Origin of the sequence: Paraburkholderia ginsengiterrae (assembly GCF_001645125.1) — a bacterium.
GTDB classification, from domain to species: domain Bacteria; phylum Pseudomonadota; class Gammaproteobacteria; order Burkholderiales; family Burkholderiaceae; genus Paraburkholderia; species Paraburkholderia ginsengiterrae.
On the sequence record NZ_LXKA01000110.1, the window covers coordinates 288,358 to 403,700 of the forward strand.

The following is a 115,343-nucleotide window of genomic DNA, read 5'->3' on the forward strand; positions in this document are numbered from 1 at the left end:
AAACGGACTTACCGGCGGGCTGAGCGGCCGCCTGTCCGGTAACAGCGCGTAACCATCGCGTTATCCTCGGTAACACACCTGCATCGCTCCTCGCATTAACCTTTCGGTTTCCCGCGCCCAAGCGGGCTCATACGCTAACATGCCGGCAGACCATGATCTCGCCCGGCCGGCGGTGCCGCCATTGTCCGCACCGCGGCGTCCCGAAGGAATTCATTGCATGCAGTCTTATCGAACCGCGCGCGTGCGATCGCTTGCGCCTCGCGTCATGACTATCGCGGTGGTGGCGGCCCTCGCCACCCTGCTGAGCGCCTGTGTGGTCGGCCCCGACTACAAACGGCCGTCCGCCGAGATTCCCGCGTCGTACAAGGAAGCCGCGCCCGGCTGGAAAGTCGCCGAACCGGCCGATCAGCACGATCGCGGTAACTGGTGGAGCATTTACGAAGACCCGCAGCTCAACGCGCTCGAAGACCAGCTCAATACCGCGAATCAGACCATCGCCCAGTTCGCCGCCGCGTACCGGCAGGCACGCGCGCTGGTCGGCGAGGCACGGGCCGCCTACTTCCCGACCATCGGCGCCTCGGCGGGCGCGACGCGCTCGGGCAACGGCTCGTCCTCCGGCGGCAACTCGACCACCGCCACCAGCCGTTCCGGCGTCAACAACAGCTTCAACGTGCAGCTCGACGCCAGCTGGGAGCCGGATCTCTGGGGCTCGGTCACCCGCTCGGTCAACTCGCAGAAAGCCGGCCAGCAAAGCGCCGCCGCGGATCTGGCGAATGCACGGCTGTCCGCGCAGGCCACGCTCGCGCAAACCTACTTCTCGCTGCGCGCGCTCGATTCCACGCAAAAATTGCTCGACGACACTGTCGCGGCCTATCAGCGCTCGCTGCAGCTCACGCAAAACCAGTACGCGGCCGGCGTGGCCGCCCGCTCCGACGTGATTCAGGCGCAAACGCAATTGCAATCCGCGCAGGCAGCCGCGATCGACAACGGTATCCAGCGCGCTCAGGACGAGCACGCCATCGCCGTGCTGGTCGGCCAGCCGGCCTCGACCTTTTCGATTCCGCCTATGCCGCTCACCGCGACGCCGCCCGCCGTGCCGGCGCAGATGCCGTCCGCGCTGCTCGAACGGCGTCCGGATATCGCGTCGGCGGAACGCAAGGCCGCAGCCGCGAACGAACAGATTGGCGTCGCGATTGCCGCCTTCTTCCCGTCGCTCACGCTGTCGGCCACGGGCGGCTTCGAAAGTTCGGTGTTCTCACAGTTGCTGACCGCGCCGTCGCGCTTCTGGACGCTTGGCCCGCAACTTGCCGAAACGCTATTCGACGCCGGTCTGCGTCAGGCCAAAAATGACGCCGCCCGCGCGGCGTACGACGGTAACGTGGCGACCTACCGTCAAACGGTGCTGGCCGCATTCCAGGACGTCGAGGACAACCTCGCTTCGCAACGCATCCTCGAACAGGAAATCGTCGTGCAGCGGCAGGCGGTGGAATCCGCACGCCAGGCGCTGGCGATCGTCACGAACGAGTACAAGGCGGGCACGGTCGGCTATGTCAACGTGCTGACGGCGCAAACCACCGCTTTCACTGCCGAGCAGAAGCTCGAGAACATCGCCGGGCAGCGGATGGTCTCGTCGGTGGGTCTGGTGAAGGCGCTGGGCGGCGGCTGGGACGTGTCGCAGATGAATCGCGAAACGGGCGATGTGGCGGCGCCGGCGCCTGTGCCGGCGTCATCGCCGGTGCCCGTCGCGCAGAGCGGGGCGACGCCTCCTTCGCAGGCGCCGACGCAAAGCCAATAGGCAGCGCCACCCGTCGGGGCAAAACAAAAGAGGCATGCTCGCGGAATGCGGTCATGCCTCTTTTTTTCATGGCGCTGGCGTGCGTCGGTCCCGTACCTCAGTGTACGAACGTGAGCGCGACCGTATCCGGACCGCTTGGCCGTCCCAGAAGATTCAGCAACCCCGCGAGGTTATCGCGCGCCTCCGGCGCCGCGCTCGCCGTCCCATGAAACGACGTGGAGCCCGCCGACACCGTGCCATTGCCGGTCAGCGTGAGCGGCCCTTTGGTCGTCGTCAGATCGAGTGTGGACGAGGCGCCCTCGGCCTGAAACACCACGCGGTACGACCCCAGCGGCTTGACCAGCGAGACGCGCGAGCTGACATTGGTCAGCGTGACGGTCAGTTGCCCGAACGCTTCTCGGTTGAAGCTTCGCCAGTCGGACCACGACAGCTGCACATCGCCCTGCAGATCCAGCGTGTTGAAAGGCGCACCCAGCCCGCTCAGCAGCGACGCCGGCACGGTGATCGCGCCCGATGTGACCGTGGCGGTACGCGGTGTGGCGTCGACGGTGATCGGCTCCGGCATGGCTTCGCTCTGCCGCATGGTCATCCGCACCCGGCCGATGAAAAGCGGCCAGAATGCCGTATGCCATTCGATGCGTCCTGGCAGCAGCGTCGCGGCGCTCATGTCGGAGCCGGCGGCCAGCATCAGCGTGGCGGAGCCGTGCCAGAGCGAACCGGCCGGATCGACGAGATTGACGTGACCACGCGTCTGCCGGGCGAACTGCGGCGTAATCCACGCGGCCGGCAACAGCGTCAGCATCACGACCGCGGCCGACAGCACCGCGATCACCAGCCAGGGAAGCGCGACGCGCAAGCGCCGCATCCAGTAGCTCATGCGAATTCCTGTGACGGCGCGGTTATTTCGCGGTCGACGGCTGCAGCGATGCCGTCAGATCCACCTGGCCGTCTTCCTTGAGCGCGGTTGCGTGCGCCTCCGAGACCTGCACCTTGAACTGCTTGCGCACGTCGTCGAGCCAGTTCGTCCACGCCGGAAACGACGCGTTCTTCAACTGGATCTGCACCACGTTGCCGATCACCTGCACCTGGACCGCCGCCAGGCCGTGATCGTTGAGCGACGCGCTCAGCGCGTCCTTCAGCGCGGCACCGGTCGGCGCGACGCCTTGTGCCGCCGCCGACAGCTGACGCGCTTCGTTCGACTGCGCGGTCATCTGCGCCAGTTGCCGCTGCAAGGCGGGCAGCGACTCACGCAGATGCGCGCGGCCTTCCTGCGCCGGCGCCCACAGCACCGACCACGCGATCACCACGGCGAGGATGCCGCCGCCCCACGTCAGCAGCGTTTTTTCGCGCTCGCTGCGCTGCTCCCAGAATCCAGCCCAGGTTTGGGCGAGTTCAGCTTTCATTGTCCGTTCCTGATGGTCCACTTGCCGGTATTGCTGTCGATCGCGCCAGAGAGCCCGTTGCGCGCGAGGCGCTTGGAGAAGTCCGGATCGACCTTGATCTCAGGCTTGAAGGTGACATCGAGCCGCCGGTCGTGATAATCGAGCGCGGCGATGCCGTTGACCGGCACCGTCCCCAGCGAGCGCGCGACGCCGTCGGCGAGCGGCAGGAAGTCGTCCGGCGACAACTCGCCCGCCGCGACGCGCAACTGCTGCAACTGGCGAGACATCTGGCCGGGCGCATCGAGCACGACCGTCGTCTTGGGGAAGGTATTGAGCAGCAGCTCGGTCATCTGCGTACTGATCGCGTCGCGTTGGCGCGAGAGCATCAGCCACTGCACATTCGCGCCGACAATCGCGATCAGCAACGCGCCCACCGCGAGCAGCACCGGCAGGCGCAGACGCCTCAGCGTCGCGCGGTCGAGCCGCCACGGCTGCGAGGCGAACTCGAACTGGCACAGGTCGAAGCGGCACTCCAGCGCGCGCCGCGCGAGTTGCTCGAACGGCATTGGGCTGGCGCCGTGGATATGCGCAGCGAGGCGCGCCGGGCTATTCGTCGCGAGGCTCGGCTCGTTGCCGGGCACTTCGGTGAGCATGTGCAGCGAAACCGGCGCCGCGCCGGCCAGCGCGCCGAGCGTCGCGTTCACTGCATTGGCCGGCACGGCCAGCCCTTCGCCCTGCATGCCGCGTGCGATCGCCAATTCGACGCGCGGCACCAATCTGTCCCCGTTGGACTCGACCGCGCCTTCGAGCAGCATGACCGGTGCAGTCTGGACCACGGCGCCGAGCACGGCGGCGACCATCGGCGGCAAAGCCGCCTCGTCCGCCGCAGACGCCACCCCGCCGGCGGCATCCGCCATGACCGGCTCGCCTGCGGTGGCCAATTCCACGACTTTCGCGGATGTGCCAAGCGCAAGCGCCTGCGGCAGGCAGCGCGTGACGGGCACCGCGCGCAAGCTGCGATGGCCGGCGGCAGAGAACGATTCGCAGATAAAGCGGAACCAGCCGCGGTCGATAATCGCCAGCAGTTGCCGGCCGCCCACGGCCGGTTGCGGATCGACGGCGATGTGACAGGTCTGCGGATCCTGGATCAGTTGATCCTCGACGATATTGGGCAATGCCTGACGCAGCCGCGGGCCGCGCAACGGCGGCAGGGTGGCGGGCATCATCAGCAGGTCGCGTGCGGCGACCATCAGCACCGTGGTCGAGGCGCGCGGCAGCAGCGCGAGCGCCGAGCGGCCGGCGCGCTGGGTGCGGCCCGACTTGTCGAGCAGCAGAAACGGCAGCTCGGGCAGTTGCCATTCCTGCGATGGCACCGCCGGATCACGCGGCGGCAGTAGAACGATCAGCGTGCTCAAAGGCCACTCTCTCTGGGAAAGGCGTTATTCATAGTTGGTCTTGTACCCGCACGATACGCGTAGTGTGCGTCAATGCGTCGCGATAGACGAGTGTTGTGCGGTCCACCTCGGCGCGTTCGTGCTGCACGCGGCCATGGATGAGGAAATAACTCGTGTTGACGTCGAGTTCGCTTTGATCGAACGGGATCGATTGCCCGGCGCCGCGCAACGCGAGCTGGATGTCGCCGGCGTTGCGGAAAAACACGGTCTGCCGGCGCGCGACGAGGGCCTGCGCAGCCGACAGGCTCATGCCCGGCACGACTGCCGCGATCACCTCGGCGGAGGCCGTATTCGCGTTGATCGGCGTGACGGTCGGCAAGACGGTCACGAACGGCCGCAGGTGCGCGACGATTTCCGGCGTATAACCCGGAATATCGAGCAGCGAGTCCACGCTGGTCAATTGAAGCGGCGCATGCGCCGAGCTGTCGTCGCCTTCTTCGAGACCGGGCTTGTCGGTGAAGCTGCTGCCGCCGATGGCGCCACCCTGAATCGACGGGGCCGCTGTCGTGCCGTTCGCGGACGTGACGGTCTGAAAGCGGGTTGCCGATTGCGCGAGGCTCGCGCGAACCTGAACGGCGGTGGTTTTTGCCAGCTGGCTGTTCACGCCGAGGGAGACGAGCAGGCGCTGGTAGTTGCCGATCTGATCCGTGTCCAGTTGAAGGACGCCGGGCGCGGGGCTCGAGACGAGATTGCGCAGGTTGAATTTTGCCTGGGCGTCTTCGATCGAGCCTGAGAGGTAGGTTGCTGCGCCTTCCTCTGCGCGGACTTCGCCGATTTGTCCCAGGAAATCTGATAGGCGTGTTTTGGCGATGGGGACGCCCCATAGGCCGCCCAGGTACGTGATGCCTGCTGATGTGTCGCCCTCCGAGCGGAGGATCAGGCGCGTCCAGTCGAGGGCGCCGCGGGCCACCCATTGCGCCTGGGAGAGGAGGCGCTGGTTTTCGATTCTTCTTATTTGGACTTGTTGGCGCCAGAGCATGCCCGAGACCAATATTGCTGAGAGGGCTACTACCAGTAGGGCGCTGATGATGGCGACGCCAGACTGGGTTTTTTGTTTTCCCCGGGTGTTGGTGGCCTCTCCTTGAATTCGCGGCGGTCCACTTTTGATGTTGGCCTTTCCTTGAATTCGCGGTGGTCTATTAGCGTTGCCCCTGTGCGGGGCGGCACCTACTTTCTTTGCCGCGGCAAAGAAAGTAGGCAAAGAAAGCCGCTTCACACCGCTAACTCTTAAGCGAGTCCCCTGGCTTGGAGGGGGTAGTGGTGCATCTGGAATCCGTGCCCCCGCGCACTCCGCGTTCGTGACAAAGCAGTCATCCTTCCCGTCTTGCACTACGTGCTCGCCGGAACGGTCTGTCTCAAACCCCAGTGGCTTCGCTTGGGGGCGGTGGGGGTATTCGGATGTACCCTTCGGCGCGCGCAGCGCCGCCGGAGCGGATGACTGCCTGGTCACTACCGGTTGTTGAGCGAGGGAATGTGCGTTGATCGCGCCACTACCGTGGCTGTGCGAGGAGCCCGCTTGTACGTTAGCGGTGTGAAGCGGCTTTCTTTGCTTACTTTCTTTGCCGCGGCAAAGAAAGTAAGTGCCGCCCCGCACAGGGGCAACGCTAATCGACCGCCATGAACTCAAGGAAAGGCCAACACGAGAATAAGACCACCGTGAATTCAAGGAAAGGCCAACACCAAGGTTAGCCCACCGAGAACCCAAAAAAAACCCAACCCTAGACGGAGAAAAAAAAGAAGCGATCATTTCACTCTCCGACGAGAAAAACCCGAGTAACAGGCCGCGCCAGCGACTTAGCCCCAATACTCAACTCCAACCCCGTCACCGACCGCGGCAGCGGCGCACTCCCCAGCTGCGGGACCTTCAGATTATTGTCCGCCTCCGTAATCGCGCTCTGCACATCGCCCATCTGCGTCGTCCACCCCACCTTCGGCACATAAACCCGCGCCGAAATCGCGCCGACACCTCCCATCAAGGGCACAGCCGTCCACGCACTGCCTTCGCCGCCTCGCAGCGCCCCCCGCAACTCACCCACATTGCCAAGCGGCGGCGACGCATACCGAATCACCCGCCCGTCGGCCACGCGATAACGCACTACCTGCAAACGCGGCGCCGTGCCCGGCAAGTTGATCTGCCGCACGATCTGCAACACGCTGCCAGACACGGATATCGCCGCCTGCCCAGCCTCGTCGTCCGTGGCGGCCTGGCGGGCGTCGATCCGCATCTGGTCGAACAACTGCGCGAAGACACGTTCATCTTCCATCGCGTTCGTGATGGTCTGCCGGCCGCGAATGATCTGGTCAAGCCCACGCCACGACAGCACGGCAATCACCGCCAGAATCGCAATCGCCACCAGCAATTCGATCAGCGTAAAACCACGCGCGCCCGAGCGGCGCCGGCGCTCAGAGCGAACGGTTGGTTTCATTCGCGACCACCGTCACCATCTGGGCGAGATTGCCGGACCGCCCCGGCCTCGTCACCATCACTTCCACTCGACGAAACAACGGATTCGGCGTTGCCGTCACGTGCTCGGTGCAGAGCAGCTGCAAATTGCCCTGCGAACAATCGAAACTCGTCGTGCCCACATTCGGCCAGCCATGCGTCAGACGTAATTGCGCAAGCGCATTGTCCGCGCTCCAGCCGGCTAGCAAGCGCTGGTGCAGATCAGCCTCGCCGCTCGCAAGACTGCCCACCGCGCGCAACGACGCCGCCAGCGCCACCGCGATAATCGCCAGCGCCACCAGCACCTCGATCATCGTAAATCCGCCCTGCGCGCCGTGGCCATTTGCGCGAGCCGCCTTGCTCCTGCAACGACGCATCTCAGTGCACCTCGTAGCGGCCATTGCCGGTGCCGACAATCGTCGCGCGCCCGGCGGCTGAAAACAGCGTGATCTGCACCGGTACGTCGATCGCCTCGGTGCCGAATACGACTCGGCTCGGTTGCGAATCCGAACCCGGATAGTTGATCGTCACGCCGGTCACGCCGCCTTCCCAGTTGCGAGGCCCAAGCAGGTCGTCACGCAGCGGACGCCAGCCGTCTTCGGTACGCATATCGAAACGAAAACCGCCTTCGAGCGGTTGCCACGCAATCGGCCGCGCGCGCACCTGCGCTTCGTCGCCGGCCGATTCGAACAGCAGCGCGAGACGCTGCGCCTCTTCGTTCAGATCAGTGCGCGGATTGCGCGTCATGGTCAGCGCCGTCACCGATACCAGAATGCCCGCAATCACCAGCACGACCAGCATTTCCAGCAGCGTGAAACCCGCGGCGCGTCGCAAGCCGCTGCGCAGCGTCACGCGTGGGCGCGCGCCGGCACGCGCCGCGCACGGCAGCGCGGCCGTACTCGGAGCGTCCACACGGGACTTGCAAGCGGACAGTCGCATAGTGCCGGCCACGAACGATCAACCAGAAATCAGACAACGATGCATCGACAGGAACGCGCGGGATTCACCAGACAAACGGAACGAACCCGCCGCGCGCATGAACATCAACGGATCTTCAGCGATCTATTGCCACGAACCAATGTCGGCGTCGTTGCCTTCGCCGCCCGGCTTGCCGTCCGCGCCGTAACTGAACACGTCGATCTCGCCGTGCACGCCAGGATTCAGATACTGGTACGAGTTACCCCACGGGTCGTTCGGCAGGCGCTCGAGGTAGCCACCGTCTTTCCAGTTATTCGGCACCGGATCCGTGGTCGGCTTTTCGATCAGCGCGCGCAGGCCTTGCTCCTGCGTCGGATAACGGCCGTTGTCGAGACGGTAGAGCTTCAAAGCCTGCATCATCGTGCCGATGTCCTGCTTGGCGGCCACGCGCCTCGCTTCGTCGGGACGGCTCATGATTTTCGGTACGATCAACGCGGCCAGAATGCCCAGAATCGCGATCACGACCATGATTTCAATCAGCGTGAAACCTCGCTGACGACGGCTGCGCGAACCCGCGATTTCATAACGGCGAGTGGTCCACAGTTGCATAGCTTGCTACCTCTTTTCAGGTGAAATTTTCGACTGGGCGGAATTCGCATGCCGGCACTCGAAGTGCCATTGAACACGCCCGACCGGTCATTTTAATGTCATGCAGCTGGGGGCTCGTGAGAAAACGCTGGGCCGCCCCAAGTTTGCTCCCCCCTCGGGGGGCCTGGCGCGAAGCGCCTGGTTAGGGAGCACTTTCCCTCAACGCAATTTTCACAATAGTCCGTACAATAAAGCCCATGAACGCCATCCAAATCCGCCTTCTGTCGCTCGCGCTGTTCGCCGTGTTCTGCGCGACGCTGACCTACTGGGTCATCACGCTCGGCACGACGTCCGCCGCGCCGTTGCCCGCGGCCGCCGCGCACGCGCAGGTCTCGACCGATCAGGCCGCCACGCTGTTTGGCGGCCAGCTCACGCGCAGCGCCAATCAGGACGTGCGTCTGTTCGGCATCCTCGCTTTGCGGGAAGGCGCTGCAGCCATCGTCAGCGTGGGCGGCGAACCGCCGCGTGCCGTGTCGATCGGCAGCGCGCTGATGCAAGGCGCCAAACTCTCCGAAGTTCGCGCCCGTTCGATCATCATCGACCGCAACGGCGCGCATTCCGAAGTATTCCTGCCGGCCAATGCCGCAGGTCCTACGATCTACGTGCGCTAAAGCAGTCAATCCACTGCCCGCCGGCTGCATCACATTGCGCGTCAACCCCGCCGGCAGCCACCACAGGTGGCCGCGGGGGTGACTGCGCAAACCGCCGCGCTCCGCCTTACTGCACCAGGTTATTCAACTCGATGATCGGCAGCATCACCGCCAGCACGATCACCAGCACCACGCCCCCCATCGCCAGAATCAGCAGCGGCTCGAGCAGGCTCGTCAGGAACATCGTGCGGCGCTCCAACTCGCGCGCTTCGCCGTCGGCCGCGCGGTCGAGCATGGTCGTCACGTCGCCGGTCGCTTCACCGGAACGGATCAGGTGGACCAGCACGGGCGGGAATGTCTTCGTATTGCCGAGCGCGCGCGATAGCGACGTGCCTTCGCGCACGCGCACGATCGCGTCGTCGATATTGCCGCGCATGGCGTTGTTGCTGAGCGTCTCGGCGGCGGCCTGCAGCGCGCGCAGAATCGGCACGCCGGCTGCAGTCAGGATGCCCAGCGTGCTGGCAAAGCGCACGGTGTTGTAGCCCCGCACGAGTTTGCCGAGCAGCGGCGCGGTCAGCAGCCACCGGTCGAAAGCGAGACGCGGGCCGGCCTGCTTGAGCGTCGAGCGCACCAGATACGCCAGCACGGCCACGCCGATCAGCACCGCCCACCACCAGTTCCGCACGAATCCGGACAGCGCCATCATCATGATGGTCAGGAAGGGCAGTTGCTGCTTGGTGCTGGCGAATACATTCACCACCTGCGGCACCACGTAGCTCAACAGAAACGTGACGATACCGAACGCGATGATCGTGACGATGGTCGGGTACGTGAACGCGAGCACGATCTTCTGCTTCAGCGCGTTGCGTTGCTCGATGTAGTCGGCAAGGCGCGAGAGCACCAGACCGAGCTTGCCGGTATGTTCGCCGGCCGCGACCAGCGCGCGATAAATCTCGGGGAAGTCTTTGGGGTGCTGCGTCAGCGCATTGGCCAGCGAATGCCCGCCGAGCACTTCCGCGCGAATCGACGCCATCAGTTCGCGAATGTAATCGCGCTCCGACTGCTCGGTGAGCACGGCAAGCGCCTCGTCGAGCGGCAAGCCGGCAATCAGCAGGCTGGCCAGCTGCCGCGTGAGGATCGCCTGCTCACGTTGCGACAAACGCCGCCCCAGCGACAGGCGCTGGTTGCGCTCGCCGCGCGTGCGCGTGGCCGCCGGTTCCACGACGAGCGGCGTCAGGCCTTGCGAACGCAGGTTGGTCCGCGCGCCGCGCGCGCTGTCCGCGTCGAGCACGCCTTTTTGCGCCTTGCCCGCCGCGTCGATCGCTTCGAAACGAAATGCCGGCATGCGCTTATGCTCCGCCCGTGACGCGGATCACTTCTTCGAGCGAGGTCAGCCCGGAGTCGAGCCAGCGATCCGCATCTTCGCGCAGCGTGCGCATGCCTTGCTTGCGCCCGGTCGCGAGAATTTCCGCATCGGCGGCGTTGCGGTGAACCAGCGCGCGGATCTCTTCGTCGATCAGCAACAGTTCATACACGCCGCGCCGTCCCGCATAGCCGGACTGGCCGCAGCGGTCGCATCCGACCGGATGCCAGTGCACGCGGCCGCCTTCTTCGACGCGCTCTTCGCGGCATACCGGGCACAGACGCCGCACGAGCCGCTGCGCGAGCACGCCGAGCAGCGACGAGGCCAGCAGATACGGCTCGACGCCCATGTCGGTCAGACGTGTCACGGCGGAGGCCGCGTCGTTGGTGTGCAGCGTCGCCAGCACGAGGTGGCCCGTGAGCGACGCCTGCACCGCGATCTGCGCGGTCTCGAGGTCACGGATTTCACCGATCATGATGATGTCCGGGTCCTGCCGCAGAATCGAGCGCAGCGCCCGCGCGAACGTCATGCCGATCCGCTCGTTGACCTGCGTCTGGCCAATGCCGGACAGGTCGTATTCAATCGGGTCTTCGACCGTCATGATGTTGGTGGTCGCCGTTTCGAGCCGCGACATCGCCGCATACAGCGTGGTCGTTTTACCCGAGCCGGTCGGGCCGGTCACCAGCACGATGCCGTGCGGCTTGCCGATCAGCTTGTCGAACTTGCCGAGCGTATCCGGCCCCATGCCGAGCGCTTCGAGATTCAGGCGCGACGCGTCCTTTTCCAGCAGACGCAGCACGGCGCGTTCGCCGTGTCCCGTGGGCAGCGTCGAGACGCGCACGTCGACCGGCCGGCCGCCCACGCGCAGCGTGATACGGCCATCTTGCGGCAGACGCTTTTCGGCGATATCGAGCTGCGCCATGATCTTGATCCGCGAGATCAGCGCGCCGTGCAGCGCTTTTTTCGGCCGCACGACGTCGCGCAGCGTGCCGTCGACCCGGAAGCGCACCACCGAGGCATTCTCGAACGGCTCGATGTGAATATCCGAGGCCTGTTCGCGCGCCGCTTGCGTGAGCAGCGCGTTGATCATACGGATGATCGGCGCGTCGTCTTCCGACTCGAGCAGATCCTCGACCTCGGGGATGTCCTGCATCAGGCGCGACAGATCGACTTCGCCTTCCACTTCGCCGACCACTTGCGCGGCACTGCCGTCCTGGCGTGCGTACGCCTGGTTGATCGCCAGCGCCAGTTCATCGGCGGGCAGGCGCACCACCGACAATGCGCCGAAGTTGCGTGCGACCTCGGCGAGCGCGGCCTCACTGGTGCGTTCGCTGATCCAGACTTCTATGCTGTCGGCGTGCTGATGCGCGACCAGAATCTGGCCGCTGCGGGCAAAGCCATACGGCACGAGCCGCGCGGCCACCGCCGAAGGCGCGCTGCGTTCGGCATGTTCCGCCGCGGCCGCAGGCGTAGACGGCGTGTTCACGGCTGCGCTCCAGGTGATGAGGTGGACGGTGCCGCCGGGACCGGATTGGTCTGAACAGCACCGCCATTCGTGACCGGGTTCGTCTGAGCAGGACCGCCGGTCGTGACAGGATTCGTCTGCACGGCGCCGCCGTTCGTCACCGGAGCCTGCATGCCGGCCGGCGGCCGCATGACCTGCTGACGGCGCATCTTGTCGAGATCGAACAGGTTGGTCGCCGCCGAGCCGCCCTGGCTCGGACCGATCGGCATGGGCGGCATCACCGGATCGTCGTTGTCCTTGATCAGATTGTTATCCGACTTGTAGGCGCCCTGCACGCCCTGGATGTAGTCGTAGCGATTCGCCGTCACAGCCTGAGCGGTTTCGCGATCGTTGATGATCACAGGGCGCAGGAACACCATCAGGTTGGTCTTGTTGCGCGTCTTGTTTTCCGAGCGGAACAACTGGCCGATCCACGGAATGTCGCCCAGCAGCGGCACCTTGCTGTTGCTGACCTGATAATTGTCCTGCATCAGGCCGCCCAGCACGATGATCTCGCCGTTGTCGGCCAGCACGGTGGACTGGATCGAGCGCTTGGTGAACTCCGGTCCCGACGGGTTGGTCGTCGCGTTGGTCGTGCCGTTCACGATCGCCGAGTCTTCCGTATAGAGCTGCAGCTTGAGAATCCCGCCGTCGGTGATCTGCGGTTTGACGTGCAGCGTCAAACCCACGTCGACACGGTCGAACGTATTGAATGCGTTGCTCGTGGTGCCGCTCGTGAGATTCGAATACGAACCCGTTTGAATAGGCACGTTCGTGCCGACGACGATCTTCGCTTCCTCGTTGTCGAGCGTAATAAGGTTAGGCGTGGACAGCACGTTCGCGTCGGCCGTCTGCGACAGCGCCTGCAGCAGCGCGCCGAGTCCCTGCACACCGAAAATGTTGTGCAGCCAGCCGACGTTCAGGCCTTGCTGAAGCTGCTGCGTGCCAAGCGCGGTGGCGAGACCGCCGGTCGCCGCGTTGGCCGCGGCCGCCGCCGTCAGATTGACGATGCTGTTGCCGTTGCCGGTTGCCAGGTTGGTACCGGCGAACAGGTTACCGTTCGCGACCTGCCACTGAATGCCGAGATTGGCGTTCGTGTTCGAGTTCAACTCGACGATCAGCGCCTCGATATAGACCTGCGCGCGCCGTGCGTCGAGCTGGTCGATCACCGCCCGCAGATTGCGGTACACCGGTTCGGCCGCCGTGATGATCAGCGAGTTCGTGGCCGAGTCCGCCTGGATCATGCCGCCTGGCTGATTGTCTTCGCCCTTGTCCTTGTCGCCGCCGAGCAGGCCGCCGGAACCGGCGCCGCCGCTCGACCCGTAGCCACCGCCGCTGCCGCTGCCGCCCAGCGGCGACGATGACAGCGAGCTGTTACTGAGTCCGCCCGAGGGCAGCGGCGGGGTACCCGACGTGCCCGTCGAATTGCTGCCGCCCAGACCACCACCGCCGTTCTGGTTGAACGAATTCGCTTCGTTCGAGCCACCCGACGAGCCGGTGTCGCCCTTGCCGAGCATGCCGCGCAAGGTCTTCGCGAGCCTCGTCGCGTCCGCGTTGCGCAGCGGCACGACGTGAATGTTGCCAGGCATGGTGGTCGGCGCGTCCAGTTCCTTGGCGAGCGTCCTGGCGGCCGCGAGACGCGCACCGTTCGATGCGCGGATCAGCAGCGAGTTGGTGCGCGGGTCCGCGGTGACCTGCACCTTCAGCGTCGCGTCGGTGCTGCCGATCGCGCCGGGATCGAGCATCTTGGTGAGCTGCGCGGCAATGTCGAGCGCGTTGGCGTTCTTCAGTTGCACGACCGAGACCGACTGGCCCGCCGCCGTATCCACTCCCGCAATGATCTGTGCAATACGCCGCACGTTGTCCGCGTAGTCGGTAACGACAATCGAGTTGTTGGCGGGGTAGGCTGCTACGGTGTTGTTCGGCGAGATCAGCGGACGCAGCACCGGCAGCAGGTTGTTGGCCGACTCATTCTTCAGCACGAATACCTGCGTGACCACCTGGTCGCCTCGTGCAACAGGCGCGTTGCCGACATAGGTCGGCACGCCCTGGAGCTTGGCGTCGGCTTCAGGCACGACCTTCAGTACGCCGTGGTCCTGTACCAGCGCGAAACCCTGCATTCGCAAAGCCGATTGCAGGGTCTTCAGCGCCTGATCTTCAGGCACCGCGTTTTCCGATACGAGGTTCAGCTGACCCTTCACACGCGGGTCGACGATGATCGTTTTGCCGGTCGCCGCGCCGATTGCCTTGGCCACCTGGTCAATGTCGGCGTTGACGAAATTGAGTGTCACCTGCGCCTGTGCCGTCTGCGCAGTGATCAACCCAGCCACCAGCAGCGCCGTTGCGACGCGACGCAAAGCCATACGATTTCTTCTCATGGAATAGGGTATCGATGCTGGCAGCCGTGGCTGCCGGCTGTCATGCCGTGCGGACATAGGAGCAGGCCGCCGCCCTGTCGGTCTGCTGGTCGGCCTCGCGGGCAATCATCGCCCTCGCTGCCCACCGCCCGATGTCCGAAAAAAATGAACAGTAACAGTTTTTCATGTCGGATTTGTCACAAAACACTCGGCCGCGTGCAATTCCTCTAAAGAACGCCCACTTTGTCAAACATTTGAAAGCTAAAGAAATATCGCGCAATAACGGCACAAACGCTTCGTTTTCTGCCTGCTTATGTCGGTTAGCCAACTTGACGAGGGTCTGCCTGCCGGTATGATACGAGCCGTTTACCTCTCTGGTCGCGGATTGGCGACACGGGTTTTCCCCGATTCGCGACAAAAGCCCGGCCGGCGCGGCTCGACGGCCGCCAGTGACTGCACTATGGCCGATGGAATGCCTTACCTAACCTTACTCTGACAATTTGCTTAGTCGTCTTGACTGATGAAACGAACCTTCGTCACCGTCGCTGTGGGAATTGCCGTGCTGCTGGCAGCAGGTTCCGCACGCGCCGACTGTTTTGACGAAGCGGCCAAATATCAGAAGGTTAATCCGCTGATCCTCCGCGCCATTGCATGGCAGGAGTCCCACAACCGGCCCGACGCCCGGCATAAGAACGCCAACGGCTCGACCGACTACGGCGTGATGCAGATCAATTCGGTTCATCTTCCCGTACTGGCCCAGTACGGCATCTCGCAAGGCACGCTGATGGAGCCGTGCAAGAACGTTTATATAGCGGCGTGGCATCTGCGCCGCCAGATGAACAAGTACGGCAATACCTGGCAGGCGGTCGGCGCGTATCACTCGGAGACGCCGGCGCTGCGGGACAAATACGCTCAGCAGATTGCCGATATCTTGCGCAAGTGGAATCTGATGCGCTAGTCCGGCCCGTCACGCGGCCGTCGCCCGTTTGATGCACAATGCGGCTTCGTGCTGCCTCTGAGGTCCGCTATTGGCGGCGCTCGCGCCGTCATACGGCGTCAGGCCCGGCACACCTTCCAATCCTCTAGCTTTTCCGTACTGCGATGAACCAGCCGCTATTGCCCGTCACCGTGCTCTCCGGTTTTCTGGGCGCCGGCAAGACCACGCTCCTGAATCATATCCTCGCGAATCGCGCCGGTTTGCGCGTGGCCGTGATCGTCAACGATCTGGCCGCCGTCAATATCGATGCAACGCTCGTGCGCGATGCCGCCTCGCTCTCGCACATGGAGGAGCAACTCGTCGAACTGTCGAACGGCTGCATCTGCTGCACGCTGCGCGACGATCTGCTGATCGAGATCAAACGCCTCGCCGGCGAGAACCGTTTCGACGCGATCCTGATCGAATCGACTGGCGTGGCCGAGCCGATGCCGATCGCCGAAACCTTCACCTTTGTCGACGATGAAGGCGGGTCGCTCTCCGACGTCGCGCGGCTCGACACGATGGTAACCGTGGTCGATGCCTTCAACTTCCTGCGCGATTACGGCTCCGCCGATGCACTCGCCGAGCGCGGCATTGCCACAAGCGAAGAAGACGATCGCACGCTGGTCGAACTGCTGATCGAACAGATCGAATTCTGCGACGTGCTGGTGGTAAACAAGGCCGACCTGGTCAGCACGGACGAACTCACGCGTCTGCAACGCATTCTGGCCCGGATCAATCCGCGCGCGGTGCAGGTGGCGGCCCGCTTCGGCGAGGTGCCGCTCGAGCAGGTGCTGAACACCGGCCGTTTCGACTTCGACGAGGCGTCGAGCGCGCCGGGCTGGCTGGCGTCGCTGAATCATGCTCATGACCATGACCTCGAGCACGGCCATGCCCATCACGGCGAAGCCGACGAGTTTGGCATCGGCAACTTCATTTACCGGGCACGCCGGCCGTTTCATCCCGAACGCCTTTGGGCGCTGCTGCACGAGGAGTGGAAGGGCGTGTTGCGCAGCAAGGGCTTCTTCTGGCTCGCCACGCGTAACGATATCGCCGGGTCGCTGTCGCAGGCGGGCGGCGCTTGCCGGCACGGTCCGGCCGGCATGTGGTGGGCCGCTCAGGATCGCAGCAAATGGCCCGAAGGCGACGACGAACTGGCGGCTGAAATCGCGGCGGACTGGTACGGCGATCCGGACGATCTGAGCATTGGCGACCGTCGTCAGGAACTGGTGATGATCGGCGTGGGCATCGATCCGGCTGTCTGGACGGCGAAGTTCGACGCCTGTCTGGTCACCGACGAGGAATACGCACTGGGACCGCAAGGCTGGGTGCAATTCGCCGATCCGTTCCCGGCGTGGGACTTCGACGAAGACGATCATGACCACGATCACGATCACGACGGACACGGGGAAATCGTGCATCGCCACAACTAACGAGGCTTTGCCGCTCGCCGCGGCACCCGCCGCGGCCGCCCCGCGCATCAACCGCTCACGAAAGCGCAGGCGAAAAAAAACCCGCCATTGGGCGGGTGTCAACTGCCTCGCAGTAATCTGCTTAGCGCTTGTTGACAGCGTCCTTGAACGCCTTACCAGCCGTGAACTTGACGGTCTTGGCAGCCGGGATCTTGATAGTTTCGCCGGTCTTGGGATTACGACCCGTACGTGCTGCGCGCTTGCCCGAACCGAAGCTGCCGAAGCCGATCAACTGGACCGCGTCGCCTTTCGACACAGACTTCTTGATCACTTCAAGCAACGTGTCCAGCGTTTCACCAGTTTGAGCCTTGCTGGCGCCCGTCTGTCCTGCGACGGCGTCGATCAGTTCCTGTTTGTTCATTAAGGTTCCTTTCTGAGTTTAGGTTGATACGAACAGCGCGAACGCGCCGATTATACGTGCGCGCGCCGCGCCGTCGAGCAGCTCCGGCACCCGATCCCCCGGATCATTCACGCCGGACAGATGACTCTCCGGCGGCCGTGCTGCCGCTCCCTTCGCGGCGCTTGCTATGATAGCGCAGCGCAAACCCAATCAGGACAAGGGTTTCGAAGATTTACGCGGTTCCGGGGCCGATATCGCAAGGAAACCTCAATTTTTGCTGCCGGCGACCCCTAACCGAGGGCTGAAACCCAGTATGGGCGGGGCTTAGCGTTGGTTTTTGCCAACGTTTGGCGCGTCCTTTTTGGCCGTCCGGCGAGCTGCGCGCGTGGGCGGTAACGTTCGACTCGCACTTTTGGGCGTCATTTTCCGTCCCGCATGACCGATCCGCTGATCCCCGCCGCCCTCGCTTTTCGCGATAACGGCACGCCGTTTTCACCGCTCTACGACGACATCTATCACAGTGCCGTGGGCGGTCTTGAGCAAGCTCATCACGTGTTCCTGCTCGGCAATGGGCTACCTGGCCGTTGGCAGAACCGCCGCCTTTTCACCGTGCTCGAGACCGGTTTCGGCATGGGCATCAACTTTGTGATGACGTGGGCCGCGTGGCGCGCCGACCCGTCGCGTTGCGAGCGGCTGCATTTCGTGTCGATCGAAAAGCACCCGTTTACCGTCGCCGATTTACGCAAGGCGGTGGCAGCGACGATTTCCGACCCGGAGATCGCCGGGCTGGCGGAATCGCTCGCGAATGCCTGGCCAATGCTCGTCCCCGGCACGCACCGGCTTGAGTTCGAGAACGGCCGTGTCGTGCTCACGCTGGTGTTCGGTGACGCGCAGGACAGCCTGCCGGCCTTGAGACTGCGCGCCGACGCGTTCTATCTCGATGGCTTCGCACCGGCCAAGAATCCCGAGCTCTGGACCCCGGCAATCTTCAAGGCGCTCGCGCGGCTGGCGGGCGAGGGCGCTACGTTCGCCACCTACAGCAGCGCTGGCGAGATCAAGCGCGCGCTGACGCAATGCGGCTTCGAGTACCGCAAAGTGGAGGGTTTCGGCTGGAAACGGGCGATGCTGGTCGGCCACTTCGCACCGCGCTGGCGCGTGCGCCGCTATGAGCCGCCTGCGCCACTCGCGCTCGAGGAACGGCATGCGGTGGTGATTGGCGCCGGGCTCGCCGGCTGCGCGGTCATCGAGCGGCTCGCGGCGCGCGGCTGGCGTGTCACGTCGCTGGAGCGGCATGCGTCGGTGGCGCAAGACGCGTCGGGCAATCCGGCTGGCGTGTTCCATCCCATGATTTCACGCGATGACAGCGTCGCCTCGCGGGTCACGCGCGCCGGGTTTCTGTATGCGCTACAACGCTGGGCCGCGCTCGAACGGTTCGGTCACGCGCCCTTGCGCGGCGGCCAAGGCCTCCTGCAGATCGCCGCAGATGACGAAGAAGCCCGCTCGATCAGCGAAGCAATAGCGGCGTTCGGCTATCCGTCGGATTACGTGACGCCGATTTCATCGAACGAGGCGCGGCAACTCGCCGGCATGCCGCTCGCGCGCGGCGGCTGGTTCTTTCCTCACGGCGGCTGGATCGATCCCGCGTCGCTTTGCGCCGCGCAATGCGCCGCGGCAGGCGATCTGCTCGACCGCCGCTTCGGTGTGGAGGTCGGCCGAATCGAACGCTCAGGCGCTCAATGGACCGTGTTCGACACCGCGGGCGCAGCCGTGGCGCGCGCCCCCGTGGTGGTCGTCGCCAGCGCTCACGACGCGGCACGCATCGCCGGCTTGCAGCACGCGCCGACGCGCAGCATTCGCGGCCAGCTGACCTTGCTGCCCTCCGGCACGGTGCCGCCGCTCAAGATGCCGGTCATGGGCGAAGGGTACGCGGTGCCGCTTGCGGACGGTACGACGCTGACTGGCGCCACTTATGAACTCGACGACCTCGACACGTCGCTGCGCGCGGCGCTTCATCTGGAAAACGTCGAGCGTGTCGCGCAGATGCTCCCGGCCTTTGCGGGCGTGGCCGATCACGCTCAGGCCGCGGACTTGGCCGGACGTGTCGCTTTCCGCTGCGTGACGAGCGACCGCATGCCGATGATCGGCCAGTTCGCGGACGAAACCCTCGCCGCGCGCGACGCCCAACGTCTACGCGGCGCATGGCCGCTCGATCTGCCACGCACGGACGGCCTGTTCGGCGCATTTGCTTACGGTTCGCGCGGCCTCGTGTGGGCAGCGCTCGGCGCGGAGCTGATCACCTCGCAACTGGAAGGCGAACCGTGGCCGCTCGAACGGGATCTGGCCGAAGACATCGATCCCGCGCGCTTCCTGCTGCGTGCCTTGCGTCAAGGAACCGTGCGTTAACTTCCTGCTGGATCCCGTTTACCAGCCAGTCAAGTTATCCACCGAAAGTTGTGGATAACCGCGCCGTTTACCGGCGCAACTCGTGTGGAGCCGTTGTGGACGTAAACGGGGTAACTTTGCCGCCGCCGAAAATCGCAAAAAGTTGCCCTTGTATACCCGCTACTCCCGCACACCCTGTGCATTCGGTTATGCCGTCCGCAAACTGATGATTCATTTCGGTAAACAGGAGTTATCCACAGAAAGCGAGGCAGCTTGTTAACTGTTACTACGTATACATACGGTAAACCTGTATACAGCAAGACCGTAGCTGGGCCAGAGATTGCCGCCTGAGTTCGGCGTCGCCCAACCCGGCGCCAAAACGACCTGGACAATGTCCCCAAAAGCACATCTGCCTCGTTCAAACTAGCCAGGCGGGTAGCCGATTTCGGCGGTAAACGGTCGCTTTTTCCTCGTACGAGCGAGATGACGTACGTTTTTACCGTTTTGCCTGCATGTTCGTGTCTTTTCGGTTGAAGCTGAAAAAGCTATGGCACAATCGCCGTTCTTTTCCGCGTCGTACCTTGGCTCCACATCGGTACGGGCAAGTGGAACGGTGCCGGTCAATCAGAATCTGATTCAAAGTCGGCAGCGTTCTTTCACCGTGCCGTGCCGGTTGCCACGGCCGCACTCTCGGATGCGCCGGACTCCCCGCGGCTGTGGCGCATTCAGATCATCCGATCGTTGAAAACTCGCAACGCGGGCTACGCGAAGCGATCGCGACAGTGAGCGCCTCATGCGCTCACCCGCCTGCCGGCGTTGGCGCCGGTTCGTGTCGTCTGCCGTTGCTGCAAAGGAGAACCCATCACGATGAATTCGGCGTTTTCATTTTTTCCAGCCTGGCCGCTCGCACCCGATGCCATTTTTTGGGCCGGTCTTGCATTGCTTGCCGCAGGTCTGTGCGGTGAACTTTGCTATCGCGCGTGGCGTTTGCCGCGTATTTCCGGGTACGCGGTCATCGGTCTGGCTGCCGGCGCGGCCGGCTCGGGCGTGATCGATGCGGAGTCCGCGAGCGCCGCGCGGCCGTTGCTCGATGTCGCGCTCGGCTTGCTGCTGTTCGAACTCGGCAGCCGGCTCGATCTGCGCTGGATTCGCCGCAACCCCTGGATGATTCTGTCGAGCGTGGCCGAAGCCACGCTGACTTTCGCACTCGTCTTGCCGGTCTTGCTGTTCCTGAAGGTGCCGCTGATGGTCGCGACGGTGCTCGCCGCGATTGCCATGGCGACGTCTCCGGCCATGGTGATTCAGCTCAAAACGGAACTGCGCGCGGAAGGACAGGTGACCCAGCGCCTGTTGACCTTGACCGCGCTGAACAGCATGTATGCCGTGGTGATTGAAAAACTCGTGTCGAGCTGGCTGCATCAGGAGGCATACGGCAACGTCTTCGCGACCATTTTGCAGCCGCTTTATCTGCTGGTCGGCTCGCTCGTGCTCGCGTATCTGCTCGCGCGCACCTGTACGTTCTTTTATCGCCGGCTGAACATGCAGGACGAGCACTCGTTTGTCGCGTTGTTCGGCCTCGTGCTGCTGGCCATAGCGGTGGCGCATCTGTTCAAGCTGTCGACGATTCTCGCGCTGCTGGCCGCCGGCATCATTGTGAAGAATCTCGAAGCACGTCCGCAGTTGTGGCCGGAGAATTTCGGTACGGCCGGCTGGTTGTTGACCGTGATTCTGTTCGTACTGACGCTCACGTCGTTCGAATGGCGAGACATTGCGCTCGGCGGTGTCGCGGCGCTAGGTCTGATCGTTGCGCGGCTCCTGGCGAAACTGGTCGGCGTGCTGGCGTTCGCCAAGCCGAGCGGTTTGAACTGGAAGCAGGGGATGGCGCTTGGTTTGTCGTTGTCACCCATGTCTGCGATGGCGTATCTGCTGGTCGACGATACCTACAATCTGTATCCCAACTTCGATCCGCAACTGCGCGCGATCGTGATGTGTTCGATTGTCGTGCTGCAGATTCTCGGGCCATGGCTCGTCTATCGCAGCCTCGCACTGGTGGCCGAGCGACGCGAAGCGTGAGCGCGCGTCAGGCAGCGCACCGCGTTGCTTGCTGGTTGATAGGCTTTATCCGACTTACATCCGATTCAAAACCGGCCGGCCATGTGAGCCACACCCGGCCGGCCTGACTTAGGGGACGCCATGTCACTCGAACCCTTCATCGATTCGAAACCGTTCACCTTCGGTGTCGAACTCGAGATGCAGATCGTCAATACGCACGACTATGATCTGACCAAAGCCGGCTCGGATCTGCTGCGTCTCATCAAGGACGAAAAAATCCCCGGCAACATCACGCCGGAAATTACCGAAAGCATGATCGAGTTGTCGACCGGCATCTGCACGACGCATGAACAGGCCGTCACCGACTTGCGCAAGATTCGCGACACGCTGGTTTCGGCCGCGGACCATCTGAATGTTGGTTTGTGCGGCGGCGGAACGCATGCATTCCAGCAATGGAGCGAGCGGAAGATTGTCGATACGCCGCGCTTTCAGTATTTGTCGGAGTTGTACGGCTATCTCGCCAAGCAGTTCACCGTATTCGGCCAGCACGTGCACATCGGCTGCCCGGATCCGAACAGCGCGCTGTACCTGCTGCATTCCATGTCGCGCTTCATTCCGCACTTCATCGCGTTGACCGCCTCGTCGCCATTCGTGCAGGGTGTCGATACCGGTTTTCATTCGGCACGACTGAATTCCGTGTTCGCGTTCCCGCTGTCGGGCCGCGCGCCGTTTGTGCTGACGTGGGACAGCTTTGAGGAATATTTCTCGAAGATGGTCCACACCGGTGTGGTCAACAGTATGAAAGACTTTTACTGGGACATCCGGCCAAAACCGGGCTTCGGCACGATAGAGGTTCGCGTAATGGATACGCCCTTGTCGGTGGATCGCGCCGCGGCGATTGCCTGCTACATCCAGACGCTGGCGCGCCATCTGCTGCTCGACAAACCGATCTCGCCGCATGAAGACGACTATCTCGTCTATACGTTCAACCGCTTCGAAGCATGCCGTTTCGGTCTTGCCGGCACCTGCATCAATCCGCAAACGGGCGAACGCAAGACGATTTCCGAAGACATCCTCGAAACGCTGGACCGGATCGCTCCGCACGCCGAAGCGTTGGGCTCGGGCAATGCGCTTGCAGAAATCGGCGCGATCGCGCGCGGGCAGGTCAATGATGCGACCTGGTTGCGCGGTGTGGTGGAACGGGAAAAGTCCTTGCACGAGGCCGTGCGGCAGCAATGTTTGCAGTGGCGAGCCTAGCCGGAGACAGGTTTGGTTACGTCAAATCGTAAGGAAACCCGCCGTGAGCGGGTTTTTTTATAAAAATTATTTTTTCAGTTCGAGGCGCTTCAGGTTTTTATAAAGTTAACGTATACAAACGTAGTAGTAGTTAACAAGCATTGCCGCGGCCTGTGGACAACTGAATAATTTCCTGTAAAGTCAATGCGCTGCGTAAACTATAAGTAGGCGGATCGAGGGTGCGTCGGCACCGGTATACGAGGACAACTCTGGCGAGGGCAAACGGGGCCTGGGCGCTTATCAAGAATCGACGCACATGCCATCCCTCGAGTTTTCCCATGGTTATCCACAGGTTACGATGAACAAGTTAGCTGTACGATTCGCTTCTCTCGCATAGAATGTCGTTTGCGCCGCTTTGGCTTGCAAGGCGGTAAATTTTTGAGATAGTAGAGAACGTCTTGTCCGCAGTTGGGCGAGGCCACCCCACACAAGCTACGGGCGCGGTCGGCGAGCGGTTCGCCGGCCTTGTACGAAAGCTGTAAATAAACCAATCGAAGATTATGAGCGAAGGCGTATACGGAGAACAGGCAACCGGGCGAGTGACTCACAGCCTGTTGCGATTGAGCACGGCAATGCGGAGCCAGGCTTGGGAATGGGCGGAAGGCGCCGGCCTGACACCGACTCAAGGCGAAATTCTGGTCTTGTTGATGCAACGTAAAGGCCCGATGCGTCTGGGCGAAATTGCCCGTGAAACGGCGTTGACCGCCGCGACCACCAGCGATGCGGTCAGCACGCTCGAAACCAAGGGGCTGGTCGAAAAGCGCCGCGCCCTCGACGACGGCCGCGCTCTCGCGGTCCGCCTGACGGCGCGTGGCCGCACGGCCGCCAAGCGCGCCGCGCAGTGGCCGGACTTCCTGGCCAAGGCGGTCGGCACGCTGCGTGACGACGAGCAAGCCGTGTTCTATCGCACGCTGCTCAAGACAGTCCATCAGCTGGAAGCGCAAGGCACGATTCCGCCGCACCGCATGTGCCTGAGCTGCACGCACTTCGAGCCGAGCAAGAACCCGAAGAAGGCGCCGCATCATTGCGCACTGCTCAAGATGAATATGTCGGACACGGATCTGCGCCTCGATTGCTCGGTGTACGAAGCCGCCGACGTCGCCACCCAGAAGAAGACCTGGAAGATCTTCGCCGCATAAGGCGCTGTCTTCCGGGACGATCCGCTACACTGCCTGTCCGGTTAGGGCGGACGGCACGGGCGGCCTGTCGGCCGCTTCGTGCCGCGTAGCGGCAAGTCTTTAGTTAACCTGAAGGTGGAACAGGCCGATGAATCGCGAAGTTCTGGCCATTCGCCACGTGCACTTCGAGGATCTGGGGAGTCTCGAGCGGGTGCTCGGCGAGCGCGGGCGTCCGGTCCGCTATCTCGACGTGGGCCTCGGCCGGATCGAGGCGCCAAACCCGGTATCGGCCTCGTTGATGGTAGTGCTCGGCGGGCCGATCAGCGCGACTGACGATGCGTTGTATCCCACGCTCGTGCCGCTGCTCTCCATGATCGAGAAGCGTATTGCGGCCGGTTTGCCGACACTCGGCATCTGCCTTGGCGCCCAGTTGATTGCGCGTGCGCTCGGCGCGCGCGTCTATCCCGCGGGGCAAACCGAAATCGGCTGGACACCGCTTACGCTCACCGATGCCGGCCGGGCTTCGCCGCTGCGTCATCTGGATGGTGCGCACACGTCCATGCTGCACTGGCACGGCGACACCTTCGATTTGCCTGACAACGCCACGCGTCTCGCGTCCACGCCGGCCTGCGAAAACCAGGTATTCGCCTGGGGCGGCCATGTGCTGGGCCTGCAATGCCATCCGGAGATTCGCACCGACCGGTTCGAACCCTGGTTGATCGGTAACGCCGGTGAGATTGCGGGTCACGGCATCGACGCGCGTCAATTGCGCGCCGAGACGGCGCAGTTCGGCCCCGCGCTCGAAGCCGCCGCGTGCCGGATGTTCGGCGAATGGCTCGATCAGGTCGAAGCCAAACCCTGAACGGCCCTTGCCTGCAGTAAATCACGTGCGGTGCTATGCTCGATCGCTCTCGGGTTTCTACTGGGCGTAATCCATGAGCGCGCTTTTTTCTCCGCTCACGCTGCGTGGCGTGACGCTTCCCAACCGTATCGTTGTGTCTCCGATGTGCCAGTATTCCGCCGAGCGTGGCGAGGCGACTGCGTGGCACATGATCCACCTCGGCACGATGGCGTTATCCGGCGCCGGCATGCTGTGCATCGAGGCGACCTCGGTCGAGCCGGACGGGCGTATCACCCCGGGCGATCTCGGTCTGTGGGATGACGTCACAGAAGCCGCGCTCGTGCCGGTGCTGGCGGCAATCCGCAAACATTCGCGTATCAATGTCACGATGCAGTTGTCACATGCCGGGCGCAAGGCGTCGAGCCACGTGCCTTGGGAGGGCGGTCAGCTGATTCCGGTGTCGCAGGGTGGGTGGCTGCCGCATGCGCCCTCAGCGCTGCCGCACAAGGCCGGTGAAGAGCCGCCGCTGGCGCTCGACACGCCCGCCCTCAACCGGATTCGCGAAGCGTTCGCGGCCTCCGCGCGCCGCGCCGCGCGTCTTGGTATCGACGCATTGGAATTGCATGCGGCACACGGCTACCTGCTGCATCAATTTCTTTCGCCGCTCGCCAACCAGCGCGACGACGACTTTGGCGGTTCGCGCGAGAATCGCATGCGCTTCCCGCTGGAAATCTTCGACATCGTGCGAGCTGCGTTCCCTGCCGACAAACCGGTCGGCGTGCGCGTCTCGGCAACCGATTGGGTGGAAGGCGGCTGGACGCTCGAAGACACCATCGCCTTCGCACACGAATTGAAAAAACGCGGCTGCGACTGGATCGACGTGTCGTCAGGTGGTGTTTCGCCGTTGCAGAAGATTCCGCTTGAACCGGGTTACCAGATTCCGTTCGCAAAAGCGGTGAAGGCCGCGACGGGCCTGACCACGATCGGCGTGGGCCTGATTACCGACCCGTTCCACGCTGAGCAACTGATCGAAGCCGGCGACGCCGATCTGATCGCCTTGGCCCGCGCATTGCTGTACAACCCGCGCTGGCCGTGGCACGCGGCAGCGCAGCTTGGCGCGACGGTCGAAGCGCCGCCGCAGTACTGGCGCTCGCAGCCGCGCGACCAGAAAGCGCTGTTCGGCGACATTTCGTTCGGACAACGGTGAAACCGGCAATACGCGTTGCACGTTCACATCTTTTAGACGGTTGAAGGATGCCGTCTTGAGCGTGTAGGATGCCGGTTGTGGCGCATGAGCGTCGCAGTTCGACGCGGCGCTCGCAAGGCGCCGCGTTTGCTATTCGCGTCGGAAAAAGCAGCGCGTCAGACGCGGGCATTTCCGGTGGCTGCCGGACTTCACCCCCAGTTCTTCACAAGGATTCATTCAATGAGTTCACGCAGGATCGCCGTGCGCCGTTCGGGTGTGCACGGTAAAGGCGTGTTTGCCCTCGAACCGATTGGTGCGGGCGAGCGCCTGATCGAATACAAGGGCGAGCGGATCTCTTGGAAAGAAGCGTTGCGCCGGCATCCGCATAATCCGGCTGAACCGAATCACACGTTCTATTTCGCGCTCGATAGCGGCAAGGTCATCGACGGTAAAGTAGACGGCAACAGCGCGCGCTGGATCAACCATTCGTGCGCGCCGAACTGCGAAGCCGAGGAAATCGACGGTCACGTGTACGTGCACGCGTTGCGCGATATTGCTGAAGGCGAGGAGCTCTTTTACGACTACGGTCTCGTGATCGACGCGCGTCAGACCAAGAAGCTCAAGAAGGAATATGAATGCCGTTGCGGCGCGCGCAAGTGCCGCGGCACGATGCTGGCGCCGCCGGAAAAAGAGAAAGGCGAGGACAAGTCCGGAAAGTCAGCGAAGAGCAAATCGTCGGCGAAGAAAACGAAGAAGAAGTGATACGCGGGCTGCCTGAAGCGCTCACGTCAGCGAACGCCAGGCAGTCTGTCGAGCATCAACCGTATTGTCATAAATCCATCGGCGCCGAGTGCGCCGATTTTTTTGCCGGCCGCCGTGGTTCGGGTTCGGCGTCGCTGCGCTCGCTGTCGCTGATCGGCACGAGCGGAATGCGTACGATAAAACGTGCGCCGCCTTCCGGGGCGTCTTCGTAGTGCACGCTGCCGTGATGCAGCACCATGATGTCGTGCACGATCGCGAGACCAAGACCCGCGCCGCTATCCACGCCGGCTTCGCTCTGACCGTCGCCGCGGAAGAACCGCTTGAAGAGATCCGCCTGCTGATTGGGCGGCACGCCCGGCCCGTTGTCTTCGACGATGATCTCCGCCATGCGCTGATCGTCGAGCACCGTTTGCGAAACCGTCACGGTGATGCGGGCGCCGTCGAAGCGCGCGGGCGGCACATATTTGAGCGCGTTATCCAGCAGATTGGCGATCACCTCGTGCAGCAGCACGGGGTTGCCGCGCGCCATCAGCGGATCGTCATTGGCGGGGTCGTCGAGACGCTGGAAGCCAAGGTCGACGTGGCTCGCCAACGCGCGCGGAACCCATTCGGCGCCGGTATCGAAGGCAAGCGCCGCCATGTCCACATTGACGAAGCGGGCCGCCTGCTCACCCGGCTCGGCGCGCGCCAGCGAGAGCAATTGATTCGACAGCCGCACCGCGCGGTCGGCCGCGGCGCGCAATTCGCGCACGGCCGCGAGCGTTTGCTGCGGGTCGCGCGCGACAGCTGCCTGTTCGGCGTGCAACTTGACGGCGGTAAGCGGCGTGCGCAGTTGATGCGCGGCGTCGGCGATGAATTTGCGCTGGCCTTCGAGCGCGGTTTTCAGGCGGCCGAGCAGCGCGTTCACTGCGCCGGTCAGTGGCCGGATTTCGACCGGCACATAGGTTTCGTCGACCGGTTCGAGCGAGGTGTGGGTTTGCCGGTTCAATGAATCCGCGAGATCGGTCAGCGGATTGAGCTGCTGATTGACGACACGCCACACGATGACCCAGCCCGCCAGCAGCAGCAATAGGAGCGGCATCATGATCGCGACCAGAAACTCGGCGGCGATGCGAAAGCGGTGATGCACCGGCTGGCCGACTTCCACCAGGATCGGATTGCCGAGCGGTTGGTCGACGCGCACCTGCGCCACGCGCACCGTCACGCCCTGGTGCTCCGTTTCGAACACGTACGCGTAGTGCATGCGTCGCACGCTCGTGCCTTGCAGCGGCAGGTTGTGGTCGCCGGCAATTTCGGTTTCACCGTTGCTGATGCGGTAGACAAGGTGTTCGACCGGGTCCGAAAACATGGCCTGCGCGAGTGGCGGGACGGTGATCCGCGCATCGGGGCCGGCAATCTGGATCTGCTTGGAGATCGCAGTGGCGAGATCGACGAGGGAGCGGTCGACAACGTGCTGCGTGTACTGCCACGCCAGCCAGTAAGCGATCAGGCCGCTCATGAGCGCGAGCAGCGAAAGGGGGGCAGCGAGGCGCCGCAGCAGCGTGCGGCGCAGACTATTGGCGGCCGGCTGGGGCATGATCGGACGTGTGGGAAAGTGGCAAATACCAGGCGCTTCGCACCTCGATATGTCGCCGGCTGCCGGCGAACGGCGCACCGGGTGCTCGGCGCCGGCCCGGCACCGTCAGGCCGCAAAGGAGCTTGCGGCCTTCACGGCGATTATGCGGCCTGGCGGATTTCCTGCAACAGGTAACCGAAGCCGCGCACCGTGACGATTTCGACACGGCAGTTCTCGAGCTTTTTGCGTACCCGGTGCACGTAGACCTCGATCGCGGTGTCGCCGAGATCGCCGCCGAAATGCGTCAGATGATCTTGCAGTTGCGCCTTGCTGACCACACGGCCATGGCGCAGCAGCAGCATCTCGAGTACCGCGAATTCGCGCGGCGACAGTTCGAGCGGCTTGTCGTCGTTGAAAATGCGGCGATCGACACCCGACAGGCGTACGCCACCCAGCGACACTTCCGGACGCGGCATATCGCCGTGCGGGCCGCTGCGGCGCATCACCGCACGGATGCGAGCTTCCAGTTCGGTGGGTTCGAACGGCTTCAGCATATAGTCGTCGGCGCCGGAATTCAGGCCTTGCACGCGGTCGTTCAGCTCGTCGCGCGCGGTGAGGATGATCACGGGTGTGTGGCGATTGCTCTGACGGAAGCGCGAGAGCAGCGTCATGCCGTCGATGCCGGGCAGGCCCAGATCGAGGATCACCAGCTCGTGGCGGTTTTGCGTGAGGGCCTGTTCGGCAAAAATGCCGTCGTGGACCATGTCGACAGTGAAGCCGGCTTGTTCGAGACTGCTTTGGATGCCGCGTGCGATGGGGCGGTCATCTTCGATCAGAAGGAGTCGCATGGATTTCGCTCAAGTACAATGGGTTAGGCGTTTGGGCAAGCGGTTCGCCGGGGCGCCTGCTGCACAGGCATAGAGAGCGATCACGAAGTCATGTCCGAGATAAGCATTCACGAACTGGAAGCCGCAATCAACTTCTGGCGCGCCCGCTCACCTTCGAGCGGCGACGAACTCGTTCTGTGCAAGGAGGCAAGCGCGCTCTCCAAGCCGTATGCGCTGATGATTGTACAGCGTCAGCACACGCTATCGCCGGATCGATTAGATGGGATTGCCCGGCAAGCGTGGGATTCTTACGTGTACCTTAAGAATACCCTGTAGAACTGAAGGTTTGGGCTAGGGATTACCTGCAATGCCCTTTCATTACCGACAAATAGTTCAGTGCGCAACGCATGCGCACGCGTGAAGCATCCCAAATCGTTTGTATTACGCGGTAATACTGTCTATAAACCTGGCGAGTTTGATGTCGCGTTCGGTCAGGCCACCGGCCTCGTGCGTAGAGAGCGTGATCTCCACCTTGTTGTACACGTTGAACCACTCCGGGTGGTGATCCATTTCCTGCGCCTTGATGGCGACCCGGGTCATGAAGCCGAACGCTTCGTTGAAGTCAGCGAACTTGAACTGGCGCTGGATTGCGTCCCGGCCGGCCGCGGCTTGCCAGCCTTGCAATTCTGCGATCTGCGTGGCGCGCTCTTCGGAAGTCAGTTTGTGAATCATGGTGCTACCTCGTTGATCTGAACGCGCACACCGGCGGGCGTGCGCATCCACTATTTTTTCACGGATGCCTTCGGTCCGCTGGCGGCCCGATCGGCGCTGCCGTTCAGGTTCGCGCTCAGATGTCGCCGTCGGCGGCCCAGCCTTCCTGCGAGCCGCGCGTGATGACGCGGTCGCGCTCGAGCACCTGACCCGCCGCGTACGCCGGTTCAGCCGCGAGCCTCGCCAGTAAAGGCGCGAAATCGGTTTGCGCGACGCCGAACAATTGCGCGAAGTCGTCGATCACGAAGTAGGTTTTCTGGAACGTGTCGATGCGATAGCGCGTGCGCATGACGCGTTCGAGGTCGAAGCCGAGGCGGTTCGGCGCCGCGCTTTGCTGGCTGTAAAGCGTTTCGCCCTTGCTCGAGACGATGCCCGCGCCATAAATCTTCACACCGTTCGGGCTGGCTGCGTCGCGGATCAGGCCGAACTCCACTGTGTACCAATAGAGCCGCGCGAGCAGCGGCAGGGCGCCGGCATCGTCGGCGGCCAGCGCGGCGCGGCCGTATGCGTGCATGTAGTCGGCGAACACGGGGTTGATCAAGAGCGGCACGTGGCCGAACAGATCGTGAAAACAGTCGGGTTCCTGCAGATAATCGAGCTGGTCGGGGCGGCGCATCCACCATGTCACGGGAAAGCGGCGGTTCGCCAGGTGTTCGAAAAACACCTGATCCGGCACCAGCCCCGGCACGGCGGCGATTTGCCAGCCGGTAGCGGGCGTGAGCCTCGCGTTGATTTCATCGAAAGACGGCACGCGGTTGGCCGGCATGCCGATGCGGTTGACGCCCGCCAGAAACTCGTCGCACACGCGACCTTTAAGCAGCGCCGTCTGGCGTGCGTAAAGCTGCTGCCACACGGCATGGTCGACCGCACCGTAGCGTTCGGTCGGTTGATCGATGGTGAAGTCGGCACGGGTTTCAAGGCCTGCGTCGAATTGTTCTTTCAGTTTTGCGGTGTTGGCGGTGGACATGGTGTTGCGCTCTACGAGACGGCCTGCGACATTCAATGATGCAAGTGTAGAGCGGGGTGTGCGCGGAAAGGGCGCAATGATGGCGTCATACTGGAGCGATATGCAATAATCGTGCATAGAATGACGATTTAATGCGGAAAATTGACATGCTAGAACTGGATCATTTCGATCTCGCGCTGCTGGACGTGCTTCAGCGCTTCGGCCGGGCCACGCATCAGCAATTGGCCGAGCAGGTGCCGCTATCGCCCTCGCAGATCGGGCGGCGTTTGCAGCGGCTGGAGCAGGTGGGCGTGGTGGACGGCTATCGCGTCGTGTTGCGTCCGGAGAAGCTCGGGCTCGGCGTCACGGCGTTCACGAGTCTGAAGTTGAAGCACCACGGCGATTCGATCATCGAGCAATTTCAGCAGCAGATCGAGGTGTTGCCTGAGGTGCTCGAATGTCACGCGGTGGTGGGCGACGCCGACTATCTGCTGCGCATTGTCGCGCCTGATCTGAATTATCTGTCGACGTTCGTGATGAAGAAGTTGATGCGCGTGCCTGGCGTCGACAGCGTGCGTTCGAATATCGTGCTCACCACCTTCAAGCGCAACGGACCTTTGCCGCTCGGCCATCTGTCGCCGGGCTCGGCCGCCGCATGAAGCTGCCGCATAAAGCGGTGGCACGAGCGCAGGGCGCGCGCGGACTTCGTTCGCGGCCCTGGATGCTTCAGGTTTATGCCGCTTTCTTCGGCTCGGCTTCCGGGTTCAGCAAATCGACATACGCCACCGCCACCAGATCCGACTCCGGCACACCGAGCGTCGCGAACATCGCGTGTGCTTCGGCGTGGCCGTCTTCTTCGTTGTCGTCCTGAGCGAGCACGACTTCGAGTTCCACGAAGTCGCCCAGACCGTCGACGCGATCCAGATGGATCCGCGTGCGCCCGGTCAGATACACATGCCGTTCCTTGGTGACGATGCCGCGCGTGGTCAGCGCCGTAGCCAGCAGCGCGTGCATGGCTTCCGGGTTGGTCACGGGGCTGCGCGTGTAGTACGAGGCCTTCGGCCCGTCGCGGTCGTCGCGCTGATAGAAGATCAGTTCAGCGGGCGTGCCGTCGTCGAACTGGCGCAGCTTCAGGCGGCCGCGCGGCACGTCGTAGAAAAAGTCCTGCTGGCGGAAGATCAGCGGCGCATCCGCCGCGAGCTGCGCCGCGCGTTCGCGCAGTTGCTCGAAATGCTGGGCGCGGGCTTTGATTTCAATGTTGCGTGCCATGTCAGGCTCCTGTCGAGGAATGGAGTGGTCGGCGGCTTCCGGTGTTGCCGGGGCGAAGCTGCCGGGAAGGACAAAGTCAAGCGGAACGGAAAGCGATGCAGGGCCGGCGCGTGAGCGCGAACCGTCAATCTAACAAAAACCGCGTGACCGTGTCGTTGCAGTGAGCGGGGCGAGTGGGTGGACGCGCGCAACGGCGCCGGGACGGCAATGCTCACGGGACTCACTCTGACGGCTCGCGTCATCTGGACCTGTCATGAGAGCGGCTCATATCGCTGACGCCGCGTTTCCTCGCCGCTCAAGTCGCCCATTGCTGCTCGATCAGCTTCAGCGCCGCGGCGATTGCCGGCTCCTCCCTGCGCTGCGCAAGTGCGATAAAGCTGAGCTGAGTCGGCACGGTCACGCCTTCGACGATGGTCAGCGCATGCGCGTGCGCTTCGGCAATCGCGGTGGCGTCGCGTGCCAGCGTAAGACCGACGCCTGATTTGACCAGATCGAGCATCGACGGCTCCTGATCCACTTCCGCCACTTTGACCGGCTTCACACCGGCCTCGTCAAAGCAGCGCGACAACAGCCGGTTGTGCGCGGACGCGGGCGGCGTCCAGATCCACGGCAGCGCTGCCAGCGAACGCCAGTCGCGCGCGCCTTTGACGCGGTCCTTCCAGCCGGCCGGCGCAAGCACGCGGTACTGGAACTGGGTCAGCGTGACGGCGTGGAAAGCCGGTCCGTCGCGCGGTTCGTCTTCGGAGGGCAGGCCGATGTAGTAGCCGACGTCCAGTTCTCCCGCGCGAACCTGATCCAGGACCCAGCCCGACATGCCGTGCCGCAGTGCCGTCTCGATGTGGGGCCAGGTTTCCACCAGTTGTTTCAGGAAACCGCCCAGGCGCAGAAACGCCGGGTCGAGAATCGTCCCGATCCGCAAGCGCCCGCGCACTTCCTGGCGCAGCGACTGTGCGGCCCGTTGCACGTCGTTCGCGGCGCCCAGCGCGCGCTCGGCGTGAGGCAGCAGCGACTGGCCGTCGCGCGTGAGCGAGAGTCCGTGCGAGGTCCGCGTGAACAGCGTCACGCCGAGCGTCTCCTGCAAATGCTTGATTTGCAGGCTGACGGCGGGTTGGGTCAGATGCAGTTGCACCGCGGCACGCGTGAGGTTGCCCTCGCGTGCGACGGTGACAAAGGCCCGGAGCAGAGTCAGATCCATATCCTGATATTAGCGCGCCTTATAGCGCAGTTGAGCATTACTCATTGGATTTCCCGCCCCGAAGCGCCGTACGCTTCTCTTTCAACACACCTTCATGACGCCGCCGGCGCCGGGCGGAAGACTTCACTGGAACGAGGACAACATGAGCGAGACACTTCAGGACGAAACCCTCCGCAGCGCGGCTGGCATGCGCACGTTGGCCCATTTCATCAACGGCAAGAGCGTGGGCGGCTCAAGCGGGCGCGTAGGCGATGTCTTTAATCCCGCGCTGGGGAACGTGAGCACGTATGTGCCGCTCGCGAGCGTCGCGGAAGTGGATGCGGCGGTTGCCGCCGCGAAAGCTGCTTTCCCCGCATGGAGCGAAACCGCGCCGATCAAGCGGGCGCGCGTGCTGTTCAAGTTCAAGGAACTGCTCGACCGTCACCACGACGAACTCGCGGAACTGATCACGCGTGAGCACGGCAAGGTGTTTTCAGACGCGAAGGGCGAGGTGATGCGCGGCATCGAGATCGTCGAGTTCGCGTGCGGCATTCCGAATCTGTTGAAGACCGATTTCACCGACCAGATCGGCGGCGGCATCGACAACTGGAATCTGCGCCAGCCGCTCGGCGTAGTCGCCGGCATCACGCCGTTCAATTTCCCGATGATGGTGCCGTGCTGGATGTTCCCCGTGGCAATCGCTTGCGGCAACACGTTTGTGCTGAAGCCATCGGAGCGCGATCCATCCTGCTCGAACCGGCTGGCTGAACTGTTGAAGGAAGCCGGATTGCCTGACGGCGTTTTCAACGTCGTACACGGCGACAAGGTTGCGGTCGACGCATTGCTCGTCCACCCGGACGTCAGCGCGTTGTCGTTCGTCGGCTCGACTCCGATTGCCGAATACATCTACACGGAAGGCACGAAACACGGCAAGCGCGTGCAGGCGTTGGGCGGAGCGAAAAATCACCTCGTCGTGATGCCCGACGCGGATCTCGACCAGGCGGTGGATGCCTTGATCGGTGCGGCATACGGTTCGGCCGGCGAGCGTTGCATGGCAATTTCGGTGGCTGTCGCGGTGGGGCATATCGCCGACGAGCTGATTGAGCGCCTCACGCCGCGCGTAAAGAGCCTGAAGATTCTCAACGGCATGGAGCCGGCAGCCGAGATGGGGCCGCTCGTGACCGCGGTGCATCGCGAGAAAGTGGTGGGATATATCGATGCCGGCGTCGCGGCGGGCGCGAAGCTGGTGGTCGACGGCCGGGGGCATCAGGTGAGCGGGCATGAGAAGGGCTTCTTTCTCGGCGGCACGCTGTTCGACAATGTATCGACCGACATGAAGATTTATCGCGAAGAGATTTTTGGACCCGTGTTGTGTGTTGTGCGCGTGCCGGATTTCGCTTCTGCAGTGGAGCTCATCAACGCCAACGAGTTTGCTAACGGCGTGTCGTTGTTTACGTCCGACGGCGGTGTGGCTCGCGCTTTCTCACGCCAGATTCAGATTGGCATGGTGGGGATCAACGTGCCGATTCCTGTGCCGATGGCATGGCATTCGTTCGGCGGCTGGAAGAAGTCGCTGTTTGGCGATCATCATGCGTATGGCGAAGAAGGCGTGCGGTTTTACACGCGCTACAAGAGCATCATGCAGCGCTGGCCCGACAGTATCGCGAAGGGCGCCGAGTTCACGATGCCGGTCGCAAAATGATCTGGGCCGCATGGTATGCATGCGGCTGGCTATAAAAAAGCTTAGGAGACTGAACAATGAGCGATGCCGACGCGACGTCACCGGCTTCCCGGCGGCTGGAAGGCGAATTCGACTACATCATCGTCGGTGCGGGGACGGCGGGTTGCGTGCTGGCCAATCGCCTGACCGAGGATCCGGACGTGCAGGTATTGCTGCTCGAAGCCGGCGGCAAAGACGATTACCACTGGATTCATGTGCCCGTCGGCTACCTCTATTGCATCGGCAATCCACGCACCGACTGGCTCTACAAAACGCAAGCGGAGCCCGGCTTGAATGGCCGCTCGCTTTCGTATCCACGCGGGCGCGTATTGGGCGGCAGTTCATCCATCAACGGCATGATTTACATGCGCGGGCAGCGTGAAGACTACGACGAATGGGCTCGCGTGACCAATGACCCGTCATGGTCATGGAACTCGGTTCTGCCGGTGTTCAAACGTAGTGAAGATCATCATGCCGGTGCGACCGAATCGCATGGCGCGGGTGGACCGTGGCGCGTCGAAAAACAGCGGCTGAAATGGAAGATTCTCGAAGAATTTTCAAAGGCCGCGCAGCAAACCGGCATTCCCGCCACGGACGATTTCAACCGTGGTGACAACACGGGCGTGGGCTACTTCGACGTCAATCAGAAACGCGGCATTCGCTGGAACGCATCGAAGGCATTTTTGCGGCCCGCGCTCAAGCGGCCCAATCTCACGGTCATTACCGGTGCACACACGCAACGTGTCGTGTTCGAAGGACGCCGTTGCACGGGCGTCGAATATCGTGGTAACGATACGGACTTTCTTGCCAAGGCGCGCTGTGAGGTGATCCTCAGTTCAGGCGCGGTCAACTCGCCGCAATTGCTCGAACTGTCCGGTATCGGCGACGGTGCGCGTTTGCGGAATCTGGGCATCGCGGTGGTCAACGATCTGCGCGGCGTGGGTGAAAATCTGCAGGATCATTTGCAATTGCGCATGGCTTATAAAGTCGAGGGCGTCCGCACGCTCAATACGGCGTCCGCGCATTGGTGGGGCAAGCTGATGATCGGCATGCAGTACGCGCTCTTTCAAAGCGGGCCCATGTCGATGTCGCCCTCGCAACTCGGCGCTTTTGCGAAATCCGATCCTGACGACCGCTCGCTCACGCGCCCCGACCTCGAATATCACGTCCAGCCGCTCTCGCTCGATCGTTTCGGTGAACCGCTGCATCGCTTCAATGCGTTCACGGCCTCCGTGTGCCAATTGCGGCCGACGTCGCGCGGCAGTATTCACATTGGGTCGGCCGATGCCTTGGCGCCGCCGTTGATTGCGCCGAACTATCTTTCCACCGACTACGACCGGCACGTCGCCGCCAATGCACTGCGCCTCACGCGCCGCATTGCGGCGGCGCCCGCGCTTGCACGTTATCGGCCGCAGGAAATCTTGCCGGGCATCCAGTATCAGACGGAGGAGGATTTGCAGCAGGCCGCGGGCGCGGTCGGCACAACCATTTTTCATCCGGTCGGCACGTGCCGCATGGGGACGGTCGACGATCCGGACGCCGTAGTCGATAACCGGCTACGAGTTATCGGGGTTGACGGATTGCGCATAGTCGATGCATCGGTCATGCCGAGCATCACCTCGGGCAATACCAATTCACCGACCCTGATGATCGCCGAGCGTGCGAGCGACATGATCCGCGAAGACCGCCGAGCGCGCGTGAAGGGCAGCGTTGCAGCACAATCGAGCGCGGCGCCGTCTGTGTCTGCTGTGTGACAGGTGGCGTGAAGTGGCGTGCCGAATCTGCGGAACACCCCGTCCTGCATGTCTGGAGGGGATCTCACGCGCATCGCCCACGCCACAAGCTTACAACTTCCACTAAGTGCAAATCCCAATGAATGCGCTGCATCATTGGCGCGACAATGGCAGCCATGCTGCGTGCCGTGCCATGGATTACCGTCCCAATTGGTGCAGCACGCCAACGAGCGCGCACGGGGTGCCGCCGTCATAACAAGTCGCGCGGTGAATCGCGCGTAAGATCGTAATGCTTCGCCTAACTCCGTATGGAAGGGAACATGATTCTCGGCGATACGATTCTCGAAACGCGCGGCCTCACCCGTGAGTTCAAAGGCTTCATCGCCGTGAACGGCGTGAACCTGCGCGTGCGCCGTGGGTCGATCCATGCACTGATCGGTCCTAATGGGGCAGGCAAGACCACCTGCTTCAATCTGCTCACCAAGTTCCTCGAACCGACCGCGGGTCAGATCGTCTTTAACGGCATCGACATCACCAATGAACGCCCGGCGCAGATCGCGCGGCGCGGCATCATCCGCTCGTTTCAGATCTCTGCTGTATTTCCGCATCTGACAGCATTGCAGAACGTGCGCATCGGCTTGCAGCGCTCGCTCGGCACGGCGTTTCATTTCTGGAAGAGCGAACGCACGCTGCGCAAGCTCAACGACCGCGCAATGGATCTGCTCACCCAGGTTGGCTTGACCGATTTCGCCGATGTGCTGACCGTCGAGCTTTCCTATGGCCGCAAGCGCGCGCTGGAAATTGCCACCACGCTCGCCATGGAGCCGGAGTTGATGCTGCTCGACGAACCGACCCAGGGCATGGGTCACGAAGACGTCGATCGCGTGACGGCGTTGATCAAAAAAGTATCGAGCGGCCGCACGATCCTGATGGTCGAGCACAACATGAATGTGATCGCCGGCATCTCCGACACGATTACCGTGCTGCAACGTGGCGAAGTGCTCGCCGAAGGCAGCTACGCCGAAGTGTCGAAGAATCCGCTCGTGATGCAAGCCTACATGGGCAGCGCCGACGCGGCGCTCGCCGGAGCCCACGCATGAATACGATTGCCGAGCGCGAAAGCCTCGAGGTGAGCGGGACGAGCGGCGCCGCTCCCGCACTGGAAATTGCAGGGTTGCAGGCGTGGTACGGGGAATCTCATATCCTGCATGGCGTCGATCTGACGGTGAACCGCGGGGAAGTCGTGACGCTGCTGGGCCGCAACGGTGCGGGCCGCACCACCACGATGCGCGCCATCATGGGGCTCACCGGGCGGCGCACCGGGTCGATCCGCATCGGCGGACGCGAAACCATCCACCTCCCCACGCATCGCGTCGCGCATTGCGGCATCGGCTATTGTCCGGAAGAGCGGGGTATTTTTTCGAGCCTCTCGTGTGAGGAGAATCTGCTGCTGCCACCGCCCGTCGGCGACAAGGCGCACATGATGTCGCTCGAAGAAATCTATTCGATGTTCCCCAATCTGCACGAGCGCCGTATGAGCCAGGGCACGCGGCTCTCAGGCGGTGAACAGCAGATGCTGGCGGTAGCGCGCATTCTGCGCACCGGCGCGAGCCTGCTGCTGCTCGACGAGATCTCCGAGGGGCTTGCACCGGTGATCGTGCAGGCACTCGCGCGCATGATCATCACACTCAAGGAGCGGGGCTATACCGTTGTGATGGTCGAACAGAATTTCCGCTTTGCCGCACCGCTTGCCGATCGCTTTTATGTCATGGAGCACGGCGCAATTGTCGAGCATTTCGAGGCGAGTGAACTCGAAAGCAAGATGCCGGTCCTGCACGATTTACTGGGCGTATAGAAAACGCCAGTTTGCCTCTGATAACCACAAACGAACAAACCAGGAGCCAGGAATGACAAAGAACCCACTCGCGCGGCTTGCCTCACTCTGTTTCGCGGTCGCCGCCGGCGCCGCGCTCACGATGGGCAGCGCGCAAGCGGCTGACGATGCAGTGAAGATCGGCTTCATCACCGATATGTCGGGGCTGTACGCGGATATCGACGGCCAGGGTGGCCTCGAAGCGATTCGCATGGCTGTCGCGGACTTCGGCGGCAAGGTCAACGGCAAGCCGATCTCGGTCGTGTTCGCGGATCACCAGAACAAGGCTGACATCGCGGCATCGCGCGCGCGTGAATGGTTCGACCGGGACGGCGTGGACCTGCTGATCGGCGGCACGAACTCGGCAACGGGCCTGTCGATGAACACGGTGGCCGGTGAAAAGCACAAGGTGTATATCAGCATCGGCGCGGGCGCGGATACGCTCACCAACGAGCAATGCACGCCGTACACGATCCACTATGCGTACGACACCACCGCGCTTGCCAAGGGCACCGGTTCGGCGGTGACGAAGCAGGGCGGCAAGACATGGTACTTCCTGACGGCAGACTACGCGTTCGGCAAGGCGCTCGAAAAGAATACCTCGGACGTGGTGAAGGCGAATGGAGGCCAGGTGCTGGGTGCTGTGCGCCATCCGCTGTCCGCGTCGGACTTCTCGTCGTTCCTGTTGCAGGCACAGTCTTCGAAAGCGCAGATTCTCGGCCTCGCGAACGCGGGCGGCGACACGATCAACTCGATCAAAGCCGCCAAGGAATTCGGCATCAACAAGACGATGAAGATCGCGGCGCTGCTGATGTTCATCGACGACGTGCACAGCCTGGGCCTGGAAACGACGCAAGGGCTGGTGCTGACGGACAGCTGGTACTGGAACAAGGACGCTGCGACGCGCAAGTGGGCCGAGCGCTATTTCGACAAGATGAAGAAGATGCCCTCGAGTCTGCAGGCTGCGGACTATTCGGCCACCATGACCTATCTGAAGGCGGTTCAGGCAGTCGGCTCGACCGATTCCGACAAGGTGATGGCGCAACTCAAGAAGGCCAAGATCGACGACTTCTATGCGAAGGGCTACATCCGTCAGGACGGCAGCATGATCCACGACATGTACCTGATGCAGGTCAAGACGCCGGCTGAGTCCAAAGAGCCGTGGGACTACTACAAGATCACCGCGACCATTCCGGGCGAGCAGGCCTTCACGACCAAGGCGGAAACGCGCTGCGCACTGTGGAAATAATGACGGAGTGAGGGGCTGAGCGTTGCCCGTCTGTGTCTGCCCGTTGCGCGTAGTGTCGTGCAGCGCGGGCCGGCAGACGGGCGGCAAACTGTTTTACGTGCCGTGCGCGCCGGGCATTGTCGCCGACAGGCGCGCGCCGGCCGGATCGTGCTTCACCGATCTCACCTTGGCGATGGGTTAAGGCTTCAATGGAAATCTTTGGCGTTCCGCTACCGGCAATGCTGAGCCAGCTGCTGCTCGGGCTCGTGAACGGCTCGTTCTACGCGATTCTGAGCCTTGGGCTGGCGGTGATCTTCGGCTTGCTCAACGTGATCAATTTCGCGCATGGCGCGTTGTTCATGCTCGGCGCGATGCTCGCGTGGATGGGCATGTCGTATTTCGGCCTGCCGTACTGGGTGATGCTGGTGCTTGCACCGTTGATCGTGGGGCTGTTCGGCGTCGCAATCGAACGCTCGATGCTGCGCTGGCTCTACAAGCTCGATCATTTGTACGGGCTGCTGCTCACCTTCGGTCTCACGCTGGTGGTGGAAGGCGTGTTCCGTTCGATCTATGGGTCGTCCGGCCAGCCGTACGACGTGCCGTCGGCGCTGTCGGGCGCGACCAACCTCGGCTTCATGTTCCTGCCGAATTATCGTGCGTGGGTGGTGGTGGCCTCGCTGGTGGTGTGCTTCGCGACGTGGTTCGTGATCGAAAAGACGCGCCTTGGCGCCTATCTGCGCGCGGGCACGGAAAACCCGAAACTGGTCGAAGCGTTCGGCGTCAACGTGCCGCTGATGATCACGCTCACCTACGGCTTCGGGGTGGCGCTCGCGGCGTTTGCCGGCGTGCTTGCCGCGCCGGTGATTCAGGTCTCGCCGCTGATGGGCCAGCCCATGATCATCACCGTGTTCGCGGTGGTCGTGATCGGCGGCATGGGTTCGATCATGGGTTCGATTCTCACCGGCTTGCTGCTCGGCGTGATAGAAGGCCTGACGCGCGTGTATTACCCGGAGGCGTCCGCCACCGTCGTTTTCGTGATCATGGCGCTCGTGTTGCTGGTGCGCCCGGCCGGTCTCTTCGGCAAGGAAAAATGATGCAGAGAAAAGTGCTCTACGGCCTGCTGCTGGTCGTGCTCCTGGCGGTGCCCGTGCTCGGCATCTATCCGCTCTTCGTGATGAAGGTGCTGTGCTTCGCGTTGTTCGCGGCCGCGTTCAATCTGCTGATCGGCTACACCGGTCTGCTGTCGTTTGGCCACGCGATGTTTCTCGCTTCAGCCGGCTATATCACCGGCTATGCGATACAGACGCTCGGCTTCTCGCCGGAACTCGGTGTGCTGGCCGGCACGGCGGCGGCGACGCTGCTCGGCCTGATCGTGGGTATCTTCGCGATTCGCCGTCAGGGCATCTACTTCGCGATGGTCACGCTGGCGCTCGCGCAGATGGTCTACTTCGTGTTCCTGCAGGCGCCGTTCACGCATGGTGAGGATGGCCTGCAAGGCGTGCCCCGCGGCAAGCTGTTCGGCGTGCTCGATCTCTCGTCCGACGTGGCGCTGTACTTTGTCGTGCTCGCCGTGATCGTGCTGGCTTTCCTGCTGATCGTGCGGATCGTGCATTCGCCATTCGGGCAGGTGCTGGTGGCGATCAAGGAGAATGAGCCGCGCGCGGTGTCGCTCGGCTACGATACGGATCGCTTCAAACTGCTGGCGTTCGTTCTGTCGGCGGGAATTGCCGGTCTCGCGGGCTCGCTCAAGGTGCTGGTGCAAGGGTTCGAAACGTTGAGCGACGCCTACTGGACGATGTCGGGCCTCGTGATCCTGATGACGCTCGTCGGCGGCATGGGAACGTTGTTCGGGCCGTTGCTCGGTGCGGCATTGATTGTCGCGCTCGAAGACCGGCTCGGGGACATCGGCGGGGCGCTCGCTTCGGTGACAGGGGTCGACTGGTTCCGCTCGCTGGGCGAGTCGGTGACCATTGTGACCGGCCTGATTTTCATTGCGTGCGTGCTGGCGTTCCGGCGCGGCATTGTCGGTGAGATCGTCGCGCGGGTGCGGCCATTGCGCGCCTGATACCGACCGACGTAAGCAATTAGTTCGGCATCCGATTTAATCTGGCAATCATGGCGTTGAGCAGGTGATGGTGAGCGGTTATCATTCGACGGGCAACGGTTGTGCGGACTCTCCAACCGTGCCCCATTTCTGTGCCGCAGTGCACCACTAGGGTAATTGCTAGTTGTAGTAGAGCGAGTGCTCATTTATTCTTTATGCAGTTCTGATGCACCACGAATTTTGCAGGTGGAGAACGAGGAGACATGAGGCACTAAGTGCCCAGACGAAAGCGCCGTTGGATTGATATCCAGCGGCGCTTTTTATTTGTATTTTCAGTTAATCGCCATTTAGCTTTTCCGCTAATCCGGTACTCCATTTTTATTCACCGGACTTCCCCGATTTCAGGCGGCGCAACCCTGCAAAAAGCTTGCAGCGCGCGGCTTTCGTCCGCTAAACTCGCTATTCACCGACCGCTGGGTCGGGATTTAAGTCCGCGGATTTAAATTCAAATGGATAACGGGGTAGATAGAGGAGCGGGATGAAGTCGGCATTGCGTTGGATCAGTGCGGCATTGGTCGCAACCGGAGTATCCGCGGCATGGAGCGGCCATGCATTCGCAGACGTGAAAATCGGCGTAACGGTGTCGGCAACGGGACCGGCGGCGTCGCTGGGCATTCCGGAAAAGAACACGATCGCGTTGCTGCCCAAAGAAGTGGCAGGCCAGAAAATCGATTACATCGTGCTGGACGACGCTACCGATTCCACCCAGGCGGTCAAGAACGCGCGCAAGCTGACTAGCGAAGATCACGTGGACGCACTGATCGGTTCGACCGTCGTGCCGAATTCGCTGGCCATGATCGACGTCGCCGCTGAAAGCACCACGCCCATGATCTCCATGGCCGCCGCGGCGGGCATTGTCGAGCCGATGGATGCGAAGCGCGCGTGGGTCTTCAAAACGCCGCAAAACGACATTCTGATGGCTACGGCGATCGCGCAGCATATGTCGAATCACGGCGTGAAGACGGTCGCCTTTATCGGCTTCTCCGACGCTTATGGCGAAAGCTGGTTCAAGGAGTTCGGCAAAGCCGCCGAGCTCGCCAAGATCAAGATCGTGGCGAGCGAACGCTTCGCACGCAACGACGCATCGGTCACGGGCCAGGTGCTGAAGATCATGTCGCAGAACCCGGACGCGGTGCTGATCGCGGGTGCGGGCACACCGGCCGCACTGCCGCAGAAAACGCTCAAGGAGCGCGGCTACAAGGGCAAGTACTATCAGACGCACGGCGTCGCCAACAACGACTTCCTGCGCGTTTGCGGCAAAGATTGCGAAGGCACGTATCTGCCGGCCGGTCCGTTGCTGGTCGCCGATCAGCTGCCCGATTCGTATCCGGTGAAGAAGACTGCGCTCGCCTATAAGCACGCGTACGAGACCGCGTACGGCGCCGGCTCGGTTTCGACTTTCGGCGGACACGCATGGGACGCGGGTCTGTTGCTGCAACGTGCGATTGCGCTCGCGCTGAAGAAGGGCCAGCCGGGCACGCCGGCATTCCGTGAGGCGCTGCGCGCCGCGCTGGAAAGCACTAAAGACATGCCAGCGTCGCATGGCATCTTCAACATGAGCGCGAACGACCATGCTGGTCTCGACCAGCGGGCGCGCGTGATGGTGGAGATCGCCGGCGGCAAATGGAAGTTGTCCGGCGACTGAGCGAGGGCTAAGCGATACGGGACCCCATCGAAAAAGACGCGTGCAGTTGACGCGTCTTTTTTATTGTCCGCGTCACGTGAAAAGTGTGGTTCTGTGGCTTCAGGACAAACCCGCATTTGGACGATGGCCGCTTGACCATTAATTATGCGGAACGCAATACTACTAACATGTTAGTGTTTTGCTCATAATAAATTGCAGCACAGTAGTACCAAAGCGGCGAGGGCGTTCGCGCTGAGCAGGGAAAACCATGCTTGGCATGCCTGAACCCGATAACTAGATTCAGACACCCGGCCGTGCGTCGGATTACAGATACGCGCTTCAAAGCGTTTGGAGACTTGCAATGAAAAACACAAAGCAATGGGTACGCACCGGCATCGCGATGGCGTTGATGTGCGGTGCGGGTACGGCGTTCGCGCAGGTGAAAATCGGCGTCACGCTGTCCACGACGGGGCCGGCCGCATCGCTCGGGATTCCTGAGAAGAACACGATTGCATTGCTGCCGAAAGAGATCGGCGGCAAGACAGTGCAGTACATCATTCTCGATGACGCGACCGACACCGGCAAGGCCGTGCAAAACACGCGCAAGCTGATCGACGAAGACCACGTCGACGCAATCATCGGTTCGACTGTCACGCCGAATGCGCTCGCCATGCTCGATCCCGCAGCCGAGGGCAAGACGCCGGTGATCTCGCTGGCGGCATCGGCTGCGATCATTTCGCCGATGGATGCGAAGCGCGCCTGGGCCTTCAAACCGCCGCAGAACGATAGTCTGATGGCCGACGCGATTGCCGAGTACATGGAAGGCCACGGCGTGAAGACGGTCGGTTTCATCGGCTTCGCGGACGCTTACGGCGACAGCTGGAATAAGGTGTTTACCGCTGCGGCCGCCGAGCACCATCTGAAAGTCGTCTCGAACGAACGGTTCAACCGCACCGACGCTTCGGTGACCGGCCAGGTGTTGAAGACAATCGGCGCGAATCCCGACGCGGTGCTGATCGCGGGTGCGGGCACGCCGTCGGCGCTGCCGGCCAAGACGCTCAAGGAGCGCGGCTACAAGGGCAAGATCTACCAGACCCACGGCGTCGCCAATAACGACTTCCTGCGTGTGTGCGCCAAAGATTGCGATGGCGAATTGCTGCCGGCCGGCCCGATCCTCGTGGCGGATCAGCTGCGCGACTCGAATCCGGTGAAGAAATCGGCGGAAGCGTATAAGGCGGCGTACGAGAAAGCGTACGGCGCGGGTTCGGTGGCAACCTTCGGCGGCCATGCATGGGACGCGGGCCAGATGCTGCAGGCCGCGATTCCGGTTGCGCTGAAAACCGCTCAGCCAGGCACGGAAGCGTTCCGCGTGGCACTGCGCGGCGCACTTGAGAACATCAAGGAGCTGCCGGTCTCGCACGGCATCATGAACACCACGACGACCGACCACAATGGTCTCGACAAACGCGCGCGCGTGATCGTTCAGATTGTCGACGGCAAGTGGAAGCTGCAGAACGACTAACGACACAAGCGGTACGCGCCTCTCGCGCAACATGCGGCGCATCACGCCGCATTGCCATTCTGTTCGATGACAATGGCATCGACCGCCGTGCCATGTTCCGGCGCGGCGGTCGCCTTTTCTGGCATTGCGGGTCGGTGGACGGCCGCGAGTTCTGCCGCCACGACTGATTCCCGGTTTCGATTTCGACGCTTCAGGACGAGGAAGTATGGATCTATCAATTGCGGCGATCCTCGCGCAGGACGGCATTACCACCGGCGCGATCTACGCACTGCTCGCGCTCGCGCTGGTGCTCGTGTTCTCCGTGACGCGGGTGATCTTCATCCCGCAGGGCGAGTTTGTTTCGTACGGCGCATTGACGCTCGCCGCACTGCAAACACAAAAATTTCCGGCCACCTGCTGGCTGCTGATGGCGATGGGCGCGGCATGCTTCGTCGTCGAGACGGCGGGCCTCGCGCGGCATCCCGAACGGCGGCGGCATGCGGCTCGCACGCTGGTCTCGCTGGCCGGCAAATACCTGCTGTTTCCCGTGGCGGTCTACGCGTTGACGCGAGGCGTTTTCCTGCAGCCGCTGCCGATGATTGCGCAGATTGCGTTGACGCTGCTGATCGTGATTCCGATGGGGCCGTTCGTGTACCGGCTCGCGTATGAGCCGATCGCGGAAGCCACCACGCTGCTGTTGCTGATCGTGGCGGTGGCGGTGCACTTCGCGATGGTCGGACTTGGCCTCGTCATGTTCGGCGCGGAGGGCTCGCGTACCACTGCGTTTTCAGACGCGACCTTCAACATCGGCTCGCTGACGATCTCCGGGCAAAGCCTGTGGGTGGTGGGCACCGCCGTGGTGTTAATAGGCGCGCTGTATCTGTACTTCGACCGCTCGATATCGGGCAAGGCTTTGCGTGCGACCTCGGTGAACCGTCTCGGCGCGCGCCTCGTCGGTATCGGCACGACGCAGGCGGGCCGTCTCGCGTTCACGCTGGCGGCAGGGCTCGGCGCGCTGTGCGGGATCCTCGTTGCACCCTTGACCACCATCTACTACGACTCGGGCTTCCTGATTGGTTTGAAGGGCTTCGTTGGGGCGATTATCGGCGGACTCATCAGCTATCCGCTGGCGGCCGCCGGTTCGATCCTGGTGGGCCTGCTGGAGTCGTATTCGTCGTTCTGGGCGAGCGCTTATAAGGAAGTGATCGTGTTCACGCTGATCATCCCGGTGCTGCTCTGGCGAAGTCTTGCCAGCCCGCATGCGGAAGAAGAAGAGGAGTGACGCGATGAAACGGATCATAAAAAACAGGTTCTTCTGGTTGTTTCTCGTGGTGCTGTTCGCGCTGCCGGTGCTGCCGCAGCCGATCCATGTCCCTGAGTACTGGGTGACGCTGCTCAACTACATTGGTCTGTATTCGATCGTCGCGATCGGGCTCGTGCTGCTCACTGGCATTGGTGGCATGACCAGCTTCGGGCAGGCCGCGTTTGTCGGTATCGGCGCATATGCGACCGCGTATCTGACGACTCAGTACGGAGTCTCGCCGTGGCTGGCGCTGATCGCCGGCGTAGTGGTGACGGCGTTGATCGCACTGATGCTCGGTCTCGTGACAATGCGTCTGTCCGGCCACTTCTTGCCGCTTGGCACGATCGCGTGGGGGCTTGCGCTGTTCTACCTGTTCGGCAACCTCGACATGCTCGGCAAGTACGACGGTATCAACGGGATTCCAGTGCTGAACGTCTTGGGCATCGATCTGGAATCCGGCCGCCATATCTACTACCTGATCTGGCTGGTCGTGCTTGGCGCGGTTGTGTCTGTTCAAAATCTGCTTAATAGCCGGCCGGGGCGGGCGATCCGCGCGTTGCGGGGCGGCGGCCTGATGGCCGAGGCAATGGGCGTGAACACGGCGTGGATGCGCGTGGTGATTTTTGTGTACGCGGCCGTGTTGGCCTCGATTTCGGGCTTCCTCTACGCGCACCTGCAACGCGCGGTGAACCCGACGCCGTTTGGTCTGAACCACGGCATCGAGTTTCTGTTCATGGCGGTGGTGGGGGGCGTGTCGCACGTCTGGGGCGCGGTGCTTGGCGCGGCGATCCTGACCGTGTTGCAGGATTATCTGCAAACGCTGCTGCCCAAGCTGCTCGGCGAGAACGGCAACTTCGAAGTGATCGTGTTCGGCATCCTGATGGTGCTGTTGCTGCAGTACGCCCGCCAAGGTGTGTGGCCGTTCGTCGCGCGCTTTTTCCCGCGTGGGCCGCGTGCCCATGTGGCGGATCATGCTGAGCCGCTGCCGCAACGCAGCAAGCCGACGGCTGGAGAAAACTTGCTGACGGTGAATAAGGCGCGCAAGCAATTCGGCGGTCTGGTCGCAGTGAACGATGTCAGTTTCGAGGTGAAAGCAGGGCAGATCATCGGCCTGATCGGCCCGAACGGTGCGGGCAAGTCGACCACGTTCAATCTGGTGACCGGCGTGCTTCAGGCGACCAGTGGTGAGATCACGTTCCGCGGCGAACGCATCGATGCACTGAGTTCACGTGAAATCGTCAAGCGCGGGATCGGCCGTACGTTCCAGCATGTGAAGCTGCTGCCGGGCATGACGGTGCTCGAGAATGTGGCGATCGGCGCACATCTGCGAGGTCAGGCCGGCGTGTGGCGCAGCGTGGTTCGCCTTAACAGCACAGAAGAGGCGCGCCTGATGGCGGAGGCCGCGCGGCAGATTCGCCGGGTTGGGCTTGAAAAGCACATGTACGAAGAAGCTGGGAGTCTTGCCTTGGGGCAGCAGCGCATTCTCGAAATCGCGCGTGCCTTGTGCTGCGATCCGACGCTGCTATTGCTGGATGAACCTGCCGCCGGTCTGCGATATCAGGAAAAACTGCAGTTGGCCGACCTGTTGCGCCGCCTGAAGGCAGAAGGCATGAGTGTGCTGCTGGTGGAGCACGATATGGATTTCGTGATGAATCTCACCGATCGGCTGGTGGTCATGGAGTTCGGAACCCGGATCGCGGAAGGTCTACCGCAGGACGTGCAGCAAGACCCGGCCGTGCTGGAAGCGTATCTCGGCGGGGTGGAGTGATGGAGAACACGATGAATGAAGCGCTGCCGATTCTCAATGTGGACGGCTTGTCGGTCCGCTATGGCAAGGTCGAGGCGCTGCACGGCGCGTCGATCAAAGTACGGGCCGGACAGATCGTGTCGGTGATCGGCCCGAACGGGGCCGGCAAATCCACGTTGCTGAACGCGATCATGGGCGCGTTGCCGACCACGGGCCATGCGAAGGGTGTGGTTCTTTATCAAAATGAAGATGTCAGCGCGGTGCCGGTCGAAAAACGCGTCGCACGCGGCATGTGTCTGGTGCCCGAGAAGCGTGAGCTATTTGCTTCGATGACGGTTGAAGACAACCTTGTTCTTGGCGCATACCGGCGCAAGCGTGCGGGCGAGCGTAACTTCCTCGATCAGCTCGACCCGGTGTTCACGCTTTTCCCGCGGCTGAAGGAGCGGCGGAAGCAAGCCGCTGGCACGTTGTCCGGCGGTGAGCGGCAGATGCTGGCGGTGGGGCGGGCGCTAATGGGCAAGCCGGATCTGCTGATGCTGGACGAGCCGAGTCTTGGGCTCGCGCCGCTGATCGTGAAGGAGATTTTTCATATCATTAGCGCGCTGCGTCAAACCGGCGTCGCCACACTGTTGATCGAACAGAATGCGCGCGCGGCGCTGCAAATCTCGGACTATGGCTACGTGCTGGAGACGGGTGAACTGGCGCTGGAAGGGCCGGCGGCCGATCTGGCGCAGAATCCGCGAGTCATAGAAACGTATCTCGGGCTGGCTAAGAAAGTGGCGTAGCGCGCCCGTTTTTCGCTGTTTCCCGTTGCTCAAGGCGGTGTGTTTCACGTGAAACACACCGCCTTTTTATGGGTTGGCCGTTCGGACGAAATTCGGGCCTAAACCGAACCCGTTATAATTCGCCCATACATTTTCCTTTGAAGGCTCACGCGACGATCTGGCGTGAGATCCGCGATGCTTTTTCCCACAGAATTTGACGTAATCGTCGTCGGCGGCGGTCATGCCGGCACCGAAGCTGCCTTGGCTTCGGCACGCATGGGCAACACGACGCTCCTGCTGACCCACAACATCGAAACCCTCGGCCAGATGAGCTGCAATCCGTCGATTGGCGGCATCGGCAAGGGCCATTTGGTGAAGGAGGTCGACGCGCTCGGCGGTGCGATGGCGGCCGCGACGGACGAGGGCGGCATTCAGTTTCGCATCCTGAATTCGTCGAAGGGGCCCGCCGTCCGCGCGACGCGGGCCCAGGCTGACCGTTTGCTGTACAAGCAGGCGATCCGGCATCGACTGGAGAACCAGCCGAACCTGTGGCTGTTCCAGCAAGCCGTCGACGATCTGATGGTGGAGGGCGACCGCGTGGTCGGCGCTGTCACGCAGGTGGGGATTCGTTTCCGCTCGCGCGCAGTGGTGTTGACCGCCGGGACGTTCCTCGACGGCAAGATTCACGTGGGCTTGAACAACTATACCGGTGGCCGTGCGGGCGATCCGGCTGCGGTGTCGCTGTCCGCACGCCTCAAGGAATTGAAGCTGCCGCAAGGCCGTCTCAAGACGGGGACGCCGCCGCGCATCGACGGTCGCACGATCGATTTCTCGCAGCTCGAAGAGCAGCCAGGCGATCTGGATCCAGTGCCGGTGTTCTCGTTTCTCGGGCGCGTCGAGCAGCATCCGCGGCAAGTGCCGTGCTGGGTCACGCATACGAATGAGCGTACGCACGACATTATCCGTGGCGGGCTCGATCGTTCGCCGATGTACACCGGCGTGATCGAAGGGGTGGGGCCGCGCTATTGCCCGTCGATCGAGGACAAGATTCATCGCTTCGCATCGAAGGAATCGCATCAGATTTTCCTCGAGCCGGAAGGGCTGACGACCAACGAGTTCTATCCAAACGGGATATCCACCAGCCTGCCGTTCGACGTCCAGCTGGAGCTCGTGCGGTCGATGCGCGGTCTGGAGCACGCTCATATTCTGCGGCCAGGCTATGCAATCGAGTATGACTACTTCGATCCGCGTGGACTGAAGGCTTCGCTTGAGACCAAAGTCATTAACGGATTGTTCTTTGCGGGACAGATCAATGGCACCACCGGCTATGAAGAAGCGGCGGCGCAAGGGCTGCTGGCAGGGATTAACGCGGGGCTGCACGTTCAGGGCAAGGAAGCGTGGTGCCCGCGCCGCGATCAGGCTTACCTTGGCGTGCTGGTCGACGATCTCGTGACTCGTGGCGTGTCTGAGCCGTATCGCATGTTCACTAGCCGGGCTGAGTATCGTCTGAGCCTGCGCGAAGACAATGCGGACATGCGCTTGACCGAGATTGGCCGTGAACTTGGCGTGGTCGACGATATTCGTTGGGACGCATTTAGTCGCAAGCGCGACGCTGTTTCACGTGAAACAGAGCGCCTTCGTACAACCTGGGTTAATCCTAAGACGTTACCCGCTGACGAGGCGACCGCCTTGCTTGGCAAGCCGATTGACCACGAATACAGCCTTGCGGATCTGCTGCGCCGTCCGGGCGTCTCCTACGACGGCGTCTGTGGTTTGCGTGCCGGTGAATGCGCCGCTCCCGAGACCTTGGCGGAAGATGACGTGCTGCTTGCCCAGATCAAGGAACAGATCGAGATCGGCATCAAATATCAGGGCTATATCGACCGTCAGGCCGATGAAATCGAGCGCAATGAGGCGCACGAAAGCACGCGTCTGCCGGACGGATTGGACTACGCGGAAGTCAGAGGGCTGTCGTTCGAAGCACGCCAGAAGCTCACCCAGTTCCGCCCTGAGACCATCGGGCAAGCGTCGCGCATTTCGGGCATTACGCCGGCGGCAATCTCGTTGCTGATGGTTCATCTGAAGCGCGGGTTGGGGCGTCGCCCGAGCAAACCCGCCGAACCGGGCACCGACAGCACGCCGGTGGCGCAATGACGGTAAGCCAGAAAGGAAGCAGCAGGGAAGCGTTGGCGCCGTTGCTGGAGGAGGGCATGCGCGAGCTCGGCCTCGACTTGAGCGATGCGCAGCTCGGCAAGCTGCTCGACTATGTGGCGCTGTTGTCCAAGTGGAATGCCGTCTACAACCTCACGGCGATCCGCGATCCGCGGCAGATGCTGATTCAGCACATTCTGGATTCGCTTTCGATCGTGCCGCCTCTGGCGCCGCGCGGCCCGTCGTCGGTACTGGATGTCGGTTCCGGCGGTGGCCTGCCGGGCATCGTGCTCGCGATCGTGCTGCCTGAGTGGACCGTCACGGTCAACGACATCGTTCACAAAAAGACAGCTTTTCAGGCGCAGGCTAAGGCTGAACTCGGCCTTGCGAATCTTTCCGTGGTGACCGGCCGGGTCGAAACCTTGCAGCCTGGTGCCGAAGTACCGGCAAAGTTCGACGTTATTGTTTCGCGCGCATTCGCAGAACTCGCGGATTTCGTTACACTGGCCCGTCACCTGGTTGCGGACCATGGGGCGATCTGGGCGATGAAAGGCGTGCGTCCGGACGGTGAGATCGAGCGGTTACCGGCGGGTGCCCGCGTGGAGCAGGTCATCCGGCTGAATGTGCCGTCGCTCGATGCGGAGCGGCATTTGATCAAGGTTGTGGTGGACGCAGTCAACTGACGGCAGCTGTCCATTTGCATCACCGCAGCACCTGTATTTTTTCTTTATCCAAGCAGCAAAAGGGACACACCAACGATGGCAAAAATCTTCTGCGTTGCGAACCAGAAAGGCGGCGTCGGCAAGACGACGACCACAGTCAATCTGGCGGCGAGCTTGGCAGCGCAGGGACAGCGAGTCCTTCTCATCGATCTGGACCCGCAGGGCAACGCCACGATGGGCAGCGGTATCGACAAGGCCGCATGTGAGAGCACGGTCTACGAAGTGCTCGTGGATGGCGTGTCGGTGACCGACGCGCGCGTGCGGCCGGAGGCCGTCGGCTACGACGTGCTGCCCGCCAACCGCGAACTCGCCGGTGCCGAAGTCGAACTGGTCAGTGTGCAGAACCGTGAGCGCCGGCTGAAGGCTGCGCTCGCGGCAGTCGAGAGCGAATACGAATTTGTATTGATCGACTGTCCGCCGGCTTTGTCGCTGTTGACGCTCAACGGCCTGTGCGCCGCGCATGGCGTCGTGATTCCGATGCAGTGCGAGTATTTCGCCCTCGAGGGCCTGTCCGACCTGGTCAACACGATCAAGCAGGTGCACGCCAACTTGAACCGCGACCTGAAGGTGATCGGCCTGCTGCGCGTGATGTTCGATCCGCGCATCACGTTGCAACAACAGGTGTCGGACCAGCTTAAAGAGCATTTCGGCGACAAGGTGTTCGATGCGGTCATCCCACGTAACGTACGTCTCGCCGAGGCGCCCAGTTACGGTTTGCCGGGCGTGGTGTTCGACAGGGTATCGCGCGGCGCGCAGGCATACGTGCAGTTCGGCGCGGAAATGATTGAGCGGGTGCGCGCACTGAATGACGCGCCCCAGGCATCCTAAGCGGATCGAGGAAGCACAATGAACGCAGTAGCGAGAAAGAAGGGATTGGGCCGCGGCCTGGAAGCACTGCTGGGTGGCAGTGCGGACATCACAGAAGCAGTGGTGATCGAAGGCGCACCCAACGTGCTGCCGCTCAGCAAGATGCAGGCGGGTAAGTATCAGCCGCGCACGCGCATGGACGAAGGCGCTTTGCAGGAACTGGCGGCCAGCATCCGCGCGCAGGGGTTGATGCAGCCGATCCTGGTGCGCCCCGTGTCGGCGGACAAATACGAGATCATCGCCGGCGAGCGGCGTTTCCGCGCGGCACGTCTCGCGGGTCTCGACGAAGTGCCGGTGCTGGTGAGGGATGTGCCGGATCAGGCTGCTGCCGCCATGGCGCTGATCGAGAACATTCAGCGTGAAGATCTGAATCCGCTGGAAGAAGCGCAGGGCATCCAGCGCTTGCTCGACGAGTTTAATTTCACGCACGAACAGGCCGCGGAGTCGGTGGGCCGCTCACGTAGCGCGGTATCGAATCTGTTGCGCTTGCTCAACCTGGCGACCCCTGTGCAGACGATGCTGCTGGCGGGCGATCTGGACATGGGCCATGCGCGTGCGCTGCTGGCCGTCGACGGCGCGACACAGATTACGTTGGCCAACCAGGTGGTCAACAAGCGCTTGTCGGTGCGCGAAACTGAAAAACTGGTGGCGGCGACCACCAAGGCCGCACCTGCGGTGAAGGCGCGCGCGAATCCGGACGGTGGCCGTGATACGCGGCGGCTCGAAGAAGAGTTGTCGGACCTGCTCGCGGCAACGGTCAAGATCAAACTCGGCCGCCGTGGACGCGGTCAAGTGCTGGTGGACTTTGGCGATCTGGACGCACTGGAAGGCATACTTGTCCGCCTGCGTGGGAACGCCACGGTCTGATTGGCGCGTTGAAGGGACTTGCGACGACGTGATGGTCGGCAGGCGGAGTGGGGCGGTAGGCGTGGCGCCCCCCGCGCTCGCCACGAAGGCGAGTGCACATGATGTCAGCCCGGTTCCAGTGATCGGCGACTTACTTCAATGTTCGATGGATTCCTAAGCAAGTTCCACCCTAAATAGTTAGGAATACAAAAATAGAAATCTGAACCAAAGTGTCGATGCGAACAAGAGTTCGTTGGCTGCGCGGCGATTGACTTGCTCGGAATAGTCGACGCCCAGCGCAGCTGCAACACGATACATGTTCGTCGCTTGGTGGCACCGGGCACCATCGCATCTCACTGCCTACCCGGCTGCGCCCAACATGTCCACTCACTCGGGCAAAAAACCACGTTTGTTGCATTTTCGAGACGTCTGCTATGGCATTTGAACAGCCCGCCGGCAGCCGCAAATCCGCTTGATTCAAAGCGCATGTTTTGGCGCGCCCCAGCAGCCTTACATTTGGCGTGTTTCGCCCTGTCAGCAAGGCGTTTCCGCATCGTGAAGAGCCGTTTCACGCTGGTTATTGAACGGCCTAAAGTCTTGAATTGCCTGCAACTATCGCTTACAATCGCCCGGATTTAATTGCACGGCAACCCCGTAAGGGCAGCGTAAGTTCGCCTGCTGGTACAAGACTTTCGGAACACTGCGATGGCGGTCAAAACGTCGAATGAAGTGCCGCAGAATGGGCACGACGAACACCGCGCTGAACGCACCGCTTCCGTTGCGTCCACCGGTCAGCGAGCGGCACCTGACGATTCGTGGGATGCCGAGCAGCAAGATAACAATATCGTTCCGCTCACGCGGGCCGAGGCTGAAAAGCTGTTTGGTCCGAACGTGAGTCGTCCATCGCGCGTTACGCCTTTCAAGGTCGTGGCAGCGCAAATGGTTTTGTCCCTGGGTGCTACGCTGGTGTGGTGGCTTTTTTACAAGCCGCCGGGCGCTGCTGCGCTGTCCGCGTTCCTGGGGGGGGCGATCTGCTGGGTGCCGAGCGCGTTGTTCGCGGCACGACTTAGAACGTTGAGCGGCGCCGAAACAGTCATGAGATGGATGATCGGCGAAGCGCTCAAGATGGGGACAACGATCGCGATGTTTGTAGCTATCGCCTTCTGGTATCACGACGTACGCTGGGTTCCGCTGCTCGTGACTTACCTCCTCGCGCTGAAGACGTACTGGATCGCCTTGGCCTGGCGCTAACGTAGGCAGCAGTAACAAAGCAGTAGTAAAAATTCAGGCTGGCGCGCAGCGCCGGCAACAGGTGTGCGGATATGACACGGTCCGCACCCGGCGTGTTCCCGCAATACAGAATTGCTGCGGGAGCGGCCTAAGACGATTTTCGACAATTTGGGTGGCTTTAACGATATGGCAGCTAGCGAAGGCACGCGCGCAATGGATCCGTCCGAGTACATTGCGCACCACTTGCAGAACTTTTCCACCGCGCATCAGACGTCGATTTTCGACATTCACGTGTGGAATCTGGACACCCTTTTCTGGTCGATCGTTTGCGGTCTGGCCACGATCTTCATCTTGCATCTCGCTGCCCGTAAGGCAACGTCCGGCGTGCCGGGCCGTTTCCAATGCGCTATCGAAATGCTCGTCGAAATGGTCGAGGATCAATCCAAGTCGATGATCCACGGCTCGCGCACTTTCATTGCACCGCTGGCCCTGACCGTGTTCGTCTGGGTCGCGCTGATGAACTCGCTCGACTTTATCCCCGTTGACCTGCCGGGCCACGTGATTGGCTGGCTCGGTCTGTCCGAAGTCATCCCGCACCACCGCATCGTGCCGACCGCCGACCTGAACGGCACGCTCGGCATCGCCCTCGGTGTGTTCGCGCTGATGATTTACTACAACTTCAAGATCAAGGGCGCCGGCGGCTTCGTGCACGAACTGCTGTCCGCTCCGTTCGGCGCGCATCCGCTGCTGTGGATCCCGAACCTTGCACTGAACATCATCGAGTTCGTCGCGAAGACGGTCTCGCTCGGCATGCGGCTTTTCGGCAACATGTACGCGGGCGAACTGTTGTTCCTGCTGATTGCCCTGCTCGGCAGCATCTGGAGCTTCGGCGCGGACACGACGGTGCTTGGCTTCATCGGCCACGTGATCGCCGGCAGCGTGTGGGCAATCTTCCACATTCTGATCGTTCTGCTGCAGGCGTTCATTTTCATGATGCTGACGCTGGTGTACATCGGCCAGGCACACGACACGCACTAACCTGCGCTGTCGGCAAAAGAATCGTAGTTTTTTAAATCCCAGTTCCAACCAGTTCTAAAAGACTTTTCACAAAGGAGTGATCATGCAAGCTTTCATCGCCAACATCCAGGGTCTGACCGCCATCGGTATCGGCATCATCATCGGCCTGGGTGCAATCGGCGCCTGTATCGGTATCGGCCTGATGGGTGGCAAGTACATCGAAGCATGTGCACGTCAGCCGGAACTGATGAACCCGCTGCAAACCAAGATGTTCCTGCTGGCTGGTCTGATCGATGCGGCGTTCCTGATTGGCGTTGGTGTGGCAATGCTGTTTGCGTTCGCGAACCCGCTGCTGTCGAAGCTGGCAGGCTGAGGTTCCTCGGAAGTTTGCGCCTGAGCTATAACTAGTGAAGGCGCAGGGCGGAACGGGCACTTGGGCGCTGATCGAAGACAGAATCGATGAGCGCCTTGCCGTTTCACTTTCCGAACTAGCAACGTTTAAGGAAACACCGTGAATCTCAACGCAACCCTGTTTGCGCAAATGGTCGTGTTCCTGATCCTCGCGTGGTTCACGATGAAGTTCGTGTGGCCGCCGTTGATCAACGCCCTCGACGAGCGCTCGAAGAAGATTGCTGACGGTTTGTCGGCTGCTGAAAAGGGCAAGGCAGAACTCGAAGCCGCTCACAAGCGCGTCGACCAGGAACTCGCTCAGGCACGCAACGACGGTCAGCAGCGTATTGCTGACGCAGAAAAGCGCGCTGTGGCAGTCGCTGACGAAATCAAGGCTCAAGCACAGGCGGAAGCCGCTCGCATCATCGCGCAAGCGAAGGCCGACGCGGACCAGCAAGTCGTCAAGGCGCGCGAAACGCTGCGTGGCGAAGTCGCTGCACTCGCTGTGAAGGGCGCTGAACAGATCCTGAAGCGCGAAGTGAACCAGGCAGCTCACGCTGACCTGCTGAATCAACTGAAAGCTGAGCTCTGATCATGGCCGAACTTGCAACCATCGCCCGTCCGTACGCAGAAGCGCTGTTTGGCGTGGCCGAAGCTGGTGACATCGCCGCCTGGTCCACGCTCGTGCAGGAGCTGGCACAGGTTGCGCGTCTGCCCGAAGTGCTGTCGATCGCCTCGAGTCCGAAAGTAAGCCGCACCCAGGTCAGCGAACTGCTGCTGGCTGCGGTCAAGTCGCCGCTCAAGGACAACGCACAAGCGAAAAATCTGGTGCAAATGCTGGTGGACAACCATCGCCTGCAATTGCTGCCGGAAATCGCCGTGCAGTTCGAAGAGTTGAAGAACGCCCGCGAAGGGGCGGCCGATGTGCTGATCGTCAGCGCATTTCCGCTCGAAGGCGCGCAGTTGAACGACCTCGTCGCAAGTCTCGAACGCAAGTTCAAGCGCAAGCTGAAGCCGGCGGTCGAAGTCGACCCGTCGCTGATCGGCGGCGTGCGCGTGACGGTCGGCGACGAAGTGCTCGATACCTCGGTCCGCGCGCGGCTTGCCAGCATGCAGACGGCTCTGACGGCCTGAAGCGCCTCAACGCGCTGAAGCGGCTGGCACGCAACAGAATTGACTATCAGGAGCGAATAATGCAACTCAATCCCTCTGAGATCAGCGAGCTGATCAAGAGCCGGATCCAGGGCCTTGAAGCGAGCGCAGACGTTCGCAACCAGGGCACCGTGATCTCCGTGACCGACGGTATCGTGCGCATCCACGGCCTGTCGGAAGTGATGCAGGGCGAAATGCTCGAATTCCCGGGCAACACCTTCGGTCTCGCACTGAACCTCGAGCGCGACTCGGTCGGCGCCGTGATTCTGGGTGAGTACGAACACATTTCGGAAGGCGACATCGTCAAGACGACGGGCCGCATTCTGGAAGTGCCGGTGGGTCCGGAACTGCTCGGCCGTGTGGTCGACGCACTCGGCAACCCGATCGACGGCAAGGGCCCGATCAACGCGAAGAAGACCGACGCGATCGAAAAGATTGCTCCGGGCGTGATCTGGCGTAAGTCGGTTTCGGAGCCGGTTCAAACGGGTCTGAAGTCGATCGACGCGATGGTGCCGGTTGGCCGTGGCCAGCGTGAGCTGATCATCGGCGACCGCCAGTGCGGCAAGACCGCAGTCGCAGTCGACGCGATCATCAACCAGAAGGGCAAGAACCTCTTCTGTATCTACGTCGCGATCGGCCAGAAGGCTTCGTCGATCATGAACGTGGTGCGCAAGCTGGAAGAAACCGGCGCGCTGGAATACACGATCGTCGTGGCCGCTTCGGCTTCGGAATCGGCTGCCATGCAGTATCTGGCACCGTACGCCGGCTGCACGATGGGTGAATACTTCCGTGACCGTGGTCAGGACGCGCTGATCGTTTATGACGACTTGACCAAGCAAGCTTGGGCATACCGTCAGATCTCGCTGCTGCTGCGCCGCCCGCCGGGCCGCGAAGCTTACCCGGGCGACGTGTTCTATCTGCACTCGCGTCTGCTGGAACGTGCTGCTCGCGTCTCGGAAGAGTACGTCGAGAAGTTCACGAACGGCGAAGTGAAGGGCAAGAGCGGTTCGCTGACGGCACTGCCGGTCATTGAAACGCAAGCAGGCGACGTGACCGCATTCGTTCCGACGAACGTGATCTCGATTACCGACGGCCAGATCTTCCTGGAAACCGACCTCTTCAACGCAGGTATCCGCCCGGCAATTAACGCCGGCGTGTCGGTGTCGCGTGTGGGTGGTGCGGCTCAGACGAAGGTCGTGAAGAAGCTGTCGGGCGGTATTCGTACCGACCTGGCCCAGTACCGTGAACTGGCTGCGTTCGCGCAGTTCGCCTCGGACCTCGACGAAGCGACCCGCAAGCAGCTGGAGCGCGGCCGCCGCGTGACGGAACTGCTGAAGCAGCCGCAGTATCAGCCGCTGCAAGTGTGGGAACTGGCGATGGCGCTGTTCGCCGCGAACAATGGCTACCTCGACGATCTGGAAGTGTCGCAAGTGCTGCCGTTCGAAAAGGGCCTGCGCGACTACCTGAAGTCGAAGCACGCTGACCTGATCAAGCGCGTTGAAGACACCAAGGAACTCTCGAAGGACGACGAAGGCCTGCTGCACACGGCTCTCAAAGACTTCAAGAAGTCCGGCGCTTATTGATCCGCGAGTGATCCGCAAGGCATAAACGGACCTTGAAGCGGCGCGGGCCGCAGGCAACTGAACCCGCGCTGCTTCGGTAGCTTTGCATGGGACCCGAGTAAGCGCTCAAGCGCTAACTCGGGCCGACAAGGAGTAAGCAATGGCTGGAATGAAGGAAATTCGCGGCAAGATCAAGAGCGTGCAAAACACGCGCAAGATCACGAAAGCGATGGAGATGGTGGCCGCATCGAAGATGCGCCGCGCTCAGGAGCGCATGCGCGCTGCTCGCCCGTATGCCGACAAGGTCCGCGATATCGCTGCACACATGAGCCGTGCGAACCCGGAGTATCGTCACCCGTTCATGGTGTCGAACGAAGGCGCGAAGACGGCCGGCATCATCCTCGTCACGACCGACAAGGGTCTGTGCGGCGGCATGAACACCAACGTGCTGCGTGCGTCGCTGCAGAAGTTCAAGGAACTGGAAGGCCAGGGCAAGACGATCGAAGCAACCGCGATCGGCACCAAGGGTCTGGGTTTCCTGAACCGTCTGCGCGCCAAGGTGGTGTCGAACGTCGTGCATCTCGGCGACACGCCGCATCTGGAAAAGCTGATCGGCGCGGTGAAGGTGCAGCTCGACCTGTACTCGGAAGGCAAGGTTTCGGCGGTGTACCTGGCGTACACGCGCTTCGTCAATACGATGAAGCAGGAGCCGGTGATCGAGCAACTGCTGCCGCTGTCGGCAGACCAGTTCGAGCGCAAGGAAGAAGACGGCACGACGCCGAGCACGCAGTGGGACTACATCTACGAGCCGGATGCGCAGGCAGTGGTGGACGAACTGCTGGTGCGTTATGTCGAGGCGCTGGTCTATCAGGCCGTCGCTGAAAACATGGCATCGGAGCAGTCGGCACGGATGGTCGCGATGAAGGCCGCTTCGGACAATGCGAAGACGGTCATCAACGAACTGCAACTCGTGTACAACAAGAGCCGTCAGGCCGCGATCACGAAAGAACTGTCGGAAATCGTCGGTGGCGCAGCGGCAGTCTGACCCTAACGGTCAAGCACGCCGCTTCGTGTGCGCCTTCGTGGCGCACCCCCACCGAAACTGCGCCTTTGCGCGAGTGAAGAATTGAGTATCTAAAGGAAAAGCGATGAGTACTACTGCTTTGGTAGAAGGCAAGATCGTACAGTGCATCGGCGCGGTGATCGACGTGGAATTTCCGCGTGAATCCATGCCGAAGATTTACGACGCGCTCATTCTCGAAGGTTCGGAACTGACCCTCGAAGTCCAGCAGCAGCTGGGCGACGGCGTTGTCCGTACCATCTGTCTGGGTGCATCGGACGGTCTGCGCCGCGGCACGGTCGTGAAGAACACGGGTAAGCCGATCAGCGTGCCGGTCGGCAAGCCGACTCTGGGCCGGATCATGGACGTGCTGGGTCGCCCGATCGACGAAGCCGGCCCGATCAACTCGGACGTGGTTCGCGGTATTCACCAGAAGGCTCCGGCGTTCGACGAACTGTCGCCGTCGACCGAGCTGCTCGAAACCGGCATCAAGGTTATCGACCTGATCTGCCCGTTCGCGAAGGGCGGTAAGGTGGGTCTGTTCGGTGGCGCCGGTGTGGGCAAGACCGTGAACATGATGGAACTGATCAACAACATCGCTAAGGAACACGGTGGTTATTCCGTGTTCGCCGGTGTTGGCGAGCGTACCCGCGAAGGGAACGACTTCTATCACGAAATGAAGGACTCAAACGTTCTCGACAAGGTCGCGCTGGTGTACGGCCAGATGAACGAGCCGCCGGGCAACCGTCTGCGCGTTGCGCTGACCGGCCTGACGATGGCTGAGCACTTCCGTGACGAAGGCCTCGACGTGCTGTTCTTCGTCGACAACATCTACCGTTTCACGCTGGCAGGCACGGAAGTGTCGGCACTGCTCGGCCGTATGCCGTCGGCAGTGGGCTATCAGCCGACGCTGGCTGAAGAAATGGGTAAGCTGCAAGAGCGTATTACGTCGACCAAGACCGGCTCGATTACCTCGGTTCAGGCCGTGTACGTCCCTGCGGACGACTTGACGGACCCGTCGCCGGCTACGACTTTCGGCCACCTGGACGCAACCGTCGTGTTGTCGCGTGACATCGCGTCGCTGGGTATTTACCCGGCAGTTGACCCGCTCGATTCGACCTCGCGTCAGATCGACCCGAACGTGATCGGCGAAGAGCACTACTCGATCACGCGCGGCGTGCAGCAAACGCTGCAGCGCTACAAGGAACTGCGCGACATTATCGCGATTCTGGGCATGGACGAACTGGCGCCGGAAGACAAGCTCGCCGTGGCGCGTGCTCGTAAGATCCAGCGTTTCCTGTCGCAGCCGTTCCACGTCGCTGAAGTGTTCACGGGCTCGCCGGGCAAGTACGTGCCGCTGAAGGAAACGATCCGTGGCTTCAAGATGATCGTTGAAGGCGAGTGCGACCACCTGCCGGAACAAGCGTTCTACATGGTCGGCACGATCGACGAAGCCTTCGAAAAGGCCAAGAAGATCCAGTAAAGGTCGGGTGTAACGAAGCGGGCGCCGGAGTCCGCGCATAGTGAATGCTCTTGCAGCATCACCACGCAAAGCCGGCGCCTCTCACTACGCTCAAAGCCTTGCATGGGACCAGAGTAAGCGCTAAAGCGCCAACTCTGGTCGGCACAGGAGTCGATATGGCAACCATTAAAGTAGACGTCGTCAGCGCGGAAGAGCAGATCTTCTCGGGCCAGGCGAAGTTCGTCGCACTGCCGGGCGAAGCAGGTGAACTCGGCATTTTGCCGGGCCACACGCCGCTCATTACGCGGATTCGTCCGGGTGCGGTGCGCATCGAAGCTGAAAACGGTGAAGAAGAGTTTGTGTTCGTCGCCGGCGGCATTCTCGAAATCCAGCCGGGCGCTGTGACGGTTCTCGCCGACACGGCTATTCGCGGCAAGGATCTCGACGAAGCCAAGGCCGAAGATGCACGCAAGCGCGCCGAAGAAGCGTTGCAGAATACGGGATCGAACCTCGAATACGCCACCGCGCAAGCGGAACTGGCGTACGCGACGGCTCAGCTCGCTGCGATTCAGCGCCTGCGCAAGCTGCGCAGTCAGCGCTAAGCAATACGTTTCAAAGAGAAAGCAGCCTTCGTGGCTGCTTTTTTTTGATCTTCACTTGACGTTTACGGAAAGGTCATCAAAATCGAGTCGTTGGCATCGATCGATGCCGTATCGCAATACTCGGACAACGCGCTGCGGGTAAGACTTGATGCCGAAGGGTCACAAGCCGGTGGCACAATCGATTTCAAATTCATTTCAATAGGGCGAGCTTCCGCTCACGGAGACAACACCATGGCAACGCATATGTCAGGCGAAGGTGCACTCGTGGAACCGAAGGACGGACTGTCGTACGTTCGTGGGACGACCGATATCCCGTTGAGCGAGGCGACAGTCGGTCAGTTTCTGCGCGATACCGCAGAGCGTTTTCCGGATCGTCCGGCAGTGGTGTTTCGCGAACAGGGCATTCGCTGGACATGGAAGGAGTTCGCCGAAGAAGTCGACGTGTTGGCCGCGGGGCTTCTCTCGCTCGGTATCGTGAAGGGCGACCGCGTCGGCATCTGGTCGCCGAACCGGGTGGAGTGGCTGCTCACGCAGTTTGCAACCGCGCGCATCGGCGCCGTACTCGTCAACATCAATCCGGCCTATCGGCTCGCGGAACTCGAGTACGCCTTGAACAAGGTTGGCTGCAAAGCGATCATCGCCGCCGAGCGCTTCAAGACGTCCATGTACCTTGAAATGCTGCAGGAGCTTGCCCCCGAACTCGCCACGCAAGCGCCCGGCGCGCTGCGCGCCGCACGCTTGCCCGAGTTGCGCTACGTGATCCGTATGTGCGACACGGAAACGCCCGGCATGTTGACCTTTTCCGACGTGATCGAACAGGGGCGCGTGGCGCTCGACGTGCCGAAGCTCGACGCCATTGGCGCCACGCTCTCGTGCCACGACCCGATCAATATCCAGTTCACCAGCGGCACCACCGGCAACCCGAAGGGCGCGACGCTGACCCACAGCAATGTGGTCAACAACGCGCGCTACATCGCAATGGCGATGCGCCTCACCGAACAGGACGGCCTCTGCATCCCCGTCCCGCTGTATCACTGCTTCGGCATGGTGCTGGCGGTGCTGGCGTGCGTCTCGGTGGGCGCCAACATGGTGTTTCCCGGCGAGGGTTTCGACCCGGCGGCGACATTGGCCGCGGTCTCGGACGAGCAGTGCACCGCGCTGCACGGCGTGCCGACGATGTTCATCGCCGAGCTCGATCACCCGAACTTCGCCACCTACGACCTTTCGCGTCTGCGTACCGGCATCATGGCGGGTTCGCCGTGTCCGATCGAGACCATGAAGAAGGTCGTCGCGAAGATGCATCTGAGCGAAATCACCATCGCTTACGGCATGACGGAAACCAGCCCCGTGTCGTTTCAGAGCTCGACCACCGATCCGCTCGACAAGCGCACCACCACAGTGGGCCGTATCCAGCCGCACCTGGAGGTGAAAATTGTCGATCCGCTCGGCGAAATCGTGCCGGTGGGCGAAACCGGCGAGCTGTGCACGCGCGGTTATTCGGTGATGCAAGGTTATTGGGGCGACGAAGCCAAGACGCGTGAAAGCATTGTCGACGGTTGGATGCATACCGGCGATCTCGCGACGCTGGATACCGACGGCTACTGCAACATCGTCGGCCGCCTGAAGGACATGCTGATTCGTGGCGGTGAGAACATCTATCCGCGAGAGATCGAGGAATTTCTGTTCCGTCACCCGAAAATCCAGAGTGTGCAGGTGTTTGGTGTGCCCGATTCGAAGTACGGCGAAGAGGTCTGCGCGTGGGTCGTGCTGCGCTCGGGCGAGCAGGCCACGGCCGAAGAGATCCAGCAGTTTTGCCAAGGCCAGATTGCGCACTACAAGATCCCGAAGTACATCCGTTTCGTCGACGAGCTGCCGATGACGGTGACCGGCAAAGTGCAGAAATTCGTTATGCGTGAACGGATGATCAGCGAATTGAAGCTACGGGAAGATAAGACAGCGTGACGCCCCCTGGTGGCGAGGGTCCGTGCGCGGCAGATCGTTTGTCGCCGTGGACCCGCAGCACACACTGCGGCGCTACCGCGCAAACGTTTGACAAGACGAAAAAAAAGCGGGCCTGGAGCCCGCTAAAAACCACACGCTACGGGGTTAGCGCGAGGAGACCAAAGTAGGAACCGACTGTGACGACCACCCTGAGTCGATTACGGCCCCAGCAGGGATGCCCCCTTCACAGGGCTTCGGCAAGCGCCGACCGGCAAGTGCGTTGTATCCGCTCACACCACGCACCCAGCCACATCCGTGTTGAAACCGTTGAGGGCATTGTGGGCGAATTACCCTACGAGCGCGGTAACAAAGTGTTTCAGGTTGTAACGCCCGCCAGATAAGGCGTTGCGGGATTTATTGCCAAAATGTGGTGTTTGAAACGTAATTTTTACCTATGACTAGAGCGCAATTTCATACGCCTGATTGATGCTATTCGTGACGCATACTGCGGCGTAAACCGTTAAGTCGATTCCGCATGAAATGGTTGCATGTTCATCTTCCTGGTGACAGATCGCCCGTGTTACAGGAGCTTTGCCGGGATGGAATGTCTCTTGAATGCCGGCGAGTTGGCGCGTTGCATCGCAACACCGGACCGACAGGCGATTGAGGGCAAAGAGCCCGTTCGCAGACGGGCGATTTTGCCGAATTGTTCTGTTTTTGTTTAACACCGCTGAATCCGGTTACATGATTGGCGTGTTTGTACAGACATATTGGCGCATCCCGACCAGCATCGTTTGCTGGGGAGGCCGATGGCCGGGATACGCTGGCAGCATCACAGTCGCCTTACTTCAGCCACTTGTCTGAAATCGCCTGATACTCGCCCGTTGCCCGCGCAAGATGCAACCACTGATCGACGTACTGCTGGAAGGCGACATCGCCGCGCGGCAGCAGCCAGGCTTTCTCGCCATACTGGAACGGCTTGTCCGGATGCACGGAGCAAAGACCCGGGTTCAGCTTCTGCTGCAGCAAGGTTTCCGACGCATCCGTCACCATCACATCGGCATTTCCGGTGAGGATCTGCTTGAAGATCGTCACGTTATCCGGATAGACGGTCAGATTCGCATGCGGGAAGTACTGCTTTGCGAACCGCTCATTGGTGCCGCCCGGATTGACGATCACGCGCGTTGCCGGCTGATCGATCTGCGCGACGGTCTGATATTTGTTGACGTCGTCGCATCGCGTGATCGGCGTTTTGCCGTCGATCATGTACGCCTGTGTGAAGAACGCGCGCTTTTGCCGCTCCAGCGTGGGTGACACGCCGCCCACGCCGATGTCGCATTTCGCGACAAAGTCGTTCATCAGATTCGGCCACGACGTTTTGATGTACTCCGCCTTGACGCCGAGCGATTTGGCCAGCGACTCCGTCATGTCGATATCGATGCCTTCGAACTGGCCGTCGGCCTTATAGAACGAGTACGGCTTGTAGTCGCCGGTCGTGCAGGCGCGCAGCGTGCCACGGGCGAGGATATCGTCGAGCCGCGATGGTGCCGCAGCCGTGCTGGCCTGCGCACAAGCCACGCCTGCGTGCATCAGAACGCCGGCCAGGGCGCCGAGCAGTGCGAGTGCTGCCTTGTTCATTGAGTCTCCTTGGTTGCGTGTCGTTGTCTGGTAAGGCCGTTGGATCATAGCCCGGCGCTTCGTGCTTGAACATTGGCCGTTCAGCCAGGTCAATGCGTCGCAGCCGCGCGCCGGAGAGCCCGCGGTCCGACGTAAAACAGGCGTGCGTGCTCTGCGCGCAACCGTTATTGCCTCCATCAAGCGCGATACGGCGAGCCGGGGTCCGGTAAAATGCCCCTTTGCCCTCAGTCGTACGCAACGTGGCCCATAACCTTCTGAACGACACTTTCCTGCGCGCGCTGCTGCGCCAGCCGACCGACTACACGCCGATCTGGCTGATGCGGCAGGCTGGCCGCTATCTGCCGGAATACAACGCCACGCGCGGCCGCGCGGGCAGTTTCCTCGGCCTCGCCAAGAGTCCGGCGTTTGCGACGGAAGTCACGCTGCAGCCGCTCGAGCGCTATCCGCTCGACGCCGCGATCCTGTTCTCCGACATCCTGACAGTGCCCGACGCCATGGGCCTCGGCCTCGAGTTCGTGACTGGCGAGGGTCCTAGATTCGCCCGTCCGGTGCGCACGGAAAGTGACGTGGCGCAGCTCGCGGTGCCGGACATCGACGCCACGCTGCGCTACGTGACCGATGCCGTACGCGAAATCCGCACCGCACTTACGGATGCTCAAGGCCGTCAACGTGTGCCGCTAATCGGCTTTTCGGGCAGCCCCTGGACGCTTGCGTGCTACATGGTCGAGGGCAGCGGCTCTGCGGACTTTCGCACCGTCAAGTCGATGCTCTACGCGCGTCCGGATCTGATGCACCGCATTCTCGAGATCAACGCGCGCTCGGTCGCCGCGTACCTGAACGCTCAGATCGAAGCCGGGGCGCAGGCCGTGATGATTTTCGACACATGGGGCGGGGCGCTCGCGGACGGCATGTATCAGCGCTTTTCGCTGAATTACATTCAGCAGGTGGTGAGTCAGTTGAAGCGCGAGCACGACGGCGAGAAAGTGCCGGTGATCACCTTCACGAAGGGCGGTGGGTTGTGGCTCGACGAAATCGCCGAGATCGGCGTGGATGCAGTCGGCCTCGACTGGACCGTGAATCTCGGCAAAGTGCGAGAGCGCGTCGGCGGCAAGGTGGCGCTGCAAGGCAATATCGATCCCTCGGTGCTGTTTGCGCCGCCGGCGTCGATTCGCATGGAAGCGCGTGCCGTGCTCGACAGCTTCGGCAATCATCCGGGCCACGTCTTCAATCTTGGCCACGGCATTTCGCAGTTCACACCGCCGGAGCACGTTGCCGAACTCGTCGACGAAGTGCATCGTCATAGCCGGGCGATTCGCAGCGGCACCCATGCACCGGCGTGAAGCCGTAATCGTTACCGCTTTTGATGCAATGCAGCGAACTGGGCTCTTCGCCTAAGGGGAAGTTTGTATTCAGCGGGCCGTCAGATGGCACTCTCGAGAAAGTCAAGACTTGACTTATGCACATTCATCACGCTGCGGCGCGGTAGAAGCTTTCGTCGTACCCTAGCCCTTGCACATTGCCGGCGCATTTGATCTAAGCCTTGTCTGGCAAGGGTTTCACGGCATCTGGCGCGAATGTGCGGAATCCCACAGAAGGCCGCTGCGACGCCGTTTGCGGGCGTTCCAGACGAAGTTCTCAACAAAGTTATCCACAGGCACGCGGGCCGATTGCAATTGTTCAGCCGAATCCAAAACTTAGCGCAGAAATTGAAGTTTTACTTTAACTTCGACAGGTTTCTCCTCGGCTCACTTCACACCGCGGTGCGGCCTCATGCCGCAATCACTCTTTTCGTCGACACTGCCGCGTGAGTGACGCTTTCGTCCGCGTCGCGCTGGATCATCCGCTGCCGACTTTGTTCGACTACCGCTACGACATGCCGGAGCCGGTCGAGCCGGGCATGCTGGTCAGCGTGCCGTTTGGCAAGCGCCACGTGGTGGGCCTTGTCTGCGAAGTGACCGCTCACAGTGAGGTGCCGGCGGATCGCTTGAAGTCGGTGAATGGCGTGTGCGTCACATGCCCGCCGGTGTCGACGGAATGGTTGAGGCTTGCGGCGTTTGCGGCGGATTACTATCAGCGCGGTCTTGGCGAAGTTGCGCTACCGGCGCTGCCGCAAGCGCTGCGTGACGCCTCCCGCTGGCCGCGTCTCTTTCAGCCGGAAGAGCGCTTCAGTCTCACGCCCGAGGGCCGCGTGGCCTTGCCCGATGCGTTGCCGGCTCGGGCGAGCGCGTTGAGAAAGCTGGCCCAGGCACTGACGAAGAGCGACTTCCTGCTGGCCGCAGACGCTCGCGCGCTGCACCCGAAAGCATCCGCCACCCTCGAAGCATGGCGGGCGGAAGGCTGGGTCGCGCTGGATCTCGTCGATGCCGCCGCGGCGCAGGACACGCCGGCATCGTCCGCTGCACCCGCGCCCACCCTGCCCACGCTCACTGACGAGCAGGCGGCGGCCGTCGAGGCTGTCCGCGATGCGAGCGGTTTTGCGCCTTTTCTGCTGCACGGTGTAACTGGCAGCGGCAAGACCGAGGTTTATCTGCGTGCGCTCGCCGAGATTCTGGCAGCGAAGCCCGACGCGCAAGCGCTCGTCCTCGTCCCCGAAATCAATCTGACGCCGCAGTTCGAGGCGGCCTTCCGCGCGCGCTTCGCTGCACTCGAGGGCACATCGATCGTCACGCTGCACAGCGGTCTTGCCGAAGGCGAGCGCGCCCGCAACTGGTTTGCCGCCCACACCGGCCGTGCCCGCATCGTGCTCGGCACGCAGCTCGCCGTGCTCGCGTCGCTGCCGCGGCTCGCGATCATCGTCGTCGACGAGGAACACGATCCCGCCTACAAACAGCAGGAAGGCTTGCGCTATTCGGCGCGTGACCTGGCGATCTATCGCGCCAAGCAGCTCGGGCTTCCGGTCGTGCTCGGCTCGGCCACGCCGTCGCTGGAAAGCTGGTGGCAGGCCGACCAGGGGCGCTACAAGCGGCTAACCCTGTCGCGCCGTGCGGTGGCCGACGCCGTGCTGCCCACCGTCAGGCTGATCGATCTGGAAGACGAGCGGAGGCGCGGGCGTGCGTCGGTGGAAGGTTTATCCGGGCCGCTGATCGCCGCGTTGAAAGCCCGGCTCGAACGCCGCGAGCAAAGCCTCGTGTTCCTGAACCGCCGCGGCTACGCGCCGCAACTCGCGTGCGATGCCTGCGGCTGGGTCGCCGGTTGTCCGCGCTGCAGCGCCTATGTCGTCCTGCATAAGCCGGAGCGTGCGCTGCGTTGCCACCATTGCGGCTGGGAAGCGCGCATCCCGCGTTCGTGTCCGGAATGCGGCAACGTCGATATCGCCCCCATGGGACGCGGCACGCAACGCGTGGAAGAGACGCTGGCGAGTGCGGTCCCGGGTGCCCGCATATTGCGCATCGACGCCGACAGCACCCGTCGCAAAGGCAGCGCGCAGGCATTGTTCTCCGACGTGCACGCCGGAGAGGTCGATATCCTCGTCGGCACCCAGATGATCGCCAAGGGCCACGATTTCCAGCGCGTGTCGCTGGTCGGTGTGCTGAACGCCGACACAGCGCTGTTTTCCCACGACTTCCGCGCAAGCGAGCGGCTTTTCGCGCAACTGATGCAGGTAAGCGGTCGGGCCGGCCGCGCAGGCCTGCCTGGTGAGGTGATCGTGCAAACGCGTTACCCGAGCCACGCGCTGTATCACGCGCTAGGCCGCCACGACTACGTCGGCTTTGCCAATTCCACGCTGGCCGAGCGGCGCGATGCGCATTTGCCGCCGTTCGTTTACCAGGCACTGCTGCGCGCGGAAGGCCGCACGCTCGAAGCCGCGCTCGCTTTCTTGCAGCAGGCGGCGGCTGAGCTGGCCGGCGTTCCGGCCGCCGAACGCGTGACGGTTTACGACGCGGTGCCGCTCACCATCGTCAAGGTGATGCACGTGCATCGAGCGCAGTTGCTGATCGAAAGCGCGTCGCGTGCCGCGCTGCAGGCCACGCTGCGGGCCTGGCAGCCGCTGCTGCGCGGTCTCAAGGGCGTGCTGCGCTGGAGTATCGAGGTCGATCCGCTCGACATCTGACGCAGGCTGCGGGTGTTCAGGCGAGCGTGGCCGTCCATGCCGCCGACCTGGCGGCGTCACCTCGACAATAAACAGAGCGGCTGCAATTGCCCGCTCAATCGTTCAGGGCGGTCCGTGTGTCACCTGCCGATGCCCGCGATGCTGCGGGCGTGCGCCCTTCGGCGCGTTCACGCCTGTCCGATCCTCGCGTCGCGCCTCGGATGAATAGCACGGCGCAGGTCGCGCACATTGCCCAGATACCCAATATCACCAGCCACTTTTCCATTTCACCAGTCCTCTAACCCCGTACCGTTTTTTTGTGCGTGCCCTGAGGCCGCGTACTGCCATGTTTCGTATAACGGCGTGCCGATCAGTTTGATAAGGGTAAAGGCGAAAATAATCACGCCAGGGAAAGTACTGATCGCAACCGTCGCCGTCGCGCGTGGCGCCATTCAGCGCAAACCCCCGCCACACAAGGCTTTTGAAGGGGTGCAACCAGTCGTTGAACATGGTTGCACCTTTTTATTGGGAGGCGTACGATTCGCCCAACTTTTAGTCTTTTCGCCAGCGCATTCTGGTATCCGAAGAAGGAAACATGGCTAGCACCACTCTTGGCGTCAAGGTCGACGACCTCCTGCGTTCCCGGCTGAAAGACGCCGCCACCCGCCTCGAACGCACTCCGCACTGGCTCATCAAGCAGGCGATTTTCGCGTACCTCGAAAAGATCGAGCACGGTCAATTGCCGCCCGAACTGTCGGGTGTAACGGGTTCGGCGGATCTGGCCGATGGCGCCTCGGTCGAGCAGGACGAAGACGGTGCGTCGCACCCGTTCCTCGAATTCGCGCAAAACGTGCAACCGCAATCGGTGCTGCGCGCGGCGATCACCGCGGCTTACCGCCGTCCGGAGCCGGAGTGCGTGCCGTTCCTGCTCGGTCAGGCGCGCTTGCCAGCCAACCTCGCGGGCGACGTGCAGGCCATGGCCGGCAAGCTCGTCGAAACGCTGCGCACCAAGAGCAAGGGCGGCGGCGTCGAAGGGCTGATTCACGAGTTCTCGCTGTCGAGCCAGGAAGGCGTGGCGCTCATGTGTCTCGCCGAAGCGCTGCTGCGCATTCCCGATCGCGCCACGCGCGACGCGCTGATCCGCGACAAGATCAGCAAGGGCGACTGGAAATCGCACGTTGGCCAAGCGCCGTCGCTGTTCGTCAATGCCGCCACCTGGGGCCTGATGATCACCGGCAAGCTGGTCACGACCAACAGCGAAACGAGCCTTTCCTCGGCGCTCACGCGTCTGATCGGCAAGGGCGGCGAGCCGCTGATCCGCAAGGGCGTGGATATGGCGATGCGCCTGATGGGCGAGCAGTTCGTCACGGGTGAGAACATCTCCGAGGCGCTCGCCAACAGCCGCAAATATGAAGCGCGCGGTTTCCGCTACTCGTATGACATGCTCGGCGAAGCGGCCACCACCGAAGCCGATGCGCAACGTTACTACGCGTCGTACGAGCAGGCGATTCACGCGATCGGCAAGGCCGCCGGCGGCCGCGGCATTTACGAAGGCCCCGGCATCTCGATCAAGCTCTCCGCGCTGCATGCACGCTACTCGCGTTCGCAGCAGGAACGCACGATGAACGAACTGCTGCCGCGCGTGCGTTCGCTCGCGATCCTCGCGCGCCGCTACGACATCGGCCTGAACATTGACGCCGAAGAAGCGGACCGCCTCGAAGTTTCGCTGGATCTGCTCGAAGCGCTGTGCTTCGATCCGGATCTGGCCGGCTGGAACGGCATCGGCTTCGTGGTGCAGGCGTATCAGAAGCGCTGCCCGTTCGTGATCGAGTACATCATCGATCTGGCGCGCCGCAGCCGTCACCGCATCATGGTGCGCCTCGTGAAGGGCGCTTATTGGGACACCGAAATCAAGCGCGCACAGGTGGACGGCCTCGAGGGCTATCCGGTCTACACGCGCAAGATCTACACGGACGTGTCGTACCTCGCTTGCGCGAAGAAGCTGCTCGGCGCGCCGGACGCGGTCTATCCGCAGTTCGCCACGCACAACGCGCACACGCTCTCCGCGATCTATCACCTCGCGGGCAACAACTACTACCCCGGCCAATACGAGTTCCAGTGCCTGCACGGCATGGGTGAACCGCTGTACGAAGAAGTCACGGGCCGCGACAAGCTGAACCGTCCGTGCCGCGTGTACGCACCGGTCGGCACGCATGAAACGCTGCTCGCGTACCTCGTGCGCCGGCTGCTGGAGAACGGCGCGAACACGTCGTTCGTGAATCGCATCGCCGATGAAAGCGTCGCGATCAAGGACCTGATCGCCGATCCGGTCGACGAAGCCTCGAAGATCGTCCCGCTCGGCGCGCCGCACGCGAAGATTCCGCTGCCGCGCAATCTGTACGGCGCCGAGCGTCTCAATTCGATGGGCCTCGATCTGTCGAATGAGCATCGTCTGGCGTCGCTGTCGTCGGCGTTGCTGGCGAGTGCGCATCATCCGTGGCGCGCTGCGCCGATGCTCGAAGACAACGAAATCGCCGTGGGCGCCGCACGCGACGTGCGCAATCCGGCGGACCAGCGCGACCTCGTCGGCACCGTCGTCGATGCGACCGCGGATCACGCGAGCGCCGCGCTCGCGCATGCAGTCGCCACCGCGCCGATCTGGCAAGCCACGCCGGTCGATGCACGGGCCGATTGCCTCGCGCGTGCCGCCGATCTGCTCGAAGCGCAGATGCATACGCTGATGGGTCTGGTGGTGCGTGAAGCCGGCAAGTCGCTGGCGAACGCGGTCGCGGAAATCCGCGAAGCGATCGACTTCTTGCGCTATTACTCCACGCAGATCCGCGACGAGTTCTCGAACGACACGCACCGCCCGCTTGGTCCGGTGGTCTGTATCAGTCCGTGGAACTTCCCGCTGGCGATTTTCATGGGGCAGGTGGCCGCCGCGCTGGCGGCAGGCAATACGGTGCTCGCGAAGCCGGCTGAACAGACGCCGCTGATCGCCGCGCAAGCCGTGCGCATTCTGCGTGAAGCCGGCGTGCCGGCAGGCGCGGTGCAACTGCTGCCGGGCGACGGCGAGACGGTAGGTGCCGCGCTGGTGGCCGACCCGCGTACCCGCGCGGTGATGTTCACCGGTTCGACCGAAGTCGCGCGCCTGATCAACAAGACGCTGTCGGGCCGCCTCGATCCGGACGGCAAGCCGATTCCTCTGATCGCCGAAACCGGCGGCCAGAACGCGATGATCGTCGACTCGTCGGCGCTCGCCGAACAGGTGGTAGCGGACGTGCTGCAATCGTCGTTCGATTCCGCCGGTCAACGGTGTTCCGCGTTGCGCGTTCTTTGTCTGCAGGACGACGTTGCGGACCGCACGCTTGAGATGCTGACGGGCGCGATGCGCGAACTGGCCGTGGGCAATCCGGACCGCCTGTCGATCGACGTCGGCCCGGTGATCGACCTCGACGCGAAGCGCGGCATCGACGCGCACGTCGCGGCGATGCGCGAGAAAGGCCGCAAGGTCGAGCAACTGCCGATGCCGGAAGGCTGCGCGCAAGGCACGTTCGTGCCGCCGACGCTGATCGAGCTCGACAGCATCGACGAACTGAAGCGCGAAGTGTTCGGCCCGGTGCTGCATGTGGTGCGTTACCGCCGCAGCCAGCTGGACAAGCTGCTCGAACAGATCCGCGCAACGGGTTACGGCCTGACGCTCGGCATCCACACGCGGATCGATGAAACCATCGCTCACGTGATCAGCCGCGCGCATGTCGGCAACATTTATGTGAACCGCAACGTGATCGGCGCGGTCGTGGGTGTGCAGCCGTTTGGCGGTGAAGGATTGTCGGGCACGGGGCCGAAGGCAGGCGGCGCGCTGTATCTGCAGCGTTTGCTTGCCACGCGTCCGGCGGGTTTGCCGAAGTCGCTGGCGCAGGCGCTGGTGGCGGATGTTCCGCAAGCCGGTGACCACGGCGACAATCCGTCCGCCGCGCTGACCGCGTTGCGCGACTGGCTGATCGCTGAACGCGAGCCGCAACTGGCCGCGCGCTGCGACGGTTATCTGTCGCATATGCCGGCGGGCGCAACGGCGGTCCTGTCGGGGCCGACTGGCGAGCGCAACACGTACACGCTGGGCGCGCGCGGCACGGTCCTGTGTATTGCGTCGACCGCGAGCGGCGCGCGCGTGCAGTTTGCCGCGGCACTGGCCACGGGCAATCGCGCGTTGTTCGAGGGTGCGGCGGGTGAACAACTGGTGGCCCAGTTGCCCGCCTCGCTGAAGTCCCACGCGAGCGTGAAGAAGAGCGCCGACGCTCCGTTCGACGCGGTGCTGTTCGAAGGCGATAGCGATGAATTGCTGGCGCTGGTGAAGGAAGTCGCGAAACGTCCGGGACCGATCGTTTCGGTGCAGGGCGTGGCGGCGCGCGCGCTGGAAAGCGGCGATGAGGATTACGCGCTCGAACGTCTGTTGACGGAACGTTCGGTCAGCGTGAATACGGCAGCAGCAGGCGGTAATGCAAATTTGATGACGATCGGTTGAGCGAACCTTACCGATCTACTCAATATAACGGAAGCGGTACGGCGACCCCGAAGCCGCTCCATCCACACCTGGTACCTAGGAGAAGCTATGCAACACAAGATGAAACAGCTGGCAGGCGCAGCACTGGTTGCAGCGATGTCGCTGGCGGGGACGGCCAACGCACAATCGACGGAAGACGTGAAGATCGGCTTTGCCGGTCCGATGACGGGCGGGCAGGCGCACTACGGCAAGGACTTCCAGAACGGCATCACGCTGGCCGTGGAAGACATGAACGCAAGTAAGCCGATGATCGGCGGCAAGCAGGTTCGCTTCGTGCTGGACTCGGCCGACGACCAGGCTGACCCGCGCACCGGCACGACCGTCGCGCAGAAGCTGGTGGACGACGGCATCAAGGGCATGCTCGGCCACTTCAACTCGGGCACCACGATTCCGGCTTCGCGCATTTACGCGAACGCGGGCATCCCCGAAATCGCAATGGCGACGGCGCCTGAGTACACGCAACAAGGTTTCAAGACCACGTTCCGCATGATGACGTCCGACACGCAGCAAGGTTCGGTCGCCGGCACGTTCGCGGTCAAGAGCCTGGGCGTGAAGAAGATCGCTATCGTCGACGACCGCACGGCCTACGGCCAGGGTCTGGCTGATCAGTTCGAAAAGGCTGCGAAGGCTGCGGGCGCCACGATCGTCGATCGTGAATACACGAACGACAAGGCAGTGGACTTCAAGTCGATCCTGACCAAGCTGAAGTCGGTGCAACCGGACCTGATCTATTACGGCGGCGCGGATTCGCAAGCGGCACCGATGGTCAAGCAGATGAAGGCACTGGGCATCAAGGCTCCGCTGATGGGCGGCGAAATGGTCCACACGCCGACGTTCATCCAGATCGCGGGTGACGCGGCCAACGGCACGGTGGCATCGCTCGCCGGCCTGCCGCTGGAAGAAATGCCGGGTGGTAAGGACTACGTTGCAAAGTACAAGAAGCGTTTCAACGAAGACGTGCAAACGTACTCGCCGTACGCCTACGACGGCGCAATGGCAATGTTCGACGCAATGAAGAAGGCGAACTCGACCGATCCGGCCAAGTACCTGCCGCTGCTCGCTAAGACCTCGATGCCGGCAGTGACGTCGGCTAACCTGGCCTACGACGGCAAGGGTGACCTGAAGAACGGCGGCATCACGCTGTACAAGGTTGTCGACGGCAAGTGGACGACGCTGCAAAGCGTGGGCGGCAAGTAAGCGGTTTTTTGCTGCTGCGCCAGATGTCAGAAACCCCGCCTCGGCGGGGTTTTTTTATGGTTGGCCGTACCGCTCCCACCCCACCACACCTACTCCCCGCGCATCTTCCTCCCCTGCTCGCGAATCTGCTCCAATGTCGCGCCTGGCGTGCTCGCCTCCTGCGGCATGCGAATCTCGATCACCGCAGCGCGCTTGGCTTCAATCGAACGCTTGAGTGCCGGAAGAAAATCCTCAGTCCGCTCCACCGTCTCACCATGCGCCCCGAACGAACGCGCGAACGCCGCGAAGTCCGGATTGGTTAATCCGGTGCCATGCACCCGTCCAGGATAGTGCCGTTCCTGGTGCATCCGGATCGTGCCGAAGTGACTGTTATTCACGACGATAAACAGCACATGCAAGTCGTACTGCATCGCCGTCGCAAGCTCCTGCGCCGCCATCATGAAGCAGCCGTCCCCGGCCAATGCAACCACAGCGCGTTGCGGATAAAGCGACTTCGCCGCGATCGCCGCCGGCACGCCGTAGCCCATCGCACCACTCGTCGGCGCGAGCTGCGACCGGTAGTGCCGATACGAGAAATGCCGATGCAGCCACGTCGCGTAATTGCCCGCACCGTTCGTGAGAATTGCGTCGTCCGGCAGATGCGCGCGCAACTGCTGGATCACCTCGCCCATCTGCACGTCGCCGGGAATTGCGCGCGGTTTGCGCCAGTCGAGATACGCGCGATGCGCTTCTTCCGCGGCACCTGCCCATGCGGTTTTCTCAGAGGACGGCTTCAACGCCGCAAGCATTGCCGCCAGTTCGGGCATGCCGGAGACGATCGGCAAGTCCGCTGCATAGACACGCCCCAATTCCTCGGCGCCCTGATGCACATGCACCAGCGTCTGCTTGGTTTTCGGAATGTCGAGTAGCGTGTAGCCGTTCGTCGTGGCTTCACCTAGCCGTGGGCCGAGTGTGAGCAGCAGATCCGCGTCACGGATACGTTGCGCGAGCGCCGGATTGATGCCCAGGCCCACGTCGCCGGCATAGTTCGGATGCTCGTTGTCGAGCGTGTCCTGAAAGCGGAACGCGAGGCCGACCGGCAGTTGCCAGTTCTCGACGAAGCGCCGAAAGTCCGCACACGCGGCAGGCGTCCAGCCGCTGCCGCCTGCGATTACCATCGGCCGCTGCGCGCCTTCGAGCAGCACGCGCAACTTCTCGATCTGTGCCGCTGACGGCGACGCCGCGACGCGCTGATAAGCGGGCGCGCCAGCCACGGCTTCGCACGCGTCGCTCAGCACATCTTCCGGCAGCGACAGCACGACCGGTCCTGGCCGCCCGGCAGTGGCCGTGTGAAACGCATGGCTCAGATACTCGGGAATACGCTTCGGGTCATCGATTTGCGCGACCCACTTCGCCATCTGGCCGAACATGCGCCGATAGTCGATTTCCTGGAAGGCTTCGCGGTCGAGATGCTCGCGCGCGCATTGGCCAATCAGCAGGATCATCGGCGTGGAGTCCTGAAACGCGGTGTGCACACCAATCGACGCATGCGTGGCACCCGGTCCACGTGTGACGATCGCGACGCCCGGACGCCCTGTCAATTTGCCGACCGCCTCCGCCATATTTGCCGCCGCCGCTTCGTGGCGGCACACAATCGTCTGGATGCTTTCGGTCTCGTCGTGCAGCGAGTCGAGCACCGCGAGAAAACTCTCGCCAGGCACACAAAAAACACGTTCGACACCATGCGTGAGCAAAGCATCGACGATAAGACGCGCGCCGGTGGTTTGGGCGGCGGCGGAACCAGAAACGGGAGCATTCGGCTGCGACATTGCGATGAAGCCTCCAGACAGTGCGTGAGTGCGACGTGAGATTGCCGCATCGGCGCGAGCGAAGCCGATGGGCGCTTTGACAGCTTACGCTGAGCACACCGCCGCTGTCACGGCGCAGCGCAACCGGTTCGGTCACGGCAAAGAGAAAGCGCGCCGCGCCGCATGCGCCAATAAAAAACGCGGGCCGTAGCCCGCGTCATCGTCACCGCCTTAACACGTGGTCTTCAGCACTCGACGATATTCACCGCCAACCCGCCGCGCGACGTTTCCTTGTACTTCGTCTTCATATCCGCGCCGGTTTCGCGCATGGTCTTGATCACCGAATCGAGCGACACATAGTGGCTGCCGTCGCCGCGCAACGCCATGCGTGCCGCGTTGACCGCTTTCACCGACGCCATCGCATTGCGCTCGATGCACGGAATCTGCACCATGCCGCCGACCGGGTCGCACGTGAGGCCGAGGTTGTGCTCCATGCCGATTTCGGCGGCGTTCTCGACCTGCCTCGGCGTGCCGCCCATCACCGCGGCGAGCGCGCCCGCCGCCATCGAGCACGCGACGCCCACTTCGCCCTGGCAGCCGACTTCAGCGCCCGAAATCGACGCGTTCAGCTTGTACAGAATGCCGATCGCTGCAGCCGTCATCAGGAAGTCGATCACGCCTTGCTGGTTCGAGCCCGGCATGAAGCGCGTGTAGTAATGCAGGACCGCCGGAATGATGCCGGCCGCGCCGTTGGTCGGCGCCGTGACCACGCGCCCACCCGCGGCATTTTCTTCGTTGACGGCGATTGCGTAGAGATTGATCCAGTCGACCATCGACAAAGGATCGCGCAGCGCGAGTTCAGGATTGCCGGACAGCGCGCGATACAGCTGCGGCGCACGGCGTTTGACCTGGAACGGTCCGGGCAAGGTGCCGTCGGCATCCGGATTGTTGATGCCGCAACCCCGTGACACGCACGACTGCATCACGTCCCAGATTTTCTGCAAGCCCACACGCGTTTCTTCTTCCGTATGCCAGACGCGCTCGTTTTCCCACATCAACTGAGCGATGCTTTTGCCAGTCGATTCGCACAGCGCGAGCAATTCATTGCCGCTGCGAAACGGATGCGGCAACTGGTCGACGGCGCTCAGCACCTTCGTATTCGGCGCGCCGGCCGTCACCACGAAACCACCGCCAACCGACAGATAGGTCGATTCGCGCAGCGTCTCACCCTGAGCGTCGTACGCGCGCAGCTTCAGTCCGTTCGGATGTTCCGGCAGCGCCTGACGATAAAACGAAATGTGCTCTTTCTGCACGAACGGCACCTCGTGCGTGCCGAGCAGCGCGAGCTTGCGCGTGGCGCGCACGTTGTCGAGCCGTTGCACGATCGTGTCGGGGTCGACCGTGTCGGGTGCATCGCCCATCAGGCCGAGCATGACGCCGCGATCCGTGCCGTGTCCCTTGCCGGTCGCGCCGAGCGATCCGTACAGATCCACTTTGACCGACGCGGTGGCTGCAAGCAGCCCATCGCGTTCAAGCCCTTGAGCGAACATCAGCGCCGCGCGCATCGGCCCGACCGTATGCGAGCTGGACGGACCAATGCCGATTTTGAAGAGGTCGAACACGCTGACTGCCATTTACTGCTCCCTGCTTATAGAGTGGTTGGTTTACCGCGCCGGCAGCGGCAAACACACGGCGAGCCACGCGGGCGGCGCCGGTGCGAGCTGCAGCGCGATTGGCGTATAGCGCCCGTCGAGGCGTGCCGCCAGGTGGAACAGCTCCGTCGCGTTCTTCGGGTCCCACTGGCCCGAATAGCCGGGCAAGCCGGCCTCGCGACGTTTTGCATCGAACGCGACGTTCGAATGCACAAATTCTTCATGTGTTTTGGCGCCGGTCGCGTACGGCGTCAACCAGTTGAGCGCGGCCGCCAACGTCGCGCCGTTCGCCCCCTTCTCCGGCAGCCAGTTGCGGTTATGGCGGCGCGCAGAGAGTGCGGCCGTGACGAGCGGCTGCAGATCGTAGGTGACATAGTGCAGCGCGTCACGCTCGCCGAAGTCGATAGTCGAGCCATCCGGCTCGATGTTGTCGCCAATATGCTCGACGAACAGGCGCTGGGCCGCATTGATCATCTTGCGGTTGTCGAGCGTGAACGCGGCCATCGCAATCAGTTTGATCCGGTGACTCTGCCAGTTGTTCCTGAACGTACCCGCGAGCGGCCGCGGCTGAGCGTCGATTTGTCCGATGTAGCCGTTCGCGAGCTTCGTCAGGAACGCCATCGACGCATTGCGTGTTTTCACAGGCAGTGCGCTCGCCGTCATGTCGTACGCGAGAATCAACCCTTCGAAACGGGTTTCGTCGATGGGATTGAAGCTCGGCTGATAAGTGGTGACCCACGCGAACAGGAGGCGGTCGACGAGCTTGAGATAACGGTCGTCGCTGGTGGCGCGCCAGGCGAGCGCGGCGTCGCGCAGCAGATCGAGATCTTTTTCCGCTTCGACGCTTTGATCGTAGATGCCTTCGTGCGGCAGCGTGCCTTCCGTGTGCAGTTTGACGAGCGCGTGCGGCGGGTCGTTCAGATGGGCCTGCACATTGCTCACCAGCGCTTTCACACCGGGATCGGCGTTCGTGCGCTCACTGGTTTGCAGCGCGGGCGCCGCGCAAAAATTCATCGCGGCCTGGGCCTGCCGCAGCGGCAGCAGCACGGCGGCGCCGGCCAGCAGCAGTATGCCGGCGCGCCGCCACGCCTGAGCCTGGCTTTGCATCAATCGCACCTTTCGCGCCATGCGAAACTCCTCGTTTGGCTGATTCGGTGTGAGATGTTAGCCGTTTGCGGCCACGAACGACAGAACTGCGCGCCGTCCGCTTAAAACCTGCGGGCGGCGCGCGACGGCGTCACGCTTACTCGTAGTCGGCGATCGGCACGCAGGAGCAGAACAGATTGCGGTCGCCGTACACGTTGTCCGCACGGCCGACCGGCGGCCAGTACTTCTTCGCGATCAGCGTCGGCAGCGGATACGCGGCGGTTTCGCGCGCATAGCCATGCTTCCAGTCGTTAGCGATCACCACGGCCGCGGTGTGCGGCGCGTGCTTCCGAGGATTGTCCTCGCGGTCCGAACGGCCTTCTTCCACCGCGCGGATTTCCTCGCGGATCGCGATCATCGCTTCAATGAAACGGTCGAGTTCTTCCTTCGATTCCGACTCGGTCGGCTCGACCATCAGCGTGCCCGGCACCGGGAAGCTCATGGTCGGCGCGTGGAAGCCGTAGTCGGCCAGACGCTTGGCGACGTCGTCCACGGTGATGCCGCTCGTGTCCTTGATCGGGCGCAGGTCCAGAATGCACTCGTGCGCGACCAGTCCGCCCGGGCCAGAATACAGCACCGGATAATGCGGGGCGAGCTTGTTCGCGACGTAGTTCGCGTTGAGGATCGCGGTTTCGGTTGCGGCGGTGAGATTCTTCGCGCCCATCATCGCGATGTACATCCATGAGATCGGCAGGATCGAAGCCGAACCGTACGGTGCGCCCGAGACGGCGCCAATGCCGTTCGGCGTGCGCTCATAACCCGACGAGATCTGGTTCGGCAGGAACTGCGCGAGGTGCGCGCCGACGGCGACCGGACCGACGCCCGGTCCGCCGCCGCCGTGCGGAATGCAGAAGGTTTTGTGCAGGTTCAGGTGCGAGACGTCGCCGCCGAACTGGCCCGGCGCCGTCAGACCGACCATCGCGTTCATGTTCGCGCCGTCCACGTACACCTGGCCGCCGTGCGCATGCACGATGTCGCAGATTTCGCGGACGTTCTGCTCGAACACGCCGTGCGTGGACGGATACGTGATCATGATCGCCGCGAGTTTGTCGGCGTGCTGATCGGCCTTTTTGCGCAGATCTTCGATATCGACGTTGCCCTGCGCGTCGCACGCGACCACCACCACCTGCATGCCCGCCATCTGCGCCGACGCCGGGTTCGTGCCGTGCGCCGAGGCGGGAATCAGGCAGACGTTGCGATGCCCTTCACCGCGCGACGCATGATAGGCGTGGATGATCAGCAAGCCGGCGTACTCGCCTTGCGAGCCGGCGTTCGGCTGCAGCGACACCGCAGCGTAGCCGGTCGCCGCGACCAGCATCGCTTCGAGCTGATCGATCATTTCGCGGTAGCCGACGGTTTGCTCCGCCGGTGCGAACGGGTGAATCTGGCCGAATTCGGGCCACGTGACCGGCAGCATTTCCGAGGTCGCGTTCAGCTTCATCGTGCACGAGCCGAGCGGGATCATCGAGCGGTCGAGCGCGAGATCCTTGTCCGACAGGCTGCGCAGATAGCGCAGCATTTCCGTTTCCGAATGATGACGGTTGAACACATGGTGCGTGAGGTACGCGCTGGTGCGCTCGAGCGCGGCCGGCACCGATGAGGCGTTCGAGGCGGCAATCGCGGCGTCGAGCGTGTCGACTTGCGGCACGTCGCTGGCGAAGGCCGCTTGTGCGAACACAGCGAGCAGATCGGCCAGATCGTGGCGCGTGGTGGTTTCGTCGATCGACACGCCAACTTGCGTCGTACTCACGCGGCGCAGGTTGATGCGCTTCGCCGTGGCTGCGTCGAGCAGCGCTTGCGTGCGCGCGCCGGTGTCGAACGTGAGCGTGTCGAAGAAGGTCTCGTTGACGAGCGTGTAGCCGAGTTGCTTCGCGCCTTCTGCGAGCAGCGCGGCAATGCGGTTCACGCGCAGCGCGATCGCCTTCAGACCGTGCGGGCCATGATAGACCGCATACATGCTGGCCATGATCGCGAGCAGCGCTTGCGCGGTGCACACGTTCGAGGTCGCCTTCTCGCGGCGGATATGTTGTTCACGCGTTTGCAGCGCGAGGCGCAGCGCGGGATTGCCTTGCGCATCGACGGTCACGCCAACGAGGCGGCCCGGCATCTGGCGCTTGAATTCGTCGCGCACGGCGAGGTAAGCCGCGTGCGGGCCGCCGAAGCCCACCGGCACGCCAAAGCGCTGCGTATTGCCGACGGCCACGTCCGCGCCCCATTCGCCCGGCGGCGTGAGCACCGTCAGCGCGAGCAGATCGGCGGCGACCACCACGTGGCCGCCGGCTGCGTGGATGGCTTCGGTCAGCGCGCGGTAGTCGCGCACGTCGCCGTTCACGCCCGGGTATTGCAGCAGCACGCCGAACGCATTCGCGTTCGCGGCGTCCGCGGCCGGGCCCACTTTCACTTCGATGCCGACCGGCGTGGCGCGCGTTTTCACCACTTCGATGGTTTGCGGCAGCACGTCGTCCGCCACGAAGAAAACATTCGACTTCGGCTTGCCGATGCGCTGCAGCAGCGTCATGGCTTCAGCCGCGGCGGTGGCTTCGTCGAGCAGCGACGCGTTCGAGATCGCCAGACCGGTCAGGTCGACGACCATCTGCTGGAAGTTCAAGAGCGCTTCCAGACGGCCTTGCGAGATTTCCGGCTGATACGGCGTGTACGCGGTGTACCACGCCGGATTTTCCAGCACGTTGCGCAGGATCACCGTCGGTGTATGCGCGTTGTAATAGCCCTGCCCGATGTACGAGCGGAACACCTGGTTCTTGTCCGCGAGTTCACGCAGCGCGGCGAGCGCTTCGGCTTCGCTCTTCGGTTGCGCGAAGGGGCCGAGCGGCAGCGTTTCGGTGCGGCGGATCGTCTTCGGAATGACGGCGTCAATCAGCGCGGCGCGCGACGCGAAACCGAGGGCGTCGAGCATCGCCTGCTGGTCGGCCGCATCCGGGCCGATGTGCCGTTCGGCGAAGGCGTCATGCACTTCGAGCGCGGCGAGCGAGAGAGGAGTGCGGTTCATCAGACGATCCGGGTGTTCGAGCTTCATGGGTGTTCCTGGCGGTGCGGCGCGCCATGCTTGATGGCCGCCGCACCTGACGGTTTAACGAATAGTGAATCAGGCGCCGATCGACTTCGAGTACGCGTCGGCGTCAATCAGACGGTCTTGCGAGGCGCCCGCGGCCGGCTTGATCTTGAAGAGCCAGCTGTCATACGGCGAGCTGTTGACCTCATCCGGCGTGTCGGCCACGGCCGTGTTCGCTTCGATGATTTCGCCCGAGACCGGCGCGTAAATATCGGAGGCGGCTTTCACCGACTCGATCACGGCGACGGTGTCGCCCGCGTCCACGGTCTTGCCCAGTGCCTGGACTTCGAAGAAGACGATGTCGCCGAGCGCTTCTTGCGCGTGGTCGGTAATACCGACCGTCAGCGTGCCGTCCGCTTCGGTGCGGACCCATTCGTGCGATTCGGTGTATTTCAGATCGGCCGGGATGCTCATCGGATGCTCCTATGCGGTGTGATTCGGTAAGAACTTAAAAGTGAATTGACGCACGCGCCGGCTGCTTAAACCGCGAGCACTTTACCGTTGCGTACGAACGGCAGTTTTACCACGCTTGCGGGAACGTTCTTGTCACGAATCTGAACGTGAACGGTGTCGCCCGGCTGCACGCCCTTGGGGACGCGCGCGAAGGCGATCGATTCCTGCATGGTCGGTGAAAAAGTGCCGCTGGTAATTTCGCCTTCGCCGTGCGGCGTGACGACTTTCTGATGCGCGCGCAGCACGCCTGCCGCCTTGCCGTTCTCCTTCAGGAGAATCAAGCCGACGAACGCAGCCTGCGAGCCATTTGCTTCAAGCTTGCCCTTGCCCACGAAGTCGCGCGGCGCGGTGAGGTCGACGGTCCAGGCAAGGCCGGCGTCGAGCGGCGAGACGTTGTCGTCCATGTCCTGGCCGTACAGATTCATGCCGGCTTCTAGGCGCAGCGTGTCGCGCGCGCCGAGACCGGCCGGGCGCACGCCTTGCGCCTGCAGCGCGTTCCACAGCGCGATCACCTGATCTGCCGGGACGATGATTTCGAAGCCGTCTTCCCCGGTGTAGCCGGTGCGGGCGACCGTCAGCTCGCCGAACGGCGTGCCTTCGACACGCGCGGCGTTGAAGGGCTTGAGTGCTTCGGTGGCGGCGCGCGTGGCGGGCACGGTTTGCCAGAATTTTTCGCGCGCGTTCGGGCCTTGAACGGCGACGATCGCGTAATCGCGGCGCGGCGTGATGGTCAGGCCGAAGCCGCCTTCGGCGTTGAGCTGGCCGAACCAGGCGATGTCTTTGTCGGCGGTGCCGGCGTTGACGACCAGGCGGAAGTGATCTTCACCGAAGTAATAGACGATCAGGTCGTCGATCACGCCGCCGTTCGGGTTCAGCAGGCAGGAATAGAGCGCGCGGCCAGGCGTTTGCAGCTTGGCGACGTTATTGGCGAGCGCGTACTCGAAAAAGGCGCGCACGCGCTCGCCGGTGAAATCGACGACGCACATGTGCGAGACGTCGAACATGCCGGCGTCGGTGCGCACGGCGCGGTGTTCGTCGATCTGCGAGCCGTAGTTGACAGGCATGTCCCAGCCGCCGAAATCGACCATGCGGGCATTGAGCGCACGATGGGTGGCGTTGAGCGGGGTGTGTTTGAGTTCGGTCATGGGGCCTCGGGCATCTCGCGAAACAAAAAAGGGCATGCGCCGCAACGCCTCGCGGCGTGCTGCCTGCGAGCGTGGTGCTGCATGACCCCTCTGTCCTCGATACCTGAGAGATTGCGCCGCCGTGAGAACGTGAATTCGTCACGGTGAAACGCGCGCCCCTTCGGTGGGCAGCCTGCCAGATCTGCATGTTTGAACGATGCAGACGGCTACTGCCGCTCTCCAGAGTGCGAAAAACCGCTGCCTTGATGCTGCTTCAACGCGGGGTTTTTCGACGCGGTCGGTCCTTTTGCCTGAGAGTTTGCGGGTGTGCCCCTTCGGCGGCGCGGCCTGCGGTGATTAGCGGCCAGCGCGCTCTCCCGACGCGTGCGGCGAATGTACGCGAGGGCCGGGGGCTTGTCAATTAAAGGCCCCCCGGAGGCGCGCCGGGGCCGGCGCGGCGCTTGCGCGGAGCTCAAAAAAAAGCGCGGGACGTCATGCCCGCGCTTATTTCTGCTTCGGTGCCTGGACTGGCGCGCTTATTCCCCGATGGCGTGAGCCGCGTTGTCCAGTTCCTGGTTCAGCACGCGCTGTTCGTCGCCGGACAGGCCGCCGCCGTGTTGCGCGGCCATGTCGTGCGCTTCCTGGCGGATCACGTCGAGGCGATGATGCAGCGCACCGCCTTGCGGGGGCGGGTAATAGCCCTGATTCACGCGATTGTCGATACGGCGCCCGAGATTGTCGATGCGGCCGTCGACCTGAAAGAGACGCTGCTGCGCGATCTGCTGCGGGTTAGGGCGCGGCGCCGGTGCTGGTGCGGGTTGAGTCGGCGCCACCACGCAGGCGGCGAGTGAGCTGAGCAGGGCGCATGCGGCTAGCGCGCGGATGGTACGGGGCATGGACACTCCGGAAGTCGTTGTCGTTTTGTGGTGCTACTCGGGTAGCAACGGATGATGGCGTGATCGCGCTGACCGGGGGCGCGGCCTTATTTGTAACGTTATGTTCCTTTCGTCCATGTCAGGTTTGAGGCCGGCGCGGCGTTGCCAGCAAGTGGACTTTTTTGGTACACAAGCCGTTGCGCCGCGCGGGCCAAACCCTCAGCGAATGCGTTCGAACGGCAGCCGGACGCCTTCTTCCGAACTCCGGGCGGCGAGTTCGATAATTGTCATTACGTCGACGGCGTCCTGTGCGCTGACCGGGAATTTCACGCCGTTCTGGATCGCATCGGCCACCGCAATATAAAAGCCCACGTAGTCCCCGTTGCGCGTTGGAAGTTCGCGCTCGACTTCCTGATCGCCTTCGAGCACGCGCACCAGACCCGCGGCATTACCGGCGCCGAAGCCTTCATCGCCCGGCCGCAGGCCTGCCTTCAGCTGATCTTCCTGCGTGTCGAGCCCATTTTTCACGTAGCTTCCGCGTGTACCGTGGATCGTGAAGCGGGGCGCGACCAGCGCGGTCAGCGCGCTCGCGTGCAAGACCACCTCGAACTCGCCGTAGCCGAGCTGAATATGGACGTAGTCCGGCGCGCTGGCCTCGTCGCGATGCGTGCGCACCGTCGCCGACACGGTCTGCGGGGCACCGAACAAGGCCAGCGCCTGGTCGACCAGGTGCGGCCCGAGGTCCAGCAGCAAGCCGCCGCCGCGTGACGCTTCCTCGCGCCAACGCTGCCGCACTTCCGGCCGGAAACGGTCGAAATGCGATTCGTATTGCGTGATACGGCCCAACTGTCCGCTTGCGAGCAGTTCGCGCACGGTCAGAAAGTCACCGTCCCAGCGGCGGTTGTGAAACGGCATGAAAAGCTTGCCGCGGGCGAGCGCGATGTTGGCGAGCGTGTGGGCGTCGGCGGCGTTCAGCGTGACCGGCTTGTCGACCACCACGTGCTTGCCGGCTTCCAGCGTGCGGCGCGCCAGGTCGAAGTGCGTGTCGTTGGGCGTGGCGATCACGATGCACTCGATTTCATCCAGCGCGAGCAGCGCGTCGAGATCGGCCACGACCTTGGTATGCGGATAGTCGGCGAGCGCGCGCTCGGGCTGACTCGTGGCGACGGCCGCGACGCTCGCGCGGCCGCAGTGCTCGATCACCGGCGCATGAAAAGTCGCGCCGGCAAAACCGTAACCCATCAATCCAATCTTCAGCGATGCGGACATGCGTGTCTTCCTGCAAAAACGGCGCGCCGCTTTGCCACCGCGGCGACGGCGCGCAACACCGTAATTGTGGCATGTCCTGAAGACGGACCGTCGGCGCCATTGCGGGAGTCCGTCGCCGTGATGGGCCGCGGTTGTCTGTTCAGGGCGCCGGTCGCGGGGGCTGTCGCATCCATCTGGCGTATCCGTCTGCCGCTTCCATCCGTCGAATCTATCCGTCGAATCTATCCGTCGAATCCATCCGTGTTAACATCGCTCCTCTCGCGCGAACCGCAGCGGGCCCGGCCACCCTTGCACAGCAAGGGGCGTCCGTCCCAGCCGCCGGCGCCGCGCAGCACGCCCCCGGGCCTTCGGCCGGCGATATCGCGCCGCCGCGCCCTCAACCGCATTACCCATCCACAGACGATGTCCGCAGGCCTGAACCCCGCTCAAAATGAAGCGGTCCGTTATCTCGACGGTCCGTGTCTCGTGCTCGCCGGCGCAGGCAGCGGCAAGACGCGCGTGATTACGCAGAAGATCGCGCACCTGATCGAGGCCAAGGGCTTCGAGCCGCGCCACATCGCCGCCGTCACGTTCACGAACAAGGCCGCGTTGGAAATGCGTGAGCGCGTGGGCAAGCTGCTCGAAGGCAAGACGCTTACCACGCCCGGCAAGGAAGGGCGCAAGGTGCCCGTCAACCAGTTGACGGTGTGCACCTTCCACTCGCTTGGCGTGCAGATTCTGCGGCAGGAGGCGGAACACGTCGGCCTGAAGCCGCAGTTCTCGATCATGGATTCTGACGACTGCTTCGGCATGATCCAGGAGCAGGTCGGCTCGACGGACAAGGGCTTCATCCGCAAGATCCAGTCGATCATCTCGCTGTGGAAGAACGGCATGATCATGCCCGAGCAGGCGATCGCGATTGCCGCCAACGAGGACGAACATCAGGCCGCGATCGTCTATCGCAACTATGTGGCAACGCTGCACGCGTATCAGGCGGTCGACTTCGACGATCTGATCCGCCTGCCCGCCGAGCTCTTCGAGAAAAACGAGCAGGTGCGCGACCGCTGGCAGAACAAATTGCGCTATCTGCTGATCGACGAGTATCAGGACACGAACGCCTGCCAGTACGAACTGGTGAAACTGCTGGCCGGCAAGCGCGCCGCGTTCACGGCGGTTGGCGACGACGATCAGGCCATCTACGGCTGGCGCGGCGCCACGCTCGAAAATCTTGGGCAGCTCAGCAAGGATTTTCCGAAGCTGCATCTGATCAAGCTGGAGCAGAACTACCGCTCGACGGTGCGCATTCTCACCGCCGCGAACAACGTGATCGCGAACAACCCGAAGCTGTTCGAAAAGAAGCTCTGGTCCGAGCACGGCATGGGCGACACGATCACCGTCACCCCATGCAACGACGAAGAACACGAGGCCGAGTCCGTGGTGTTCCGCCTGTCCGCGCACAAGTTCGAGCGGCGCGCGAATTTCCGCGACTACGCGATCCTGTATCGCGGCAACTTCCAGGCGCGCATCTTCGAACAGGTGCTGCGGCGTGAACGGATACCGTACGTGCTGTCCGGCGGCCAATCGTTCTTCGACAAAGCCGAGATCAAGGACATCTGCGCGTATTTGCGGCTGATCGCCAATGCGAACGACGACCCCGCGTTCATCCGCGCAATCACCACGCCGCGGCGCGGCGTCGGCAATACCACGCTCGAAGCGCTCGGCTCGTTCGCGGGGCAGGCGAAGGTGTCGTTGTTCGAAGCGGTGTACATGGGCGGCATCGAGGCGCGTCTGTCGCCGCGGCAGATCGAGCCGATGCGCGTGTTCTGCGACTTCATGCAACGCCTTACCGATCGCGCGGAGAAGGACGCCGCCGGCACGCTGCTCGACGAATTGATGGACGCGATCCACTACGAAGCCTATCTCTACGATGCGTTCGATGAACGTCAGGCGCAGTCCAAGTGGCAAAACGTGCTGGAGTTCCTCGAGTGGCTGAAGCGCAAAGGCACCAAGGCCGAGCCCGAAGGGGCAGGAGAGAGTGAAGCGACCGGCTACGACACCGCCGACGGTCTCGGCGACACCGGCAAGAACCTGCTCGGCCTGATTCAGACCGTCGCGCTGATGTCGATGCTCGAGGGCCGCGAGGAAGATCCGGATGCGGTGCGCCTTTCGACGGTGCACGCGTCGAAGGGCCTGGAGTATCCGCACGTGTTCCTGGTGGGCGTTGAGGAAGGCATCATGCCGCATCGCGGCGGCCCCGACGACGAACCGATCGACGACGCGCGCATCGAGGAAGAGCGCCGTTTGATGTATGTGGCGATCACCCGTGCGCAGCGCAGCCTGCATCTGAACTGGTGCAAGAAGCGCAAGCGCGCTAGAGAGACGGTGGTGTGCGAGCCGTCGCGCTTCATTCCTGAAATGCTGCTCGACGATGCGCCGCCGCCCACGCCCGAAGAAGCGCCGATGTCGCCGAAAGACCGGCTCGCGAGTTTGAAGGCGCTGTTGCAGAAACCCTGAGTGACGCGTGTTCTACGGCCGGAGCAAGACCCCGCGCGCGGCAGGTGCTTCAGCGGTTTGGCCGGGCGCTCGCGATAGAGTGGCACGGCTCGTCGGCACGAAGCCGATGGACGTCAATCGGAGTCCGCACTCATGACCCCGCCGCTCGCACGCTATCGAAGCGCACTCGACACGTACATCGACGCGAAAGACAACACGCGCGCGCAACTTATCCCCGAAGCCTTTGCCGCTGACGCGGTGCTCAGCATCTCACTTGCGACGTCGGCGATTGCTTTCCCGGCGCGTACCATCGGCGCTCAAGCTATCGCGAAGACGCTCGTCACTGATTTTGGCGCTCAGTACACGCGATGCCGCACGTATTACGTGTGCGATTCGCTCGCCGTGCATGACGGCGTGATCGACGCGCTGCCCTGGCTGGTCCTGATGCGCGAGCCGGCGACCGGGGCACTGCGCGTCGGCCACGGTGTGTACACGTGGACGTTCAATGAGACGCCGGCTGTGACGGCGTTTCACATCCATATCGCGCGCATGGACGTCGTACCCGACGCCGATGGTGCGTTGCTCGAGAAGTTGCAAGCGGACATGGCTTATCCGTGGCTCACGCCCGCCGCTTTGCACGCGCGTTTCGCCGCACTCGCTAGCAGCACGCCGGAGTTGGCCTTTGTCGAAGCGTTCAGCCGTCCGGCAGTGGCTGCCAAGTAAAAATCCCTGCTCGCGTAGCCGCGGCGCAGGGATTTTTTTGTTACGCGGCGAGCGCCGCGTGCGGACGGACTACTTGACCGCGCTGACCATGTAGTCGACGGCGGCCTTGACGTCTGCGTCGGAGGCGGTCGAGCCGCCCTTCGGAGGCATGGCGCCCTTGCCGTGCAGCGCGTAGTTGTAGATCGTGTCCATCGGGTCTTTCAGACGCGATGCCCAGGCATCCTTGTCGCCGTATTTCGGCGCGTTCAGTACGCCGGCCGCGTGACAGGCCTGGCAGACCTGTTGATACAGCGCCTTGCCGGCTTGGGACGCGTCCGCGCTCGTTGCGGCGCCCGCTGCCGGTGCGGCCGCTTGCGGCACGCTGGCCAGGGCGGCCACCGCAGCAGCGGCGGCTTGCGCGGCGCCTGCGTCCGAAGCACCCGCCGGCGCCGCCGCAGCAACTGCACCGGAAGCCGCCGCCGCGCCCGCTGCCGGCTGCGCCGGTTCAGGGAAGCTTGCCCCGGAATTGTTCGCCATATAGGTCACGGCGCGAGCGATTTCGAAGTCGCTGTAGTCGTCCGGGCTGGTGCCGCCGCGCGGCGGCATGGCGCCCTTGCCGGTGAGGGCGGTGTGCAGCAGCGTGTCGAAGCCCTGCGCGATGCGCGGCGCCCAGTCGGCGGTATTGGTGAATTTCGGCGCGCCTGCCGCACCCGAGGCGTGGCACGCGGAGCAGACCGCCTTGTAGACCTCTTCGCCGGTCTTGTAGACGCGCGGCGCATTGGCGTCGCGAATGTCGACCTGGGCAAGCGGCTTGATGCGGGCCGTGACTTCGGCTTCGGAGAGTGAGTCGGTGCCGGCGCCGGTGCGAGTCGAGTTATCGACGTAGATCACCAGCAGCACGATGATGACGATCGGGACCGCGAAACTGGCAATGACCGCGGCAATGAGCTGCCCGGGGGTCTTGATAGGGGCTCCGTGTGGTGCTTCGCTCATGCTTGTCTCGTCTCCGTGGGTATGTGAGCGGTACAGCGCGACGGCAACTTCTTGTTCTTTATTCAGCCACGGACGATTATAGACGCAAGCTTTCGGCGGCGGCGAGGGGAGCGGAGAGGTGTTCAGCAGGCGTTTACCCGCATCGGCGGGATGAAACGGAATGTGCGAGATACGGCCTTGAGGGCCGTCCGGTGGACGGTTTGGCTGAAACCGGGTATCCTTGCGGTCTCGCTTTGGCGTCGCATCCGTTCTGGTTGCCGCGCTTTCGTGTTGAAGCGCCCGTAGCTCAATGGATAGAGTACTGCCCTCCGAAGGCAGGGGTTGCTGGTTCGATCCCAGCCGGGCGCGCCATAAAGAGTCATTCTTGCTCAAGGGCTTACGCGTAATGCGCTAAGCCCTTTTGTTTTCTGCGGGCGTCCTTGTATCGTTCCGACACGGGCCGCCCCACTGTCCCGTTCCCAGCATATAAAAAGCACACAGGACTTCGGCACGATGCGCCGCCGACTGCTCCAGCGCACCTGTCCGCATTTATTTCAACAATTCTCAAAATATTTTCAATCAATTGAGAATCCGAAATGCGGTACTTCGTTTGCAGAAAATTCCTAGCATCCCGATTTCCCCTCTTAACTAGCATGCGTAGTTCATGCGGTTTGCACAACGCATGGCTATCTCGGGACGATTTTTATTGCGCCCCGTTTATTTATTGATAAAGGCATAGCGAGTCAATTCACATGCCGTTGTTTTAATTTGCAGGGTCATGTCTAAAATAATTCGGCTGATTTTAACCGCCTCGATGGTTTTACTTTCCAGTCTCGCGCACTCACAAACAGAAACTCCGGTACAACCAGAAGCTCCGCTGCAAGCAGAAGCTCCACTGACCGGCGCAAACCAGTTCGCCGGCCCCTATTTGGGTTTCAAGCTGGGCGTGAATAACTCAGATGCTTCCGGCGTCATGAACAATGCTTCGCATAACACGGTTTTCCCCGGTTTCACAGCGGGATACAACTTCGCTGTCGACAGATTCGTGTTGGGCGCGGAAGTATTTGCCGATTTACATCACGGCTCGACAACCTATAAAGATGGCGGCATCGATGCGAAATTCGGCATGCCATTCAACAAGTTCATGCCTTATGCCCGTGTCGGCGTAACGACAGACTGGCCGAGCGCGCGTTTGCATTGGGGCTTGGGTGTCGAATACAAATTCGCGCGGCACGTGAGCGCGGTGGGCGAGTGGACGACGGACACGAGCAATCTCGACGGCACCAAGAGAACGAACAACAGCTTTACGATCGGTCTTCAGTACCACTTCAAGTAAGCGCCTCGACCCGCGCGTCGCGGTTCAACACTACTTCGTCGGTGCCGCGGCCGCCGCCGCGGTCGCGGTGCTGTCCGGCCTGAACACGGTCTTCCAGTCGTTATTCATATCGACGACGAGCCAGCCCTTCGCGGCGGCCTCGTCCAGCCCCTTGTCGAGCTTGCCGCTCTTCGCTGCGCGATCATACGCATATTCGCGCTCCGCATCCGTGTGATGCACGAGCGCGGCAAGACGCGGGCCGCCGCCCGCCGACGTCCATTCAAGCATGGGCGCGTCGCTATCCGCGTTGCCGAACGCGATCATTGGACGCCGGCCGATCACGCGATCGATGGCGAGCGGTTTGGCCGCACCGTCCACCAGATTGTCGACCTGCGCAAGCCGGGTCAGCGAAACAGCGCCATTGGCCTGGCTGTACCGGTATTTGACCGTGCTGCCGATCACCTGCTCAGGCGGAATGCCGTACATGCGCTGCGCCAGATCGCGGACGAATTCGACATCGCCGCCAGTCACCAGATAGGTCCTGAAGCCATTGGCGCGCAGATACGCGAGCAGTTCGAGCATGGGCTGATAAGCGAGATCGGTATACGGCCGGTTGAAGTGAGGGTCGCTCGCCGAGTCGAACCAGTCGTGCACGAGCGCGGCGAATTGATCGCCGGTCATGCCGGCGTGTGCCGCCGCCAACAGCCGCATCGAGCCGGCGTCGCCGCCTGCCGTCACGTTCTTGAGATTGCCCTTGAGGATGGAGCGGAACGGTTCCTGCCGCTTCCATTCCGGATGCTTGCCCGCCACCGTCTTCACACGCTGCAGCGCGAACACAAGTTGCACAGACGCGGGCTGCTCGGGCCACAGCGTGCCGTCGTTGTCGAACACGGCGATCCGGTCGGCGCGGGGGATGAAGTCCTTGGACTCGGGCGTCGTCACCAGCGTGACGAAGTCGACGATCGACCGTTTGGCCTGGGTGTCATTCCACGACGCCAGCGCCGCAGCCGTCGATGCGCCAGCTTGTGACTCGCTTCCGTTCTGATGCGGCAAAACCGAGCAAGCGGAAACAAGGACAACGGCAAAGGCAATGCAGTACTGGCGCATCGTGCGAATCATAAAAGCCTCATCGAAATCGGTGGGTCGAACGTCAAGCGAGCGCCAGTCTAATCGGCGAGAGCGGTTATTGCAGCCCTCGCAGCGTTATTTCGGCAAGAAGGTCTGATGCATCCGCGCAAAAAAATGCGCACTGGGTAACGCATGCCTCGGCTGCATGCGAAAGCGCCGAGCGGCGGGCGCCTCTTGCGCAACCGCGATCACGAATGTCCCTATGCGCTGAAGTGGTGGCGAAACCCGGCGCTATTCGATCGAGTGTTATGTCTCGCGGCTCGATATGCTCTTTTGCGACCGTGGCCGTCGGTGGGCCCAGGCAGTTTCAGGACTCACTGGCGAAGCAATGCGCACGACTTCTTTCGGAACATCATGAACGTCACCACCTCAGAAGACTTTATCGGAGTTCAGCCCAACCACGCTTTCTCGAAAGCCTTCATTGTGCTGGGCTATCGGGACGGATCGATCTCGACGATCCCCAACAACTTCTTTCGCAACTGGATGGACGAGGAAGCGACCGTCGGCACCTTCGTGATTGGCAAGTGCTCGGGTTTGGGCGTCGGTTCGATTGCCAAATATGATGCGGGGCTGCAGAAACTGGTCGTCGGCAAATTCGTCGCCGGCGGTTTGCGAGTGAAGTTCCTGCTCAATGGACAGCACGACATGCGCACCATTTCAATGTCGATGATGAGCGTGTTCGGCAGCGAGATGACGAATGCGCCGCCGCCGCAGTACGGCGACATGGTCATCGGCAACGACGTGTGGATCGGTGACGAAGCGATGTTTCTGGGCGGCTCCACCGTTGCGGACGGCTGCGTTATCGGAGCGCGAACGTTGGTGCCGTCCAATTTCAAAAGCGAACCCTACGGCATCTATGTGGGTTCTCCGGCGCGCCTCGTTCGGTTCCGGTTCTCCGAGCGCATTCGTGAGAAGCTGGTTGAACTTGCATGGTGGGACATGCCGCTGTCGTGGATCCGGAAACACAACGACCTGTTCCTTGCTGACCTGACGGCAGATGAAGGGCGGTCGATCGAAATCCTGACCGAGTTGCTGCGCTCAAAAAGAGCGGCGTTCGAGGCGGCCGCGACGGTGAAGGCCTGATACGTTGACACGCAGCATAGCGGGGCGCGTTGCCCCGCTATGCTGCGCTTGAACAGCGCGAGACCAGCTAGTCCAGTTAAAGATACTTGTCGCCAGGCAGACGATCGCGGACCTTCTTCGCGGGGGTTCCGTACACGACCGAAAAAGCCTCCACAGCGTTGAGAACGGTCGACCCGGCGCCCACCACGCTGTGTTCGCCGATCACGATGCCATGACGCAACACGGCACCGATACTCACGGCCGCGTGACCGCCGATATGGCAATTGCCGCCGGTGGTCACACCTGGCGCCAGGCTCGAAAAATCATCCATCACGCCATCGTGATCGAGCGAGGCCCGCGTGTTGACAATGCAGCCGCGTCCGATGTGGCAGGATGGATTGATCACCGCGCCCGCCATGACAACTGTCCCGGCACCAAGCTTTGTTCCTTTGCCGATGCTGGCCGCCGGATGCACCGCGCTGACCAGCGGCAATGATGGACAGAGATCGGTCACGTTGGCGGCGACTTTCGCGCGCACGCTGTTGTCGCCAATCGCGACGATCACGCCCTTCAGCTCGTGTTCGCTGACAAGGGCTGCAAGATCGGACTCACCGCCAAGAACCGGATAACCCAGGGTCATTTCGCCGGGAGTCCGAAACGCATCGATGAGGCCCACGATCCGGTATAGCCCCTGCCGTTCGACGATGTCGATCACGACCTTGGCGTGTCCGGACGACCCCACGAGCACGATGTTTTGCATTACATGCGTTCCGCTAGACGATCGTCCGCGCTGAACTGACGCCGGAGATGAAGCTCACAATGCGTTCAACCTGCACCGGATTCAGATCGGGATAGATCGGCAGGCACAAGATACGTTTCGACGCCGCGCTCGCCGCGCTCAGATTGTCCTTGTTCGCCGACGGCAGTCCGCGATACATCGGAAATTCGGAAATCAGCGGGTAGAAGTAGCGACGCGCATAGATATCGTGTTGCTTCAGGTGGTCATACAGCGCATCACGGCTGATCGGAAAATCGTCTTCGACCTGCACGGGGAAGTAAGCGTAATTCGCCACTTTTTCGCCGGAGTCCAGCAGGCAGCGGATACCGGGCACGTTGGCCAGCAACTCGCGATACTGCGCATCGATCGCCTTGCGTTTCGCGAGCGCCTTGTCGACGTGCTGCAGTTGCAGCAGCCCGAACGCGGCATTGATTTCGCTCATCTTGCCGTTGATGCCTGCCGCCACGACGGTCACTTCATCCACGAAACCGAAGTTCTTCAAATGGTCGATGCGCTGCTTCGTCTTCGCATCCGGACAGATGATCGCGCCGCCTTCGAAGGTGTTGAAGACCTTGGTGGCGTGGAAGCTGACGATCGACAGATCGCCGTGCTTGAGCACGCTGCCGTCTTCGGTCTGCACGCCGAACGCGTGCGCGGCGTCGTAAATGACCTTGAGGTTGTAGTTATCGGCGATTTTCTGGATCGCCTTCACATCGCACGGATGGCCGTAGCAGTGCACCGGCATGATGGCCGTGGTTTGCGGCGTGATAGCCGCCTCGATCTTCTGCGGATCGAGATTGAGCGTGTTCGGATCCACGTCCACGAAGACCGGTTTGATGCCGTTCCAGAGCAGCGAATGAGCGGTCGCGGCAAACGAATACGGCGTGGTAATGACTTCGCCGTTGATGCGCAGCGCCTGCAGCGCGGTCACGAGGGCCAGCGTGCCGTTGGTGAACAGCGCGAGATGCTCGACGCCGAGATATTCGCACAGCGCCTTTTCGAGTTGCTGATGGAACGGTCCGCCGTTCGTCAGGATTTTGCTGGTCCAGATCTTTTCGAGGTACGGGAGGAACTCAGCCAGCGGCGGCAGATGCGGCTGAGTCACATAGATGCGTTCGTCGTCCAGCGACGCGATCGCACGAAGAGGAGCGCTAGAGCCCATGGTTTCCTCGCTACTGTTTATTACTTAGTCCGGGTCGCGGATGAGCGCGGTCTGCGCGTCGTCCGTGCTGATAGCTGCCGGAGGGAGACCGTCGCACCAGCGCTGCCACATTGTCCGAAATGCTCTGGAGAGGCTTTTGGCGACTACGTCCGGTTGAAATGGCGCCGACTGCATGCAGCGCTCGCGCAGTGACGTGCGAATGCTGGCGAGTGCAGGGATGTCGGAGGCGATCTTGATGCCCTTCGCGACGAAGTCGTCCGCATCTTCGGCCGCGAAGGCGTCGAGACCCGAATGGGCGAGCCACGCCATTGCCGCGCGGCTCGCCATAGTTTTGCCGGCGATCGTCAGCGTCGGCACGCCCATCCACAGCGAGTTCAGAACGGTCGTCGAACCGGTGTAGGGGAACGTGTCGAGGCAGAGGTCGACCTGAAAGTGCTGCTGCAGGTAGACCTCCGCGCGGGAGCGCGAACGGAAACTCAGGCGGTCCCGCGAAATACCTTCGTTGACGAACCAGCTGATGAGATTGTCATCGCCCTCGTCGCCGGTCATCGAACCGAGCACCATGCGGGAAGTGGGCAACGCGCGAAGCAGGCGTGCCCATACGGCGATCACGTCGGGGCGCAGCTTGTTCAACCGGTTGAAGCTGCCGAACGTGATGTAACCGTTGTGCATGGCCGGCAGGATATTGACCGGCGGCGCATTCTTTTCCGGGTGGAATGGCCCGATGGAGGCCAGGTGGACGAGTTTCTCGGAGAACTGCTTCTCGATGTCGCCGAACGGCGTAAAGAAGCGGTCGCTGAGATAGTAGTCCATCGCGTCGAGGCCGGTCGTCGCCGGGTAACCGATCCAGCTGGCCTGAATCGGCGCGGGTTTGCGCGCGAATGCTTGCAGCCGGTTGCGGCCGGTATGCCCGCTCATGTCGATCAGGATATCGATCTTGTCGTCGCGAACCTTGGCGACGAATTGCTCGTCTCGCATGCCGGAGATTCGGGTCCACTGGTGCGCGTGGCTGGATAGCAATTGCGTGTAGCCGTCGTCCTGCACGTGGTTGTAGTAGACGTGGAGCTGCAGGCTCTCGTCGTTTGCGAGCGGCTCCATTATCGGGAGCAGGTAGGATGCGACAGCGTGCCGGAACAAGTCGCCGGAGACGATACCGATTTTCAGCTGGCGATTGGGCGCGCGGCTATTCGTGTGATGCGGCTTCGGCAAGCGCAGCGAGCCTTCATGAATCTTCGCAAACTGGCGATGCTCGGCGTAAATCTTCTCTGGAGCGATGTGCGGGTTGTGCGCGATGGCGAAGAGCAGATTGCTGCGCGTCGGGGCATTCTTGGGATCGAGTTCGAGCGCGCGCCGGAAGCACTGTTCGGCTTCTTCGGTGGCGCCGGCGTCGAGCAGCACGACGCCGAGCGTGCTATGCGCCTCCGCATAGTCGGGCGAGAGTTCGGTAGCACGACGGCACCCGGCGACCCCTTCACTGATGCGGCCCAGGCTGGCGAGCACCATGCCGAGGATACGATGGCCTTCGGAGTGGTCCGGATGCAGTTCGAGCAGTTTTCTGCACTCGACTTCCGCCTCGGCGTTCTTACCTAGCAGACGCAGCAGATCGGACAGTCCTTTGCGCACCTCGGAATCGTCGGCGCCAAACTTGATGGCGTTCCTGAAGGGCTGCTCAGACTCGCTGTATTGACCGGCCTGATGGAGCGCGATGGCGAGACAGCGCCAGGCGAGTCCGTTCGACGGATAACGTTCGCTCATGCTGCGCGCGAGCTTGAGCGCATCCGCGGAGTGGCCCTTGGCGAAGAGCGTGTTGAAGCGGGCTATTTCCTGCGGGGTGGGGCGGCGTGTATCGAGCGCCGCCGTCGCGGCGTCCGCGGTGTCCCGCTCGGTCGAAATGACCACCGTCGCGGTAGGTTCCGGTGTCTTGACGGCCGGCGCGACCGCGGCGGTGGCGAAGCCGGCACCGCCGTACGACATCCGCGTAATCAGTCCGTTGACTGCCGGCCCTTTCAAGCCACGTTGCTGTCCCATTTCCAGCGCCAGCCAGGCCGCCTGCATCTGGCCCGCGTCGATCAACGCGCTGATGTAGGCCACCCAGAATTGACCGTTGTTCTGCGCGGCGCCGAGCGCGGTTTCGAAGTGTGGCAGGGCGTCGGCGGGACGGCCGTTCTGCGTGTACAGCACGCCGAGGTTGTACTGCACGTCGGTGTGGCCGGGTTTGGCGTCGAGAATCGCCTTGTAGAGCGCTTCGGCGTCGTCGAGCTCGCCCTTGTGGTGATGGTCCAGCGCGGTCTGCAAAACCAGAGCGATGTCCTGCTCGAACTGTTGCTCGGGCGTCAAGGGTTCGGCGGTCGGCGCTTCGTGCAGGAGAGTCATGGTGTCGGCACAGTAAGGTCTATGGTGGAAATTGTGCGACGGGCAGGGCGTTTCCGATGCGCGGAGATGACGGTGAAAAAGCCGCCTGTTTAGCGTATGGGGAGGGGGCCGGAAAGCCGGAAACAAGAAAAAAGCCCGCGCGAGGCGGGCTGAGGGAACGAGCGCGCCCTACGTCGGCGCGTACTTCTTATTGTTGGGTCAAGCGGAGCGTTTTAGCCGGCCAGACTTCCGCCATGACGGCGCTGGGCTGGCTGCGCCGCTTACATTCGGGCCATGCGCTGATATTCTCCAGCGGCCTTGGTGCGTCCAATTGCTGCTTCGAATTCGATGTGCAACTCGGTTTGGGTCGTCGCGGCATCCGCGAGCAGCGCCGCGTCGGCGGCCTGGATCTGACGGATCAGGTCGAGCGCGGCCGGCTCCTGATCCGCCGTCAGCGACATCAGCAGCGGGGAGCGCGCCTCGGTCAGGCGGGCCGCTTCCGGCCAGTCGGCAAGCGATGCCGCCTGCTCGATGTCCCGTGTCATCGACAGCACGCGTTCAACCAGTTCGGTCTGGGTCATACCGGTCGAGTCCATTGGCTTAGCCCTTATTGGTAGCTAGCGCGCCGGCGCTGTTCGTGCCGCCGAACAGGGCGGTCAGGTACTGCGAATTGTTGTTCATCGTCGCCATCAGCGTGTTCAGGGCGGTGAATTGCGCCTGATACTGGCTCGTCAATTGCGCCGTGTAGTCGGCGAGCGCGCTTTGCTGCGTGGTGATGCTTTTCAGGTCGGCGTTCAGCGCGCTGTTGCGCGTGTCGATGATGCCGCCGGTCTGCGTGAAGGTGGTAATGCTGCTGTTCAACTGCTCGGCGATGCCGTTGGTCGAGTTGAACAGCTTGGCGACCGTCGCCGGGCTGGCCGTCAGTGCGGTGGTCAGCGTGCTGCTGTTGACGACCATGGTGCCGTCCGCGGGATCGTCCTTCAGAGTGATGCCGATCGCCGCCAGCGTGGTGCCCGTCGGGCCCGCGCCGACCGAGCCGCCGACGATGGTGGCCAGCGTGTTCTGGATCGTCTGCAGCGTCGAGTCGCCCAGCAGCGGACCTTGCGAGGTGGACGACGAGTTGAACGAGGTGAGCGTGGCCATCGTCGTGACGACGGTGTTGTAGAGGCTCACGAAATTGTTGATCGCGGCGCTCTGTGACGAAGTGTCAGCCGCAATGTTCAGCGTTTGCGTGGTGCCCGCTGCCGCCGCCGTCAGGTTCATCGTGACGCCCGAAATGGCGGTCGTCACGGAGTTGGTCGAGCTGCTGGCCGCGATCCCGCCCACGGTGAATTCCGCGTCCTGGGCGAAGCCGCTTTGCGTCCACGCGCTGCTCGAATTCGCCGAGGTGATCGACGACTGGCCGCCAGTGGTGCTCGCGGTCGAAGTCACACCGAGGCTCGACAGGCCGTTGTCCGTGGTGACGTTGCTAGTGCTGACGTTGATGACGTTGGCCGCGCCCGTGTTGGCCCCGCGCAGCACGAGGTGAGCGCCGTCAGTGCCGGTCACGATGGTCGCCGTGACACCCGGATTGCCGGTGCCGCCGTTGATTGCGGCCGCGATTCCCGAGAGCGTGTTATTGGTGCTGTCGACGTTGATGTTCATCGACTTGCCGCCGAGCGAGATCGTCAGCGTGCCCGTGCCCAGTTGCGTGGTGGCGCCGAACGCCGCCGACGACAAAGCCTGCGAGCTTGCGATCTGCGTCACCGCCACCGAGTAGCTGCCGGCCACCGCACCCGCGCCTGCAGTCGCCGTCAGGCCGGTACCACTCGTGGTTGCCGCGAAAGTCGACAGCGTCGCGCCGTTGGCGAGGTTCGTGATGCCCGACTGCAGCGCGCTCAACGCCGAGCTTAGTGCACCGTAGGCGGACAGGGTGGTGCTGTCTTTCGTCTGTTGCGCCGCCAGAGCCGCGGTTTGTCCTGCGGTCTTCGCGTTCACAAGGGCTGTGACGAGCGACGACACGTCCATCGACGAATTGCCGGTCGAGCCGCTGATGATCGATTGCGCGGCCGATTGCAGCGCGGAATTGGCCGACGCGGTAGAAGACGTGGTTGAGATCGAGGACATTCAGAGGCTCCGGGCGTCTGGAAATCTGTATTGGGTGGTGCGCGATGCTACATCACATCATGATGGGAATGCACAGCGGGAGGCGAGCCTCCCGTTGTCTTGAATCTCAGGGAGGTGCCGCACTTGTCGCGCGGCGCCTCCCTGTTACTGCGTCAGCTCTTACTGCAGGAGCTTCAGAACTTGCTGCGGGTTCGAGTTAGCTTGCGCCAACACCGAGATACCAGCTTGCTGCAGCACTTGCGCCTTGCTCAGGTTCGCCGTTTCTTGTGCGAAGTTGGCGTCCGTGATTTGCGACTGTGCCGACGACAGGTCGGTCGACTCTGCTTGCTGCGCCGTTGCGATTGCCGTGAAGCGGTTTTGCGCGGCGCCGAGCGATGCTTGCAGGTTGTTCACTGTCTGCAGTGCGTTGTCGATCGAGACCAATGCCTGGTTCGCGCCGGTGACCGTGCTGATGTCGAGGCCCGAAACCGTCGGCGGTGCGTTGATTGCGTTGATCTGTGCAACTGCCGAAACCTGAGCAGCGGAACCTGCGCCTGCCGTGGTCGTTGCAGCGGCCTGGAGTGCGATGTTCGTGATCGCGGTGCCCGTACCTGCCGTTGCGTTTGCGCCGAAGATTGCAGCGCCGACGGTTGCAGCGAGTGCCTGGTTGTTCTGGTCGGTGAAGGTGTAGCCGCCCTTGCCGTCCGACAGCACGTTGATCTGCGTGATTGCCGGGCTGGAAGCCGTCGTGTAAACACCCGCCGCGTCCGTGCTGAGCGAAACCGAGCCGACCGTTTGACCCGTTTGCACCAGGCCGCCACCGATCTTCGCTGCCGACATCGACTGGCTCAGGTTCAGGCTGATGGTCTGGCCAACGTTCGCGCCGACCTGGAACGTCACGCTGCCTGCCGAGCCGTCCAGAATGTTCGTGCCGTTGTACGTCGTTTGCGACGCGATACGGTTCACTTCCGAGATCTGTGCCGAAACTTCCTTCTGCAGTGCTGCCTGGTCGCTCGACGACAGCGTGCCCGTCGATGCTTGCACGGACAGCTGGCGAATACGTTGCAGGCTCGAGGTCAGCGAGGACAGTGCGCTCGATGCCGTTTGAATCATCGACACGCCGTCGTTCGCGTTCGACACGCCTTGGTTCAGGCCGTTGATCTGCGTTTGCATACGGGTCGAGATTGCCAGACCTGCTGCATCGTCAGCCGCGCTGTTGATGCGCTTGCCCGAGGACAGGCGCGTGATGGCTTGCGAGAGGGCGCTTTGCGAGCCATTGAGGTTTTGCTGTGCAACCAGCGAGTTGATGTTGCTATTGATTCCGAGCATGAAAATCTCCTAAATAAGCCTTGAGCCCAATACGCCACGTTGGCATCGGCGGAAAGCACTCGTTCATTGCTGGCCGCCTCAGTGAAGGTTGACGGCGTCCCTAAAAAAAACTTGAGGGACTTTATGCAATGGCGACCCAATTCTTTTCCAGGCCACGCGGCGCGCCACATTGCCGGGAACCGCCCGCAGCCATGATTGGCGGACTCGCTGCGGCTAATGAAAAGGCGGCGTATTCTGTTTTACTGCTGTAACAAACGCTGGAGAAATCATGCAAAAACGCCGCATTGGACGTTCTGAATTGCAGGTCGCGCCGCTTATGTTCGGTGGCAATGTTTTCGGCTGGACGGCCGATGAAGCCACCTCGTTTTCTATTCTTGATGCATTTGTCGATGCAGGTCTCGACTTTGTCGATACCGCCGATGTCTATTCCGCGTGGGTGCCCGGCAACCAGGGCGGCGAGTCGGAAACGATCATCGGCAAGTGGTTCCGCCAGAGCGGCAAACGCGACAAGATCGTGCTCGCCACCAAGGTGTCGAAGCATCCGCAGCGCAAGGGGTTGTCCGCGGCCAATATCCAGGCCGCGGTGGAAGACTCGCTGCGGCGCTTGCAAACCGATTACATCGACGTCTACTTTTCTCACGACGACGACACGGAGACGCCGCTTGAGGAAACGCTGGGCGCATATCAGAAGCTGATCGAGGCGGGCAAGGTGCGGGTGATCGGCGCGTCGAACTACAGCGGTGCGCGTATCGAGGAAGCGCTCGCCGTGTCGCGTCAGCACGGGCTGCCCGAATATCAGCTGCTGCAGCCGGAATACAACCTGTATGATCGCGCGGAATATGAGCGTGACACCGAACCGGTGGCGCTGGCCAATCACCTCGGCGTGGTGGTGTACTACAGTCTGGCTAGCGGTTTTCTGTCCGGTAAGTACCGCTCGCAGGCGGATCTGGCCAATAAGGCGCGCGGCAGCCGGGTAGAAAAGTATCTGAACGAACGCGGTTTGCGAATTCTGGGCGCGCTCGACCGGGTTGCCGAACAGCATGCGAGCACGCCGGCCACCGTCGCGCTGGCATGGTTGATTGCGCGACCCAGTGTTACGGCCCCTATTGCCAGTGCAACCTCAGTAGGCCAGCTCGAAAGCCTCGCGGCCGCTGTCCACCTGATGCTGACTGGAACCGATATCCGTGAACTGGACAAAGCGAGCGCCGCCTGAACGGGCGGGCGGCCTGGCGCAATCGCTAAACCCCTGGTAGCATGGAGAGTTTCCTGATATCATCGGGAGTGAATTGAGATCTTTGCCTGTTTCGTCAGTGTTTTTCATTGATGAAAGGTTGGCGAAACGGCAACAGACGCGGCATTTGCGTTACGTCTGTCCGCGTTCCGCGGTGAACTCCCCACCTCTCTTTTCCGGCCTCCGTGGCCGCTTTGCCTCTCGTTTCATTCGTGGTTTGGCCGGGTTCCACCCGCGTTTGCCTGTTACTGGCCATGAATCGAAACGACCGGAGGGCCGGCGCGTGAGCGGTCTGCCGCCACGCAATTAACCCGTATCAAGTGATTGAGTTAGGAATTACATGACGACGATTCTTCTGAAGGAAAACGAGCCGTTCGAAGTGGCAATTCGCCGCTTTCGTCGCGCAATCGAAAAGAATGGCCTGATCGCTGAACTGCGTGAGCGCCAATCGTACGAAAAGCCGACCACGGCACGTAAGCGTAAGAAGGCAGCTGCTGTGAAGCGCCTGCACAAGCGCCTGCGCAGCCAGATGCTGCCGAAGAAGCTGCACTAAGCACGCTTTTTCCGCACGGCCGAACGGCGGTGTGAGCTTCGAAAGAAGCCACATCGCCGTTTTGCTTTTTGGGGTTCGTTGATGCGTTTGGGTCAGCGCGGGGTCAGGCGGATCCGGGTGCCATGAGGCGCGGAGCGTGCGAGGGCCGGACCGCAGGTGCCAGTGTGGTGCCGCGTAAGCCGCGCCGCAGACCTGATGGGTTATGCCGCGCTCTTCAGGCTGTCAGCGGAGAGGTTGAACTGCCGCGCGATCGACCCCAAGCGCTCGCGCCATTCCCAGGTGCCGAACACGTCGTGCACGTTTTGCAGACAGCTGAGCAACTCGACGGTGCTCGGGTCATACACATTGATGCGCGAGCGCAGCAGCGCTTTCTTCAAGGCGGACAGGCCCACGTCCATATACGCCGGCACTTCCGCGGGAGGTTTGCCGATAAAGCGCGCCGGGATGCCTTCCATCGCCGTCATATAGTCGCGTGGCTTGATGAAGCTGCCGACCGGGCAGCCGCCGCAGTAGCCCCGATAAGCCCCACCGCCGCGCGGCAGCAATGCTGCGCGCTTCTGGCTGAACAGGTGGCTCACGGCCTGATCGAAAATGTCCTGATGCGTCAGGAAGCTAAGCGTTTTCATGGTTGGTCTCTCGCGCGGTCAGCAGCGGTTATTCATTGTTAGAGCGGATGACGAGCAGTATCGGGCGCATGCCGTTTTACGAAGCTCGGACTAGCGCGGAGAAAAACGCCCAATTCCCGGCTTTGGCGGGTCCCGTGGTGCATTCCGCGCAAGCTCCGTCGGCCGCCGCAGCGCTCATAACCGTATAACGGCCGCCGTGGGCCGGAACCGCAGTTGAGCTGTTGACGTATGGGCATACCGGGCGGGCTCAGGATGGCCCGCGTACCGTCTCCCCACCGCGCCGGCCTTGTGCCACAAGGCGCGAGGCCGTATGTGCGCTGCGCCACTCGGAAGTTTCCCGGAGCCGCTTCCCTTGTTTAGAACAGCGGCACTAAGCGCAGGCGGTTCGCCGGGGCTTTCACCGCTGCAGCGTCAACCAGCTTTGCGATTACGCCCTTTCTTGCCGAGCGCCGCGCATCGCGCGCGGCACATGCAGCCCGCCTCGTGATCGTTCACCATGCCTACTGCTTGCATGAACGCGTAACAGATCGTCGAGCCGACGAACTTGCAACCATAGCGCTTCAGCCCCTTGCTTAGCGCGTCCGAGATCTCGGTCGAGGCAGGCGCCTGCTTGTAAGAGGCCCAATCGTTCTGGATCGGCGTCTGGTCGACGAACGACCAGACGAAGTTGGCGAGCGACCCGTGCTCGACCTGAATCTGCTGGACGGCGCGAGCGTTGGTAATCGCCGCCTCGATCTTGCCGCGATGACGCACGATACTCTCATCCGTCACGAGCGCCTCCACGTGTTTGGGCGTAAAGCGCGCCACCTTGTCGATCTCGAAGTCGGCAAATGCCCGGCGATAGCCGGCCCGCTTGTTGAGAATGGTCGACCAGGACAAACCCGCCTGCGCGCCTTCCAGTACGAGCATCTCGAACAGATGGCGGTCGTCGCGCGAGGGTACGCCCCACTCCGTGTCGTGATAGTGTGCGAGCGCTTCGCTCGATACCCAGTTGCACCGCTGTGTCACTGTCGCGCTCCTGCGTTGTGAAGTCGTCCGCCAGCATAGCCGATGCGGCGCGCACCGCAAGCTGGCCGTTCGGCCGATTGCCGGATCGCGGCCGACCTGCCACGCTACGCGTTATTCACCCACGGAATTCACTCGATTCGATGAACAAAGACCTCTTTCTGATCGGCATTGACGGCGGCGGCAGCGGCACGCGCGTCGTGCTCGGCGACGCGCAAGGGCGCGAACTGGCGCAGGCGGCAAGTGGCCCGTCGGGTTTGGGGCTCGGCGTCGAACGGGCGTGGCAAGCCATCACGGCCGGTTGCGCCGAAGCGTTGGCTCAAGCCGGCGCGGCGCTGGACTGGTCGCGCTGCGTGCTTGGCTGCGGATTGGCGGGCGTCAACAATCGCGACTGGCTAGCCGCGTTTCGCGCGCAGGCACCGGCGGTAGCCGGACTCGCGGTGGAGAGCGACGTGTATACCACGTTGCTGGGTGCGCACGGCGGCGCGCAGGGCGTAGTGGTCGCGCTTGGCACCGGTAGTCAGGCGGCGGTGCTTGACGGCAATGGTGAATGTCGCGTCGCCGGGGGCTTCGGCTACCCATCGGGCGACGAAGCGAGCGGCGCGTGGCTCGGGCTGCGCGCTATCGTGCACGCGCAACAGGCGCTCGACGCGCGCGTGCCCTACGACGATCTGGCGCAGGCGTTGCTCGCCCACACCGGCGCGCACGACCGCGACAGCCTCGTCGTCTGGCTCTGCGAAGCCAATCAGACGGCTTACGCGAGACTTGCGCCGATCGTCATCGCGCACAGTGGGCATCCATTCGCGGCGCGTTTGCTCGACGAGGCGGGCGTCGAAGTGGGCAAGATGATCGCCGCGCTCGATCCTTCGGCGAGCTTGCCGGTCGCGTTGTGCGGCGGGCTTGGCGCGCCGTTGCGCGAGCATGTCCCGCCGACCTATCAAGCTCGCTTGCGCGAACCGCTGGCCGACTCGGCGCATGGCGGATTGCAGTTGGCCCTGCGCGAAGCGGCCCGACTTGGCGGCTGAAGGTTGGCCCGCAACGTGGTGCGGGTGGGGTGAAGAATTGCCGAGCTCAGAGCTTACGTATTCCTGCCAATTCGGCCGGCAACGGTAAAATAGCCGCTTTGACGCTGCCCGGCTGCTCACACCATGTACAAAGTCATCGCCACGGACCTCGACGGCACGCTGCTCAACGCGGATCATCAGGTGGACCCGTTCACGGTCGCCACCGTGCGCACGCTGGAGAGTGACGGCCTGCAGTTCGTGATTGCCACTGGCCGTCATTATTGCGACGTCGCCGGTATCCGCGACCTGCTGGGCATCGAGCCGTATCTGATTACGTCGAACGGGGCGCGCATCCATGCACCGGACCACACCGTGATCCATGCCGACGACCTGCCGCCGGCCATCGTGCAACGGCTGGTGCAGCCGGAAATTTCCGGCGCGCATGGCCGGGTGATCGTCAATCTGTTTGCCGACCAGGCATGGTTGATCGACCGCGACGCGCCGGATCTGTTGAAGTTGCACCAGGATTCCGGCTTCACGTACGAGGTGACCGATCTGGCGAAACATGACGGCGCCGACATCGCGAAGGCGCTCTATATAGGCGATCCCGCCGATCTCGCCCAGGTTGCCGCGAACCTCGAGCGTGAGTTCGGCGACGCGCTGTATGTGACCTATTCGCTGCCGGACTGTCTGGAAGTGATGACGGCGAACGTATCGAAGGGGCGCGCCCTGCGAATCGTGCTCGAGCGTCTCGGCGCCGACGCTTCGCAATGCGTAGCCTTCGGCGACAACATGAACGACATCGATCTGCTGGAGACGGCCGGTCATCCGTTCATGATGAACAATGCCAATCCAGATCTCATCACGCGGTTGCCGAATGTGCCGCGTATCGGCAACAACTTCGAAGCAGGCGTCGCGCACCACCTGCGCAAACTTTTCTCGCTCAGCGACGAACTGGCATCCTGATTAGTTCGCCGTAGCCGCGGAAGCCGTGGAGGCGGCGCCCGGGAGCGTCGCACAAGGACAATCGGTTGCGCGGCCATCCAGACCTTGATGCTCATGCTTGAAGCTGGCGCGCGCGGTGCCGTTTTGCCAGTCGAGCCGAACGACATAAATACTGTCGAAGTCGTCGCTCTTCCAGTTCGGAACATCGGCGGCATTGCCGCCGTGCGCGCTGAGCATCTGGCGCAACATCTTCACGATCAGCTTGTGTTCCCACGCAATCACGATCAGCTTGTGGCGATTGGCCGGCTCGACGAGCGCGGAGCTGAGCTGGTCGATCTGCGCAAAGCCATACGGCGTTTGCACCGGCATCTGAAACTGGATGGCGGTCGGCTCGATCGTCGCGAGCGGCCGGATGTAGTAATAGGGTTTGCCGCTGTCGTCCTTTTGCTGGCCGGGATCGGGCGCGTAGATCGCATCCGGTTTGCCATACTTGGCGGCGATCACCGCCGGTAACGCGAGCGCGCGGTTGAGCCCCTGACAGCTGAGTTGGCCATAGCCTTGCGCGGGTTTCTCGCCGTGCCGCACGAACACGAGGGTTTCAGTCTGGCCGTCGGCCGCATGCGCGGCGGGCACCGTCAGCGCGCCCGCGCACAAGCCGCCGACGGTGAATGCAACGCCATGCAGGAATCCGCGGAAACGGTTCATCGGTAGCACCTGTGCGAGCCTGGAAAGTCGCACGATTCTAGCAGCGGGCCACAGGGGCGCCATGGGTCCGATATCAAGGTGCCCGCGCGAGATGCCAGCGCGGTTTGCAACAAAACAAACGGGCGCCGAAGCGCCCGCTTTGACCGCCTGGACAATCAGGCGCGCCAGACGCGCCGAACCAGCCGATTAGTCGAGAGCCAGTTTCTGCGAATTGCCGCTGCGGCTTTCGGCGATGAGCGGATACAGCACACCCGCGATCACGGCGCCGAGGATCGGCGCAACCCAGAACAGCCACAACTGATCCACCGCCGCGCCGCCGACGAACAGCGCCGGCCCGGTGGAGCGCGCCGGATTGACTGACGTGTTGGTGACCGGAATCGAAATCAGGTGGATCAGCGTCAGGCACAAGCCGATGGCGATCGGCGCAAAGCCGGCCGGCGCGCGCTTGTCGGTCGCGCCGAGAATGACGAACAGGAAGAAGCCGGTCATTACCACTTCGCAGATGAACGCGGCGGCGAGCGAGTAATGGCCCGGCGAGCGCTCGCCATAGCCATTGCTGGCGAAACCGCTTGCCACCAGATCAAAGCCGGGCTTGCCCGAAGCGATGAGCGACAGCACCAGCGCGCCCAGCACCGCGCCGATCACTTGCGCGACGATGTACGGCAGCAGGTCGCGCGCCGCAAAGCGGCCGGCGACGGTCAGGCCGACGCTGACCGCCGGGTTCAGGTGGCAGCCGGAAATGTGGCCGATGGCGTAGGCCATTGTCAGCACGGTCAGGCCGAAGGCGAGCGACACGCCCACAAACCCGATGCCGAGACCGTGGACCGGGCCTGCGAAATTGGCGGCGAGAACAGCGCTGCCGCAGCCCCCGAGCACGAGCCAGAAGGTGCCGAACAACTCGGCAGCAAGACGCTTTGACAACTGCATGATTGGTAATCCTGAAAAAATAGACGCTTCCGGTAGCACGCACGGCATAAGTTCGGATGCATGCCTTGAGCGTGCAATTCTAGGGAGTGACTGCCAATTCAGGTGTCAAGAATCGTCAATGTGGTGTTGGCTTTACCTATTATTGCGAGATAAAGGCACAGTTTTACAATTCATCGGCGTTAATTATTATCAGAAGAAATCTTCCTAAATTGGTATTGTTGTCCATTGCGAATTTTTATAATTGCAGTTAGTCTGCGAGCCAATGAGTTCTAAAAAGGGGAGAACCGAAATGTCACAATATGCAGACCTCAAGGCGCAGATCGCCAAATTGCAGGCACAAGCAGAAGAAGCGCGGCGAACTGAAATTGACAATGTGATCGCCGACATCCGCCAGAAGATCGCCGAATACGGTCTGTCAGCTCAGGACCTGGGCTTTGCAGTCGCCGCCAAGCGCGGCCGCCCGCCCAAGAAGGCGCCGCTGCCGGCGAAATATCAGGATCCGAAGTCGGGCAATACATGGAGCGGGCGCGGCAAACCGCCCAAATGGATTGTTGGCAAAAATCGAGAACGCTTTCTGATTGGCGCGGCTTGAGTCGATCGCCTGCCTGGCGAAAGGCAATTGAAGGTTGAGCGCCGCCTTGGCTTTATGCGCTGAGTGTAATCCGCTATGGAAGCGCATCCATGCTGGTATTAAAAAAGCCGCCTTTGAGAGGCGGCTTTTTTGGGCGAGAAGCGGGATAACCCGGTGTTAGCTCTCGCGCAAACGATTCACACGACAAATTTACCGGCTATTCACCTGAGAATTGAGAAAGCGGCGTATGCGGTGCAGTCGCGAACTCAAACGGTTGAGCGAGAAAATGCTTCAACCGCCCAAGCTCCCTTACTCCAATACTTAGCCCACCGCGACTCGGCGCAATACCGGGCGGCGCGTTGCTTCGACGAGTGCCGAATAGCCGTCCACGTAGTTCTGCGCCATCGTTTTCGAGCTGAAGCGGCGTTCGAACTGTGCGCGGATTTCGCTGCGCGACAATTCATCCAGGCGCTGCAGCGCGGCCACCGCGCCTTGCACATCCTCGACGATATAGCCTGTCACACCGTGATCGATCACTTCCGGCACCGAGCCGCGGTTGAACGCGATCACCGGCGTGCCGCATGCCATCGACTCGATCATCACGAGGCCAAACGGCTCCGACCAGTCGATCGGGAACAGCAACGCCTTGGCGCCGGAGAGGAATTCGGGCTTCTGCGCCTCGTTGATCTCGCCGACAAATTCCACGTGCGCCTGCGACAGCAGCGGCTCGATTTCACGCTTGAAGTAGTCCTGGTCGACCTTGTCCACCTTGGCGGCGATCTTCAGCGGCAGACCGCTTTGTGCAGCGATCTTGATAGCTGTATCGACGCGCTTTTCCGGACAGATGCGGCCAAGGAATGCCAGGTATTCCGGCTTCTTGTGCGTCTGCGGCGTGAGAAGCTGTTCCGGCAATCCGTGGTAAATCGTGTTGAGCCAGTTCGCCTGCGGCAACGGCTGGCGCTGCGAGTCGGAAATCGACACGACCGGTGCTTTGGAGAACGCGTCGAACACGGGTTGCAGTTCCGGCAAGTCGAGGCGCCCGTGCAGCGTCGTCACGAACGGGGTGTCCATCGTCGAGAAGAGTGGAAACGGCAGATAGTCGAGGTGGAAGTGCAGCACGTCGAACTCATGCGCGACCTTGCGCACTTTTTCCATCATCAGGACGTGCGGCGCCATCGCATCGCGCATCGTCGGATCGAGGCGCAGCGAACGAGGCCAGCAGGCCTCGAGGTTCGCCGAGGTGACCGAGTCGCCGCTCGCAAACAGCGTGACGTCGTGGCCGAGGTCGACCAGCGCTTCGGTCAGATACGACACGACGCGTTCGGTGCCACCGTAGAGTTTCGGCGGGACAGCTTCGTACAACGGCGCAATTTGTGCGATACGCATGCGTTTTCTCCTATGTGAGCGGCTTCGCACAACGGCGCTCGGTGAGAGCGAGGAGCGAATGCCTGTCGGACGGTTGGGCGCGGTAAGCCGCCGCCCGGAGGACTCCGAACCTGCATCGGGTTATCCCTTATCGTCATTATCGAGATCGAACGTCCTAATTCGAGTTATTTTTCAAACGCTTAATGTTGTTACAGCGGGAAACATCGCGTGTTACAGGCTGTTTGAAGGGCAGGCCCACCAAACGGGCAAGGCGATCGGCCTGTGATTCAAACACCGTGCGGTATGTAGCAAGGCGCGGGCCAGCCCGGTGGAGGCGGCCATACACGAGGCGTGTTGCGTAGAAGTGAAAACGTCTTATAATTCTTTCTCACCGCTGGTAAGGTGCGGGCCACGACTCAAACAAACTCACCGTTTGGTTCACTGCGGGCTCACAACCCCGCCGGCAGCGTGTTCAGCGCGCGGAAAGTTCGGTCTGCGCGCCTTCCCCAAGTTTCAATCAACCCGCTCCAACCCGCTCGTGTAGGAAAAATACCTACACGATTGACGGATTAATCCGTCAGCAAAGCTGGGTGTCTGTCCGATTTTCGTCCGCTCCCCCTTTCGACACAATGCTGGCAAGACCAGAAACGAGCCGATTCGTGCGGTGTCAGTGCGCGCGTTCGAGCAAACGTTTTGCAAACGGCCTGACCAGCCAGATACACCCCGGGGGAATCATGAGCGCGACAAGCGAGATGCTCAATGAGATAAGAGAAGTTAACCTGTCTTATCTCCTGCTAGCCCAGCGGCTGCTGCGCGAAGACAAGCCGATGGGCATGTTTCGCATGGGGATTTCGGACCAGTTGGCCGACGTGCTCGCCAATCTGTCGTTGGCGCAGACCGTCAAGCTGGCGGCGTCCAACCAGGTGCTGTGCCGCTTCCGTTTTGACGACCATGCCGTGCTGTCCGCCCTCGCGGACAAAGGCAAATCGAGCGCCGTGGCTCAGGCGCACTCCGCGATCCTGATGGCAAGCCAGCCAGTCGAGCACGTCGGCTGATGGTGCGCCGTATCGACAAACGGGCGATCGGGACAGGGGAAACGCAAACGGATGGCCAGTAAGAGTGTTGTGCTCGAAGTCAGGGAAATCACCCTGGCCATAGAACTGATCGAACTTGGCGCGCGTTTGCAATTGCTGGAAGCGGAAACCAGTCTGTCGCGCGACCGGCTCATCAAGCTATACAAGGAACTGAAAGGGGTGTCGCCCCCCAAGGGCATGCTGCCGTTTTCGACCGACTGGTTCATGACCTGGCAGCCGAATTTTCACTCCTCGCTGTTCTATAACATCTACCGTTTCATGGCCGGCCACGGCCGCTGCCTGACGATCCAGTCGATCGTGAAGAGCTACCGGCTCTATCTGGAACATGTCCAGTTGCACGAGGACGAGCCCGTGCTCAGTCTGACGCGTGCGTGGACGCTAGTGCGTTTCTTCGACTCCGGAATGCTGCAAATGACCGCCTGCCGCCGCTGCGGAGGTCATTTTGTCGCGCATGCGCACGATCCGCAGCATGCGTTCGTGTGCGGGCTGTGCCAGCCGCCTTCGCGCGCCGGTAAGACAAAGAAAGTCGCCGACGCCCGCGCCCGCGAGAGCCTCGCCGCCCTCGAAGCCTGATCCGGCCGGCCGCAGCCGGCGCGCGGCGGGCTCCTCGCGAGTCTGTGTTGCCCGTCCGGCGGGCCTCCGGCGCGCCCGCCCGGTCGCCGGCCCATACCGGATTCGCCACTCCCGTATCTGGTTTACACCGCCGCTGCGCGCCGCATTTCCGCCAAAGTTTTCCTTTTCGTTGCCGTAAACCAGATTAACGACGGTCACCGTCGCTTCTTTGTGAGGGCTCGGCAGTGTTGATTTTCGTGGGAACACTCGTGACGATTTTGTCCGTTTTCGGCGGTTATGCGCTGGAAGGCGGCCATCTTGGCGCGCTGTTGCAGCCGGTTGAAGTGCTGATGATCGCCGGCGCGGGCGTCGGCGCGTTCATCCTCGGCAACGGAATGAAGACGATCAAGGCAACGCTGCGCGTCATTCCAACCCTCTTCAAAGGGGCCAAATACAACAAGGACGTCTATATGGAGCTGATGGCGCTCCTCTACGTCCTGCTGGCCAAGGCGCGCAAGGAAGGCACGCTGACGCTGGAAGCCGACATCGACGATCCGTCGAAAAGTCCGATCTTCACCCAGTACCCGAAGATTCTCGCCGACCATCACATCATCGAATTCCTGACCGACTACCTGCGGCTCATGGTGGGCGGCAACATGAATGCGTTCGAGATCGAAAGCCTGATGGACGAGGAAATCGAAACGCATCACCAGGAAGGCGAGGGGCCTGCCCATGCCCTGAACAAGGTGGGCGACGCGATGCCGGCGTTCGGTATCGTCGCCGCGGTGATGGGCGTGGTGCACACCATGGCCTCCGCCGACAAGCCGCCCGCGGTGCTCGGCGAGATGATCGCCCAGGCGCTGGTCGGCACCTTCCTCGGCATTCTGCTTTCGTACGGGCTGATCGGACCGCTCGCGAGCGTCGCCGAACAGCGCGTGACCGAATCGACCAAGATGTTCCAGTGCATCAAGGTGACGATTCTGGCGAGCCTGAACGGTTACGCGCCGGCGATTGCCGTCGAGTTCGGCCGCAAGGTGCTCTTCTCGACCGAACGCCCGTCGTTCGCCGAGCTGGAAGAGCACGTGCGCCGCGTCAAGGCCAAGTAAAGGGCGCCGGGAACCGAACCGATGAGTAAGGACAAAGATCGCGCCATTGTCGTCAAGCGCTCCGCGCCCAAGAAGTCCGGGCATCACGGCGGCGCGTGGAAGCTTGCTTACGCGGACTTCATGACCGCGATGATGGCGTTCTTCCTGCTGATGTGGCTGCTGAGCTCGGCCTCCACCGTGCAGCTGAAGGGCATTGCCGACTACTTCAACCAGCCGTTGAAGATCACGCTGTGGGGCGGCGACCGCAGCGCCGAGGACTCGAGCATTCTGAAGGGCGGCGGCCGCGACATCTCGACCGACGCGCAGGGCATCACGCGCTCCACCGACGGCTCGAACAGCCGTGCCGAACGCACCGCCTCGCGCAACAACGAAGACGCGGTGAAGCAGTTGCAAGGCGAGCTGGAGCGGCGCGAGCAGGTCCGCCTGCACGATCTGCAGGTCAAGCTGATGGCGGCCATCGAAGCGAATCCGGTGCTGCGCCAGTTCAAGCAGCAGATCCGCATCGATTCGACGCTGACCGGCTTGCGCATTGAAATCGTCGACTCGCAGAAGCGGCCCATGTTCGCGACCGCGAAAGACCAGGTCGAACCGTACATGCGCGACATCCTGCGCGAAATCGGTCATACGCTGAACGACGTGCCGAACCGCATCATCGTGCAGGGCCACACCGACGCCGTGCAGTACGCGGGCGGGGAGAAGGGCTACAGCAACTGGGAGCTGTCCGCGGACCGCGCCAATGCGTCGCGCCGCGAGCTGATCAGCGGCGGCATGGACGAATCGAAGGTGATGCGTGTGCTCGGCCTCGCCTCGACGCAGAACCTGAACAAGGCGGATCCGCTGGATCCGGAGAACCGCCGTATCAGCATCATCGTGCTGAACAAGAAGTCGGAGGACGCGCTGAATCACGACGACTCCACCACGACGACCTTGTCGGACGACGCGGCCGGCTCCAAGCCATTGCTGCAAAAGATTGCGCAACCGGTGACGGTTGCACCGAAGTTGCCGGCGGCAGTGCCGGCGGCCCAGTAACAAACAGCGATCGCCGTGCTGGTTCACGCGCCCCGCCGGCGCGGACCGCGCGGCGATCCATCGCGTAAGTGCAGTGAGGTTTTCATGATCAGGCACATCCTGGCAATCGACGATTCGGCATCGATGCGGCAGATTCTCGCCGCGACGCTGACGACGGCCGGCTATGAGGTGACGCTCGCGGCGGACGGCAACGAAGGGCTCGAAAACGCGCTCGCCATGTCGTTCGACCTCGTGCTCACCGACCAGCACATGCCAGGCAAGACGGGCCTCGATCTGATCGCCGCGCTGCGCGGCAACCCGGCCTACCAGAGCACGCCCATCCTCGTCCTCACGACGGAATCGGGCGAGCCGTTCAAGGAAGCGGCACGGGCCGCGGGCGCGACCGGCTGGATCGAAAAGCCGCTCGACCCCGACATGCTGACCGAACTGGTGGCGGCATTGGCCGAAC

Annotated in this window: 98 protein-coding genes, 1 tRNA gene and 2 riboswitches (2 of these 101 only partly in view); of the genes, 59 read left to right on the forward strand and 40 right to left on the reverse strand. The window is 62.4% G+C overall.

What is annotated here, in order from left to right:
* Positions 1–2, forward strand: a 2-nt sliver of a protein-coding gene (locus A6V37_RS09400) for a hypothetical protein (RefSeq protein WP_064266983.1). The gene continues 361 nt to the left of window position 1, outside the view; just 2 of its 363 coding nucleotides fall inside the window; its start codon lies beyond the left edge, outside the window; the stop codon is cut by the window's left edge — 2 of its three bases fall inside, at positions 1–2.
* Between the two features lie 215 nt (positions 3–217).
* Positions 218–1,795, forward strand: coding sequence for an efflux transporter outer membrane subunit (locus A6V37_RS09405; RefSeq protein ID WP_064285936.1), 1,578 nt, complete (start codon positions 218–220; stop codon positions 1,793–1,795).
* Between the two features lie 97 nt (positions 1,796–1,892).
* On the opposite strand, the gene A6V37_RS09410 is transcribed toward A6V37_RS09405, so the two are convergent.
* From A6V37_RS09410 to gspG, 8 genes are all read right to left on the reverse strand, one after another.
* Positions 1,893–2,672: a type II secretion system protein N gene (locus A6V37_RS09410; protein ID WP_064266985.1), complete on the reverse strand. Its 780-nt coding sequence runs from the start codon at positions 2,670–2,672 to the stop codon at positions 1,893–1,895.
* Between the two features lie 22 nt (positions 2,673–2,694).
* Positions 2,695–3,198: a type II secretion system protein M gene (locus A6V37_RS09415; protein WP_064266986.1), complete on the reverse strand. Its 504-nt coding sequence runs from the start codon at positions 3,196–3,198 to the stop codon at positions 2,695–2,697.
* Positions 3,195–4,592, reverse strand: a complete 1,398-nt coding sequence (gene gspL / locus A6V37_RS09420) for a type II secretion system protein GspL (RefSeq protein ID WP_064266987.1) — start codon at positions 4,590–4,592, stop codon at positions 3,195–3,197. The genes A6V37_RS09415 and gspL overlap by 4 nt, the downstream gene beginning before the upstream one ends.
* Before the next feature lie 28 nt (positions 4,593–4,620).
* Positions 4,621–5,718, reverse strand: coding sequence for a type II secretion system minor pseudopilin GspK (gene gspK, locus A6V37_RS09425; protein ID WP_064267195.1), 1,098 nt, complete (start codon positions 5,716–5,718; stop codon positions 4,621–4,623).
* A gap of 661 nt (positions 5,719–6,379) precedes the next feature.
* Positions 6,380–7,057, reverse strand: coding sequence for a PulJ/GspJ family protein (locus A6V37_RS09430; RefSeq protein WP_064266988.1), 678 nt, complete (start codon positions 7,055–7,057; stop codon positions 6,380–6,382).
* Positions 7,035–7,451: a type II secretion system minor pseudopilin GspI gene (gene gspI, locus A6V37_RS09435; protein ID WP_064266989.1), complete on the reverse strand. Its 417-nt coding sequence runs from the start codon at positions 7,449–7,451 to the stop codon at positions 7,035–7,037. The genes A6V37_RS09430 and gspI overlap by 23 nt, the downstream gene beginning before the upstream one ends.
* 1 nt (position 7,452) lies before the next feature.
* Positions 7,453–8,013, reverse strand: a complete 561-nt coding sequence (locus A6V37_RS09440) for a GspH/FimT family pseudopilin (protein ID WP_075643443.1) — start codon at positions 8,011–8,013, stop codon at positions 7,453–7,455.
* Positions 8,014–8,136: 123 nt separating this feature from the next.
* On the reverse strand, positions 8,137–8,601 hold the full coding sequence (gene gspG / locus A6V37_RS09445; protein ID WP_064266990.1) for a type II secretion system major pseudopilin GspG: 465 nt from the start codon (positions 8,599–8,601) through the stop codon (positions 8,137–8,139).
* Positions 8,602–8,837: 236 nt separating this feature from the next.
* Between gspG and A6V37_RS09450 the strand changes: the two genes are divergently transcribed.
* Positions 8,838–9,251 (forward strand): type II secretion system protein N, encoded by a 414-nt coding sequence (locus A6V37_RS09450; protein ID WP_064266991.1) that lies wholly within the window; start codon positions 8,838–8,840, stop codon positions 9,249–9,251.
* A gap of 106 nt (positions 9,252–9,357) precedes the next feature.
* Here A6V37_RS09450 and gspF read toward each other — a convergent pair whose 3' ends face one another.
* The 3 genes from gspF to gspD are packed head-to-tail and all read right to left on the reverse strand — an operon-like array spanning position 9,358 to position 14,460.
* The gene (gene gspF / locus A6V37_RS09455) at positions 9,358–10,575 is read right to left on the reverse strand and encodes a type II secretion system inner membrane protein GspF (RefSeq protein ID WP_064266992.1); all 1,218 of its coding nucleotides are present in this window, start codon (positions 10,573–10,575) and stop codon (positions 9,358–9,360) included.
* A 4-nt stretch (positions 10,576–10,579) separates the two neighbouring features.
* On the reverse strand, positions 10,580–12,079 hold the full coding sequence (gspE, locus tag A6V37_RS09460) for a type II secretion system ATPase GspE (protein ID WP_100249367.1): 1,500 nt from the start codon (positions 12,077–12,079) through the stop codon (positions 10,580–10,582).
* Complete coding sequence (gene gspD, locus A6V37_RS09465) at positions 12,076–14,460, reverse strand: type II secretion system secretin GspD (RefSeq protein WP_064266994.1); 2,385 nt, start codon at positions 14,458–14,460, stop codon at positions 12,076–12,078. Before gspD ends, gspE begins: the two co-directional genes overlap by 4 nt.
* Positions 14,461–14,974: 514 nt before the next feature.
* On the opposite strand from gspD, the gene A6V37_RS09470 reads away from it, so the two are divergent.
* Both A6V37_RS09470 and A6V37_RS09475 read left to right on the forward strand, forming a co-directional pair.
* A complete protein-coding gene (locus A6V37_RS09470; protein WP_064266995.1) occupies positions 14,975–15,412 on the forward strand; it encodes a lytic transglycosylase domain-containing protein in 438 nt (145 codons plus the stop codon).
* Positions 15,413–15,555: 143 nt separating this feature from the next.
* A complete protein-coding gene (locus A6V37_RS09475; RefSeq protein ID WP_064266996.1) occupies positions 15,556–16,863 on the forward strand; it encodes a GTP-binding protein in 1,308 nt (435 codons plus the stop codon).
* A 121-nt stretch (positions 16,864–16,984) separates the two neighbouring features.
* On the opposite strand, the gene A6V37_RS09480 is transcribed toward A6V37_RS09475, so the two are convergent.
* The gene (locus A6V37_RS09480) at positions 16,985–17,263 is read right to left on the reverse strand and encodes an HU family DNA-binding protein (RefSeq protein WP_006050811.1); all 279 of its coding nucleotides are present in this window, start codon (positions 17,261–17,263) and stop codon (positions 16,985–16,987) included.
* Positions 17,264–17,677: 414 nt separating this feature from the next.
* Here A6V37_RS09480 and mnmC point away from each other — a divergent pair, with 414 nt between their 5' ends.
* The 7 genes from mnmC (at position 17,678) to A6V37_RS09515 (ending at position 26,879) form a co-directional block, all read left to right on the forward strand.
* The gene (gene mnmC / locus A6V37_RS09485; RefSeq protein WP_064285937.1) at positions 17,678–19,645 is read left to right on the forward strand and encodes a bifunctional tRNA (5-methylaminomethyl-2-thiouridine)(34)-methyltransferase MnmC2/FAD-dependent 5-carboxymethylaminomethyl-2-thiouridine(34) oxidoreductase MnmC1; all 1,968 of its coding nucleotides are present in this window, start codon (positions 17,678–17,680) and stop codon (positions 19,643–19,645) included.
* An 846-nt stretch (positions 19,646–20,491) separates the two neighbouring features.
* Positions 20,492–21,697, forward strand: a complete 1,206-nt coding sequence (locus A6V37_RS09490; protein WP_064266998.1) for a cation:proton antiporter — start codon at positions 20,492–20,494, stop codon at positions 21,695–21,697.
* Between the two features lie 120 nt (positions 21,698–21,817).
* Positions 21,818–22,933 carry a YbdK family carboxylate-amine ligase gene (locus A6V37_RS09495; protein ID WP_064266999.1) on the forward strand — a complete coding sequence of 372 codons (1,116 nt, stop codon included), beginning with the start codon at positions 21,818–21,820 and terminating at the stop codon, positions 22,931–22,933.
* 539 nt (positions 22,934–23,472) lie between these two features.
* Complete coding sequence (locus A6V37_RS09500; protein WP_064267000.1) at positions 23,473–24,111, forward strand: MarR family winged helix-turn-helix transcriptional regulator; 639 nt, start codon at positions 23,473–23,475, stop codon at positions 24,109–24,111.
* A 127-nt stretch (positions 24,112–24,238) separates the two neighbouring features.
* A complete protein-coding gene (locus A6V37_RS09505) occupies positions 24,239–24,952 on the forward strand; it encodes a glutamine amidotransferase (protein WP_064267001.1) in 714 nt (237 codons plus the stop codon).
* A 73-nt stretch (positions 24,953–25,025) separates the two neighbouring features.
* Complete coding sequence (locus tag A6V37_RS09510; protein WP_064267002.1) at positions 25,026–26,138, forward strand: NADH:flavin oxidoreductase/NADH oxidase; 1,113 nt, start codon at positions 25,026–25,028, stop codon at positions 26,136–26,138.
* A gap of 219 nt (positions 26,139–26,357) precedes the next feature.
* Positions 26,358–26,879: an SET domain-containing protein gene (locus tag A6V37_RS09515; RefSeq protein ID WP_064267003.1), complete on the forward strand. Its 522-nt coding sequence runs from the start codon at positions 26,358–26,360 to the stop codon at positions 26,877–26,879.
* Positions 26,880–26,946: 67 nt separating this feature from the next.
* Here the strand turns inward: A6V37_RS09515 and A6V37_RS09520 are convergent, their stop codons facing one another.
* Together A6V37_RS09520 and A6V37_RS09525 are read right to left on the reverse strand one after the other, a co-directional pair.
* Positions 26,947–28,455, reverse strand: a complete 1,509-nt coding sequence (locus tag A6V37_RS09520; RefSeq protein ID WP_064267004.1) for a sensor histidine kinase — start codon at positions 28,453–28,455, stop codon at positions 26,947–26,949.
* Positions 28,456–28,595: 140 nt separating this feature from the next.
* Positions 28,596–29,282 (reverse strand): response regulator, encoded by a 687-nt coding sequence (locus tag A6V37_RS09525; protein WP_013590077.1) that lies wholly within the window; start codon positions 29,280–29,282, stop codon positions 28,596–28,598.
* A gap of 90 nt (positions 29,283–29,372) precedes the next feature.
* Here A6V37_RS09525 and A6V37_RS09530 point away from each other — a divergent pair, with 90 nt between their 5' ends.
* Positions 29,373–29,597 (forward strand): DUF3717 domain-containing protein, encoded by a 225-nt coding sequence (locus A6V37_RS09530; RefSeq protein ID WP_064267005.1) that lies wholly within the window; start codon positions 29,373–29,375, stop codon positions 29,595–29,597.
* Between the two features lie 105 nt (positions 29,598–29,702).
* On the opposite strand, the gene A6V37_RS09535 is transcribed toward A6V37_RS09530, so the two are convergent.
* Complete coding sequence (locus A6V37_RS09535) at positions 29,703–29,993, reverse strand: 4a-hydroxytetrahydrobiopterin dehydratase (protein WP_064267006.1); 291 nt, start codon at positions 29,991–29,993, stop codon at positions 29,703–29,705.
* A 115-nt stretch (positions 29,994–30,108) separates the two neighbouring features.
* A complete protein-coding gene (gene phhA, locus A6V37_RS09540; protein ID WP_064267007.1) occupies positions 30,109–30,999 on the reverse strand; it encodes a phenylalanine 4-monooxygenase in 891 nt (296 codons plus the stop codon).
* Between the two features lie 146 nt (positions 31,000–31,145).
* Here phhA and A6V37_RS09545 point away from each other — a divergent pair, with 146 nt between their 5' ends.
* Entirely contained in the window at positions 31,146–31,637 is a 492-nt protein-coding gene (locus tag A6V37_RS09545; RefSeq protein ID WP_064267197.1) for an Lrp/AsnC family transcriptional regulator, read from the forward strand.
* A 73-nt stretch (positions 31,638–31,710) separates the two neighbouring features.
* On the opposite strand, the gene A6V37_RS09550 is transcribed toward A6V37_RS09545, so the two are convergent.
* A complete protein-coding gene (locus tag A6V37_RS09550; RefSeq protein ID WP_064267008.1) occupies positions 31,711–32,247 on the reverse strand; it encodes a class IV adenylate cyclase in 537 nt (178 codons plus the stop codon).
* A gap of 295 nt (positions 32,248–32,542) precedes the next feature.
* A complete protein-coding gene (locus A6V37_RS09555; RefSeq protein WP_064267009.1) occupies positions 32,543–33,442 on the reverse strand; it encodes a LysR family transcriptional regulator in 900 nt (299 codons plus the stop codon).
* Between the two features lie 142 nt (positions 33,443–33,584).
* On the opposite strand from A6V37_RS09555, the gene A6V37_RS09560 reads away from it, so the two are divergent.
* The 26 genes from A6V37_RS09560 to A6V37_RS09685 all read left to right on the forward strand — a co-directional run bounded on the left by A6V37_RS09560 (position 33,585) and on the right by A6V37_RS09685 (position 64,041).
* Positions 33,585–35,123, forward strand: coding sequence for a CoA-acylating methylmalonate-semialdehyde dehydrogenase (locus A6V37_RS09560; protein WP_064267010.1), 1,539 nt, complete (start codon positions 33,585–33,587; stop codon positions 35,121–35,123).
* A gap of 56 nt (positions 35,124–35,179) precedes the next feature.
* Positions 35,180–36,895: a GMC family oxidoreductase gene (locus tag A6V37_RS09565; protein WP_064285938.1), complete on the forward strand. Its 1,716-nt coding sequence runs from the start codon at positions 35,180–35,182 to the stop codon at positions 36,893–36,895.
* 299 nt (positions 36,896–37,194) lie between these two features.
* Positions 37,195–37,974 carry an ABC transporter ATP-binding protein gene (locus A6V37_RS09570; protein ID WP_064267012.1) on the forward strand — a complete coding sequence of 260 codons (780 nt, stop codon included), beginning with the start codon at positions 37,195–37,197 and terminating at the stop codon, positions 37,972–37,974.
* A complete protein-coding gene (locus A6V37_RS09575) occupies positions 37,971–38,729 on the forward strand; it encodes an ABC transporter ATP-binding protein (protein ID WP_064267013.1) in 759 nt (252 codons plus the stop codon). The genes A6V37_RS09570 and A6V37_RS09575 overlap by 4 nt, the downstream gene beginning before the upstream one ends.
* 52 nt (positions 38,730–38,781) lie before the next feature.
* A complete protein-coding gene (locus A6V37_RS09580; protein WP_064267014.1) occupies positions 38,782–39,996 on the forward strand; it encodes an ABC transporter substrate-binding protein in 1,215 nt (404 codons plus the stop codon).
* Positions 39,997–40,184: 188 nt separating this feature from the next.
* Positions 40,185–41,069 carry a branched-chain amino acid ABC transporter permease gene (locus A6V37_RS09585; protein WP_064267015.1) on the forward strand — a complete coding sequence of 295 codons (885 nt, stop codon included), beginning with the start codon at positions 40,185–40,187 and terminating at the stop codon, positions 41,067–41,069.
* Entirely contained in the window at positions 41,069–42,040 is a 972-nt protein-coding gene (locus A6V37_RS09590) for a branched-chain amino acid ABC transporter permease (RefSeq protein ID WP_064267016.1), read from the forward strand. The genes A6V37_RS09585 and A6V37_RS09590 overlap by 1 nt, the downstream gene beginning before the upstream one ends.
* 517 nt (positions 42,041–42,557) lie before the next feature.
* Entirely contained in the window at positions 42,558–43,724 is a 1,167-nt protein-coding gene (locus A6V37_RS09595) for an ABC transporter substrate-binding protein (protein WP_064267017.1), read from the forward strand.
* Positions 43,725–44,064: 340 nt separating this feature from the next.
* Positions 44,065–45,225 (forward strand): ABC transporter substrate-binding protein, encoded by a 1,161-nt coding sequence (locus A6V37_RS09600; RefSeq protein ID WP_064267018.1) that lies wholly within the window; start codon positions 44,065–44,067, stop codon positions 45,223–45,225.
* A 205-nt stretch (positions 45,226–45,430) separates the two neighbouring features.
* Positions 45,431–46,486, forward strand: coding sequence for a branched-chain amino acid ABC transporter permease (locus A6V37_RS09605; RefSeq protein WP_064267019.1), 1,056 nt, complete (start codon positions 45,431–45,433; stop codon positions 46,484–46,486).
* 4 nt (positions 46,487–46,490) lie between these two features.
* Positions 46,491–48,275 carry a branched-chain amino acid ABC transporter ATP-binding protein/permease gene (locus tag A6V37_RS09610; protein WP_075643445.1) on the forward strand — a complete coding sequence of 595 codons (1,785 nt, stop codon included), beginning with the start codon at positions 46,491–46,493 and terminating at the stop codon, positions 48,273–48,275.
* Positions 48,276–48,286: 11 nt separating this feature from the next.
* Complete coding sequence (locus A6V37_RS09615; protein ID WP_100249374.1) at positions 48,287–49,039, forward strand: ABC transporter ATP-binding protein; 753 nt, start codon at positions 48,287–48,289, stop codon at positions 49,037–49,039.
* A 174-nt stretch (positions 49,040–49,213) separates the two neighbouring features.
* Positions 49,214–51,172 carry a tRNA uridine-5-carboxymethylaminomethyl(34) synthesis enzyme MnmG gene (mnmG, locus tag A6V37_RS09620; protein WP_064267022.1) on the forward strand — a complete coding sequence of 653 codons (1,959 nt, stop codon included), beginning with the start codon at positions 49,214–49,216 and terminating at the stop codon, positions 51,170–51,172.
* Positions 51,169–51,852, forward strand: a complete 684-nt coding sequence (gene rsmG / locus A6V37_RS09625) for a 16S rRNA (guanine(527)-N(7))-methyltransferase RsmG (protein ID WP_064267023.1) — start codon at positions 51,169–51,171, stop codon at positions 51,850–51,852. Before mnmG ends, rsmG begins: the two co-directional genes overlap by 4 nt.
* Positions 51,853–51,927: 75 nt before the next feature.
* Positions 51,928–52,719 carry a ParA family protein gene (locus A6V37_RS09630; protein ID WP_064267024.1) on the forward strand — a complete coding sequence of 264 codons (792 nt, stop codon included), beginning with the start codon at positions 51,928–51,930 and terminating at the stop codon, positions 52,717–52,719.
* Positions 52,720–52,737: 18 nt separating this feature from the next.
* Positions 52,738–53,625 carry a ParB/RepB/Spo0J family partition protein gene (locus tag A6V37_RS09635; protein WP_064267025.1) on the forward strand — a complete coding sequence of 296 codons (888 nt, stop codon included), beginning with the start codon at positions 52,738–52,740 and terminating at the stop codon, positions 53,623–53,625.
* A gap of 684 nt (positions 53,626–54,309) precedes the next feature.
* On the forward strand, positions 54,310–54,855 hold the full coding sequence (locus A6V37_RS09640) for an ATP synthase subunit I (RefSeq protein ID WP_064267026.1): 546 nt from the start codon (positions 54,310–54,312) through the stop codon (positions 54,853–54,855).
* Between the two features lie 165 nt (positions 54,856–55,020).
* Entirely contained in the window at positions 55,021–55,872 is an 852-nt protein-coding gene (gene atpB, locus A6V37_RS09645) for a F0F1 ATP synthase subunit A (RefSeq protein ID WP_011490292.1), read from the forward strand.
* Between the two features lie 82 nt (positions 55,873–55,954).
* Complete coding sequence (gene atpE / locus A6V37_RS09650) at positions 55,955–56,224, forward strand: F0F1 ATP synthase subunit C (protein ID WP_007180033.1); 270 nt, start codon at positions 55,955–55,957, stop codon at positions 56,222–56,224.
* Between the two features lie 138 nt (positions 56,225–56,362).
* Positions 56,363–56,833: a F0F1 ATP synthase subunit B gene (locus A6V37_RS09655; RefSeq protein ID WP_064267027.1), complete on the forward strand. Its 471-nt coding sequence runs from the start codon at positions 56,363–56,365 to the stop codon at positions 56,831–56,833.
* Between the two features lie 2 nt (positions 56,834–56,835).
* Positions 56,836–57,375, forward strand: a complete 540-nt coding sequence (locus A6V37_RS09660; protein ID WP_064267028.1) for a F0F1 ATP synthase subunit delta — start codon at positions 56,836–56,838, stop codon at positions 57,373–57,375.
* 59 nt (positions 57,376–57,434) lie between these two features.
* A complete protein-coding gene (atpA, locus tag A6V37_RS09665; RefSeq protein WP_064285939.1) occupies positions 57,435–58,976 on the forward strand; it encodes a F0F1 ATP synthase subunit alpha in 1,542 nt (513 codons plus the stop codon).
* 139 nt (positions 58,977–59,115) lie between these two features.
* Positions 59,116–60,000: a F0F1 ATP synthase subunit gamma gene (gene atpG / locus A6V37_RS09670; RefSeq protein ID WP_011490290.1), complete on the forward strand. Its 885-nt coding sequence runs from the start codon at positions 59,116–59,118 to the stop codon at positions 59,998–60,000.
* 103 nt (positions 60,001–60,103) lie between these two features.
* Positions 60,104–61,498, forward strand: coding sequence for a F0F1 ATP synthase subunit beta (gene atpD, locus A6V37_RS09675; protein WP_064267030.1), 1,395 nt, complete (start codon positions 60,104–60,106; stop codon positions 61,496–61,498).
* Positions 61,499–61,653: 155 nt separating this feature from the next.
* On the forward strand, positions 61,654–62,079 hold the full coding sequence (locus A6V37_RS09680; protein ID WP_064267031.1) for a F0F1 ATP synthase subunit epsilon: 426 nt from the start codon (positions 61,654–61,656) through the stop codon (positions 62,077–62,079).
* Between the two features lie 231 nt (positions 62,080–62,310).
* Positions 62,311–64,041: an AMP-binding protein gene (locus tag A6V37_RS09685; RefSeq protein WP_064267032.1), complete on the forward strand. Its 1,731-nt coding sequence runs from the start codon at positions 62,311–62,313 to the stop codon at positions 64,039–64,041.
* 822 nt (positions 64,042–64,863) lie between these two features.
* Here the strand turns inward: A6V37_RS09685 and A6V37_RS09690 are convergent.
* Entirely contained in the window at positions 64,864–65,658 is a 795-nt protein-coding gene (locus tag A6V37_RS09690; RefSeq protein WP_064267033.1) for a transporter substrate-binding domain-containing protein, read from the reverse strand.
* Between the two features lie 239 nt (positions 65,659–65,897).
* Here A6V37_RS09690 and hemE point away from each other — a divergent pair, with 239 nt between their 5' ends.
* From hemE to A6V37_RS09715, 4 genes are all read left to right on the forward strand, one after another.
* Positions 65,898–66,998: a uroporphyrinogen decarboxylase gene (hemE, locus tag A6V37_RS09695; protein WP_064267198.1), complete on the forward strand. Its 1,101-nt coding sequence runs from the start codon at positions 65,898–65,900 to the stop codon at positions 66,996–66,998.
* Between the two features lie 464 nt (positions 66,999–67,462).
* Positions 67,463–69,709: a primosomal protein N' gene (locus tag A6V37_RS09705; protein WP_064285940.1), complete on the forward strand. Its 2,247-nt coding sequence runs from the start codon at positions 67,463–67,465 to the stop codon at positions 69,707–69,709.
* A 574-nt stretch (positions 69,710–70,283) separates the two neighbouring features.
* Positions 70,284–74,213 carry a trifunctional transcriptional regulator/proline dehydrogenase/L-glutamate gamma-semialdehyde dehydrogenase gene (gene putA / locus A6V37_RS09710; RefSeq protein WP_064285941.1) on the forward strand — a complete coding sequence of 1,310 codons (3,930 nt, stop codon included), beginning with the start codon at positions 70,284–70,286 and terminating at the stop codon, positions 74,211–74,213.
* An 87-nt stretch (positions 74,214–74,300) separates the two neighbouring features.
* Positions 74,301–75,449, forward strand: a complete 1,149-nt coding sequence (locus A6V37_RS09715; protein ID WP_064267037.1) for a branched-chain amino acid ABC transporter substrate-binding protein — start codon at positions 74,301–74,303, stop codon at positions 75,447–75,449.
* An 89-nt stretch (positions 75,450–75,538) separates the two neighbouring features.
* Here A6V37_RS09715 and A6V37_RS09720 read toward each other — a convergent pair whose 3' ends face one another.
* From A6V37_RS09720 to A6V37_RS09755, 8 genes are all read right to left on the reverse strand, one after another.
* Entirely contained in the window at positions 75,539–77,257 is a 1,719-nt protein-coding gene (locus A6V37_RS09720; RefSeq protein WP_064267038.1) for a thiamine pyrophosphate-binding protein, read from the reverse strand.
* 224 nt (positions 77,258–77,481) lie between these two features.
* Positions 77,482–78,870 carry an L-serine ammonia-lyase gene (locus tag A6V37_RS09725; RefSeq protein ID WP_064267039.1) on the reverse strand — a complete coding sequence of 463 codons (1,389 nt, stop codon included), beginning with the start codon at positions 78,868–78,870 and terminating at the stop codon, positions 77,482–77,484.
* A gap of 30 nt (positions 78,871–78,900) precedes the next feature.
* The gene (locus A6V37_RS09730; RefSeq protein WP_064267040.1) at positions 78,901–80,016 is read right to left on the reverse strand and encodes an alginate lyase family protein; all 1,116 of its coding nucleotides are present in this window, start codon (positions 80,014–80,016) and stop codon (positions 78,901–78,903) included.
* 115 nt (positions 80,017–80,131) lie between these two features.
* A complete protein-coding gene (gene gcvP, locus A6V37_RS09735) occupies positions 80,132–83,068 on the reverse strand; it encodes an aminomethyl-transferring glycine dehydrogenase (protein ID WP_064285942.1) in 2,937 nt (978 codons plus the stop codon).
* Between the two features lie 69 nt (positions 83,069–83,137).
* Complete coding sequence (gcvH, locus tag A6V37_RS09740) at positions 83,138–83,518, reverse strand: glycine cleavage system protein GcvH (protein ID WP_064267042.1); 381 nt, start codon at positions 83,516–83,518, stop codon at positions 83,138–83,140.
* Positions 83,519–83,583: 65 nt separating this feature from the next.
* Entirely contained in the window at positions 83,584–84,702 is a 1,119-nt protein-coding gene (gene gcvT / locus A6V37_RS09745; protein WP_064285943.1) for a glycine cleavage system aminomethyltransferase GcvT, read from the reverse strand.
* Positions 84,703–84,782: 80 nt separating this feature from the next.
* Positions 84,783–84,935: riboswitch (glycine riboswitch) on the reverse strand.
* A gap of 35 nt (positions 84,936–84,970) precedes the next feature.
* Positions 84,971–85,071, reverse strand: a riboswitch (glycine riboswitch).
* Between the two features lie 146 nt (positions 85,072–85,217).
* Positions 85,218–85,577 carry a hypothetical protein gene (locus A6V37_RS09750; RefSeq protein WP_064267044.1) on the reverse strand — a complete coding sequence of 120 codons (360 nt, stop codon included), beginning with the start codon at positions 85,575–85,577 and terminating at the stop codon, positions 85,218–85,220.
* Between the two features lie 198 nt (positions 85,578–85,775).
* A complete protein-coding gene (locus A6V37_RS09755) occupies positions 85,776–86,825 on the reverse strand; it encodes an oxidoreductase (protein WP_064267045.1) in 1,050 nt (349 codons plus the stop codon).
* 402 nt (positions 86,826–87,227) lie between these two features.
* Between A6V37_RS09755 and A6V37_RS09760 the strand changes: the two genes are divergently transcribed.
* Positions 87,228–89,318: a UvrD-helicase domain-containing protein gene (locus A6V37_RS09760; RefSeq protein WP_064267046.1), complete on the forward strand. Its 2,091-nt coding sequence runs from the start codon at positions 87,228–87,230 to the stop codon at positions 89,316–89,318.
* Positions 89,319–89,450: 132 nt separating this feature from the next.
* Complete coding sequence (locus A6V37_RS09765; RefSeq protein ID WP_064267047.1) at positions 89,451–90,020, forward strand: hypothetical protein; 570 nt, start codon at positions 89,451–89,453, stop codon at positions 90,018–90,020.
* Between the two features lie 69 nt (positions 90,021–90,089).
* Here A6V37_RS09765 and A6V37_RS09770 read toward each other — a convergent pair whose 3' ends face one another.
* Positions 90,090–90,992 carry a c-type cytochrome gene (locus A6V37_RS09770; RefSeq protein ID WP_064267048.1) on the reverse strand — a complete coding sequence of 301 codons (903 nt, stop codon included), beginning with the start codon at positions 90,990–90,992 and terminating at the stop codon, positions 90,090–90,092.
* Between the two features lie 275 nt (positions 90,993–91,267).
* Between A6V37_RS09770 and A6V37_RS09775 the strand changes: the two genes are divergently transcribed.
* Both A6V37_RS09775 and A6V37_RS09780 read left to right on the forward strand, forming a co-directional pair.
* Positions 91,268–91,343 (forward strand) — tRNA-Arg (locus A6V37_RS09775).
* A 406-nt stretch (positions 91,344–91,749) separates the two neighbouring features.
* Positions 91,750–92,307 carry an outer membrane protein gene (locus A6V37_RS09780; protein ID WP_064267049.1) on the forward strand — a complete coding sequence of 186 codons (558 nt, stop codon included), beginning with the start codon at positions 91,750–91,752 and terminating at the stop codon, positions 92,305–92,307.
* 30 nt (positions 92,308–92,337) lie between these two features.
* Here A6V37_RS09780 and A6V37_RS09785 read toward each other — a convergent pair whose 3' ends face one another.
* On the reverse strand, positions 92,338–93,405 hold the full coding sequence (locus tag A6V37_RS09785; protein WP_064267050.1) for an HAD family hydrolase: 1,068 nt from the start codon (positions 93,403–93,405) through the stop codon (positions 92,338–92,340).
* Positions 93,406–93,768: 363 nt separating this feature from the next.
* Between A6V37_RS09785 and A6V37_RS09790 the strand changes: the two genes are divergently transcribed.
* Entirely contained in the window at positions 93,769–94,497 is a 729-nt protein-coding gene (locus A6V37_RS09790; protein ID WP_064267051.1) for an LbetaH domain-containing protein, read from the forward strand.
* A 76-nt stretch (positions 94,498–94,573) separates the two neighbouring features.
* Here A6V37_RS09790 and A6V37_RS09795 read toward each other — a convergent pair whose 3' ends face one another.
* From A6V37_RS09795 to A6V37_RS09820, 6 genes are all read right to left on the reverse strand, one after another.
* The gene (locus tag A6V37_RS09795) at positions 94,574–95,236 is read right to left on the reverse strand and encodes an acetyltransferase (RefSeq protein WP_064267052.1); all 663 of its coding nucleotides are present in this window, start codon (positions 95,234–95,236) and stop codon (positions 94,574–94,576) included.
* A 13-nt stretch (positions 95,237–95,249) separates the two neighbouring features.
* Positions 95,250–96,416: a dTDP-4-amino-4,6-dideoxy-D-glucose aminotransferase VioA gene (vioA, locus tag A6V37_RS09800; RefSeq protein ID WP_064267053.1), complete on the reverse strand. Its 1,167-nt coding sequence runs from the start codon at positions 96,414–96,416 to the stop codon at positions 95,250–95,252.
* 24 nt (positions 96,417–96,440) lie between these two features.
* On the reverse strand, positions 96,441–98,780 hold the full coding sequence (locus tag A6V37_RS09805) for a tetratricopeptide repeat protein (RefSeq protein WP_064285958.1): 2,340 nt from the start codon (positions 98,778–98,780) through the stop codon (positions 96,441–96,443).
* 269 nt (positions 98,781–99,049) lie between these two features.
* Complete coding sequence (fliT, locus tag A6V37_RS09810) at positions 99,050–99,349, reverse strand: flagellar protein FliT (RefSeq protein ID WP_423213105.1); 300 nt, start codon at positions 99,347–99,349, stop codon at positions 99,050–99,052.
* Positions 99,350–99,368: 19 nt separating this feature from the next.
* Positions 99,369–100,874, reverse strand: a complete 1,506-nt coding sequence (gene fliD / locus A6V37_RS09815; RefSeq protein WP_064267055.1) for a flagellar filament capping protein FliD — start codon at positions 100,872–100,874, stop codon at positions 99,369–99,371.
* Between the two features lie 159 nt (positions 100,875–101,033).
* Positions 101,034–102,182, reverse strand: coding sequence for a flagellin (locus tag A6V37_RS09820; RefSeq protein WP_064267056.1), 1,149 nt, complete (start codon positions 102,180–102,182; stop codon positions 101,034–101,036).
* A 268-nt stretch (positions 102,183–102,450) separates the two neighbouring features.
* Here A6V37_RS09820 and A6V37_RS09825 point away from each other — a divergent pair, with 268 nt between their 5' ends.
* Positions 102,451–103,395, forward strand: coding sequence for an aldo/keto reductase (locus A6V37_RS09825; protein ID WP_064267057.1), 945 nt, complete (start codon positions 102,451–102,453; stop codon positions 103,393–103,395).
* Positions 103,396–103,753: 358 nt separating this feature from the next.
* Positions 103,754–103,966, forward strand: a complete 213-nt coding sequence (gene rpsU / locus A6V37_RS09830) for a 30S ribosomal protein S21 (RefSeq protein WP_006050883.1) — start codon at positions 103,754–103,756, stop codon at positions 103,964–103,966.
* Positions 103,967–104,166: 200 nt separating this feature from the next.
* Here rpsU and A6V37_RS09835 read toward each other — a convergent pair whose 3' ends face one another.
* Entirely contained in the window at positions 104,167–104,592 is a 426-nt protein-coding gene (locus A6V37_RS09835; RefSeq protein WP_064267058.1) for a hypothetical protein, read from the reverse strand.
* 411 nt (positions 104,593–105,003) lie between these two features.
* On the reverse strand, positions 105,004–105,600 hold the full coding sequence (locus A6V37_RS09840; RefSeq protein ID WP_064267059.1) for a DNA-3-methyladenine glycosylase I: 597 nt from the start codon (positions 105,598–105,600) through the stop codon (positions 105,004–105,006).
* A gap of 140 nt (positions 105,601–105,740) precedes the next feature.
* Here A6V37_RS09840 and A6V37_RS09845 point away from each other — a divergent pair, with 140 nt between their 5' ends.
* Both A6V37_RS09845 and A6V37_RS09850 read left to right on the forward strand, forming a co-directional pair.
* The gene (locus A6V37_RS09845) at positions 105,741–106,622 is read left to right on the forward strand and encodes a glucosamine kinase nucleotide-binding domain-containing protein (protein ID WP_064267060.1); all 882 of its coding nucleotides are present in this window, start codon (positions 105,741–105,743) and stop codon (positions 106,620–106,622) included.
* 123 nt (positions 106,623–106,745) lie between these two features.
* A complete protein-coding gene (locus A6V37_RS09850; RefSeq protein WP_064285944.1) occupies positions 106,746–107,567 on the forward strand; it encodes a Cof-type HAD-IIB family hydrolase in 822 nt (273 codons plus the stop codon).
* Here A6V37_RS09850 and A6V37_RS09855 read toward each other — a convergent pair whose 3' ends face one another.
* Both A6V37_RS09855 and aqpZ read right to left on the reverse strand, forming a co-directional pair.
* Positions 107,568–108,251: a histidine phosphatase family protein gene (locus A6V37_RS09855; protein ID WP_064267062.1), complete on the reverse strand. Its 684-nt coding sequence runs from the start codon at positions 108,249–108,251 to the stop codon at positions 107,568–107,570.
* A gap of 186 nt (positions 108,252–108,437) precedes the next feature.
* On the reverse strand, positions 108,438–109,178 hold the full coding sequence (gene aqpZ, locus A6V37_RS09860; protein WP_064267063.1) for an aquaporin Z: 741 nt from the start codon (positions 109,176–109,178) through the stop codon (positions 108,438–108,440).
* 289 nt (positions 109,179–109,467) lie between these two features.
* Between aqpZ and A6V37_RS09865 the strand changes: the two genes are divergently transcribed.
* The gene (locus tag A6V37_RS09865; RefSeq protein ID WP_064267064.1) at positions 109,468–109,770 is read left to right on the forward strand and encodes an H-NS histone family protein; all 303 of its coding nucleotides are present in this window, start codon (positions 109,468–109,470) and stop codon (positions 109,768–109,770) included.
* Positions 109,771–110,070: 300 nt separating this feature from the next.
* On the opposite strand, the gene A6V37_RS09870 is transcribed toward A6V37_RS09865, so the two are convergent.
* Positions 110,071–111,135 carry a glycosyltransferase family 4 protein gene (locus A6V37_RS09870; RefSeq protein ID WP_064267065.1) on the reverse strand — a complete coding sequence of 355 codons (1,065 nt, stop codon included), beginning with the start codon at positions 111,133–111,135 and terminating at the stop codon, positions 110,071–110,073.
* Positions 111,136–111,848: 713 nt separating this feature from the next.
* Here A6V37_RS09870 and flhD point away from each other — a divergent pair.
* The 5 genes from flhD to A6V37_RS09895 all read left to right on the forward strand — a co-directional run.
* Positions 111,849–112,169, forward strand: a complete 321-nt coding sequence (flhD, locus tag A6V37_RS09875; protein ID WP_064267200.1) for a flagellar transcriptional regulator FlhD — start codon at positions 111,849–111,851, stop codon at positions 112,167–112,169.
* A 51-nt stretch (positions 112,170–112,220) separates the two neighbouring features.
* Positions 112,221–112,781, forward strand: a complete 561-nt coding sequence (gene flhC / locus A6V37_RS09880) for a flagellar transcriptional regulator FlhC (protein WP_064267066.1) — start codon at positions 112,221–112,223, stop codon at positions 112,779–112,781.
* A 224-nt stretch (positions 112,782–113,005) separates the two neighbouring features.
* Entirely contained in the window at positions 113,006–113,866 is an 861-nt protein-coding gene (gene motA, locus A6V37_RS09885) for a flagellar motor stator protein MotA (RefSeq protein ID WP_064267067.1), read from the forward strand.
* Positions 113,867–113,887: 21 nt separating this feature from the next.
* Positions 113,888–114,895, forward strand: coding sequence for a flagellar motor protein MotB (gene motB / locus A6V37_RS09890; protein WP_064267068.1), 1,008 nt, complete (start codon positions 113,888–113,890; stop codon positions 114,893–114,895).
* 84 nt (positions 114,896–114,979) lie between these two features.
* On the forward strand, positions 114,980–115,343 hold the 5' portion of the coding sequence (locus A6V37_RS09895) for a response regulator (RefSeq protein ID WP_064267069.1). The gene runs 14 nt beyond the window's last position; only the first 364 of its 378 coding nucleotides appear in the window; its start codon is at positions 114,980–114,982; its stop codon lies off the right edge, out of view.

Excerpts from the sequence above, each read along its gene's own strand:
- A6V37_RS09405 (WP_064285936.1), top strand. The coding sequence starts at position 218 with ATGCAGTCTTATCGAACCGCGCGCGTGCGATCGCTTGCGCCTCGCGTC.
- A6V37_RS09410 (WP_064266985.1), bottom strand. The coding sequence starts at position 2,672 with ATGAGCTACTGGATGCGGCGCTTGCGCGTCGCGCTTCCCTGGCTGGTG.
- A6V37_RS09415 (WP_064266986.1), bottom strand. The coding sequence starts at position 3,198 with ATGAAAGCTGAACTCGCCCAAACCTGGGCTGGATTCTGGGAGCAGCGC.
- A6V37_RS09430 (WP_064266988.1), bottom strand. The coding sequence starts at position 7,057 with ATGAAACCAACCGTTCGCTCTGAGCGCCGGCGCCGCTCGGGCGCGCGT.
- gspI (WP_064266989.1), bottom strand. The coding sequence starts at position 7,451 with ATGCGTCGTTGCAGGAGCAAGGCGGCTCGCGCAAATGGCCACGGCGCG.
- A6V37_RS09440 (WP_075643443.1), bottom strand. The coding sequence starts at position 8,013 with ATGCGACTGTCCGCTTGCAAGTCCCGTGTGGACGCTCCGAGTACGGCC.
- gspG (WP_064266990.1), bottom strand. The coding sequence starts at position 8,601 with ATGCAACTGTGGACCACTCGCCGTTATGAAATCGCGGGTTCGCGCAGC.
- A6V37_RS09450 (WP_064266991.1), top strand. The coding sequence starts at position 8,838 with ATGAACGCCATCCAAATCCGCCTTCTGTCGCTCGCGCTGTTCGCCGTG.
- gspF (WP_064266992.1), bottom strand. The coding sequence starts at position 10,575 with ATGCCGGCATTTCGTTTCGAAGCGATCGACGCGGCGGGCAAGGCGCAA.
- gspD (WP_064266994.1), bottom strand. The coding sequence starts at position 14,460 with ATGGCTTTGCGTCGCGTCGCAACGGCGCTGCTGGTGGCTGGGTTGATC.
- A6V37_RS09470 (WP_064266995.1), top strand. The coding sequence starts at position 14,975 with ATGAAACGAACCTTCGTCACCGTCGCTGTGGGAATTGCCGTGCTGCTG.
- A6V37_RS09475 (WP_064266996.1), top strand. The coding sequence starts at position 15,556 with ATGAACCAGCCGCTATTGCCCGTCACCGTGCTCTCCGGTTTTCTGGGC.
- A6V37_RS09480 (WP_006050811.1), bottom strand. The coding sequence starts at position 17,263 with ATGAACAAACAGGAACTGATCGACGCCGTCGCAGGACAGACGGGCGCC.
- mnmC (WP_064285937.1), top strand. The coding sequence starts at position 17,678 with ATGACCGATCCGCTGATCCCCGCCGCCCTCGCTTTTCGCGATAACGGC.
- A6V37_RS09490 (WP_064266998.1), top strand. The coding sequence starts at position 20,492 with ATGAATTCGGCGTTTTCATTTTTTCCAGCCTGGCCGCTCGCACCCGAT.
- A6V37_RS09495 (WP_064266999.1), top strand. The coding sequence starts at position 21,818 with ATGTCACTCGAACCCTTCATCGATTCGAAACCGTTCACCTTCGGTGTC.
- A6V37_RS09500 (WP_064267000.1), top strand. The coding sequence starts at position 23,473 with ATGAGCGAAGGCGTATACGGAGAACAGGCAACCGGGCGAGTGACTCAC.
- A6V37_RS09505 (WP_064267001.1), top strand. The coding sequence starts at position 24,239 with ATGAATCGCGAAGTTCTGGCCATTCGCCACGTGCACTTCGAGGATCTG.
- A6V37_RS09510 (WP_064267002.1), top strand. The coding sequence starts at position 25,026 with ATGAGCGCGCTTTTTTCTCCGCTCACGCTGCGTGGCGTGACGCTTCCC.
- A6V37_RS09515 (WP_064267003.1), top strand. The coding sequence starts at position 26,358 with ATGAGTTCACGCAGGATCGCCGTGCGCCGTTCGGGTGTGCACGGTAAA.
- A6V37_RS09520 (WP_064267004.1), bottom strand. The coding sequence starts at position 28,455 with ATGCCCCAGCCGGCCGCCAATAGTCTGCGCCGCACGCTGCTGCGGCGC.
- A6V37_RS09525 (WP_013590077.1), bottom strand. The coding sequence starts at position 29,282 with ATGCGACTCCTTCTGATCGAAGATGACCGCCCCATCGCACGCGGCATC.
- A6V37_RS09530 (WP_064267005.1), top strand. The coding sequence starts at position 29,373 with ATGTCCGAGATAAGCATTCACGAACTGGAAGCCGCAATCAACTTCTGG.
- A6V37_RS09535 (WP_064267006.1), bottom strand. The coding sequence starts at position 29,993 with ATGATTCACAAACTGACTTCCGAAGAGCGCGCCACGCAGATCGCAGAA.
- phhA (WP_064267007.1), bottom strand. The coding sequence starts at position 30,999 with ATGTCCACCGCCAACACCGCAAAACTGAAAGAACAATTCGACGCAGGC.
- A6V37_RS09545 (WP_064267197.1), top strand. The coding sequence starts at position 31,146 with ATGCTAGAACTGGATCATTTCGATCTCGCGCTGCTGGACGTGCTTCAG.
- A6V37_RS09550 (WP_064267008.1), bottom strand. The coding sequence starts at position 32,247 with ATGGCACGCAACATTGAAATCAAAGCCCGCGCCCAGCATTTCGAGCAA.
- A6V37_RS09555 (WP_064267009.1), bottom strand. The coding sequence starts at position 33,442 with ATGGATCTGACTCTGCTCCGGGCCTTTGTCACCGTCGCACGCGAGGGC.
- A6V37_RS09560 (WP_064267010.1), top strand. The coding sequence starts at position 33,585 with ATGAGCGAGACACTTCAGGACGAAACCCTCCGCAGCGCGGCTGGCATG.
- A6V37_RS09565 (WP_064285938.1), top strand. The coding sequence starts at position 35,180 with ATGAGCGATGCCGACGCGACGTCACCGGCTTCCCGGCGGCTGGAAGGC.
- A6V37_RS09570 (WP_064267012.1), top strand. The coding sequence starts at position 37,195 with ATGATTCTCGGCGATACGATTCTCGAAACGCGCGGCCTCACCCGTGAG.
- A6V37_RS09575 (WP_064267013.1), top strand. The coding sequence starts at position 37,971 with ATGAATACGATTGCCGAGCGCGAAAGCCTCGAGGTGAGCGGGACGAGC.
- A6V37_RS09580 (WP_064267014.1), top strand. The coding sequence starts at position 38,782 with ATGACAAAGAACCCACTCGCGCGGCTTGCCTCACTCTGTTTCGCGGTC.
- A6V37_RS09585 (WP_064267015.1), top strand. The coding sequence starts at position 40,185 with ATGGAAATCTTTGGCGTTCCGCTACCGGCAATGCTGAGCCAGCTGCTG.
- A6V37_RS09590 (WP_064267016.1), top strand. The coding sequence starts at position 41,069 with ATGCAGAGAAAAGTGCTCTACGGCCTGCTGCTGGTCGTGCTCCTGGCG.
- A6V37_RS09595 (WP_064267017.1), top strand. The coding sequence starts at position 42,558 with ATGAAGTCGGCATTGCGTTGGATCAGTGCGGCATTGGTCGCAACCGGA.
- A6V37_RS09600 (WP_064267018.1), top strand. The coding sequence starts at position 44,065 with ATGAAAAACACAAAGCAATGGGTACGCACCGGCATCGCGATGGCGTTG.
- A6V37_RS09605 (WP_064267019.1), top strand. The coding sequence starts at position 45,431 with ATGGATCTATCAATTGCGGCGATCCTCGCGCAGGACGGCATTACCACC.
- A6V37_RS09610 (WP_075643445.1), top strand. The coding sequence starts at position 46,491 with ATGAAACGGATCATAAAAAACAGGTTCTTCTGGTTGTTTCTCGTGGTG.
- A6V37_RS09615 (WP_100249374.1), top strand. The coding sequence starts at position 48,287 with ATGAATGAAGCGCTGCCGATTCTCAATGTGGACGGCTTGTCGGTCCGC.
- mnmG (WP_064267022.1), top strand. The coding sequence starts at position 49,214 with ATGCTTTTTCCCACAGAATTTGACGTAATCGTCGTCGGCGGCGGTCAT.
- rsmG (WP_064267023.1), top strand. The coding sequence starts at position 51,169 with ATGACGGTAAGCCAGAAAGGAAGCAGCAGGGAAGCGTTGGCGCCGTTG.
- A6V37_RS09630 (WP_064267024.1), top strand. The coding sequence starts at position 51,928 with ATGGCAAAAATCTTCTGCGTTGCGAACCAGAAAGGCGGCGTCGGCAAG.
- A6V37_RS09635 (WP_064267025.1), top strand. The coding sequence starts at position 52,738 with ATGAACGCAGTAGCGAGAAAGAAGGGATTGGGCCGCGGCCTGGAAGCA.
- A6V37_RS09640 (WP_064267026.1), top strand. The coding sequence starts at position 54,310 with ATGGCGGTCAAAACGTCGAATGAAGTGCCGCAGAATGGGCACGACGAA.
- atpB (WP_011490292.1), top strand. The coding sequence starts at position 55,021 with ATGGCAGCTAGCGAAGGCACGCGCGCAATGGATCCGTCCGAGTACATT.
- atpE (WP_007180033.1), top strand. The coding sequence starts at position 55,955 with ATGCAAGCTTTCATCGCCAACATCCAGGGTCTGACCGCCATCGGTATC.
- A6V37_RS09660 (WP_064267028.1), top strand. The coding sequence starts at position 56,836 with ATGGCCGAACTTGCAACCATCGCCCGTCCGTACGCAGAAGCGCTGTTT.
- atpA (WP_064285939.1), top strand. The coding sequence starts at position 57,435 with ATGCAACTCAATCCCTCTGAGATCAGCGAGCTGATCAAGAGCCGGATC.
- atpG (WP_011490290.1), top strand. The coding sequence starts at position 59,116 with ATGGCTGGAATGAAGGAAATTCGCGGCAAGATCAAGAGCGTGCAAAAC.
- atpD (WP_064267030.1), top strand. The coding sequence starts at position 60,104 with ATGAGTACTACTGCTTTGGTAGAAGGCAAGATCGTACAGTGCATCGGC.
- A6V37_RS09680 (WP_064267031.1), top strand. The coding sequence starts at position 61,654 with ATGGCAACCATTAAAGTAGACGTCGTCAGCGCGGAAGAGCAGATCTTC.
- A6V37_RS09685 (WP_064267032.1), top strand. The coding sequence starts at position 62,311 with ATGGCAACGCATATGTCAGGCGAAGGTGCACTCGTGGAACCGAAGGAC.
- A6V37_RS09690 (WP_064267033.1), bottom strand. The coding sequence starts at position 65,658 with ATGAACAAGGCAGCACTCGCACTGCTCGGCGCCCTGGCCGGCGTTCTG.
- putA (WP_064285941.1), top strand. The coding sequence starts at position 70,284 with ATGGCTAGCACCACTCTTGGCGTCAAGGTCGACGACCTCCTGCGTTCC.
- A6V37_RS09715 (WP_064267037.1), top strand. The coding sequence starts at position 74,301 with ATGCAACACAAGATGAAACAGCTGGCAGGCGCAGCACTGGTTGCAGCG.
- A6V37_RS09720 (WP_064267038.1), bottom strand. The coding sequence starts at position 77,257 with ATGTCGCAGCCGAATGCTCCCGTTTCTGGTTCCGCCGCCGCCCAAACC.
- A6V37_RS09725 (WP_064267039.1), bottom strand. The coding sequence starts at position 78,870 with ATGGCAGTCAGCGTGTTCGACCTCTTCAAAATCGGCATTGGTCCGTCC.
- A6V37_RS09730 (WP_064267040.1), bottom strand. The coding sequence starts at position 80,016 with ATGGCGCGAAAGGTGCGATTGATGCAAAGCCAGGCTCAGGCGTGGCGG.
- gcvP (WP_064285942.1), bottom strand. The coding sequence starts at position 83,068 with ATGAAGCTCGAACACCCGGATCGTCTGATGAACCGCACTCCTCTCTCG.
- gcvH (WP_064267042.1), bottom strand. The coding sequence starts at position 83,518 with ATGAGCATCCCGGCCGATCTGAAATACACCGAATCGCACGAATGGGTC.
- gcvT (WP_064285943.1), bottom strand. The coding sequence starts at position 84,702 with ATGACCGAACTCAAACACACCCCGCTCAACGCCACCCATCGTGCGCTC.
- A6V37_RS09750 (WP_064267044.1), bottom strand. The coding sequence starts at position 85,577 with ATGCCCCGTACCATCCGCGCGCTAGCCGCATGCGCCCTGCTCAGCTCA.
- A6V37_RS09755 (WP_064267045.1), bottom strand. The coding sequence starts at position 86,825 with ATGTCCGCATCGCTGAAGATTGGATTGATGGGTTACGGTTTTGCCGGC.
- A6V37_RS09760 (WP_064267046.1), top strand. The coding sequence starts at position 87,228 with ATGTCCGCAGGCCTGAACCCCGCTCAAAATGAAGCGGTCCGTTATCTC.
- A6V37_RS09765 (WP_064267047.1), top strand. The coding sequence starts at position 89,451 with ATGACCCCGCCGCTCGCACGCTATCGAAGCGCACTCGACACGTACATC.
- A6V37_RS09770 (WP_064267048.1), bottom strand. The coding sequence starts at position 90,992 with ATGAGCGAAGCACCACACGGAGCCCCTATCAAGACCCCCGGGCAGCTC.
- A6V37_RS09780 (WP_064267049.1), top strand. The coding sequence starts at position 91,750 with ATGTCTAAAATAATTCGGCTGATTTTAACCGCCTCGATGGTTTTACTT.
- A6V37_RS09785 (WP_064267050.1), bottom strand. The coding sequence starts at position 93,405 with ATGATTCGCACGATGCGCCAGTACTGCATTGCCTTTGCCGTTGTCCTT.
- A6V37_RS09790 (WP_064267051.1), top strand. The coding sequence starts at position 93,769 with ATGAACGTCACCACCTCAGAAGACTTTATCGGAGTTCAGCCCAACCAC.
- A6V37_RS09795 (WP_064267052.1), bottom strand. The coding sequence starts at position 95,236 with ATGCAAAACATCGTGCTCGTGGGGTCGTCCGGACACGCCAAGGTCGTG.
- vioA (WP_064267053.1), bottom strand. The coding sequence starts at position 96,416 with ATGGGCTCTAGCGCTCCTCTTCGTGCGATCGCGTCGCTGGACGACGAA.
- fliT (WP_423213105.1), bottom strand. The coding sequence starts at position 99,349 with ATGACCCAGACCGAACTGGTTGAACGCGTGCTGTCGATGACACGGGAC.
- fliD (WP_064267055.1), bottom strand. The coding sequence starts at position 100,874 with ATGTCCTCGATCTCAACCACGTCTTCTACCGCGTCGGCCAATTCCGCG.
- A6V37_RS09820 (WP_064267056.1), bottom strand. The coding sequence starts at position 102,182 with ATGCTCGGAATCAATAGCAACATCAACTCGCTGGTTGCACAGCAAAAC.
- A6V37_RS09825 (WP_064267057.1), top strand. The coding sequence starts at position 102,451 with ATGCAAAAACGCCGCATTGGACGTTCTGAATTGCAGGTCGCGCCGCTT.
- rpsU (WP_006050883.1), top strand. The coding sequence starts at position 103,754 with ATGACGACGATTCTTCTGAAGGAAAACGAGCCGTTCGAAGTGGCAATT.
- A6V37_RS09835 (WP_064267058.1), bottom strand. The coding sequence starts at position 104,592 with ATGAAAACGCTTAGCTTCCTGACGCATCAGGACATTTTCGATCAGGCC.
- A6V37_RS09845 (WP_064267060.1), top strand. The coding sequence starts at position 105,741 with ATGAACAAAGACCTCTTTCTGATCGGCATTGACGGCGGCGGCAGCGGC.
- A6V37_RS09850 (WP_064285944.1), top strand. The coding sequence starts at position 106,746 with ATGTACAAAGTCATCGCCACGGACCTCGACGGCACGCTGCTCAACGCG.
- A6V37_RS09855 (WP_064267062.1), bottom strand. The coding sequence starts at position 108,251 with ATGAACCGTTTCCGCGGATTCCTGCATGGCGTTGCATTCACCGTCGGC.
- aqpZ (WP_064267063.1), bottom strand. The coding sequence starts at position 109,178 with ATGCAGTTGTCAAAGCGTCTTGCTGCCGAGTTGTTCGGCACCTTCTGG.
- A6V37_RS09865 (WP_064267064.1), top strand. The coding sequence starts at position 109,468 with ATGTCACAATATGCAGACCTCAAGGCGCAGATCGCCAAATTGCAGGCA.
- A6V37_RS09870 (WP_064267065.1), bottom strand. The coding sequence starts at position 111,135 with ATGCGTATCGCACAAATTGCGCCGTTGTACGAAGCTGTCCCGCCGAAA.
- flhD (WP_064267200.1), top strand. The coding sequence starts at position 111,849 with ATGAGCGCGACAAGCGAGATGCTCAATGAGATAAGAGAAGTTAACCTG.
- flhC (WP_064267066.1), top strand. The coding sequence starts at position 112,221 with ATGGCCAGTAAGAGTGTTGTGCTCGAAGTCAGGGAAATCACCCTGGCC.
- motB (WP_064267068.1), top strand. The coding sequence starts at position 113,888 with ATGAGTAAGGACAAAGATCGCGCCATTGTCGTCAAGCGCTCCGCGCCC.